The 115343-nt window shown below is 67.0% G+C and carries 96 protein-coding genes and 1 pseudogene (1 of these 97 only partly in view); 64 read left to right on the top strand and 33 right to left on the bottom strand.

Going from position 1 to position 115343, the window contains the following annotated elements:
- The first annotated feature begins 22 nt into the window (after window positions 1-22).
- Window positions 23-547 (top strand): NUDIX hydrolase, encoded by a 525-nt coding sequence (locus ABD729_RS00710; protein WP_344708242.1) that lies wholly within the window; start codon window positions 23-25, stop codon window positions 545-547.
- On the opposite strand, the gene ABD729_RS00705 is transcribed toward ABD729_RS00710, so the two are convergent.
- The 4 genes from ABD729_RS00705 to pdxH are packed head-to-tail and all read right to left on the bottom strand — an operon-like array spanning window position 494 to window position 4030.
- On the bottom strand, window positions 494-1738 hold the full coding sequence (locus ABD729_RS00705; RefSeq protein WP_344708241.1) for an APC family permease: 1245 nt from the start codon (window positions 1736-1738) through the stop codon (window positions 494-496). The two genes, ABD729_RS00710 and ABD729_RS00705, sit on opposite strands and share 54 nt — an antisense overlap.
- Complete coding sequence (locus tag ABD729_RS00700) at window positions 1735-2526, bottom strand: PhzF family phenazine biosynthesis protein (protein WP_344708240.1); 792 nt, start codon at window positions 2524-2526, stop codon at window positions 1735-1737. The genes ABD729_RS00705 and ABD729_RS00700 overlap by 4 nt, the downstream gene beginning before the upstream one ends.
- Complete coding sequence (locus ABD729_RS00695; protein ID WP_344709602.1) at window positions 2523-3401, bottom strand: cation diffusion facilitator family transporter; 879 nt, start codon at window positions 3399-3401, stop codon at window positions 2523-2525. Before ABD729_RS00695 ends, ABD729_RS00700 begins: the two co-directional genes overlap by 4 nt.
- Before the next feature lie 44 nt (window positions 3402-3445).
- Window positions 3446-4030, bottom strand: coding sequence for a pyridoxamine 5'-phosphate oxidase (gene pdxH, locus ABD729_RS00690; protein WP_344708239.1), 585 nt, complete (start codon window positions 4028-4030; stop codon window positions 3446-3448).
- A gap of 62 nt (window positions 4031-4092) precedes the next feature.
- Between pdxH and ABD729_RS00685 the strand changes: the two genes are divergently transcribed.
- From ABD729_RS00685 to fabI, 3 genes are read left to right on the top strand one after another with little or no spacing between them, the layout of a single operon-like run.
- Window positions 4093-5052, top strand: coding sequence for a DnaJ C-terminal domain-containing protein (locus ABD729_RS00685; protein WP_344708238.1), 960 nt, complete (start codon window positions 4093-4095; stop codon window positions 5050-5052).
- An 8-nt stretch (window positions 5053-5060) separates the two neighbouring features.
- Complete coding sequence (locus ABD729_RS00680) at window positions 5061-6143, top strand: YihY/virulence factor BrkB family protein (RefSeq protein ID WP_344708237.1); 1083 nt, start codon at window positions 5061-5063, stop codon at window positions 6141-6143.
- Window positions 6140-6943, top strand: coding sequence for an enoyl-ACP reductase FabI (fabI, locus tag ABD729_RS00675; RefSeq protein ID WP_344708236.1), 804 nt, complete (start codon window positions 6140-6142; stop codon window positions 6941-6943). Before ABD729_RS00680 ends, fabI begins: the two co-directional genes overlap by 4 nt.
- 15 nt (window positions 6944-6958) lie before the next feature.
- Here the strand turns inward: fabI and ABD729_RS00670 are convergent, their stop codons facing one another.
- On the bottom strand, window positions 6959-8356 hold the full coding sequence (locus tag ABD729_RS00670) for a M20/M25/M40 family metallo-hydrolase (protein WP_344708235.1): 1398 nt from the start codon (window positions 8354-8356) through the stop codon (window positions 6959-6961).
- 366 nt (window positions 8357-8722) lie between these two features.
- Here ABD729_RS00670 and ABD729_RS00665 point away from each other — a divergent pair, with 366 nt between their 5' ends.
- Window positions 8723-10921: a TonB-dependent receptor domain-containing protein gene (locus ABD729_RS00665; RefSeq protein WP_344708234.1), complete on the top strand. Its 2199-nt coding sequence runs from the start codon at window positions 8723-8725 to the stop codon at window positions 10919-10921.
- 48 nt (window positions 10922-10969) lie between these two features.
- Window positions 10970-12253 carry an MFS transporter gene (locus tag ABD729_RS00660; RefSeq protein ID WP_344708233.1) on the top strand — a complete coding sequence of 428 codons (1284 nt, stop codon included), beginning with the start codon at window positions 10970-10972 and terminating at the stop codon, window positions 12251-12253.
- Here ABD729_RS00660 and ABD729_RS00655 read toward each other — a convergent pair.
- Window positions 12250-13539 (bottom strand): adenylosuccinate synthase, encoded by a 1290-nt coding sequence (locus tag ABD729_RS00655; RefSeq protein WP_344708232.1) that lies wholly within the window; start codon window positions 13537-13539, stop codon window positions 12250-12252. The genes ABD729_RS00660 and ABD729_RS00655 overlap by 4 nt on opposite strands.
- Window positions 13540-13628: 89 nt before the next feature.
- Between ABD729_RS00655 and ABD729_RS00650 the strand changes: the two genes are divergently transcribed.
- The gene (locus ABD729_RS00650) at window positions 13629-14636 is read left to right on the top strand and encodes an alpha/beta hydrolase (protein WP_344708231.1); all 1008 of its coding nucleotides are present in this window, start codon (window positions 13629-13631) and stop codon (window positions 14634-14636) included.
- A 1-nt stretch (window position 14637) separates the two neighbouring features.
- Here ABD729_RS00650 and ABD729_RS00645 read toward each other — a convergent pair whose 3' ends face one another.
- The 3 genes from ABD729_RS00645 to ABD729_RS00635 form a co-directional block, all read right to left on the bottom strand.
- Window positions 14638-16665 carry a prolyl oligopeptidase family serine peptidase gene (locus tag ABD729_RS00645; RefSeq protein WP_344708230.1) on the bottom strand — a complete coding sequence of 676 codons (2028 nt, stop codon included), beginning with the start codon at window positions 16663-16665 and terminating at the stop codon, window positions 14638-14640.
- A gap of 58 nt (window positions 16666-16723) precedes the next feature.
- Window positions 16724-18307 carry a phosphoglycerate dehydrogenase gene (serA, locus tag ABD729_RS00640; RefSeq protein WP_344708229.1) on the bottom strand — a complete coding sequence of 528 codons (1584 nt, stop codon included), beginning with the start codon at window positions 18305-18307 and terminating at the stop codon, window positions 16724-16726.
- 87 nt (window positions 18308-18394) lie between these two features.
- On the bottom strand, window positions 18395-19516 hold the full coding sequence (locus ABD729_RS00635) for a phosphoserine transaminase (RefSeq protein ID WP_344708228.1): 1122 nt from the start codon (window positions 19514-19516) through the stop codon (window positions 18395-18397).
- Window positions 19517-19881: 365 nt separating this feature from the next.
- Here ABD729_RS00635 and ABD729_RS00630 point away from each other — a divergent pair, with 365 nt between their 5' ends.
- From ABD729_RS00630 to ABD729_RS00615, 4 genes are all read left to right on the top strand, one after another.
- Window positions 19882-20949: a M23 family metallopeptidase gene (locus ABD729_RS00630; RefSeq protein WP_344708226.1), complete on the top strand. Its 1068-nt coding sequence runs from the start codon at window positions 19882-19884 to the stop codon at window positions 20947-20949.
- Window positions 20950-20994: 45 nt separating this feature from the next.
- Window positions 20995-21318 carry a HesB/IscA family protein gene (locus ABD729_RS00625; protein ID WP_425564804.1) on the top strand — a complete coding sequence of 108 codons (324 nt, stop codon included), beginning with the start codon at window positions 20995-20997 and terminating at the stop codon, window positions 21316-21318.
- Between the two features lie 38 nt (window positions 21319-21356).
- Window positions 21357-22130 (top strand): exodeoxyribonuclease III, encoded by a 774-nt coding sequence (gene xth, locus ABD729_RS00620; protein WP_344708223.1) that lies wholly within the window; start codon window positions 21357-21359, stop codon window positions 22128-22130.
- 90 nt (window positions 22131-22220) lie between these two features.
- On the top strand, window positions 22221-22496 hold the full coding sequence (locus tag ABD729_RS00615) for a PilZ domain-containing protein (protein WP_344708221.1): 276 nt from the start codon (window positions 22221-22223) through the stop codon (window positions 22494-22496).
- Here the strand turns inward: ABD729_RS00615 and ABD729_RS00610 are convergent.
- From ABD729_RS00610 to hflK, 5 genes are all read right to left on the bottom strand, one after another.
- A complete protein-coding gene (locus ABD729_RS00610) occupies window positions 22493-23635 on the bottom strand; it encodes an N-acetyltransferase (protein WP_344708219.1) in 1143 nt (380 codons plus the stop codon). The genes ABD729_RS00615 and ABD729_RS00610 overlap by 4 nt on opposite strands.
- A gap of 8 nt (window positions 23636-23643) precedes the next feature.
- Window positions 23644-25275 carry a helicase HerA-like domain-containing protein gene (locus ABD729_RS00605; RefSeq protein WP_344708218.1) on the bottom strand — a complete coding sequence of 544 codons (1632 nt, stop codon included), beginning with the start codon at window positions 25273-25275 and terminating at the stop codon, window positions 23644-23646.
- Between the two features lie 84 nt (window positions 25276-25359).
- Window positions 25360-26919 carry a Do family serine endopeptidase gene (locus tag ABD729_RS00600; RefSeq protein WP_344708217.1) on the bottom strand — a complete coding sequence of 520 codons (1560 nt, stop codon included), beginning with the start codon at window positions 26917-26919 and terminating at the stop codon, window positions 25360-25362.
- Window positions 26920-26996: 77 nt separating this feature from the next.
- Window positions 26997-27857, bottom strand: coding sequence for a protease modulator HflC (gene hflC / locus ABD729_RS00595; RefSeq protein WP_425564861.1), 861 nt, complete (start codon window positions 27855-27857; stop codon window positions 26997-26999).
- Window positions 27857-28984 carry an FtsH protease activity modulator HflK gene (gene hflK, locus ABD729_RS00590; RefSeq protein WP_425564803.1) on the bottom strand — a complete coding sequence of 376 codons (1128 nt, stop codon included), beginning with the start codon at window positions 28982-28984 and terminating at the stop codon, window positions 27857-27859. The genes hflC and hflK overlap by 1 nt, the downstream gene beginning before the upstream one ends.
- A gap of 94 nt (window positions 28985-29078) precedes the next feature.
- Between hflK and ABD729_RS00585 the strand changes: the two genes are divergently transcribed.
- Window positions 29079-30020 (top strand): Mrp/NBP35 family ATP-binding protein, encoded by a 942-nt coding sequence (locus tag ABD729_RS00585; RefSeq protein ID WP_344708214.1) that lies wholly within the window; start codon window positions 29079-29081, stop codon window positions 30018-30020.
- On the opposite strand, the gene ABD729_RS00580 is transcribed toward ABD729_RS00585, so the two are convergent.
- The 6 genes from ABD729_RS00580 to lptF form a co-directional block, all read right to left on the bottom strand.
- Window positions 30017-31363, bottom strand: coding sequence for a TldD/PmbA family protein (locus ABD729_RS00580; protein ID WP_344708213.1), 1347 nt, complete (start codon window positions 31361-31363; stop codon window positions 30017-30019). The two genes, ABD729_RS00585 and ABD729_RS00580, sit on opposite strands and share 4 nt — an antisense overlap.
- 16 nt (window positions 31364-31379) lie before the next feature.
- Window positions 31380-32288, bottom strand: coding sequence for a 4-hydroxybenzoate octaprenyltransferase (gene ubiA / locus ABD729_RS00575; protein WP_344708212.1), 909 nt, complete (start codon window positions 32286-32288; stop codon window positions 31380-31382).
- Window positions 32289-32376: 88 nt separating this feature from the next.
- Window positions 32377-33114 (bottom strand): sterol desaturase family protein, encoded by a 738-nt coding sequence (locus tag ABD729_RS00570; protein WP_344709601.1) that lies wholly within the window; start codon window positions 33112-33114, stop codon window positions 32377-32379.
- Between the two features lie 159 nt (window positions 33115-33273).
- On the bottom strand, window positions 33274-33951 hold the full coding sequence (locus ABD729_RS00565) for a DsbA family protein (RefSeq protein ID WP_344708211.1): 678 nt from the start codon (window positions 33949-33951) through the stop codon (window positions 33274-33276).
- A 38-nt stretch (window positions 33952-33989) separates the two neighbouring features.
- Window positions 33990-35087: an LPS export ABC transporter permease LptG gene (gene lptG, locus ABD729_RS00560; RefSeq protein ID WP_344708210.1), complete on the bottom strand. Its 1098-nt coding sequence runs from the start codon at window positions 35085-35087 to the stop codon at window positions 33990-33992.
- Window positions 35088-35094: 7 nt separating this feature from the next.
- Window positions 35095-36297 (bottom strand): LPS export ABC transporter permease LptF, encoded by a 1203-nt coding sequence (gene lptF, locus ABD729_RS00555; RefSeq protein ID WP_344708209.1) that lies wholly within the window; start codon window positions 36295-36297, stop codon window positions 35095-35097.
- Window positions 36298-36516: 219 nt separating this feature from the next.
- On the opposite strand from lptF, the gene ABD729_RS00550 reads away from it, so the two are divergent.
- Window positions 36517-37488, top strand: a complete 972-nt coding sequence (locus ABD729_RS00550; protein ID WP_344708208.1) for a diacylglycerol/lipid kinase family protein — start codon at window positions 36517-36519, stop codon at window positions 37486-37488.
- Window positions 37489-37493: 5 nt separating this feature from the next.
- A complete protein-coding gene (locus ABD729_RS00545; RefSeq protein WP_344708207.1) occupies window positions 37494-38366 on the top strand; it encodes a hypothetical protein in 873 nt (290 codons plus the stop codon).
- Window positions 38367-38453: 87 nt separating this feature from the next.
- Here the strand turns inward: ABD729_RS00545 and ABD729_RS00540 are convergent, their stop codons facing one another.
- Window positions 38454-38840: a PaaI family thioesterase gene (locus ABD729_RS00540; RefSeq protein WP_344708206.1), complete on the bottom strand. Its 387-nt coding sequence runs from the start codon at window positions 38838-38840 to the stop codon at window positions 38454-38456.
- Window positions 38841-38921: 81 nt separating this feature from the next.
- On the opposite strand from ABD729_RS00540, the gene ABD729_RS00535 reads away from it, so the two are divergent.
- Together ABD729_RS00535 and spt are read left to right on the top strand one after the other, a co-directional pair.
- Window positions 38922-39164: an acyl carrier protein gene (locus ABD729_RS00535; protein WP_344708204.1), complete on the top strand. Its 243-nt coding sequence runs from the start codon at window positions 38922-38924 to the stop codon at window positions 39162-39164.
- Window positions 39165-39189: 25 nt separating this feature from the next.
- Window positions 39190-40428, top strand: coding sequence for a serine palmitoyltransferase (gene spt / locus ABD729_RS00530; RefSeq protein WP_344708203.1), 1239 nt, complete (start codon window positions 39190-39192; stop codon window positions 40426-40428).
- On the opposite strand, the gene ABD729_RS00525 is transcribed toward spt, so the two are convergent.
- Complete coding sequence (locus ABD729_RS00525) at window positions 40421-41620, bottom strand: chymotrypsin family serine protease (RefSeq protein WP_344708202.1); 1200 nt, start codon at window positions 41618-41620, stop codon at window positions 40421-40423. The two genes, spt and ABD729_RS00525, sit on opposite strands and share 8 nt — an antisense overlap.
- Window positions 41621-41693: 73 nt before the next feature.
- Between ABD729_RS00525 and ABD729_RS00520 the strand changes: the two genes are divergently transcribed.
- On the top strand, window positions 41694-43658 hold the full coding sequence (locus tag ABD729_RS00520) for a response regulator (RefSeq protein WP_344708201.1): 1965 nt from the start codon (window positions 41694-41696) through the stop codon (window positions 43656-43658).
- Between the two features lie 12 nt (window positions 43659-43670).
- Here the strand turns inward: ABD729_RS00520 and ABD729_RS00515 are convergent, their stop codons facing one another.
- Together ABD729_RS00515 and purL are read right to left on the bottom strand one after the other, a co-directional pair.
- The gene (locus ABD729_RS00515; RefSeq protein ID WP_344708199.1) at window positions 43671-44411 is read right to left on the bottom strand and encodes a DUF72 domain-containing protein; all 741 of its coding nucleotides are present in this window, start codon (window positions 44409-44411) and stop codon (window positions 43671-43673) included.
- Entirely contained in the window at window positions 44408-46633 is a 2226-nt protein-coding gene (purL, locus tag ABD729_RS00510; RefSeq protein ID WP_344708197.1) for a phosphoribosylformylglycinamidine synthase subunit PurL, read from the bottom strand. The genes ABD729_RS00515 and purL overlap by 4 nt, the downstream gene beginning before the upstream one ends.
- 782 nt (window positions 46634-47415) lie before the next feature.
- Between purL and ABD729_RS13840 the strand changes: the two are divergent.
- Both ABD729_RS13840 and ABD729_RS00500 read left to right on the top strand, forming a co-directional pair.
- Window positions 47416-47526, top strand: a pseudogene (locus ABD729_RS13840) (PEPxxWA-CTERM sorting domain-containing protein); the annotation flags it as partial.
- A 371-nt stretch (window positions 47527-47897) separates the two neighbouring features.
- On the top strand, window positions 47898-48833 hold the full coding sequence (locus tag ABD729_RS00500) for a phosphatase PAP2 family protein (protein ID WP_344708195.1): 936 nt from the start codon (window positions 47898-47900) through the stop codon (window positions 48831-48833).
- Between the two features lie 68 nt (window positions 48834-48901).
- Here the strand turns inward: ABD729_RS00500 and ABD729_RS00495 are convergent, their stop codons facing one another.
- Window positions 48902-49249 carry a hypothetical protein gene (locus ABD729_RS00495; RefSeq protein ID WP_344708194.1) on the bottom strand — a complete coding sequence of 116 codons (348 nt, stop codon included), beginning with the start codon at window positions 49247-49249 and terminating at the stop codon, window positions 48902-48904.
- Window positions 49250-49328: 79 nt separating this feature from the next.
- Here ABD729_RS00495 and ABD729_RS00490 point away from each other — a divergent pair, with 79 nt between their 5' ends.
- The 21 genes from ABD729_RS00490 to ABD729_RS00390 all read left to right on the top strand — a co-directional run bounded on the left by ABD729_RS00490 (window position 49329) and on the right by ABD729_RS00390 (window position 72417).
- Window positions 49329-49559 carry a hypothetical protein gene (locus ABD729_RS00490; protein ID WP_344708193.1) on the top strand — a complete coding sequence of 77 codons (231 nt, stop codon included), beginning with the start codon at window positions 49329-49331 and terminating at the stop codon, window positions 49557-49559.
- Window positions 49559-50242 carry a DUF4350 domain-containing protein gene (locus ABD729_RS00485; protein ID WP_344708192.1) on the top strand — a complete coding sequence of 228 codons (684 nt, stop codon included), beginning with the start codon at window positions 49559-49561 and terminating at the stop codon, window positions 50240-50242. Before ABD729_RS00490 ends, ABD729_RS00485 begins: the two co-directional genes overlap by 1 nt.
- A 417-nt stretch (window positions 50243-50659) precedes the next feature.
- On the top strand, window positions 50660-51082 hold the full coding sequence (locus ABD729_RS00480; protein ID WP_344708191.1) for a division/cell wall cluster transcriptional repressor MraZ: 423 nt from the start codon (window positions 50660-50662) through the stop codon (window positions 51080-51082).
- Window positions 51079-52059, top strand: coding sequence for a 16S rRNA (cytosine(1402)-N(4))-methyltransferase RsmH (rsmH, locus tag ABD729_RS00475; RefSeq protein ID WP_344708190.1), 981 nt, complete (start codon window positions 51079-51081; stop codon window positions 52057-52059). The genes ABD729_RS00480 and rsmH overlap by 4 nt, the downstream gene beginning before the upstream one ends.
- Window positions 52060-52124: 65 nt before the next feature.
- A complete protein-coding gene (locus ABD729_RS00470) occupies window positions 52125-52718 on the top strand; it encodes a hypothetical protein (protein ID WP_344708189.1) in 594 nt (197 codons plus the stop codon).
- Window positions 52715-54427, top strand: coding sequence for a peptidoglycan D,D-transpeptidase FtsI family protein (locus ABD729_RS00465; protein ID WP_344708188.1), 1713 nt, complete (start codon window positions 52715-52717; stop codon window positions 54425-54427). The genes ABD729_RS00470 and ABD729_RS00465 overlap by 4 nt, the downstream gene beginning before the upstream one ends.
- A gap of 7 nt (window positions 54428-54434) precedes the next feature.
- Window positions 54435-55865: a UDP-N-acetylmuramoyl-L-alanyl-D-glutamate--2,6-diaminopimelate ligase gene (locus ABD729_RS00460; protein WP_344708187.1), complete on the top strand. Its 1431-nt coding sequence runs from the start codon at window positions 54435-54437 to the stop codon at window positions 55863-55865.
- Complete coding sequence (locus ABD729_RS00455) at window positions 55862-57241, top strand: UDP-N-acetylmuramoyl-tripeptide--D-alanyl-D-alanine ligase (protein ID WP_344708186.1); 1380 nt, start codon at window positions 55862-55864, stop codon at window positions 57239-57241. Before ABD729_RS00460 ends, ABD729_RS00455 begins: the two co-directional genes overlap by 4 nt.
- Window positions 57241-58311 (top strand): phospho-N-acetylmuramoyl-pentapeptide-transferase, encoded by a 1071-nt coding sequence (gene mraY, locus ABD729_RS00450; RefSeq protein WP_344708185.1) that lies wholly within the window; start codon window positions 57241-57243, stop codon window positions 58309-58311. Before ABD729_RS00455 ends, mraY begins: the two co-directional genes overlap by 1 nt.
- Window positions 58308-59576 carry a Mur ligase family protein gene (locus tag ABD729_RS00445; protein ID WP_344708184.1) on the top strand — a complete coding sequence of 423 codons (1269 nt, stop codon included), beginning with the start codon at window positions 58308-58310 and terminating at the stop codon, window positions 59574-59576. Before mraY ends, ABD729_RS00445 begins: the two co-directional genes overlap by 4 nt.
- Window positions 59573-60775 carry an FtsW/RodA/SpoVE family cell cycle protein gene (locus tag ABD729_RS00440; RefSeq protein WP_344708183.1) on the top strand — a complete coding sequence of 401 codons (1203 nt, stop codon included), beginning with the start codon at window positions 59573-59575 and terminating at the stop codon, window positions 60773-60775. Before ABD729_RS00445 ends, ABD729_RS00440 begins: the two co-directional genes overlap by 4 nt.
- A 9-nt stretch (window positions 60776-60784) precedes the next feature.
- Entirely contained in the window at window positions 60785-61948 is a 1164-nt protein-coding gene (gene murG, locus ABD729_RS00435; RefSeq protein ID WP_344708182.1) for an undecaprenyldiphospho-muramoylpentapeptide beta-N-acetylglucosaminyltransferase, read from the top strand.
- Window positions 61945-63393, top strand: coding sequence for a UDP-N-acetylmuramate--L-alanine ligase (gene murC, locus ABD729_RS00430; RefSeq protein ID WP_344708181.1), 1449 nt, complete (start codon window positions 61945-61947; stop codon window positions 63391-63393). Before murG ends, murC begins: the two co-directional genes overlap by 4 nt.
- Window positions 63390-64328 (top strand): UDP-N-acetylmuramate dehydrogenase, encoded by a 939-nt coding sequence (gene murB, locus ABD729_RS00425; protein WP_344708180.1) that lies wholly within the window; start codon window positions 63390-63392, stop codon window positions 64326-64328. Before murC ends, murB begins: the two co-directional genes overlap by 4 nt.
- A complete protein-coding gene (locus tag ABD729_RS00420; RefSeq protein WP_344708179.1) occupies window positions 64325-65251 on the top strand; it encodes a D-alanine--D-alanine ligase in 927 nt (308 codons plus the stop codon). Before murB ends, ABD729_RS00420 begins: the two co-directional genes overlap by 4 nt.
- Window positions 65248-66159 carry a cell division protein FtsQ/DivIB gene (locus tag ABD729_RS00415; protein WP_344708178.1) on the top strand — a complete coding sequence of 304 codons (912 nt, stop codon included), beginning with the start codon at window positions 65248-65250 and terminating at the stop codon, window positions 66157-66159. Before ABD729_RS00420 ends, ABD729_RS00415 begins: the two co-directional genes overlap by 4 nt.
- Window positions 66159-67415, top strand: a complete 1257-nt coding sequence (ftsA, locus tag ABD729_RS00410; protein ID WP_344708177.1) for a cell division protein FtsA — start codon at window positions 66159-66161, stop codon at window positions 67413-67415. Before ABD729_RS00415 ends, ftsA begins: the two co-directional genes overlap by 1 nt.
- A gap of 151 nt (window positions 67416-67566) precedes the next feature.
- Window positions 67567-68940 carry a cell division protein FtsZ gene (gene ftsZ / locus ABD729_RS00405; protein ID WP_344708176.1) on the top strand — a complete coding sequence of 458 codons (1374 nt, stop codon included), beginning with the start codon at window positions 67567-67569 and terminating at the stop codon, window positions 68938-68940.
- A 182-nt stretch (window positions 68941-69122) separates the two neighbouring features.
- Window positions 69123-70628, top strand: coding sequence for an SPOR domain-containing protein (locus ABD729_RS00400; RefSeq protein WP_344708175.1), 1506 nt, complete (start codon window positions 69123-69125; stop codon window positions 70626-70628).
- Window positions 70625-71785 carry a deoxyguanosinetriphosphate triphosphohydrolase gene (locus tag ABD729_RS00395; RefSeq protein ID WP_344708174.1) on the top strand — a complete coding sequence of 387 codons (1161 nt, stop codon included), beginning with the start codon at window positions 70625-70627 and terminating at the stop codon, window positions 71783-71785. The genes ABD729_RS00400 and ABD729_RS00395 overlap by 4 nt, the downstream gene beginning before the upstream one ends.
- Window positions 71785-72417, top strand: coding sequence for an NAD-dependent epimerase/dehydratase family protein (locus ABD729_RS00390; protein ID WP_344708173.1), 633 nt, complete (start codon window positions 71785-71787; stop codon window positions 72415-72417). Before ABD729_RS00395 ends, ABD729_RS00390 begins: the two co-directional genes overlap by 1 nt.
- A gap of 30 nt (window positions 72418-72447) precedes the next feature.
- On the opposite strand, the gene ABD729_RS00385 is transcribed toward ABD729_RS00390, so the two are convergent.
- Window positions 72448-75093, bottom strand: coding sequence for an Rne/Rng family ribonuclease (locus ABD729_RS00385; protein WP_344708172.1), 2646 nt, complete (start codon window positions 75091-75093; stop codon window positions 72448-72450).
- A 348-nt stretch (window positions 75094-75441) separates the two neighbouring features.
- Between ABD729_RS00385 and ABD729_RS00380 the strand changes: the two genes are divergently transcribed.
- The 8 genes from ABD729_RS00380 (at window position 75442) to ABD729_RS00345 (ending at window position 85684) form a co-directional block, all read left to right on the top strand.
- Window positions 75442-76317, top strand: a complete 876-nt coding sequence (locus ABD729_RS00380) for an N-acetylmuramoyl-L-alanine amidase family protein (protein WP_344708171.1) — start codon at window positions 75442-75444, stop codon at window positions 76315-76317.
- Between the two features lie 49 nt (window positions 76318-76366).
- Window positions 76367-78946, top strand: a complete 2580-nt coding sequence (locus tag ABD729_RS00375) for a penicillin-binding protein 1A (RefSeq protein WP_344708170.1) — start codon at window positions 76367-76369, stop codon at window positions 78944-78946.
- Between the two features lie 70 nt (window positions 78947-79016).
- Window positions 79017-80144, top strand: a complete 1128-nt coding sequence (gene prfB, locus ABD729_RS00370) for a peptide chain release factor 2 (RefSeq protein WP_344708169.1) — start codon at window positions 79017-79019, stop codon at window positions 80142-80144.
- Window positions 80145-80226: 82 nt separating this feature from the next.
- Complete coding sequence (locus ABD729_RS00365; RefSeq protein WP_344708168.1) at window positions 80227-80907, top strand: class I SAM-dependent methyltransferase; 681 nt, start codon at window positions 80227-80229, stop codon at window positions 80905-80907.
- Window positions 80904-81239, top strand: coding sequence for a tRNA-binding protein (locus ABD729_RS00360; protein ID WP_344708167.1), 336 nt, complete (start codon window positions 80904-80906; stop codon window positions 81237-81239). Before ABD729_RS00365 ends, ABD729_RS00360 begins: the two co-directional genes overlap by 4 nt.
- A gap of 79 nt (window positions 81240-81318) precedes the next feature.
- On the top strand, window positions 81319-83184 hold the full coding sequence (sppA, locus tag ABD729_RS00355) for a signal peptide peptidase SppA (RefSeq protein WP_344708166.1): 1866 nt from the start codon (window positions 81319-81321) through the stop codon (window positions 83182-83184).
- A gap of 297 nt (window positions 83185-83481) precedes the next feature.
- Window positions 83482-85191 (top strand): 30S ribosomal protein S1, encoded by a 1710-nt coding sequence (gene rpsA / locus ABD729_RS00350; RefSeq protein WP_344708165.1) that lies wholly within the window; start codon window positions 83482-83484, stop codon window positions 85189-85191.
- A gap of 196 nt (window positions 85192-85387) precedes the next feature.
- The gene (locus ABD729_RS00345; RefSeq protein WP_344709600.1) at window positions 85388-85684 is read left to right on the top strand and encodes an integration host factor subunit beta; all 297 of its coding nucleotides are present in this window, start codon (window positions 85388-85390) and stop codon (window positions 85682-85684) included.
- Window positions 85685-85804: 120 nt separating this feature from the next.
- On the opposite strand, the gene ABD729_RS00340 is transcribed toward ABD729_RS00345, so the two are convergent.
- Complete coding sequence (locus tag ABD729_RS00340; protein WP_344708164.1) at window positions 85805-87139, bottom strand: aminopeptidase P N-terminal domain-containing protein; 1335 nt, start codon at window positions 87137-87139, stop codon at window positions 85805-85807.
- Between the two features lie 129 nt (window positions 87140-87268).
- Here ABD729_RS00340 and ABD729_RS00335 point away from each other — a divergent pair, with 129 nt between their 5' ends.
- The 3 genes from ABD729_RS00335 (at window position 87269) to ABD729_RS00325 (ending at window position 93295) form a co-directional block, all read left to right on the top strand.
- Window positions 87269-89686, top strand: a complete 2418-nt coding sequence (locus ABD729_RS00335) for a S9 family peptidase (RefSeq protein WP_344708163.1) — start codon at window positions 87269-87271, stop codon at window positions 89684-89686.
- 124 nt (window positions 89687-89810) lie between these two features.
- On the top strand, window positions 89811-91265 hold the full coding sequence (locus ABD729_RS00330; RefSeq protein WP_344709599.1) for an ATPase domain-containing protein: 1455 nt from the start codon (window positions 89811-89813) through the stop codon (window positions 91263-91265).
- Window positions 91262-93295, top strand: a complete 2034-nt coding sequence (locus ABD729_RS00325; RefSeq protein WP_344708162.1) for a response regulator — start codon at window positions 91262-91264, stop codon at window positions 93293-93295. The genes ABD729_RS00330 and ABD729_RS00325 overlap by 4 nt, the downstream gene beginning before the upstream one ends.
- 6 nt (window positions 93296-93301) lie before the next feature.
- On the opposite strand, the gene ABD729_RS00320 is transcribed toward ABD729_RS00325, so the two are convergent.
- Window positions 93302-94096, bottom strand: a complete 795-nt coding sequence (locus tag ABD729_RS00320; RefSeq protein WP_344708161.1) for a thymidylate synthase — start codon at window positions 94094-94096, stop codon at window positions 93302-93304.
- A 151-nt stretch (window positions 94097-94247) separates the two neighbouring features.
- Here ABD729_RS00320 and ABD729_RS00315 point away from each other — a divergent pair, with 151 nt between their 5' ends.
- On the top strand, window positions 94248-94643 hold the full coding sequence (locus ABD729_RS00315; RefSeq protein ID WP_344708160.1) for a JAB domain-containing protein: 396 nt from the start codon (window positions 94248-94250) through the stop codon (window positions 94641-94643).
- Window positions 94644-94717: 74 nt separating this feature from the next.
- Here the strand turns inward: ABD729_RS00315 and ABD729_RS00310 are convergent, their stop codons facing one another.
- A complete protein-coding gene (locus ABD729_RS00310; RefSeq protein WP_344708159.1) occupies window positions 94718-94933 on the bottom strand; it encodes a hypothetical protein in 216 nt (71 codons plus the stop codon).
- A gap of 205 nt (window positions 94934-95138) precedes the next feature.
- Between ABD729_RS00310 and ABD729_RS00305 the strand changes: the two genes are divergently transcribed.
- The 5 genes from ABD729_RS00305 to ABD729_RS00285 all read left to right on the top strand — a co-directional run bounded on the left by ABD729_RS00305 (window position 95139) and on the right by ABD729_RS00285 (window position 100870).
- Entirely contained in the window at window positions 95139-96533 is a 1395-nt protein-coding gene (locus ABD729_RS00305; RefSeq protein ID WP_344708158.1) for an MATE family efflux transporter, read from the top strand.
- A gap of 117 nt (window positions 96534-96650) precedes the next feature.
- Window positions 96651-96938 (top strand): co-chaperone GroES, encoded by a 288-nt coding sequence (groES, locus tag ABD729_RS00300; RefSeq protein ID WP_314446858.1) that lies wholly within the window; start codon window positions 96651-96653, stop codon window positions 96936-96938.
- Between the two features lie 80 nt (window positions 96939-97018).
- A complete protein-coding gene (gene groL / locus ABD729_RS00295; protein WP_344708157.1) occupies window positions 97019-98662 on the top strand; it encodes a chaperonin GroEL in 1644 nt (547 codons plus the stop codon).
- Window positions 98663-98950: 288 nt separating this feature from the next.
- Window positions 98951-99385: a fasciclin domain-containing protein gene (locus tag ABD729_RS00290; protein ID WP_344708156.1), complete on the top strand. Its 435-nt coding sequence runs from the start codon at window positions 98951-98953 to the stop codon at window positions 99383-99385.
- Between the two features lie 141 nt (window positions 99386-99526).
- Window positions 99527-100870: an HD-GYP domain-containing protein gene (locus ABD729_RS00285; protein ID WP_344708155.1), complete on the top strand. Its 1344-nt coding sequence runs from the start codon at window positions 99527-99529 to the stop codon at window positions 100868-100870.
- A 65-nt stretch (window positions 100871-100935) separates the two neighbouring features.
- On the opposite strand, the gene ABD729_RS00280 is transcribed toward ABD729_RS00285, so the two are convergent.
- The gene (locus ABD729_RS00280) at window positions 100936-101211 is read right to left on the bottom strand and encodes a circumsporozoite protein (protein ID WP_344708154.1); all 276 of its coding nucleotides are present in this window, start codon (window positions 101209-101211) and stop codon (window positions 100936-100938) included.
- A gap of 212 nt (window positions 101212-101423) precedes the next feature.
- Between ABD729_RS00280 and ABD729_RS00275 the strand changes: the two genes are divergently transcribed.
- The 5 genes from ABD729_RS00275 to ABD729_RS00255 all read left to right on the top strand — a co-directional run bounded on the left by ABD729_RS00275 (window position 101424) and on the right by ABD729_RS00255 (window position 109024).
- Window positions 101424-102392 carry an ArsR/SmtB family transcription factor gene (locus ABD729_RS00275; protein WP_344708153.1) on the top strand — a complete coding sequence of 323 codons (969 nt, stop codon included), beginning with the start codon at window positions 101424-101426 and terminating at the stop codon, window positions 102390-102392.
- Window positions 102389-103327: a methylenetetrahydrofolate reductase gene (metF, locus tag ABD729_RS00270; RefSeq protein ID WP_344708152.1), complete on the top strand. Its 939-nt coding sequence runs from the start codon at window positions 102389-102391 to the stop codon at window positions 103325-103327. The genes ABD729_RS00275 and metF overlap by 4 nt, the downstream gene beginning before the upstream one ends.
- On the top strand, window positions 103324-104370 hold the full coding sequence (locus ABD729_RS00265) for a homocysteine S-methyltransferase family protein (RefSeq protein ID WP_344708151.1): 1047 nt from the start codon (window positions 103324-103326) through the stop codon (window positions 104368-104370). Before metF ends, ABD729_RS00265 begins: the two co-directional genes overlap by 4 nt.
- Window positions 104367-106961: a methionine synthase gene (gene metH / locus ABD729_RS00260; protein ID WP_344708150.1), complete on the top strand. Its 2595-nt coding sequence runs from the start codon at window positions 104367-104369 to the stop codon at window positions 106959-106961. Before ABD729_RS00265 ends, metH begins: the two co-directional genes overlap by 4 nt.
- Window positions 106962-107026: 65 nt before the next feature.
- Entirely contained in the window at window positions 107027-109024 is a 1998-nt protein-coding gene (locus ABD729_RS00255) for a protein-disulfide reductase DsbD family protein (protein ID WP_344708149.1), read from the top strand.
- On the opposite strand, the gene ABD729_RS00250 is transcribed toward ABD729_RS00255, so the two are convergent.
- Window positions 109025-110674 (bottom strand): amidohydrolase, encoded by a 1650-nt coding sequence (locus ABD729_RS00250; protein WP_344708148.1) that lies wholly within the window; start codon window positions 110672-110674, stop codon window positions 109025-109027.
- 56 nt (window positions 110675-110730) lie between these two features.
- Between ABD729_RS00250 and ABD729_RS00245 the strand changes: the two genes are divergently transcribed.
- Window positions 110731-111945 (top strand): threonine ammonia-lyase, encoded by a 1215-nt coding sequence (locus ABD729_RS00245; RefSeq protein WP_344708147.1) that lies wholly within the window; start codon window positions 110731-110733, stop codon window positions 111943-111945.
- Here ABD729_RS00245 and ABD729_RS00240 read toward each other — a convergent pair.
- Window positions 111942-112508, bottom strand: coding sequence for a hypothetical protein (locus ABD729_RS00240; protein ID WP_344708146.1), 567 nt, complete (start codon window positions 112506-112508; stop codon window positions 111942-111944). The genes ABD729_RS00245 and ABD729_RS00240 overlap by 4 nt on opposite strands.
- 46 nt (window positions 112509-112554) lie before the next feature.
- Window positions 112555-114117, bottom strand: a complete 1563-nt coding sequence (locus ABD729_RS00235) for a PAS domain-containing protein (protein WP_344708145.1) — start codon at window positions 114115-114117, stop codon at window positions 112555-112557.
- A 266-nt stretch (window positions 114118-114383) separates the two neighbouring features.
- Here ABD729_RS00235 and katG point away from each other — a divergent pair, with 266 nt between their 5' ends.
- Window positions 114384-115343, top strand: partial view of a catalase/peroxidase HPI gene (gene katG, locus ABD729_RS00230; protein WP_344708144.1) — the beginning only. The gene runs 1278 nt beyond the window's last position; only the first 960 of its 2238 coding nucleotides appear in the window; its start codon is at window positions 114384-114386; its stop codon lies beyond the right edge, outside the window.

Here is a 115343-nt window from a genome sequence, read left to right as displayed (position 1 = left end):
GAAAAGCCAATGAAAGGCAGGCATGCCAAGCAACAATGCCAATCAGCGCCGACGCAGCGCGGGGATACTGCTGTATCGCCGGGACCGTTCGGGGATCGTCAAGGTGATGCTGGGGCATCCGGGCGGTCCCTACTGGTCACGCAAGGACGAGGGCGCGTGGATGGTCCCGAAAGGCGCGCTGGAAGCGGGCGAGAACCCGCTCGAAGCGGCAATGCGCGAATTTGCCGAGGAAGTGGGCCCGGTCCCACCCGGAACCCCGGTCCTGCTCTGCACCGTGCGGCAGAACGGCGGAAAGCTGGTCGACGTCTTCGCGCTCGAAGGAAAGTTTGATCCCACGGCATTGGTCAGCGCCCAGTTCGAGATGGAATGGCCGCCGAAAACCGGGCGGATGCAGCTCTTCCCCGAGCTCGACCGGGTCGAATGGATGGAGCTGGAAGAAGCGCGCCGCCGGATCCTCGCCAGCCAGCAGCCAGTGCTCGACGCGCTGGAGGGCCTATTGGCGCGCGCGGCGAGCGAACAGGTAGAGCGGCACCCCGGCCAGCAATAGGGCGGCAAGCGTCGCCCATGCCATCGCGGTCGCCTGGGTCGCGACCGCGATGCAGAGCAGGATGCCGAGCGCGCCGAACGCTTTCTCCCCGCCGGAGCGGCGGTCGATCCTGAGCCAGGCGGCGATGGTGACGCCATAGACTGCCATCCGGGCCAGCGTGCTGACCACCGCAAGCCAGACGAACCCGCCACTTAGCGCCAGCGCGGCGACGATGCCCGCCATCAGCAGGATCGACGCGTGCGGCGTTTCGAAACGCGGGTGCACCGCGCCGAGCCAGGCCGGCAGGTCGCCGCGGGCGGCCAGCGCGTGGCTGATGCGCGGGCTGCCGGTCATGTTGGCATGGAGATTACCCGCCAGGCTGGTCACCGCCGCAAGCAGGACCAGCAGGGCGCCGACCGGCCCGAGGAGCGCGGTGCCAAGCGCCAGCAGCGGTGCCTTTTCTCCCTCCGGCACGGGAGGCGCAACGGCCGAAAAGGCCAGCTGAACCAGGAAATAGAGCAGCGCGATCAGGAAGATCGTCACCAGCATGCCGCGCGCAATCTCGCGCACCCCGCCGCGCGCTTCGCCCGACAGCGCCATCGAACTTTCAAAGCCGATGAAAGCATAGAAGACCAGCAGCACGCTGGCCTCCACCGCGCCGAGCGGCGGCGCTGGCCCGAAGGCGGGAAGCGGCGTGACGATCAGGGCAAAGGCGGCAAGCACGACCAGTGGCAGGCTTTTCAGCAGGGTCAGCCCGCCAAGCAGGCGCAGCGCCCCCTTGGTGCCTGCGATGTTGATTGCGGCCAGAAGCAGGATGGTGGCGAGGATCAGCGCGCTTCGGACCCACGGCGACGGCGACAGCTCGGTCCAGCGCAGAAGATAGTCGACCAGCACGTGGACGTTGGCCGCGAACGCCGCCATCCGCGCGATGTAATAGGTCCAGCCCAGCTCGAAGCCGGCGGCGCGCCCGAAAGCGGAACCATAAATCACCGGGCCGCCCTCTCCCGGCATGGCGGTGACCGCCTTGGCAAAGGGAATAGCGATCAGCAGCATGACCAGCGCGGCTGCGGGAAACAGCAGCGCTGCCCACAGGCCGATGCTGGCATCGAGGGTCGCGGGAAGGGCGAAGACCGCCGCGCCGACCGCTCCGTTGAAGGCAACCAGCGCGGCCCCGCCCGCACCGACTTTCCGGGGCAGCGCCGACGCCGTCAAATCCGGAACGTGCCTTCGATCACGGTCAGCGCCTCTCCCCCGAGGCGGACCCTATCGGCGGCGAGGCGGCAGCACAAACGGCCCCCGCGGTCGCCGACCTGCGCGGCGGTAAACGCGTTCCGGCCAAGTTCCGCTGCCCAATAGGGCACCAGCGCGCAATGGGCCGAACCGGTGACCGGATCTTCGTCGATCCCGTGATAGGCGGCAAAGACGCGGCTCGCGATATCGGTCTTCTCGCCGGGCGCGGTGACCATGACCAGCGAATCGATCCCGCGCAGGCGCGCGAAATCCGGCCGGACGGCGCGCACGGCGGCTTCATCGTGCAGCCTGACCAAGATCGCGCCGTTGCCGCCTTCCCCCCGCCAGACCTGCCCCGCGACGCCGAGTGCGGAAAGCGCTTCGTCGGCGGACGCCTGCGTAAGGCGGCTGGCAGGCAGGTCGAGGGTTAGGACCCCGTCCTCGCGGGTCACCGTCAGGACGCCCGAGCGGGTCTGGAAGCGAACCCGCTCGCCCTTCAGCAGGATGTGGCCACTGGCGAGCGTCGCATGGCCGCACAGGTCGACCTCGACCGTCGGGGTGAACCAGCGCAGGTGATAATCGGCCGCGGACCCGTCGAGCGGTACGGTGAAGGCTGTCTCGCTGAGGTTGTTCTCTGCCGCGATCGCCTGGAGGATCTCGTCCGGCAGCCACTGGTCGAGCGGCATCACCGCGGCCGGATTTCCGGACAGCGGCCGGCCATCGGTGAAGGCATCGACCTGGAAAAAGGGAAGCGTGATCGGGTCGGTCACTGGCGCTCCGTCAAATGGTGGGGAAGCATGCCCTCGCGGTCGGTATGCCCTTCGGGGTCCATGTGGAGGAAGATTTCGGTGCCGGGGAAACGGCGCTGGAGATCCTCCTCGACCGCGTCGAGGCGGTCATGGGCTTCGCGCACCGTCCATTCCTCGGGCACCCAGACGTGGAATTGAATGAAGTCGTGCACGCCCGACGACCGGGTGCGGACGTCGTGGATGCCCTTGAGCTCGGGATAGTCTGCGCAAGCCTCGAGGAAGGCGTCGCGCTTTTCGATCGGCCACTCGGCATCCATCAGGTGATTGACGCTTTCTCCCGCCGCGGACCAGGCGCCCCACAGCAGCCAGAGCGCGATGGCGACACCGAAGGCCGCGTCGGCGCCGCGAACGTGAAGCAGGTGGTCGAGCACCAGCGCCGCGATCACCGCGCCGTTGAGGAACAGATCCGACTTGTAGTGCATGTTGTCGGTCTGGATTGCGACCGAGCCGGTCTTGGCGATGACGCGCTTCTGATAGTTGAGCAGAAGCAAGGTGCCGAGCATCGCGGCGAGCGAGACCCCGATGCCAAGCTCGGCGTTGGCGGTCGGCGCGCCGTTCAGCAGCCGGTCGACCGCGCGCCACCCGATCCCGAGTGCGCTGGCGGCGATCAGCACGACCTGCCCGAGGGCGACCAAGGCTTCCGCCTTGCCATGGCCGAAGCGGTGGTCATGGTCCGCCGGCAGCGCCGCGATGCGCACCCCGGCAAGAGTGAACAGGCTGGCGACAAGGTCGAGCGCGGTGTCGGCAAGGCTGCCGAGCATGGCGGTCGAATCGGTCGCGATCGCCGCCCATGTCTTGGCGATCAGGAGAGTCAGCGCCATCCCCACGCTCGCCATGGCGGCGCGTTGTGTCAGGCGCGTGCGTTCGGGGCCGACGACCCTCACGGGAAAAGAAGGCCCTCGGTCCAGCTGCCGTCCGCCTGGCGTTCGAACAGGCGGCGGTGATGGAGGCGGTATTCGACGTCTTCCCAGAATTCGATCCGGTCGGGGACGAGGCGGAAGCCCGACCAATGTTCGGGGCGCGGCACGTCGCCCTCACCGAAGCGCGCCTTGGCTTCCTCGACACGGCGGACGAACGTCTCGCGGCTGTCGAGCGGGCGGGACTGGTCGCTGGCGTGCGCGCCGATCTGGCTGTTGCGCGACCGGCTGGCGAAATAGGCGTCGGCGTCCGCGTCGCTGACCTGGACCAGGCGGCCCTCGGCGCGGACCTGCTTGCGCAGCGACTTCCAGTGGATGCAAAGGGCACCCCACGGATTGGCGGCGATTTCCTGCCCCTTGCGGCTTTCGAGATTGGTGAAGAAGCCGAATCCCTCGGGCCCGTGCCGCCGCATCAGCACCATCCGCACCGAGGGACGGCCGTCGGGTGTCGAGGTGGCAAGGGCCATGGCGTCGGGATCGTTGATCTCTCCTGCCTCGGCCAGAGCCATCCATTGGGCGAACAGGGCGAAAGGATCGGTTGGGGACATCGCGCCGCCTCTATCCGGTCCCTGCCTTGGCAGGCAAGCAATCGCTCCCCTATGTGGGCGGCATGGATCTTTATGCACAGCTTGGGGTAAAGCGCGGCGCGACCGAGGCCGAGATCAAGAAGGCCTATCGCAGCCTCGCCAAGCAGCTCCACCCCGATCGCAACAAGGACAACCCCAAGGCGGCCGAACGCTTTTCAAAGGTGACGCAGGCCTATGACCTGCTGTCCGATGCCGACAAGCGCGCCCGCTACGACCGCGGCGAAATCGACGAGGAGGGCAATCCCAAGTCCCCGTTCGGCGGCTTCGGCGGTGGCGGCGGCGGCCATTATGGCGGCGCGCGTGGCGGGGCCAGCGGGTTCGAAGGCTTTCCGGGCGGCGGCGGCGGCGCGTCGGGCGGACCCGACCTCAGCGACCTGTTCGAAGGCCTGTTCGGGGGTGCCGGCGGCGCTCGCCGCGGTGGTGGCTCGCCCTTCGGCGGCGGCGGCGCGCGGATGGCGGTAAAAGGGGCTGACGTCGCCTACCGGCTGACCGTGCCGTTCGCCGACGCAGCGACGCTTGCGCCGCAGCGGGTGACGCTGGCCGACGGCGCGACGATCGAACTGAAACTTCCCAAGGGGGTCGAGGACGGGGCCAAGATCCGCCTGGCAGGCAAGGGCGAAGCCGGACCGGCAGGTAAGGGCGATGCGATCGTCACCATCGCGATCGAACCGCATCGCTTCTTCACCCGTGACGGCCAGCATGTCCGCCTGGAATTACCAGTCAGCCTCAGGGAGGCGGTGCTCGGCGCCAAGGTCAAAGTACCCACGCCCGACGGCGCGATCATGCTTAGCGTTCCCAAGGGCGCAAGCTCGGGCAAGGTGCTGCGGGTCAAGGGCCGCGGCTTCACCGACAAGTCGGGGACCCGCGGCGACCTGCTGGTCACCCTGATGATCGACCTGCCCGCTGGGAATGCCGACCTCGAGCGCTTTGTCGAGGGCTGGAGCGGCGGCGAAGGCAACCCAAGGGCGGGTCTCGGCGTCTAAGCGCCTGCATGAAGGACCTTTCCCCCCAAAGCCCGGAAGCGAGGCGCAAGCGGCTCGCGGCGGTCAAGGCACGCTTCGGAAGCCAGGTGGTCGAGCGGATCAAGCCGGGCACGCGTCCGTTCGAGGTCGCCAAGCGCGTTGCGATCGGCGTCTACAGCGACGGCTTCATTCACGCCGGCAACATTGCCTACCTGTCGCTGCTATCGATGTTTCCCTTCTTCATCCTGGCCGCGGCCATGGCGCAGCTGTTCGGATCATCCGACGGTGCGCAGCAGGCGGTGTTCAACGTGCTCCGCTCGCTTCCCCCCGATATCGCGGCGGTGATCCGCGATCCGATCAGGGAAGTGCTGACCGCGCGGCAGGGTCCGCTCCTGTGGTTCGGCGCGATCGTCGGGCTGTGGACGGCGTCCGGCTTCATCGAAACCATCCGCGACATCCTGCGCCGCGCTTACGGGGTCAAATATACCAAGCCCTTTTGGGAATACCGCCTGCTGTCGGCGCTGTTCATGCTCGGGCTGGTGCTGCTTCTGATGATCGCGCTCGCCTCTACAGTGCTCTTGAGCTCGATCGAGGCGTTCATCGTCGCCAAGGTGCCGGGGCTGGCCGACGTCGCCGGGACGATCACGCTCGTCCGCCTGGTCCCCGGGGCCGCCCTTTATCTAACAATCTACCTGACCTTCGTGGTGCTGACGCCCTCGCGCTACCGCAAGATCCACTGCCGCAAATGGCCAGGTGCGCTGCTGGTCACCAGCTGGTGGGTGGGCACCGCGACCCTGCTGCCCAAGGTGATCGCGCTCGCCGGCGGCTACAGTCTGACCTACGGCAGCCTTGCCGGGGTGATGATCGCGCTCTTGTTCTTCTTCATCATCGGGCTCGGGGTGGTGATGGGCGCCGAACTCAACGCCGGGCTGGCGGAAAGCGGGGCGACGGCGCTAGAGGGCGAGCAATATGCCGGGCCCCACGCCGCAAGCCTTGATGTCGAGGAGCCGGAGCCTGGCGAAAAGGTCACAGCCAAGCCGAGCCAGGTCGAGGAAGTGCCCGCAACCGAACGGGAGGCCGTCGACGCGGCCGAAAAGGGGAAGATAGCATGAGTGGATTGATGGCGGGCAAACGCGGGCTGATCATGGGCCTCGCCAATGACCGCAGCCTTGCCTGGGGCATCGCCAAGCAGCTCGCCGAACAAGGCGCCGAACTGGCATTCAGCTACCAGGGCGAAGCGCTGGAGAAGCGCGTCCGCCCGCTCGCGCAGAGCCTCGGCAGCGATTTCCTGGTCGATTGCGACGTCGGCGACATGGCCGCGCTCGACCGTACCTTCGCCGCGCTCGAGGAGCGCTGGGGCGGGATCGACTTCCTCGTCCACGCCATCGGCTTTTCCGACAAGAACGAGCTTCGCGGGCGGTTCGTCGACACCAGCCTCGACAACTTCCTGCTGACGATGAACATCTCGGTCTACAGCTTCGTCGCCTGCGCCCAGCGCGCGGCCCGCCTGATGAAGCCCGGCGGCTCGATGGTGACGCTGACCTATTACGGCGCCGAGAAGGTCATCCCGCACTACAACGTCATGGGCGTCGCCAAGGCCGCGCTCGAGACCGCGACCAAATATCTCGCCGCCGACCTCGGCAAGGAGGGCCTGCGGGTCAACGCGATCAGCGCTGGGCCGATCAAGACCCTCGCCGCCAGCGGCATCGGCGACTTCCGCTATATCCTGAAATGGAACGAGCTAAACGCGCCGCTCCGCCGCAACGTCACCATCGAGGACGTCGGCGGCGCGGGCGTCTACCTGCTGAGCGATCTCGCCAGCGGCGTCACCGGCGAGATCCACCATGTCGATGCCGGCTACAACGTCGTCGGCATGAAGGCCGAAGACGCGCCCGACATCGCCACGGTGTGACCCGCTTGCGGCGACCTATTTCTGGTCGCCGTAGACCTTCATCAGCGCATAAAGATAGTCGCGGCTGTCGAGCACCGACTTGACCCGGATTCGCTCGTTCAGGCCGTGGACGCCGCCGCCGTCACCGTCACCGAACCCGCCCGAGATGCCGTAGGTCGGAATTCCGGCGGGCGTCAGGAAGGCGCCGTCGGTCGCTCCGGCGGACATGGTGCGGACCAGCGGCACGCCCGGGAACATCTTCGCCGCCAGCTTCTCGGCCGGCCCAAGGACCTTGGGATCGAGCGGCGGCGGATTGGCGCCCGCGTTGCGGACCTCTGGAATGGTCACTGCGACCTTGGGATCGTTGATCGTCCTGACCAGCACCTGCCGGACTTCCTCGGCGGTGCCGCCAGGGAAGATGCGGCAGTTGATGTTCGCCCGCGCCCGCTGCGGCAAGGCGTTGGTGGCGTGGCCGGCGTTCAGCATGGTCGCGACGCAATTTGTGTGAAGGATCGCATTGTCGCTCGGATCCTTCTCAAGCAGCGTGCGCGCCGCCTCGTCCTGCGGATTGGCCAGCAGCGCGGTGATCGCGGCCCTTTGCTCGGCCGGGCGGGTCGGGGCCACGCGGGTGTAATAATCGCGCGTCGTATCGTTGAAGGTCACCGGAAAGCGCAGGCCTTCCACCGCGGTCACGGCGCGGGCGAGGTGGTAGATGGCGTTGTCCGGCACCGGGCGCGAGCTGTGCCCGCCGGGGTTGGTCACTTCCAGCGTGTAGTTCTGCGACAGCTTCTCGCCGACCTGGATGCCGAGGAATTCGGGCTTGCCGTCCTTGTCGAGACGCCCGCCGCCCCCTTCGTTCACCGCAAAGGCCGCGTCGATCAGGTCGCGCTTCTGCTCGGCCAAATATTTGGCGCCGTTGAACACGCCGTTGGTTTCCTCGCCGCAGGTAAGGGCGAGCTTTAGCGTGTGGCGCGGGGTGTATTTCTCCTGCTTGTAGCGGATCAGCGTGTCGACGAAGATCGCCGCCATCGCCTTGTCGTCGGCGACTCCGCGCGCATAGAAATAGCCGTCTTCCTCGACCAGCTTGAACGGATCGCGGGTCCAGTCCTCGCGCTTGGCCTCGACCACGTCGACGTGGGCCAGCATCAGCACCGGCTTCGCCTTGGGGTCCTTGCCCGGATAGACGACGACGAGGCCGCCTTCCTTGGGATGATCGGGAACGGAGAAGAGGTGGAGGTCGCTCTGCGGGATGCCCGCGGCGGCCAGCCGCGCGGCCATCCGCTCGGCCGCCAGCGTGCAGCTGCCCTGCGACAGGGTGGTGTTGGTCTCGACCAGTTCCTTGTAGGTGTCACGGAACGCCGCCTCGCCCGGGCGCTGGGCAAGCGCCGTGGTGGAGGTCAGCAGGGCAACCAGCCCGAGCGCGATCGATTTCATGATAAAAAGCTCTCCCCCGATGCCCGGCGGCCCAGGACGGCCACGAGGCGAACGAGCGGAGGCTAATCCGTTCCGCGGCCCTGCGCCAGCGGCCTCCAGCCAAATCCGCTGATCGGGCCAGCCCGCCGCCTTAGCGTATTATAGAAGCAAGACGCCTGTTCGTCGAAGCCACGGTGATCGCCACCGCCGTCTCGCGCATCCCCTCGTGGTCGAAAGCCGATGCCGCGGGCGCCGCCGGGCAGCGGCCGGTCATTGCTCAGCCAATGATCAGCCCTGCCTCATGACGCTCACCTGCGCGACGGATGACGATCATCTGCGTCCGGGTTCTTCGGGCGCAGCAGTAGTACACGAGGGGCAAGCTTTCCGATGAATAGTCGTTTTTCCGCCGCCACCAGCATCCTTGGCCTGGCCATCGCAGCCCTCGCTTCCGCGCCGGTCGCCGCCCAGATCGCGCCTGCCGCTGGCCAGCCGCAGCAACGGCCTCCCGCGGGCGACCGGGGACAGACGGTCACCGTGACCGGCAGCCGTCCGCAGGTGATCGACGCGCCCGACCGCCTCAGCTTCAATGTCGCCAACGACCTTGGCGCGCAGACCGCCAGTCTGGCCGAGGCGCTGCGCAATGTGCCGGGGGTCGAGGTCGATCTCGAGGGCAAGCTCAGCCTGCGCGGCGATCCGGGGGTGAAGATCCTGATCGACGGGCGTCCCTCGGGGCAGTTGAACGGCGATGGGCGCGGCGATGCGCTGCTGGCGATGCCGGCCAATCAGATCGAGCGGGTCGAGGTCATCACCAATCCGTCGGCGGCGAACAGCCCCGAAGGGTCGGGCGGGATCATCAATCTCATCACCCGCAAGCAGCGCCAGGCGGGCACCACCGGCACCGTGCGCGCCAACGCCGGCCTCGAAGGTCGCGGCAGCGTGGCGCTCAGCGTCGCGCGCAGCCGGCCCGGCCTGACCGTCTCGGGCGACGCGTCTTACCGCCGGTTCACCAATCAGATCATCGTCACCCAGGATCGCGAACGGTTTGTCACCGGTGGGCCCAGCCTGCTCAGCCGGCAGGAGCAGTTCCACGACAATGTGGCACAGGGCGGTAATGGCCGCTTCGGGGTCGACTATGACCTCGACAAGACCAACCGGCTGTCGGGCGAGATCAGCTATCGCCGCAACCAGCTCAATTCCGACCGGGACGAACGCTTCATCGGCAATGCGGTGGAGCCGGGCTTCACCCGCCGCAATGAGCAGGAGATGCGGCAGCGCATCCTCAGCCTGCGTGGTTCGTGGCGCAAGACCTTGCCGGGCAAGGACCACAGCTTCTCGTTCGATGTTCAGCACGACAGCGGGGGCATGAACCGCGAACTCGACGGGCGGATCACGCCGGCGGCCGGAGCGCTCGTAAACGAGCGCATCGCCAACGACATCGATCGCAACGAGACGCGGATAAAGGCTGATTACAAGAAACCTCTGGGCGAGGGGCGATCACTCAACCTCGGTTATGAATTCGAAGGCTCGAACGCCGATTTCGATTCCTTCGGAGCGCGCGGGACCGCACTCAACGCGCTAGTGCCGCAGGCGAGCCTCACCAATCGCTTCGACTTTTCGCAGGACGTGCACGCCTTCTACGCCACCGCACAGGTCAACAAGGGCAAGTGGGAATTCCTGCCCGGTATCCGCCTCGAACAGGTCGGGGTCGATCTCAACCAGCGCACCGATGGCAGCACGGCGAGCCAGGACTATTTCCGCGTCTATCCGACGCTGCACGTCGGCCGGCAGGTGAGCGACCGGACCAAGATCCGCGCCAGCTATAGCCGACGCATCCAGCGGCCGGGGCCGTTCGAGCTCAACCCCTACACCTTCTACGTCGACGCCCGAAACCTCCAGCGTGGCAACCCCAACCTCAAGCCCGAAGTGACCGACGCGTTCGAAACCTCGATCCAGTATCGAAAGGACGCAACCTTCCTGTCGCTGACCGGCTTCTACCGCCGCTCGCGCGACATGTTCACCGAGGTGCTGCAGACGCTGCCCGACGGCGTCCTACTGACCACGCGCGCTAACCTTGGCCGCGGAAGCCGGCTGGGCGTCGATGCGATCCTCAACGGACGTTTGTCGAAGACGCTCAATTATCAGCTGTCGGGCACGGTGCAGCGAATGGAGCTCGACCCGCGCGGGATAGCCGGAACGTCGGGTAAGGTGTCGGACGTGGTTGCCTCGGCGCGGGGAAGCATCAACTTCCAGCCCAGCCCGAAGGACTTCCTCCAGGTCAGTGGCAACTGGCAGGGCAAGCAGCTCATCCCGCAGGGCTATCGCCTCGGCGGCGCGATTCTGAACGTCGGCTATCGCCGCAAGATCGACGACAAATTGTCGCTGCTGGTAACCGGCCAGAACATCCTCGACAGCGCGCGCCAGGATGTAGTCGTTCGCACCCCGGCCTTCCGCGACCGGCTGGAATTTAAGGTGCGGGGCAGGGCGGTGCTGTTCGGCTTTGCCTACAGCTTCGGGCAGGGCGGCAACAAGAAGCCGCAGCCGCAGGGCTTCGACTTCGATCCCAGCGCGGGCAGCGTCAGCCAGTAGTGCACCGAACGGGCTTGCGGAGAGGGTCCGGCGCGGCGACGGTGCGGCATGGAAACTGCCATCGCCTCGCTGCACCGCCCCATTTCGCGCCGGTCGCTGGCGGTGGCCGCCTTCTCGACAATCGTCGAATGGTATGACTTCACGCTTTACCTCTATTTCGCGACAGTGCTGGCGCGATTGTTCTACGGCGACACGGGCGAAGCGCTGTCCTTCACGCTCGGCAGCTTCGCGCTCGCCTATCTGATGCGGCCGCTGGGCGCGGTGGTGTTCGGCCATGTCGGCGATCGCCATGGGCGCCGCGCGATGCTGTTGTGGTCGGTGGCGCTGATGACGGCGGCGATGCTCGCGACGGCGCTGCTCCCCACCGCCGCGAGCATCGGGGCCGCCGCTGGCTGGCTCCTGTTCCTGCTGCGCTGCGTGATGGGGTTCTCGGTCGGCGGCGAATATAGCGGCGTGGTCGCCTATCTCCTTGAAGGCGCGGCGCCGGGCAGGCGGGGCCTCATCGCAAGCCTCGCCTCGGCCGCGAGCGAGGTTGGCGCGCTGCTCGCGGTGGGTGTCTCCGCGCTGACGGTGGCGCTGACCAGCGAAGCCCAGCTTGCCGACTGGGGCTGGCGCATCCCCTTCCTGGTCGGGGCGCTGCTTGCGGGCAGCGTATGGATCGCGCGCTCGTCGATGGAGGAATCGCCCGAATTCATCCGCCAGGTTGCGGCCGGGACGGTGCCCGATTCGCCGTGGCGGCACAGCCTTGCGCATCACAAGCTCGGCATCTTCCGCGCCTTCAGCATCTCGGCGCTGGGGTCGATCACTTATTACGTCGGGATCACCTACGTCCCTGCCTTCCTCACCACCGCCGGCCGGCTGAGCGAAGGCGACAGCCTTTGGCTCGGGACCGCGGCGGCGGTGGCGGTGATCCTTGTGACGCCGCTGACCGGCCTGCTGTCCGACCGGATCGGGCGGAAGCCGGTACTGATCGGGGTGGGGATCGCCTCGGCCCTGCTGCCGGCGACCCTGTTCTCGTGGATGGCGGGCGCGGGGCCCGGCGCGGCGCTGGCCGGGGCGCTGGTCCTCGCCTGCGTCGCGGGCGCGATGAGTGCGGTCGGCGCGGTTGCCACCGCCGAACAGTTCGCGGGCGAGGGGAGAGTGAGCGGCCTCGCCATCGGCGCGACCGGCGCGACGGCGATCTTCGGCGGCATAACGCCGTGGCTGGCGCAGCGGCTGATCGACCGCACGGGCGAAGCGAGCACGCCCGGCGTCATGATCGCGCTGGTGGCGCTCGCCGTGCTGCCGGTGTTCGCGACCTTGCGCGAAACCGCGCCACGCCTCCGCCGCTAGCCCGCGAAGGGATCCTTGACGAGGATGGTGTCGTCGCGGTCCGGCGAGGTCGAAACCAGTGTCACCGGGCAACGGATCAGCTCTTCAACACGCCGGATATACTTGATCGCCTGCGCCGGCAGGTCGGCCCAACTGCGTGCGCCGACGGTGCTGTCGGACCAGCCCGGCATTTCCTCGTAGATTGGGCGGACGCGGGCCTGATCGGCGGCGTGAGGCGGGAGATAATCGAAGCGCTTCCCGTCGATCTCGTAGCCGACGCAGATCCTGATCGTGTCGAGCCCGTCGAGAACGTCGATCTTGGTCAGCGCGACGCCGGTGATGCCGCTGACCGCCGCACTCTGTCGGACCAGGACGGCGTCGAACCAGCCGCAGCGGCGCTGGCGGCCCGTTACCGTGCCGAATTCGCGGCCCCGCTCGCCAAGGCGCTGGCCGATTTCGTCGTCGAGTTCGGTCGGGAACGGGCCGGAGCCGACCCGGGTGGTGTAGGCCTTGACGATGCCGAGCACGAAGCCCGCCGCGCCCGGACCCATGCCGCTGCCGCTGCCGGTTGTTCCAGCGACGGTGTTGGATGAGGTGACGAAGGGATAGGTCCCATGATCGACGTCGAGCAGCACACCCTGCGCGCCTTCGAAGAGAATGCGGCGCCCGCGCGAGCGCGCTTCCTCGAGATCGACCCACACCGGACGGGCGAACTGGAGGACGAAGTCGGCCACTTCGGATAGGTCGCGCTTCAGTCGGTCGCGGTCGACCGGGCCTTTGCCGAAGCCGGCGCGCAGCGCGTCGTGGTGCGCGCAAAGGCGGTCGAGCAGCGGGTCCAGCTTGTCGAGGTGGGCAAGATCGCAGACGCGGATGGCGCGGCGCCCGACCTTGTCCTCGTATGCGGGGCCGATGCCGCGGCGGGTGGTGCCGATCTTGGAGCTTCCCGACGCATCCTCGCGCAGCGCATCGAGGTCGCGGTGGATGGGAAGGATCAGCGGGCAGGTCTCGGCGATACGCAGGACATCGGGCTCAATCCGGACGCCCTGTCCGCGCAGTTTCTCGACCTCTTCGCGCAGCCACCAGGGATCGAGGACGACCCCATTGCCGATGATCGACAGGGTGCCGGTGACGATCCCGCTCGGCAGCAGGCTCAGCTTGTAAACGTTTTCGCCGACAACCAGCGTGTGCCCGGCATTGTGCCCGCCCTGGAAGCGCACCACGCAATCGGCGCGGCTGGCAAGCCAGTCGACGATCTTGCCCTTGCCCTCGTCGCCCCACTGGGCGCCGATCACGGTGACGTTACCCATCCGAAACCTTCCATGAACAGCGTAATCAGCCGCAATTCAGCCGCGCTCCTATTGTTTAGGAGCCGCAAGGTCCAGCGGAGGGCAGGGGAATGAGCGGCAGGCGGACATTGATCGGGGGCGCGGTGCTGGCAAGTGTGGCGCTGATCGCAAGCCATGGCGCGCTGGCGCAGCAGACACGGCGACTTCCGCCAGAGTGCATCACCCCCAAGCTTCGCGTGTGCCTGATGCTGGCAGGCTCGCTGCGGCAGGATTGTGCGATCAGCGCGCTGGCCGATATGCCCGATCAGTGTCGCAAGGCCATCAGCGAAGGGGCCGCCGGCCGGGCCGGTCCCTTGCCGACCGGGTGGCGCGAGGAAGCCTTCGGGACCGACCCCCGGCAGAAGGTCGAGTGGATCATGCCGGCTGGCGTCGACCAAAAGGCCCCGTTGCTGCTGTTCGTGCACGGCGGCGGGTGGTCGATCGGCGACAAGCGGATGGAGGCCGGGACCAAGGGTGCCCATTTCTCCGCGCAGGGGTGGGCATTCGCGAGCACCAATTACCGACTGGTCCCGGCAGCCACGGTCGAACAGCAGGCAGCGGACGTGGCTGCGGCGATTGCGTTGCTACGCAGGCAGCCGGGGATCGACCCGGACCGCATCGTGATCATGGGCCACAGCGCGGGCGCGCACCTTGCGGCCCTGGTCGCGAGCGATCCGGCTTACCTGAAGGCCGCCGGCGTGCCGCTGAACGCGGTCAAGGGTGTCGTCCTTCTCGACGGCGCGGGCTATGACGTGCCGGCGCAGATCGGCGATGCCCGCAACCGCGCGCAAGCGATGTACACGCAGGCCTTCTCAACCGATCCGAAGCGTCAGGCAGCGCTGTCACCGGTCACCCATGCGGCCGCGCCTAATGCCGGGCGCTGGCTGATTTTGCCTGTCGAACGCCGTCAGGACTCTCGCACCCAGAGCGAGAAGCTGGCGGCGGCGTTGCGCACGGCGGGCACGAGCGTGGAGCTCCTGCCTCAGGCCGGCAAGACCCACATGACCCTCAACCGCGAGCTCGGCACCACGGGCGACCCGAGCACGGCGGTGGTGGACGCCTTTCTGAATACGCTGTGAGCTATTTCTTCCGGTAGCGGTCGAACCAGGCGATGATCGCGCTTGCCTTGGCCGCCGACTGCGACGGTCGGGCGGTGAGTCCGCCGTGGTTGGCGCCGGGAACCACCATCAGCCCGCTCGGGATGCCGCGCAGCTGAAGCGCACCATAATATTGCTCGGACTCGCTGATCGGGGTGCGATAGTCACGCTCACCAACAACGACGAGGGTGGGCGTCTTGACGTTCCCGACGAGTGACAGCGGCGAATTGCGCCACAGGATTTCGGGATTTTCCCACGGCTGCTTGCCATAGGTATATTCATACTGCGCGGCGATGATGTCGGTGGTCAGGATCTTGCTGACCCAGTTGATCACCGGCTTCTGCAATGCGGCTGCGCGGAAGCGGTCGGTCTTCCCGATGATCGCAGCCGAGGCATAGCCGCCGTAGGACCCGCCGGTGACGAACAGGTTGGCAGGGTCGGCATAACCCGCCGCGACCGCCGCATCGACCGCACTCATGAAGTCGTCGTAATCGGCGAAGGGTCGCTTGGAATCGGGGTTGACCGAAAACGCCTCGCCATATGAGGTGCTGAGCCGCGCGTTGGGATAAATGACCACGTAACCGGCGGCGGCATAAAGCTGCATGTCGGTCGCGAAGGTTGGTCCGTAGGACGAGGCTGGGCCGCCGTGAATCTCGAGAATGGCGGGGCGCTTCTGGCCGGGCTGATAGTCGGGCGGGAGGACGACCCAGGTGTCGATCGGCTTGCCGTCGCGGCTCGAGGTGACGGGCAGTTTGCGGATTTCGCCAAGCTTTCGCATCGCCAGGAAATCGGCGTTGAGGTCGGTCAGACGGGCAAGCTTGCCGCCGCGCACGACCGCGATGTCGCCCGGCCGGCTTGCATCGGCAGTGGTGACCGCGATCGTCCCGCCCGCCGCGTCATAGGCGCCTCCACTGTAGGGGCGATCGAGGCTGCTCGCGCCGAGCTTGCCCGCGACTTCGGTGACCTTCCCGTCCAGCCCGATGCGGACAACCTTGCCTTCGCCGCGATCGGTGGTCAGCGCCAGGATCGATCGGCCGTCGGGGGCCCAGCTCAGGCTCGAAATGGCACGGTCGTAGCCGCCGCTGATCAGCCGCGGGTTCGAGCCGTCGGCATTCATCACGTAGAGATGAGCATCCTGCGCGTTCAGTTTTCGGTCGTCGAAGCCGGTATAGGCGATCAGCCGTCCATCGGGCGAAACGGCGGGCTCGCCATCCGGCCCGTCGCGGCTGGTAAGCGCGACGGCTTGGCCACCGTCGACCGCGACCCGCCACACCTCGCTTTCGACCGGGTCGCGCTGCCAGTCCTGTTTGCGATTGGCCGCGAACAGGAGGGCGCGTCCATCGGGAGTGAAGCTCAGCGTGTCAGGGTCGGAACCCTCCTCGCGGGTCAATTGGCGGGGGGTGCCGCCGGTAGCGGACACCAGGAAGACCTGGCTCTCGCCCGGGCGCAGCAGACCGCCGGAATCGGTCCGGTAGACGAGGCTTTCGGTATAACGGGGCGGGTCGGCCCACTTGGCGCCGTCCGGCTTGTCAGGCGCCTTGCCGAGGCGCACGCTGTCGCGCGGCACGAACATGGTGAAGGCGATCAAGCGACCATCGGGCGACCAGGTGAGATTGCCGGGCGCTTCGGTCAGCGTCGCGACCGTCGCCACCGTCCCGCTGTCCATCCAGCGCACAAGCAGTTGCGGCTTTTCGCCCTCTCCGGCCGAGACATAGGCGAGCCGCTTGCCGTCGGGCGACCAGCGCGGGTTGCCATGTTGGCCCGGTCCCGCAGCGATCGGCTGCTGCACGCCCGTCACGGCATCGACCATCCAGATTGAGCGGGTCATCCGGTCGTTGGTGATGTCACCCGAGGCGCGGACATAGGCGACCGCCTTTCCGTCAGGACGGACCTGCGGGTCCGAAGCGACCTGGAGCGAAAACAGGTCCCTGGGCTGCAATTGCGCGGAAGCCGCGCTGCCCGCCAGGATCAGGGCGCCAAGCCCCAGTGACAGTCTGACGTGCATGCTCATCCCCCAAGGTGAGGGACGAGCATGGCACTTCAGCGACAAAAAGCCAGCGCGTGGCCCGTCAGAAATTGAGCGGCACAACCTCGCGCACGCCGTCCAATGCACAAAGTTGCTGGACCAATTCGGCGGGCACCGGATCATCGACCGCCACCAGCGCCACCGCTTCGCCGCCGGCAGCGCGTCGGCCAAGGTTGAAGGTTGCGATGTTGAGCCCGGCCTGCCCAAGCGCGGTGCCGAGCTTGCCGATAAAGCCCGGCGTGTCGTTGTTGACGATGTAGAGCATGTGGCCGCCAAGCTCCGCCTCGACCGCCACGCCGAAGATATCAACAAGGCGCGGCGCGGCATTGCCGAACAGGGTGCCGGATACGCACCGCTCGCCGCCCGGCGTCGAGGCCGTCACGCGGACGAGGGTCTGGTAATCACCCTCGCGTTCGTGGCGGATCTCCTTGACGTCGAGCCCGCGTTCCTTGGCGAGGACGGGCGCGTTCACCATGTTCACCGTCTGGCTGTAGGTGCCCATGAGGCCTGCCAGCACCGCGCCGGTGATCGGCTTCTGGTTCAATTGCGCAGCCGCGCCCTCGACCTCGATCGAGACGCCGCGGACCTGCTCGCCGAGCACCTGGCCGAGTAGGCGGCCCAGCTTTTCCGCTAGCGCCATGTACGGCTTCAGCCGCGGCGCTTCCTCGGCGGAGAGCGAGGGCATGTTGATAGCGTTGGTGACGCCGCCCAGCAGCAGGAAGTCGCTCATCTGCTCGGCCACTTGGATCGCGACATTGACCTGCGCTTCGGTGGTCGACGCGCCGAGGTGCGGGGTGGAGACGAACCCCGGCGTCCCGAACAGCGGCGAGGCGGTGGCCGGCTCGGTCTCGAATACGTCGAGCGCCGCGCCGGCGACCTGCCCGCTTTCGAGCGCGTCCTTGAGCGCTGCCTCGTCAATCAGCCCGCCGCGCGCGCAGTTGATGATCCGCACGCCCTTCTTGGTCTTGGCCAGCGCCTCGCGGCTGAGGATACCGCGGGTCTGGTCGGTGAGCGGCGTATGCAGCGTGATGAAGTCGGCGCGCGCGAGCAATTGGTCGAGCTCGACCTTTTCGATCCCGAGCTCCAGCGCCCGTTCCGGCGACAGGAAGGGGTCGAAGGCGATCACCTTCATCTTGAGGCCGAGGGCACGGCTGGCCACGATCGAGCCGATATTTCCGGCGCCGATCAGGCCCAGCGTCTTGGCGGTCAGCTCCACCCCCATGAAGCGATTCTTCTCCCACTTGCCGGCCTGGGTCGATGCGTCGGCCTCGGGCAGCTGGCGGGCAAGCGCGAACATCAGCGCGATGGCGTGCTCGGCGGTGGTGATCGAATTGCCGAAGGGGGTGTTCATCACCACGATTCCGCGCGCTGTCGCGGCCGGGATATCGACATTGTCGACCCCGATCCCTGCGCGGCCGATGACCTTGAGGTTGGTCGCTTGGTCGAGCAGCTTGGCGGTCGCCTTGGTCGACGAGCGGATGGCGAGCCCATCATAATCGCCGATGATGGCGGCAAGTTCTTCCGGGGTTTTGCCGGTGATCTCGTCGACCTGGATGCCGCGCTCACGGAAGATGGCGGCGGCGCGCGGATCCATCTTGTCGGAAATCAGGACTTTGGGCTGGGTCATCTGGTGCTCCGTGTTCCGGCGCAGGCCGGAGCCTAGTTGTTCCTGGGTGTAGAAAGGCACTGGACTCCGGCCTTCGCCGGCCCGCGCCTAGGCAGTTTCGGCGTAGGCCCAGTCGAGCCACGGTCCGAACTTCTCGATGTCGCTCGTCTCTACCGTGGCGCCGCACCAGATCCGCAGGCCCGGCGGTGCGTCGCGGTAGCCGGCCACGTCGAAGGCGGCGCGCTGCTCCTCGAGCAGGGCGGCGATCTTTTTGATGCGGGCCTCGTCAGCGCCCTCGACCGTCAGGCAAACGCTGGTCTTGGAGCGGGAGGAGGGGTCGGCGGCGAGGTGGCCGAGCCAATTGCGCTCATCGACGATGCGGTCGAGCGCGGCGGCGTTGGCGGCGCAGCGCCGGATCGCGCCGTCCAGCCCGCCGATCGATTCCACCCATTCGAGCGCGGCAATGGCGTCTTCGACCGCCAGCATCGACGGCGTGTTGATCGTCTCGCCTGAAAAGATGCCCTCGATCAGCTTGCCCTTGGAGGTCAGACGAAACACCTTCGGGAGCGGCCAAGCCGGCGTATGGCTTTCCAGCCGCTCGATCGCGCGCGGGCCGAGGATGAGGACGCCGTGCGCGCCTTCGCCGCCGAGCACCTTCTGCCAGGAGAAGGTGGCGACATCGATCCTGTCCCATGGAATGTCGTAAGCGAACACCGCGCTGGTTGCGTCGGCGAAGCTCAGCCCTTCGCGGTCCGCGGCGATCCACTCGCCATCGGGAACGCGGACGCCCGAAGTGGTGCCGTTCCAGGTGAACAGCACATCGTTCGACCAGTCGACCTGCCCGAGGTCAGGCAGCGCACCATAGTCGGCGCGAATGACGGTCGGATCGATCTTGAGCTGCTTGACCGCATCGGTAACCCAGCCTTCGCCGAAGCTTTCCCACGCCATCGCGGTGACCGGGCGAGCACCGAGCATGGTCCACATCGCCATCTCGTAGGCGCCGGTATCGGACCCGGGGACGATGCCGATCCGGTGCGTGTCGGGAAGTTGGAGATTGGCGCGCATCAGGTTGATGCAGCGCTTCAGGCGTGCCTTGCCGATCTTGCTGCGGTGAGAGCGACCGAGGCTATCGGTGGCAAGGGACGCGGCATTCCAGCCAGGCGGCTTAGCGCACGGCCCCGACGAAAAATAGGGGCGTTCCGGACGCACGTCCGGCATTGCATTCGTCATTTCAAACTCTCCTCACAGAGAGCACGCGCCGCGTTGGGACGGCGTGGCCCGCAGCCGCTGTACAGCATGACCGCGGCAGCGCAAGCCGACAGGTGATTCTGTGGATAAGTCTTCCTGATCGGGCGGAATCCGACCCGCTTCGGCTCAACTCACCGCTCGACATTCCCGGCTCGTCCCTTCGCGGGAACGAAAAGGTTGTATTCATTAACCCTAGCGGGTCTTTCTCTGGCGTCCGGAACGGCGTGGGCATCGTCGTTCTGGTCGGGGCTGGGGAGCTCCTGACATTTTAAGGATACCGCGCACGCCGCAGCGATGTGGCGCGAACGGGGATCCGCTGACGTGAACGAGCGAGGAGCTGCAGTCTCATGAGCCATGCCATTCGAACAACGGGACTGCTCCGCAGCCGCGATCTGTTCGTGCATGACGGGACCCGTCTCCGCCGCATCCGTCTGTCCGCTCCGTTCCAGTTTTTCCTTCTTGCCCTTGCCGTGACGCTGACCGCCTTTTCCGCTTTTGCGGCCGCCCACCTGATCGGTGGTGACCGGGCGGCGGTAGTCGTCAGCGACTCCACCCAGATCCAGAAGCTCGCCGCCGCCACCGAACAACGGGCACGCCTGATCGAACAGCGCCAGAAGATGCTGGCGACGATGATGGCCGGCGGAGATGTCGATCCTGCCAAGCTTCCCGAAGTCAGCGACGCCGGTTCGCTGCCGGCCGCGATCGCCGCGCCGCTCGACCGGGCCGAGGCCAGGCTCACCGCGCAGGAGGCGGCGGCCGCCGAACGCCTCGATCAGCGCTATCAGACTGCGACCCGCGAATTGAAGAAGCTCGGCCTGTCGCCCCAGCGTCTTGCTGTCGGCGGTCCGTTCGAGCCCGCCACCAAGAGCGACCCGACCTTCAGCGCGCTATTCAACAGCTGGAAGAAGCTCGATTCGCTGCAGGACGGCGTGATTGCGGTTCCGTCGGACAAGCCGGTGCGGACCGCCGAGTTCACCTCCAGCTTTGGTGTCCGCAACGATCCCTTCGGTCGCGGCGCCGCCATGCACGCCGGGATCGATCTTGCCGGTCCCTATGGCACGCCGATCTATGCCACCGCCGACGGCACCGTTCTCGATGCCGGCTTCAACAACGGCGGCTACGGCAACCTTATCAAGCTCGACCACGGCCGTGGGATCGAGACCCGCTACGGCCACCTGTCGGCGATCGGCGTGCGGGCCGGTGACCGCGTCAAGCGCGGCCAGCTGATCGGCCGCATGGGCTCGACCGGTCGCTCGACCGGTAGCCACCTCCACTACGAGGTGCGGATCGACGGCCGGGCGGTGAACCCGATCCCGTTCATGCGTTCGACCGATTATCTCGCGTCGATCAAGAACCGCAGCAATCACAGCATGGATCAGATCGCGCTCGGCGGTCCGGAGCGCGGCCGCCGCTAAGGCGTCCTGCTTGAGGGCGCGGTGCAGGCGCCCTACATGTCTGTCGTGACCAACCTTACCCTTACCGAATCCGCCGCCAGGCGCGTCGCGCTGATCGCCGACAAGCAGGCCAAGCCGGCCGTGCTTCGGCTCGCCGTCGATGGGGGCGGCTGCGCGGGTTTCACCTATCGCTTTGCCCTTGGCGAACCGGAGGAGGGGGACACCGTCGCGGAGACTGCCGGTGTCCGGCTAGTGGTCGATCCCGTCAGCCTCGACCTCCTTGACGGTAGCGAGGTCGATTATGTCGAGGATCTCGGCGGGGCGGCCTTCAAGGTCCGCAACCCAAATGCCGCCAGCGGCTGCGGCTGCGGGTCGAGCTTCGGCATCTGACCCTCGCCTTGGGGCGTGAGGCTGGCTAAGCCCACCCCATGAAGATCGCCACCTTCAACATCAACGGCATCCGTGCCCGGCTGCCCCGCCTGCTCGAATGGCTCGAGCGCGAAAAGCCCGACGTCGCCTGCTTGCAGGAACTGAAGTGCGCCGACGACGCGCTTCCGGTGCTCGACATCGAAGGCGCTGGCTATCGCGCGGTGTGGCACGGGCAGAAGGGCTTCAATGGGGTCGCGATCCTCGCCCGAGGCGAAAGTCCTCATCTCCGGCGGGTCGGGCTGCCCGGCGATCCGGACGATACCCACAGCCGCTACATCGAGGCCGAGGTGAACGGCATCGTGATCGCGTCGATCTACCTGCCGAACGGCAATCCTGTCGGTACCGATAAGTTTCCCTATAAGCTGAGGTGGATGGAGCGGCTGCGCGAGCATGCGGCGGGGCTGCTGGCGGAAGAGCGCCCGGTGATTCTCGCCGGTGACTGGAACGTCGTCACCGAGGATCGCGATGTCTTCTCGGTGGCGGCGATGGCGCATGATGCGCTGATGCAGCCCGAAACCCGCGCGGCGTGGCGACGCATCCTGCACCAAGGCTGGACCGATGCCCTGCGCGCCCTGCACCCGCGCGAAGACCGACTCTACACCTTCTGGGACTATACCGCCGGCTGCTGGCAGCGCGATGCGGGCTTCCGGATAGACCATCTGCTGCTCAGCCCGCAGGTCACCGACCGGCTGGTGGCGGCGGGCGTCGACCGCTGGGCGCGGGGGCAGGAAAAGGCCAGCGACCACGCCCCGACCTGGGTGACCCTAGCCTAAGGGCTAGATCGCTTCGCGAGCGACGATTTTAATTAACAGCAGTTAATGGCGGCGGTAGGAGGGGCGATCTCCAACCTACGGGGCTGTTGCGTGAAGAATGACGAGGACTGGCCCGACCGGCGTTACCGCCATGACGTCGCTCTAACGGCGCAGGTTCATTATCCCGACGGGCACTGCCGCGACGCGCTCGTTTCCAATCTTTCGCTCGAAGGCTGCCGGATCGAAGGTTGGTTCCGGATCGGCGATGTGCTCGAATTCACCATTCCCAGGATTGGCCGGGTGCGCGGGCAGGTCCGCTGGGCGCTGGCCGGCGAGGCCGGGATCCGTTTCATCGGCGCTACCGCCGACCTGCCGCCAGCCGACTAGAGCGCCTTTTCGTAGATCCGGTAGATCTTGCTGCGCTCTGACCCGCGCAGGTCGGCAATCGCAAGCATGCCGCCATTATCCTCCAGAACCCAGCCGAACTCACCATGGCTCGCGCCGTAGTTCTTCACCGAGTTGAGGCGGCAATATTCGATCATCATGAAGGCCAGCGTGCCCGCCAGCCGGCCGCCCTGATGCTTCTTGGCGACGCCCATCAAGGGCACGCGCATACGGTGCACCCGCGGCTTGCGCAGCCGCCACAGCAGCTTGGCCCAGCCGAATGGGAACAGCTTGCCGTCAAGGTCGCGGGTCAATTCGTTGATGTCGGGAAGGGTGATCATGAAGGAGGCCGGTTCGCCATCGACCTCGGCGATGACGACGAGGTCCTCGAAGATGATCGGCTTCAGCTTCTTGCCCGCATAGGCGATCTCGGAAGGTGTCAGCGGCACGAAGCCCCAATTGTCCGACCAGGCATCGTTGAGCAGGCCAAGGATGATCGCCGCTTCCTCGTCGAAGCGCGACTTGTCGACTTCGCGCAGGCGAATGCGGCTCGACCTTTTGCCCGATTCGATCAGGCGCTGGGCGAGCGGCTCCAGCGGCACGCGGATATCGAGCGCGTAGCAATAGAGGTCCTTGGCCTTGGTGTAGCCCTCGGCCTCGACCTGCGCTTCGTAACCCGGGCGGTGGTGGCCCATCATCACGGTCGGCGGATCGGTGAAGCCCTTGATCTCGAGTCCGGGCTCGTCCCAGATCGAGATGCTGATCGGACCGAGCGCGCGGGTCATCTGCCGCTCGCGAAGCCAGGCTTCGGCGGTGGCGATCAGGGCCGGGCCGGCCTCCCTCTCGCTGTCGAGCACTTCAAACATGCCCCAGTTGCCGATGCCGGGCCCCATATGCTCGAGCACCAGTTGGTCGATCTGCGCCGAGATGCGGCCGACCGGACGGCCGCCGCGCTCGGCCAAGAAGAAGGCGGCCTCGCCATGTTCGAACCACGGGTTCTCGCCCGGCGTCATCAGGCCAAGGACTTCCGATTTCAGCGGCGGGACCCAGGCGGGATCGTCCTTGTAGACGTCCCAGGCGAAGTCGACGAAGCGTTTCTTGTCGGCCTTGGAAGTGATCGGCCGGATGACGAGATCGGACATGAAACGCCTTATTTGAGGAGGCCGCCGAGGATACCCCGGAGGAGGCGGCCGCCGAGTTGCCGGCCGACCGAGGAAGCCGCGGAGCGGGCGGCGGACTGGACCGCCTTGTCGAACATGGTCGGACGGGCCGCCTCGCGGGCCTGACGCGCGGCTTCCCGTTCGGCGGCGACCCGTTCGCGCTCGGCCTGGCGGTCGGCTTCGCGCTGCTGGCGCTCGGCCTCGCGCTGGGCAAGCGCGTCGGCGCGGGCCTGCTCCTTGGCGAGCCGGGCATCCTCCTTGGCTTGCAGAGCAGCGGTCTTGGCGTCTTCCTTTTCGGCGCGCGCCGCATCGGCCGCGGCGGCAGCTTCGCCCGCCTTGGCCTTGAGGATTTCCTCGGCGCTGTCGCGGTCGATCAGCGTGTCATATTTGGTACCGATCTCGTCGGTGCCGACGAGGATCGCGCGTTCCTGCGCGCTGAGCGGACCGACGCGAGTCGACGGCGGGCGGATGAGGACGCGTTCGACGGGTGAGGGGCTGCCGTCGGGAAGGAGGAGCGAGACGAGCGCCTCGCCGACCTTCAGTTCGGTGATCGCGCTGGCGACATCGACGTCCGGATTGGGACGGAAGGTCTCGGCCGCGCTCTTCACCGCGGCCTGGTCACGCGGGGTGAAGGCGCGCAGCGCGTGCTGGACCCGGTTGCCGAGTTGGCCTGCCACCTTGTCGGGAATGTCGATCGGGTTCTGGGTGATGAAATAAACGCCGACGCCCTTGGAGCGGATCAGGCGGACGACCTGCTCGACCTTTTCGAGCAGCGCGGGCGGGGCATCGTCGAACAGCAGGTGGGCTTCGTCGAAGAAGAAGCAGAGCTTGGGCTTGTCGACGTCGCCGACCTCGGGAAGCAGTTCGAACAGCTCGCTCAGCAGCCACAGCAGGAAGGTCGCGTACAAGCGCGGGCTGGCCATCAACTTGTCGGCGGCGAGGATGTTGACGATCCCCCGGCCGTCTTCGCCGAGCTTCAGGAAATCCTCGAGTTCGAGCGCAGGTTCGCCGAAGAAATGATCACCGCCCTGGCTGCGCAGCTGCAGCAGGCTGCGCTGGATCGCACCAATGGTGGGTTTGGCGACATTGCCATATTCGAGCGTCAGTTCGTCCGCGCGTTCGCCGCACGCGACCAGCATCGCCTGCAGGTCGTCGAGGTCGAGGAGCAGCAGCCCTTCCTTGTCGGCGACGTGGAAGGCGATGGTCAGAACGCCTTCCTGCACGTCATTCAGGTTCATGAGGCGCGCCAGCAGCAGCGGACCCATCTCGCTGACGGTGGTGCGGATCGGGTGGCCCTGTTCGCCGAACAGGTCCCAGAACTGCACCGGGCAATCGCGATACTGCCAGTCGGTGATGCCCAGCTCGGCGGCGCGTGCGGCGAAGATCTCGTGGGTCTTGGCGGTCGGCGAACCGGCCATGGCGAGGCCGGCGAGGTCGCCCTTCACGTCGGCGACGAAGGTCGGCACGCCCGCGGCGCAGAAGCCTTCGACCAGCCCCTGCAGGGTGACCGTCTTCCCGGTCCCGGTCGCGCCGGCAATCAGGCCATGGCGATTGGCGCGCTTGAGTTCGAGGTTCTGGGGCGAAGCACCGCCGCTGCGGGCACCGATGAAGAGGCTGCTCATGCCGGCGAGCTTAATTGCGCAATGCTAGGTTGCCTAGCGCCCGTGACGCGTCGTCCCGACTACCCGCCGGGACGACGCGCCTGATCACTTGGCGATATCGACCCCGACGAAGGTCTCGGGGTTCTGTCCGCGCTTGATCAGCAGAAGCACGGCAGAGCGGCCTGCCCGGCGAGCGGCGTCCACCGCAGCGCTGACCTGCGCGGTGGTGGTCACCGGACGGCGGTCGATCGACACGATCACGTCACCCCGGCGGATACCGCGATCGGACGCGCTGCCGTTGGGATTGACGTTGGTCACCACCAGACCGCGGGTGTCGGCCGGCACGTTGATTGCGCGGGCGATATCGGCCGTCAGCGGCTGGAGCGAGACGCCGAGCGCCTGGCCGGCCGGGACCGCCGGTGCGTTCTGGTCGTTCGGATCGAAGCCCGGAGCGTCCGGGGTTGCCCCGCTGATGCGGGCCAGTTCCTCGTCCGTCGGGCGCTGTGCGACCACGGCGTTGACGGTCAGGCGCTTGCCGTCGCGGATGACATCGATCGGCACGCGCTGGCCCGGCGTCACCAGCGAGATGAGGTAGGAAGCGGTCTCGTCCGGGGTAACGTCGCGCCCGCTGACGCGAACGATGACGTCGCCCTGCTGAATGCCTGCCTTTTGCGCCGGCTGGCCGGGAACGACCGAGCGGACGAGCTCGCCCTGGTTCTTGGGGATGCCGAGGGCGGCGGCGTCGCTGTCCTCGATGGTCTGCAACCCGATGCCAAGATAGCCGCGCTGCGGGCGCTGCCCCCGGCGCAGGCTGTCGATCACCGGCCTTGCGAGTTCGGCGGGGATGGCCAGGCCGATGCCGACGCTCGCGCCGGTCGGGCTGATCAGTGCCGAGTTGATGCCGATGACGTTGCCATTGAGGTCGAACATCGGGCCGCCGCTATTGCCCATGTTGATGCTGGCGTCGGTCTGGATGTAGCGGTCATAGGCGCCCGCCCCGGTGATCCCGCGGTGCAGGGCCGAGATGATGCCGGCGGTAACGGTGCCGCCAAGCCCGTAGGGATTGCCGATCGCCATGACCCAGTCGCCGACCCGCGCCCGCTGGCTGTCGCCCCAGTTCACGTAAGGGAAGTTGTTCCCTTCGACCTTGAGCAGGGCGAGGTCGCTCGCGGGGTCGCGGCCGATGATCCGGGCGGGAAGTTCGCGGCGGTCGGTCATGATCACGGTGACGCTGTCGACCGTTCCGGTTCCGCCGGCCCCCTGGATCAGGTGGTTGTTGGTGACGACATAGCCGTCGGCCGAGATGAAGAAGCCCGAGCCGAGCGAGCCGGACTCGCGGGTCTGCGGCTGCTCGCCCTGGGGCGCATCGCCGCCGCCGCCGGGCTGGCCGAAGCGGCGCAGGAACTCGGCCAGCGGATCGGTCTGGCCCTGCCGCACCGGCACCCGCTGCTTGGTTTGGATGTTGACCACGGCCGGCTGGAGCTTGGCGGCAAGGTCCGCGAAGGACACTGGCGCGCCTTGCGGCGGCATGGCCGCGGGGGCGTTCTGGGCGACCTGCGCACCGACCGGGCCGGTGGCGACCGAGAAAGCGCTCCCGCCGATCAGCAGGGCAGCCGCGACACCATAGGCATAGCGCACTCTGGGGAACTCCTTGGCGAACTTCATATGGTCTTCAACTTCCCTTGAGTAGAGGCCTGATACGTTTCTGCTAGGTCAGTCGCCTGAACGCGCATTGAACCGCTTCAGCGCCCACCCCCCCGGGTGAACTCCCGCAGGAATTCATTCTGCGGAGAGAGGATTACATTCGTCGGACGGGCCTTGCCATCGTCGCCGACGAAGGTCCGCTGATAGGCCTGCATCGCACGATAGAAGTCGTAGAAGGCCGGATCCTTGCCGAAACTGTTGGCATAGGTGCGCGCGGCCGACGCGTCCGCTTCGGCGCGGATGATCTGCGCCTGCTTGGCACCTTCGGCACGGATCGAGCGGGCTTCCTGCTCGCGCGCGGTCTTCATCCGCTCATAGGCCGACTGCAGCGGGCTTCCGTCGGGAAGGTCCGCGCGCTTGATCCGCACGTCGATGATCTGGACGCCATACTGACGGGCGATGACGTCGAGGTTGCGACGGATATCGTCCATCGCGCCCTGGCGCTCTGGGCTCAGCAGGTCGGCGAACGGCCTGCGGCCAAGCTCGTTGCGCAGGACCGAACCGAGGATCGGGCGAAGCGCGTCGCTGACCCGCTCTTCCGACCGGGCCCGGATGTACATCCGCAGCGGATCGACGACGCGGTAGCGGGCAAAGGCATCGACTTCGAGCCGAAGCTGGTCGGTCGACAGCACCATCTGCTTTTCCATGTCGACGTCGCGCACGCGCTTGTCGATCCAGACGATGTCCTCGAAGAACGGCACCTTGAACGCGAGGCCCGCGCCGTCGCGCCCGATCACGTCGCCGGCCCGCGACCGGTTGAGGATGCGGTCGGGCTTTCCAAACCGGACGATCAACGCCTGGCGGGTCTCGGGGACGATCACCACACTCGACAGCAGGGTCAGCAGCAGGGCGACAATGATGAAGCCGGCGACCAACGGGCGGCGGAACAGGGTGTCGATCATCGGCCGGCTCCCCCGCTCTGCGCGGCTGCTGCGCCGCCGTCAGCCACCGCAGCGGCCGGCGGACGGGTCTGGTTAAGCGGAAGATAGGGCGTAACCCCCGGAGCCTCGACAATGGTCTTGTCGACGTTCTGGAGCACGCGTTCCATGGTCTCGTAATACATGCGGCGGCGGGTCACCTCGGGAGCGAGCTTGTACTGTTCGTAGACCTTGTCGAAGGCGGTCGCCTCGCCCTGGCTCAGCTGCGCGAGCTGGAGGGCGTAGGCCTGCGCCTGGTTCTTGTCGCTCTGCGCTGCCTGCTGGGCCGCGCTGACCGCCTTGAAGGCGTCGTTGACCGCGGCAGGCGGATCGGCCTGCTTGACCGCGACGCCCTGGATGATGACGCCCGACTTATAACTGTCGAGGATCCGCTGCATGGTTTCCTGCACGCGGTTCTCGATCGCGCCGCGGCCTTCGCCGATCGCCTCGTTCAGCGTGGTGGCGGACAGTGCCGCGCGCATCGCGCTTTCGGCGACCTGCTGGATGGTTTCTTCGGGGTTCTGAATCTCGAACAGGTAAAGTTCGGGATCGCGGACGTTCCAGCGCACCGAATAAGCGATGTCGATGATGTTCTGGTCGCCCGTGAGCATCAGTGTTTCGGACGTGGTCGAGCCGAGGTCGACGGTACGGATATTCTCCACGTCGACCTTCTGCACCCGCTCGAGCGGGCTTGGCAGGGTGAAGCCGATACCGGGACCAAGCGTCCGGCTGTAGCGGCCCAGCTGGGTGACGACACCGCGCTCTTCAGGAGCGATGCGGTGAAAACTGGTGAACAGGAGCCAGAGCAGCACCACGCCGAGCAGGGCCCAGCCGATCAGCGACTTGCTCGGAGGGGTTGCCGAGCCACGGCCGCCGCCGAAGCGGGCCCGGCCACGAGCGATGAGCTCGTCGAAGCTCGTCGCACCGCTCATCCCCGGACGAATGCCGGACGGCGCTCCCCATGGGCTCGACGGGCCCGGCCGTGGCGGCTCGGGGCTGTCGGTATCGCCGCTCGATGGCGGCACTGATCCACCGCTTGGACCCCAAGGTCCCTTGCTGTCCGCAAAAAGGCCGCGCGCGCGTGCTGCCCACCCCGAAGTCATACTCATGCGCACAGATATAGATGCGGGCCGCGCTTTTAACAGTGGGGGTGAAACAATGGCCCTTGTGCCGGGTGCCAACAGGTCGCAAGCGCTTCGCCCCATGACCTTCGATCCCTCCCTGTTCGGCAGCGACGAAAGCCGGATCCGCCAGGTGAAAGCGGATGGCGGAACCGCGCGCGTGATCGCCGACGCCACCGGTCTTTCAGAAGAGGAGCGCGCAGCGCTTGGCGAGCGGGTCAAGTCGCGCCTGGCCGAAGAAGGCGTCACCGACGTCGTCATCGGCTTTACCGCAAGCAAGCCGGCCGGGCCGAAGCTGATCGCGGTCGGGTCGGGCAAGGGCGGGGTCGGCAAGTCGACCGTCTCGGCCAATCTAGCGATCGCGCTGGCGCGGCTGGGACACAAGGTCGGGATCATCGATGCGGACATCTACGGCCCGTCGCAGCCGACCCTGCTCGGCACGCACCAGCGGCCCGAAGCGCGCGACAAGCAATTGATTCCGGTCGATGCGCAGGGCGTGAAGCTGCTCAGCGTCGGACAGCTGGTCAGTCCCGGTCACGCGCTCGCCTGGCGCGGGCCGATGGCGTCGGGGGCGCTGACCCAGCTGGTCGAGGGCGACTGGAGCGGCACCGACCTCATCATCGTCGACCTTCCTCCCGGCACCGGCGACGTCCAGCTCTCGCTGATCCAGAAATCGCGGCCGGTCGGAGCCGTGGTGGTTTCGACCCCGCAGGACCTCGCGCTGATCGACGCGCGGCGGGCGATCGACCTGTTCGGCAAGACCGGCGTCCCCGTGCTCGGCCTGATCGAGAACATGGCGGGCTATCAATGCCCGCACTGCGGCGAAACGTCGGATCCCTTCGGCAGTGGCGGCGCGGAAGCGGCGGCGGCGGAGCTGGGGGTCGCCTTCCTCGGGCGTCTGCCGCTGTCGGCCAGCCTTCGTTCGGAAAGTGACGCGGGGCGGCCACCGGCGGCGGGCGATGGCCCGGCCGCGGCGGCGTTCCGGACCCTCGCCGAAGCAGTGTTGGCGCGGCTCGACCCCTAGGCGCTGGCGACGGTCATTTCGGGGATCAGCAGGGTCGGTGCGTCGATCCCGCGGCGAAGCTCGAGGTCAGACGCGGCTTCGAGCGTCGCGAACATCTGCTTGAGGTTACCGGCAATCGTGATCTCCGCCACCGCGGCCTTTAACTCACCGCCCTCGACCAGGAAGCCCGCGGCCCCGCGGCTGTAGTCGCCGGTCACGGGGTTCACGCCCTGGCCGATCAACTCGGTGACGAGGATGGCGCGGGGGACGGAGGCGAGCAGCTCCTCGCGGCTTTTCGCTCCTGGCAGCAGCATCAGGTTGGACGGACCCGCCCCGGGGCTCCCGCCGACGGACCGCCCGGCATGTCCCGTCGGCGCGATGCCGAGCTGCCGCGCATCCGCGCTGGTCGCCAACCAGCTGGTCAGGATGCCATCGGCGACCAGGTCGAGCGGATGGCAGGCAAGGCCTTCCCCATCGAAGGCGCGGCTGCGCAGGCCGCGCGGGCGCAGCGGATCATCCCGGATGATGACGCCGGGGGCGAACAGCTGGGTCCCGAGCGCATCCTGAAGGAAGCTCGTCCGCCGGGCGATCGCGCTGCCGGTGACGGCCGCGACGAAATGTCCCAGCAGCGAGGACGATACGCGCGGGTCGAAGATGACCGGGCACGACCCGGACGCGGGCCGCGCCGGATTGAGGCGTGCCACCGTGCGCTCGCCCGCCTTGCGGCCGATCTCATCCGGCGGATCGAGGTCGGCGAGGAACCGGCTGCTGTGCGAGGCATAATCGCGCTGCAACTCACCCGCCTCACCGGCGATGACGCTGGCCGAGCAGCTGAAATGGCTCGACCGCACCGCGCGGGCGAAGCCGGTCGAGGTCGCAAGCGCTACGAGGCTCTGCCCCGCGCCGCCCGATGCGCCATTGCTGTTGCTGACCCCAGCCACCGCCCGGGCCGCCTCCTCGGCGAGGCGGGCGCGACGTTCGAGCTCGGCCAAGGGGGCGATTGTCGCGTCGAACAGGTCGAGATCGGCGGCCTCCCCGCTGCCCAGCAAGGCGGGATCGGCAAGGCCGGCATAAGGGTCTTCGGGCGCCTGGCGGGCCATGGCGAGGGCGCGATCGGCAAGCTCACCAAAGCCCGCGCGATCTAGGCTGGCGGAAGATACCGTCGCCGAGCGCGCCCCGTCGAACAGGCGAAGGGATACTTCGAACGATTCGCTGTGGTCGATGTCCTCGAGTTCGCCGAGGCGCACGGAAATGCCGCTCGAACGGCTGATACCGATCATCGCATCGGCGGCACTCGCGCCGGCCTTACGGGCGGCTTCGACCAGGGAGGCGGCAAGATCGGCGGCTTGGGGTTCGCTCAACATCGCCGCGATGTAGCGGTTAAGCCGCGCTGCTCAACCCTACCGCGGCGAAGCCGAGGGCGAGGAGGAGCCCGGTGAAGCGGTTCGACCGAAACAGCGCGAGCGCCTTGTCGCCGTCGTCCGGGTCCGCGCTCAGCACTTGGCGCAAGAGATGCGCGGCAGCGGGAACGAGCGCCACCAGCGCAAGCGGTTCGGGCCGAATGCTCCAGATCGCCATGCTCCAGCCTGCCAATGCGGCGAGGTAGAACAAGCCAACTCCAAGCGCGGCGCGGCGACCGAGCCGGCGCGCGGAGGAGCGGACGCCGACCAGCGCGTCATCCTCCTTGTCCTGGATGGCGTAAAGCGTGTCGTAGCCGACCACCCAAAAGACGCTGCCGACCCACAACCACCAGCCGGCGGGCTCGAGCCCCCCGGTGATGCTCGCCCAGCCGACCAGCGCGCCCCAGCTGAAGACAAGGCCGAGCCACGCCTGAGGCCACCAGGTGATCCGCTTCATGAAGGGATAGGCGGCTACCAGCCCGACACTGGCGAGCGCCGTCAGCTGGGCAACCAGGGGTAACTGAAAGAGGACGATCAGGCCGATGGCGCACAGAAGAGCGATGAGGGTCCAGGCGGCCCGGACGCTGACCCGACCGCTGGCGAGCGGGCGAAGCCGCGTCCTCGCGACCTTGGCGTCGAGCTCGCGATCGACGAGGTCGTTGTAAACGCAGCCGGCCGAACGCATCGCGAAGGCGCCGACCAGGAACCAGCCGAGGAGGTACCAGCGGCCGCCCATGCCGGCAAGGAGCAGGCCCCACGCACACGGCCAGAAGAGGAGCCAGGTTCCGATCGGCCGGTCGACCCGCATCAGGCTGGCATAGGGGCGGGCGACGGCGGGCAGGGCACCGATCAGGCCCTGCCGTTCACTGTCAGGGACGAGGTCCGTCATCGCATCGCCTCGGCGCGGGAGGGCGCCTCAGGCAGCCACGCGCCTGGACCTCCCGAAGTCCCGGCAATTGCCGGGACCACGCGATGGCTCACGCGGCTTCGCGCTCGTGCGAAGCGCTGTTGTCGCCGCGCTTGCGGGGGTGGCCGGTGGCGACGATGCCGCCCGACAGCTTCTTCACCCACGGATAACGCACCGCCACTTCCTCGGTGTAGCCGAGGTTGAAGACGGTCGGGCTCTTCTTCGGACGCTCGGGGCGGTCGTAGAAGGTGCCGAGCACGCGATCCCACAGATAGCTGGTGATCCCGTAATTGCCGCTCTCGTCATGGAAGTGGTGCGCCATGTGACGCTTCTTCATTTCGGCGATGAGCTTGCTCTTCGGCTTGTAAGCAAGGTGCTGAATGCAGTGGACGAACTCGTACACGCAGGTCGTCAGCAGGCCCGTCGCAAGCGCGGCCGCGGCGCCACCGATCCCGCCGATGGCATAGCCGACCGGCGCGGTGACGAGGGCGATCGTCGGCAGCGTAGTGTGCAGCGCGCCGAACAGGACCTCGAGGTGATTCGGGTCCTGGTGATGATCATAGTGGATGCGCTTCCAGGTCGACGCCAGGAAGGGCACCTTGAACATCCAGTTGCTGTGCAGCACCCAGCGGTGGAGGCAGTACCAGACCAGCGGGTAGAGCACGACGACCAGGGCGGCCGAGGCCGCGGTCTCGAGCAGGGTCGCCGGATGATAAGCGAACAACACCATGCTCGCCGCGGCGAGGCCCAGATAGGCGATGATCGCTGGATACTGGAAATAGGCGACCCACAAATCCTTGAGGGTCATGCGGTCGAGATAATGCGACCGCCTCCAGATACCGGGCTTAACCTTGCTGCTCACGTGCCTGACCTTGTCTTCAACAAAGAAAGCGGCAGCTCCCGAGGGGAACACGCCGTTGCCCCATGATCCTGCGTCACCAATGCGGCGACAATGGGACAAAAGGACCTATTGGGGCAGAAGGGCGAGCAGATCGTCCGGAGTTCCCGCCGGAAGCCGCGCGCCCTTCCAGACAAAGGTGGGAGTGCCGGTGACCCCGTTCAAGCGGGCGGACATGTCGGCGTTGGAAACCCAGGCGTGGTGCACGGGATTGGCAAGGCAGGCATCGGCCTGCGCCTTGGTCACGCCGAAGCGCGCCGCAAGCGGGATCATGCCGCTCTGCCCGGCGATGACCTTGGCCTGGTCGATCGGCCCGCGCAGCTCGGCTTCGTAGAGGGCACCGCGAAGGCTCTGGTCCTGGTCGGCGGCGGTCAGCGCGGCGCGGATCGCAGCCTGCTGCGCCATCAGTTCCTCGATAAACCCCAGCCGGCGCGCCGGCGCGATGCAGCGGGTCAGGACGGCGGCGGCACGGTCCTGCGGAAATATCAGGAACGGGCGCCACGAAAAGCGTAGCGTCCCGGCCTTGACCAGCGCGTCGATGCGCGGGCCCGCGGCGGCGGCATACTGGCCGCAATGCGGGCAGCCGAAGCTTGCATATTCGGTCAGCAGGGGGGCGCCGGCCTTGCCGAACGTCCAGCCGTCGCTGCTTTCGAGGAGGGCGGAGCGATGATCGGGTGCGGGAGCTGCAGGCGCGGCAAGGGCCGGCGCGGCAAGAGCGAGGGCAAATCCGGCGAGAACGGCTTTCATCGAACGCATTGTCATTGCTTCCCAACAGCTTGGCAAGGTCATTCCTCAGACCGGATAAGCACGGTTTCGCCGATCAGCAGGAACAAAAGGAAGGGTGCCCAGGCCGCCAGCGCGGGCGGGTAAGAGCCGATGTTGCCCAGCGCGACCGCGAAATTGTCGACCACGAAATAAGCGAAGCCGAGCGCCATCCCTACAGCAGCGCGCAGCAGCACCTTGCCCGAGCGGGCAAGGCCGAAGGCGGCCATGGCGGCCAGCAGCGGCATGAGGATGGTCGACAAGGGCTGCGAAATCTTGTGCCACAGCCCGGTCCGGGCGGCGGACGTATTGACGCCGGCCCGCTCCATCTCGGCGATGTCATGCTTCAGGCTGAAGAAATCCTGTGCGTCCGGATCGACCTTGGCGAGGGTGAAGCGCTGGGGTTCGACACCCTTCAAGACGTCGAGCGTGGAGCGCTGCAACACCGCGCTCATCGCCGAATCGTAGACGCTGGCGTCCTGCAGCTGCCACCCGCCATTTACCGGCCGGGCGCTTTTGGCATCGATGATCCGGTTAATAGTGATGTTCTGACGCTCGAACAGGCGCACGCCCTGCAGCCGGACCCCGGTCCCGCGCCCGGTGACGATCCTCGCCTGGACGAGGTCGTCGCCGGAAACCACCCAGACATTGCTGAGGATACCGCTGTCGGGTGGAACGGGCTGGTAATTGTTGTCGCTCCAGGCGCTGAGCTGCCGCGACCCCTTCACCACGATCATCTCGTTGAAGGCGAAGGCGAAGCCCGCGACCGCGAGGCTCGCGGCGATCAGCGGAGCGAGCAACTGGTGCGCGGACAGGCCCGCCGCCTTCATCGCCACGACTTCGCTGTTCTGATTGAGCGTCGTGAAGGTGATCAGTGCACCAAGCAGGAAGGAAAAGGGAAAGGCGAAGGACAGGAGCTGCGGGTAACGGTAACCGACATAGCTCCACAGCTCGCCCTCACCATTGCCGGGCACCGCCAGGATCTTGCCCGATTCCGACAGGAGGTTCAGCATCATCAGAACGATGCTGAGAGACAGGAGCACCGCGAGGCTGCGCGAGACGTAGAGCCAGACCGTGTAGCGGGCGAGCCGCCAGGACGGGAAGAAATTGAGGTTAATCATCGGCAGCTCACGCCGGCGCCCGGTGGCGGCGCGGCTTTGGCAGCACCCGCTTGATGAACTGCATCAGCTTGGCGCCGCCACGCTCGAGTGCGCCGATCGGCTGGCCACCCGGCTTGGTCGCGAGGGTCAGGTACATCCACAGGATCAGTCCGGCGAACAGCACAAAAGGCAAATACATGACGAGTTCGACAGGATAGTCGCCGCGCGCTCCCGCATCCTCGGCCCATTGATTGATCTTATGATAGGCGACCACCATCACGATCCCGATGAAGATCCCGAGGCTCGAACTGGAGCGCTTGGGCGGCACCGCCAGCGACACCGCGAGCATTGGCAGGAGCAGCATCAGGATCACCTCCACCATGCGGAAATGGAGGTTGGCCCGAGCCGCCAGATTTTCCTCGCCTGACGCACCGCCGCCGTAGCTGGCGTGGATGATCTCCGGCAGGGTCATCTCTTCCGCATCGTTCTGGGCACGGGCGCGAAAGCTGTCGACGCGGGGCAGCTTGATCGGGAGATCGTAACTCTGGAAGCCGAGCGTTCGCGGAGTGGCGAACTGCGGGCTCTGCTGGATCAGTCGGCCTTGCTCCAGCCGAAGCAGGATCGTGTCGGGATCGTCCGTTGCGAGGAACTGGCCATGCGCGGCGGTGGCGACCACGCCGCCGCCCTTCTGGTCATCGGCCTGCACGAACAGGCCGTGGAGCTTGGTGCCGCCGCTTTCGCTGCGGTCGATGCGGATCGTGAAGCGCTTGGACAGGGTGTTGAATTCGCCAACCTGCAGGCTCGCCCCCAGCGCGCCCGACCGCAGGTCGAAGCGCAGGCGCTCATAACCGTAATGGGTCCAGGGCTGGAGCCAGCCGACGAGAAAGAGGTTCATCGCCGCCAGCACGATGGCGTAGGCGAAAGGCACGCGGAGCAATCGGCCGAAACCGGTCCCGACGCCGCGTAGCGCATCGAGTTCGCTCGACATGGCGAGCCCACGAAAGGCGAGAAGGATACCGAGCAGAAGGCCGACCGGGATGCCGAGGGCGAAATATTCGGGCAGCAGGTTGGCAAGCATCCGCCACACGACGCTGACCGGTCCGCCAAGGTTGATCACGAAGTCCATCAGCCGCAGCAGCTTGTCGAGCACGAGCAGCATCGCCGCCAGCACCAGGGTGCCGGCCAGCGGAATGGCGATTGCCCGGGCAATGTAGCGATCGATCAGCGGCATGGGTTTGTTCGGTTCGACCCCTCAAGACCATGATTTGGCCGCAAAGCAAGCGCAACGACACAATTGATCGTGTCCCAATGTCTGTCCGCGGCTTGCTGAAGCGGGGCTGACCATCGGATCACGGGGCTGTGAGAATTCGAGGAACGTGACCGTGATGCGCTGCCGTGCACTGACAGTGTCGACCCAGGACTTCCTCGCTGCTGCGGGCGCGAATCGCTGATGGCAAAGACGCGTATCGCACTCCTCAGCAATCCCCGTTCCACCGGTAACCGCTCCCAGCTTCCTCGCGTTCGGGCCTTTTGCGCAGAACATCCCGATATCTTTCATTACGAGGTCGAGCGGGCCGACCAGGTCGGAGAAGCGCTCCGCACCATCGCCCGGGTCCGGCCCAAGCTGCTGGTCATCAACGGCGGCGACGGGACGGTGCAGGCGGCGCTGACCGAAATGGTCAACGGCGGGCATTTCGAACAGGAACTCCCCCCAGTCGCGGTGCTTCCGAACGGCAAGACCAATCTCATCGCGCTTGACCTCGGCGCGCAGGGCGATCCGGTCGTAGCGCTCGAGCGCCTGCTCGAGATGGCGCGCGGCAACCTTTCCGAACATCTGGTCGCGCGCGAACTGATCGCGCTGACGAGTGACGGCCGGCCGCGGCCGGTGCTTGGCATGTTCCTGGGTGGCGCGGGTCTCGCCGACACAATGCTCTATTGCCGGGACAAGATTTATCCGCTCGGCCTTCCCAACGGGATCAGCCATGTCCTGACCGCCATTGCGGTTCTGGCCCGTCTGTTGTTCGGGCTGAAGTCGCGCTTCTTGCCGCCGCTCCCCTCGATGATCGAGGTCAAGGTCCGGCGTCACGGTACCCTTCGCGGACGTTTCGCGTTGCTGGCCGTCACCACGCTCGAGCGCCTGCTCCTCGGCAGCGAGGTCAAGACCGGGCATGGCGGGGCGCTCAAACTGCTGGCGGTCGAGCACCGGGCGAGCTCGATGCTTGGCGGCCTTCTGGCCAGCGTCCGCGGCCGACTTGGCCACAAGAAGGTATCAGGCGTCCACCTGGAAGAAGTCGACGAGATTTCGATCGAAGGGGACCGCAGCTCGGTCATCCTCGACGGCGAGATGTTCGAGGCGGGGATCGGCAAGCCGATCACCCTGACCCGCGCCGCGCCACTATCCTTCGTCCGCCTCGCCGCCTGACTTCCATGGCCGAGCTGCGCGTCCTCGTCGCGGAGGAGCTTGCCCTTCCGGTCGACCCCCGCATCCGGGCCATGGCCGAAGCTATCGCGGCGGCCCACGCCCCTGCCTCTCGCGCCGTTCTTTTCTACGGCTCGTGCCTGCGCGACGTAGCGCTCGAAGGCGCGATGCTCGATTTCTACCTGATCGTGTCCGATTACAGGGAAGCCTATCCGGCGCGCTGGCTTGCCGCCGCCAACTGGCTGATCCCGCCCAACGTCTTCCCTTTCGCGCATGGCGGCCTTGCGGCCAAATATGCGGTGCTGAGCGAAGCCGACTTTCATCGCCTGAACGGTCCGGAGACCCGCAGCGTGTCGGTGTGGGCCCGCTTCGCGCAGCCGTCGCGCTTGGTGTGGAGTAAGGACGCGCAGGCACGGGAGCGGGTAGTCGACGCGGTGTCGCGCGCAGCTCCGACCCTGCTCAGTGCGGCGCTCAGCGCGGTTCCGAACGACCGGCCGCCCCTGGAATTATGGAAGGCCGCCTTCGCGCTGACCTATTCGGCCGAGCTTCGGGCAGAGAAGAAGGAGCGCGGGGTCAACGTCGTCGACCAGGATCCCCAGCGCTACCTGCGCTTCTTCGGGCCTGCGATGGCGGCGGCGCGCGCCTGCGGAAAACGCTGCGGTGGGTCGTGGCGGCGGCGGCGGGTCGAGGGCAAGCTGCTGTCCGTCGCCCGTCTCGCCAAGGCCAGCGCGACCTTTGCCGGCGGCGCCGAATATATCGCCTGGAAAATCAACCGCCACGCCGGCACGACGATCGAACTGACCGGCTGGCAGAAGAAGCACCCACTGGCGGCGGCGATCATGCTGTTGCCCAGGCTGCTGCGCAGCGGCGCGATCCGCTGAACACGTCGTCATTGCGAGCGTAGCGAAGCTATCCGCTAGATCGACGCGGTGCATTTGCTCCGCGATTGTCCTGGAAAGAGGCTCTGCTTAGTCCGCCGCGAGCAGGAAATTGATCCGCGCGCTGGCGATCGGCGTGCGGCGATCCTTCTGCCAGGCAAACGCCTCGACATTGGCGATCCGGGCGCCGAGCCGTTCGATGGTTGCCCCGGCGAACGTGTCGCGCTCCTTCCCGCCGACCAGATAATCGACCGTCACCGAAATGGGCTTTGGCCTGAGACTCCGGCCCTCGAGCGCGCGGCTGAGCTCACCATAAGCGGCAAATTCCAGTAGCCCGGCGATTGCGCCGCCGTGCAGATAGCCGGGACGGCCGATCACATCGTCATGGAACGGCATGATGAACAGGGTCTGCCCGTCGGCGCCCAGTTCGGTGCGCAGCTGCAACAGCTGGGCGTAAGGAGGTAGTCCGTCACTCATCTAATTCGCCCCTTAGCGGCGGCCTGCCCGGATTTCGCCCCCTTGTTGCGCTTGGGGGTTGGAAACCGTAGCGAGAATGACATGACCGACCGCGACACACGCAAGGACCGGATCCTCCGGATCATTGGCGAATTCAACAAGAAGGGCATCGAGGTGAGCGAGGAAATCCGCTTCGCCCAGGACCTCGAATGGGACAGCCTGACCGTGATGGACTTCGTCGCCGCCGTGGAGGACGAGTTCGATATCATCATCACGATGAACCGTGCCGCCGAGATCGAGACTGTCGGGGCGCTGATCGACGCCGTCGGCGAGCTCGAGGGCTGAACGGATGACCGATCCTGGCCTTGCGATGACCGCCGAAGCAGGCAAGCCGAGCGTGCGCGGCACCGGCGCCGACCTGTTCGACAAGTTCCAGCCGCTGATCGATCAGCGCGAGGCCTTGCTGTCGACCGGCGTCACCGACCCGTTCAACCTGGTAATGGAACGAGTCGAGAGCCCGACGGTCGCGATCTGCAACGGCAAGCGGACGATCCTGCTCGGCACCTACAATTACATGGGCCAGACCTTCGATCCGGACGTGCTCGCCGCCGGCCACAAGGCGCTTGACGCCTATGGCGCGGGAACGACCGGCAGCCGGGTGCTCAACGGCACCTATCAGGGCCACCGCGAGTGCGAGGAGGCGCTCAAGCGCTTCTACGGCATGGACCATGCGATGGTCTTCTCGACCGGTTACCAGGCCAACCTCGGGATCATCTCGACCATGGCGGGGAAGGACGATTACGTCATCCTCGACATCGACAGCCATGCCTCGATCTATGACGGCTGCGCGCTCGGCAATGCCCAGATCGTCGCCTTCCGCCACAATGACGTCGAAGCCCTGGAGAAGCGGCTGAAGCGGCTTCCCGCTGAAGCTGGCAAGCTGGTCGTGCTCGAAGGCGTCTATTCGATGCTTGGCGACACCGCACCGCTCAAGGAAATGATCGCCGTCTCCAAGGCGGCGGGCGCGATGGTGCTGGTCGACGAAGCGCATTCGATGGGGTTCATCGGTCCCAACGGTCGCGGCGTCGCGGAGGAGCAGGGTGTTCTGGACGAAGTGGACTTCGTCATCGGTACCTTCTCCAAGTCGGTCGGCACCGTCGGCGGCTTCTGCGTTTCGAACCATCCCAAGTTCGAGATCCTGCGCCTTGTCTGCCGCCCGTACGTCTTCACTGCCTCGCTCCCGCCGAGCGTGGTGGCGACCGCCGCCACCTCGATCGACCTGCTGCGCGGCGCCAAGGAAAAGCGCGAGCATCTGTGGGCGAACAGCCGCCGCCTGCATGGCGGGCTCAAGAGCCTCGGCTTCACCCTCGGCACCGACACGCCTCAATCGGCGATCATCGCGGTCATCATGCCCGACCTCGAGCGTGGAGCGGCGATGTGGGAAGCGCTGCTGCAGGAGGGGCTTTACGTGAACCTAGCCCGCCCGCCCGCGACTCCGGCCGGCATGACCCTGCTGCGCTGCTCGCTCTGCGCCCTCCACAGCGAGGAACAGGTCGGCGAGATCCTCGGCATGTTCGAAGCCGCCGGCAAGCGCGTCGGGGTTATCTGACCGTCAGCACCCGCCAGTCGCCCGGGAGATAATCGACGCTCTGATAATAGCTGAACGCGCATTTTTCGTCTGCATTGTAGGCGCCGCCCTTCAGCGTGCCGTACGCGATCGAGCCGAGGAAGATCGGCGCACCGCTGTCGCCGCGGCGGCATTCGGGCCCGCGCATCGTCACCCAGCTTGAGGTGCATAAGCCTCCGCACAGGTCGGCGGGCGGGGCGAAGTCGGTCAGCTCGACTTCGGAACAGGCATAGCCCGAGCTTTCCCCGCGCAGGCACAACCAGTCGCCGGGCCGGGTCATCGGCCGGGTCGCCCAGCTGGTGATCGGGCGAACAGTCGTTTTGGCGGTGTCGGAATAGATCAATGCCTCGGCCGGCCCGACCCCACCGTGGATCTGGATATCGTTCTGCGCTGCGCCCCACGCGCCGAGCATCGGCAGGAGCCGCTCTTCGCCATCGGGTGCGCGCCAGGTCAGGGTGTCGGGGCAATGGGCGGCAGTGGTGATGCCAAGTTCGTTCCTGGCGTTGCGGACGACGAAGCCGGTGGTGCAGCGAAAGCGGCGTCCATCGGCGTTCGGCCCTTCGACCCGTCCGCCGCCGATTGCTGCGCTGTCCTGAAGCTGCGCATCAAGCCGTCGGACCCGCACCGGCAGGCCGATCCGTTCCTGAAGCAGGCGCTCGACGTCGGCCACCGGACGACTGTCCGCGGACGGGCGCTGCATCACGACGAGCCCGCCCGTTGCCGGGTTCACGCCCGCACCGCGATAGCCGGGGATGAGCTCTGGCAGCAGGAAGCGATATTGGTCGAGCAGGCGCACCGCCTGTTCGCGGGTGCCCGCCGCATCCACCGCAAACCGCACGGGGACCGCCAGTCCGTTCACGCTTTCGATGCTGTCGGCTGGCCGCTCGCCCGGGGTGAGTCGCACTAGCAGGTGCCAGTCGGGCCGGTGCACCACGCTGATCGAGGCGAGGCGCTCGCGGTAGCGCACCCGCAGTGCATCGCTGATCCTGGTACTTGCACGCTGCTGGTCGAGCCGCAGCTGCGCCTCTTCCGCGGAAACGCCGAACATGCTCGCATAGCGCTCCGCGTCCGCCGCCAGCGCCTGCTCGGGCGACAGGCGAACCGGGTCCGCGGCTAGGGCAGGGACAGGAGCCGCGGCGAACAGCACTGCGAGCAGGACAAGGCGAACTGTCATGGTCAGCCTTCTGTGCCCGCTTTCATGAACGAGCGGTTGTGCGCTGCGGTGTCGGGTCGTAGACTGTTTCATCATGAGGGCGAGGACCGACGAAAGCGAATTCGCCGGACGGCGCTTCGGGGCTGCGGCCGGGGCGACGGTTGCGGCGCTCATCCTGCTCGGCATGGTGCTTCTCGTCGCAATGAGCAACCGCGCGCGTGATGCCGCGCTCGAACGCGAGCGGCATGCCTATGACGTGACATTGCTCGTGCGCACCCTCGACGCGACGCTGGCGCGCTCGGAAGGGGCGCTCGGCCGCTTCGTGCTCGACGAACAGGTCAATGTCTCGGGCAGCATCTACGCCAACGAATGGCGGCTTGCCGGAACCCAGCTTCGCCAGCTCGAACGGCTGGTCCGGCATGATCCGGCGCAGGCGGCGCGGGTGGCCGAGGCGCGCGGCTACTACACGCAGCACGGCAACAATCTTGCCCGCGTGGCGCAGGCCGCGGCGAGCGCGAAGGGCGAGGGAGGGCTCGGACTTTTCTATACCTACACCCGCGAAGAGCAGAACGGATCGCGGACCCTTGGCTCGCAGTTGCGCAGCAAATTGTCGGAGATTGCCGCCGCCGAACGGGCGGTGCTGCGCAATTCGATGGAGCAGACCGAATTTTTCTCGGCGCAGGCCGACCGACTCACCGATTACCTGTCGTGGCTCGGCGTGATCGTCGGGCTTGCCGCGATCGGCCTCGGAATCCTCGCCCTGCAGGCGGTGCGCCAGAACTTCATCGCCCGGCGCGAGGCAGAGACGCTCGAGCATGCGGTCGCGATGCGGACGCAGGAATTGTCCGCCGCCAATGAAGCGCTCCGGGCCGAGGCCGAGGAGCGCGAACTGGCCGAGGCCCAGTTGCGCCAGATCCAGAAAATGGAGGCGGTTGGTCAACTCACCGGCGGTATCGCGCACGATTTCAACAACATGCTTGCAGTGGTGGTCGGGGGCATCGACCTTGCCCGGCGCCGGATCGGCGGGCCCAAGCGCGAGATCATGCAGCATCTCAACAATGCGATGGACGGCGCCACCCGCGCCGCCGCGCTGACCCGCCGCCTGCTGAGCTTCGCGCGGGCCGAGCCGCTGCTTCCCGAACGCGTCGTCGCGACCGACCTGGTGAACGGCCTTACCGATCTCCTCGACCGCACCCTTGGCGAGCGGATCACGGTGCGAGTGCAGGGCAATAGCGAGTGGCCGATCTTCGTCGATCCGCACCAGCTCGAAAACGCTCTCCTCAACCTTGCGGTCAATGGTCGTGACGCGATGGAAGGCGAGGGCGTCATCACCATCGCGACCAGCGACGTCATCCTCGGCGAAGGCGAGATCGCAGGCCTGCCTGCGGGCGACTATGTGCGCCTGGCGGTGGCCGACACCGGCTCGGGCATGAGCGAAGAGGTCCAACGCCGCGCCTTCGAACCTTTCTTCACCACCAAGGAAGTAGGCAAGGGCACCGGGCTGGGGCTCAGCCAGATATTCGGCTTCGCGCGCCAGTCGGGGGGTGAGGTGGCGATCGATTCTGCGGTGGGTGTTGGCACAGTGGTCAGCATGTTCCTGCCCCGCACCACGGTTGAAGCGCCGGAAGTCCAGTTCCATTCGATCGTCAGCCACGGCGCGAGCGAGCCGCGCCGGGAACCAGAAGGCGCGCGCATCCTGCTGGTCGAAGACGATCCGCGCGTTCGCAGCGCCACCGTCGGCGCGCTCGAGGACCTCGACTATCAGCCGGTCGCCTGCGCCAACGCCGAGGAAGCGCTGGCCGCGTTCGAAACCGGCCGCTTCGACCTTGTCATCAGCGACGTGATCATGCCCGGAATGACCGGGCCCGAACTGATCCGTAACCTCAAGCACCGCTATCCCGAGCTCGGGGTGCTGTTCGTCACCGGCTATGTCGGTGAGGGCGAAGGCGAGGACCTCAAGGGCTACGAAATGCTCCGCAAGCCCTTCACCGTCGGCGCCCTGCAGGACGCGGTGGCGGCGGCGCTGGGACGGGCGGAAGCCCCGGTCAGGGCCGCCTGATCAAACGGCTACTCAGCCGCCGAGGCGAGCGATCAGCGCCTGCGCCGCGGCGGGATTGCGGACCTTGGCGCCGGACGTGAAGAAGACGAAGACGTCGCGCTTGCCCGCCGCCCAGGTCCTGACCTGCGCCGCCCAGCCGTCCAGCGCCGCATCATCATAGCCAGCCGGTATCGCATCCGCGCTCCGCTGGAGCCGCGCGTAGGTGAAGTCGGCCGTCTGCTCCTCGAAGCGAGGGAATTCATCATGGTCCGCGAACACCACCGCCATGTTGCGTGCGCGGGCGAGCGCGAAGAAGGCGGGGTCGGCAAAGCTTGGGTGCCTGACCTCGAGGGCGTGGCGCAATGGCACACCATCCTGCGTGTCGGGGATCAGGTCGAGGAAGCGGGAGAAATCGTCACGCTCGAATGGCTTGGTGGCGGCGAACTGCCAGTTGATCGGACCGAGCTTGGCACCCAGCTCGGTAAAGCCCTGGCCAAGGAAGACCTCGATCGATCCCGCGCTGTCGGCCAACACCTTGCGCGCTGTCGAAAAGCGCGAGGCCTTGAGGCTGAACTGGAAACCGGCGGGGGCGGCATCGCCCCATTTGCGCCAGCTGGCCGGCTTCTGCCGGCTGTAGAAAGTAGCGTTGATCTCGATCCCGGTCAGGTGCCGCGCGGCATATTCGAGCTCACGCCTGTGCGCGAGGCCATCGGGATAGAAAGTCCCGCGCCACGGCTCGTAGGTCCAGCCCCCGACGCCGATCCGGATGGTCACGCCTTCATGAGTGCCGGGAAGAAGCCTTCATGCGCAGTGCGAAGGTCGGCAAGGCTGACGCGCTGCTCGCCGCCACGGTTGACCAGATCGAAGACGATCGCGTCGCCGCCGGTAACGCCTACTGGAACGCTGAAGAGCTCAGCTTGGGCGGCGAATTCGCGGACGCGATCGGGCTGGGAAGTGGCGACGACGAGCCGGCCCTGGTCCTCGCCGAAGAGCATGGCGGCGGGATTGGGCAGTTCCGGCACGATCGTCATGGTGAAGCCGGTCCCGCCTGTCAGCGCCATCTCGGCCATGGTCACTGCGGCGCCGCCATCGGCGCAGTCGTGAACCGCGCTGACGAGACCCTGCGCGATCAGATCGCGAACCAGCTCGCCCAGACGCCGCTCGACGGCGAGGTCGACGGGTGGCGGCGGGCCTTCACGGCGGCCGTGACAGACCTCGAGCCATAGCGACTGACCAACGTGCCCCTTGGTATGGCCAAGAAGAAGCAGGGTCTCGCCCTCGGCGGCCAGAGCGATGGGCGCGCTCTTCGACCAGTCCGCCATCAGCCCGACCGCGCCGATCGCGGGCGTGGGAAGGATCGCGCTTCCACCGCCGGTCGCCTTGCTTTCGTTGTAGAGGCTGACGTTGCCGCTCACGATCGGGAAATCGAGCGCGCGGCACGCTTCGCTCATGCCTTCAAGGCAGCCGGTGATCTGGGCCATGATCTCGGGCCGCTGCGGATTGGCGAAATTCAGGCAGTTGGTGACCGCCAATGGGGTCGCGCCGACCGCTGAAAGGTTGCGATAGGCCTCGGCGATTGCCTGCTTGCCGCCCTCGAACGGGTCGGCATAGCAATAGCGCGGGGTGCAATCGGTGGTGATGGCAAGCGCCTTGTCGGTGCCGTGGACCCGGACCACCGCCGCGTCGCCGCCCGACTTCTGCACCGTGTCGCCGCCGACCTGGCTGTCATACTGCTCCCAGATCCAGCGCCGCGAAGCGAGGTGGGGCGAGGCCATGAGCTTCACCAGGTCGCCCGCGATGTCGGTCGACTGAGGAATGTCGCCCAGCGGCGTCACCTGCGCCCACGCCTTGTATTCCCCGCGGCTCATCGCCGAGCGGTCGTAGAGCGGGGCTTCGTCGGCCAGCGGCCCGAGCGGGATGTCGGCGACGGTTTCACCCTTCCAGACCAGCTCCATCCGGCCGGTATCGGTGACGGTCCCGATCACCGCGAAATCGAGCTCCCACTTGTGGAAGACGGCCTCTGCCTCAGCCTCGCGGCCGGGCTTCAGGACCATCAGCATGCGCTCCTGACTTTCGGAGAGCATCATCTCATAGGGCGTCATGCCGGTTTCGCGGCAGGGGACCGCGTCCATGTCGAGGCGGATGCCGACGCCTCCCTTCGAAGCCATCTCGACGCTGGAGGAAGTAAGGCCCGCCGCGCCCATGTCCTGGATGGCGACGATGGCGTCGGACGCCATCAGTTCGAGGCAGGCCTCTATCAGCAGCTTTTCGGTGAAGGGGTCGCCGACCTGGACGGTCGGGCGCTTCTCCTCGCTGTCCTCGCCGAAGTCGGCCGACGCCATGGTCGCGCCGTGGATTCCGTCGCGCCCGGTCTTGGAGCCGACATAGACCACCGGATTGCCGATGCCGGCGGCGGCCGAATAGAAGATCTTGTCGGTCTTCGCGACGCCCACCGTCATCGCGTTGACCAGGATGTTGCCGTTGTACGCGGGGTCGAAGTTGGTCTCCCCGCCGACGGTCGGAACGCCGACGCAATTGCCGTAGCCGCCGATCCCGGCGACCACGCCGGCGATCAGGTGGCGCATCTTGGGGTGGCTGGGATCGCCGAAGCGGAGCGCGTTGAGGTTTGCGACCGGCCGCGCACCCATGGTGAAGACGTCGCGCAGGATCCCGCCGACCCCGGTGGCCGCGCCCTGATAGGGCTCGATGTAGGAGGGATGGTTGTGGCTCTCCATCTTGAAAATCGCCGCGTCGCCATCGCCGATGTCGATCACCCCGGCATTCTCGCCCGGTCCGCAGATCACCCACGGCGCAGTGGTCGGCAGCTTCTTCAGGTGGATACGCGAGGATTTGTAGGAGCAATGCTCCGACCACATGACCGAGAAGATGCCGAGTTCGGTCAGGTTCGGTTCGCGTCCAAGCGCATGGAGGATGCGCTCATATTCGTCCGGGGAAAGGCCGTGGTCGGCGACGACTTGGCGGGAGATCGCGGTCATGCGCGCCCCTTAGCGGGCAGCGCCGGTTTGGCCAATGCGGGAGGAAGGCGAGTCGTCGCTGCGGATCATAACCGCGTCGAACGAAGCGATTCCAATAGCGGCCTTTCGAAACAAACCAATCCGGTAAAAGAGGGCAGCAAAAACTCCGAAATTCAGAATCGGTTCCGTGCCTCGTAAAAAATTAAATCTCCTGTTTCTGGAAGCCTCGGAAACGGCCGAAAACGTCCCATTTCAGAACATAATATTAATGTTCTTTGTTAGACAGCAGGAAGTTAATCAGTTATTTACGTTCCGACTCGACAACAAAGGGGTAGTCAATGAACACGAGCATGAAGCTCATGCTGGCAGGCGCTGCCCTGCTTGCGACGACGCCGGCATATGCCGCGACGCCAATCACCGGTCAGATTAGCATCAGCGGTCTCGCCACTCCCATCGGCTCGAGCGCCTGGAACACGGCCACCGGCGTTGACTATCAGGGTCAGCTGTTTTTCGTCGGCGCGGGCACCGGTAGCTTCACCGGCGTTACCTGCAGCGGCTCTTGCGGCACGCTGACCGACATTCCGAATCTTTCGACCTTCAGCCCGATCGCCAACTTCATGTCGCTGACTGTCAACGGCATCCAGTTCGATCTCAACAACATCACCAGCGTGTCCCGTCCGGGAAGCTTCCTCAACTTCGAGGGCACCGGCGTGATCCGGATGACCGGCTTTGATGCGACCCCCGGCACGTTCTCCTTCTCGGCGCAGGGCAACCAGCTGCAGACCTTCTCGGCCGCCGCCGGCGCGGTTCCCGAGCCGGGCACCTGGGCCCTGATGCTGGTTGGCTTCGGCGCGATCGGTTTCTCGATGCGTCGCCGTCGTGCCACCGCGCGGTTCCTGCCGCAGGCCGCCTAAATCTTTTCAACCTGATCCAAGGGGGTCCGGCAGCAATGCCGGGCCCTTTTTTCGTATCTGGCGCCTTTGCCCCTTAACAAAGCGGTTGGACGCGGGGCAGAAATCCGCGTGTTTCCGGGACGGCGATCGATCGATTACTGGGGAATTAACCAACAATTAGGTCCTTCCGGGTCAACAGTTGGACCATGTTCGAGCAATCTCCCTCCACCTGGCGTGTCGCCCGGGCCTATGACGGGCCAGACGCGCTGGCGGCAAAGCGGGAATTGCTCGGGGCAGGGACGATCCTGCTGTGCCTCGCCTGCTACTGGCTCATTCTCTTCAAGCTCAGCGGTGTCGGCCTTTCGGGCTATCTGCTCGCGTCCTCGCCTTTCGTGCGCTCGGCTGCAGTGGTGGCAGCCGTAGCCGCGGCCGCCATGGCGCTTGCCGCGCGTTTTCACCCGCCACTTCGGCATAACTGGAAAACCAAGGCGGTCTGGCTGCTCACCGCAACCTTGGTCGTGGGCCAGACCTTCGCAAGTTACGCGATGTTCAAGCAAGTCTTGCTGCCGCAGCGGGGATTCCTGTGGGACCAGACCTTTGCCCACATCGGTCGGACCTTGTTTGGCGGAACCTCGCCGTGGGTCATTACCCACGCCGTGTTCGGATCGGTGGGCGGGAGCAGGTTCCTGAACGCCCTCTACAGCGCATGGCTGGCGATCATCTTCATTTATCCGCTCTTCGCCGGCGCCTGCGTAAATGACCGTCGCCTGCGGTTTCAGATGATCGCCAGCTGGCTCGGCGCCTGGATTTTCATCGGGACGATCGCAGCCTGGTATTTCGCGTCCGCGGGACCGGTTTTCTACAATGCCCTGATCGGTCCCGACCCGGACTATCACTCGCTCCAGATGCGCTTATCCGCGATCGAGGCCCATGCCGCCAGCGAGGGCAATCCGATCCAGACGCTGCAATTCCAGCCAATGCTGCTGGAGCTTTATCACCGCCGCGTGTTCGATTCGGTGGGAGGCATTTCGGCCATGCCGTCGATGCACGTTGCGCTGGCAACGCTGCTCGCCCTGACGGGATTCGCCAAGGGGCGGCTGCTCGGCTTCGTTCTCAGCGGCTATGCCTTTCTGATCTGGGTGGGTTCGGTTCACTTCGGATGGCATTATTTTGTCGATGGCCCGGTTGCCGCCGTGCTGATGGCCGTCGTCTGGAAAGCGACAGGTCTCGCCTATCGAGGACTTGAAGAGTTCAGGCTGCCGGCGCTCCGTCTCGGCCAGGCTTGGGACATGGGAAGGGACCCCTGCACGCCGGACGTCCACTCTTGACCAGCGCAAACAAAAACCCCGGCCGGTAAGGGCCGGGGTCCGATGAGAGGTGAGGGGGTGTCGAGGCGTCAGCCCTTGCAGCTCTTACCCTGATACTTGATGGTCGCCGACTTGGCATCGCCGATCGCCTTGGCGGCATCGACATCGATCTCGGTGCCGGGGATTTCGTCCCGAGTTTTCTTGATGCGGGCCTTCCCGTTGCTCAGCCAGTCGATGTAGACAACGCTGTTGTCGCCCGAGCAGCGGTAGCTCTTGCTTTCGAGGATGGCGGCGGGAAGCTCGACTGGAGCCGCATTGGCAAGCTCGTTGGCCATCGGATCGACCGGGCCCTGCTGGACGATCGTGTGATCGTTGTTGTTGCAGGCGGTCAGGGTCAGGGCGGCGCCGAGCGCCAGCAGGGTGAGGCGAGTGGTCATGATTCGCCTTTCGCGGGTGCAGCATGAACGGTCAATGGCCTAGACTTGCTTTCACCGACGATGGGCATAATTTGGCCGCATGGGGGTAGGAGGAACCGCAATTCAGCGCATCCGCTATGGCCTGACCGGCCTGGCCTTCGTCTTCATCATGGTGCTGATCGGCACGGCGATCGATCGCAGCGCCGAACCGCCGGCCAACAATGCCGCCGCCGCCAATGTGGTCGAGGCACCGAGCGACCCGCTGGGCGAGCTCGGCGTTGCACCCGGCCCCGGCACCGAAAATGAGGCGGGCACTGCGCCCCGGCGCTGATGCGCTCGGGCCTGCTCCTGTTGCTCGGTGCGATGCTCTGCGCGTGCAAGGCAGATGGCGCTGCGCAAGGCGGTGGTCCCAAACCCGAACTGGCGCTTCTGACCAGCCTGCCGATCGTGTTCGGGGAACGCTTCGGCCTCGACCAGCAGGCGCAACCACTGCTCGCCGAGCTCGAGGCCGATTACAAGGTGACGGCGGTCGACGGGCCCGAGCAATTGCGGCCGGGCGGGCTGTTGCTCGCCGTGCAGCCTCAGGCCCTGACCGCGGAACGACTGGTCGCCCTCGATAAATGGGTAAGGGACGGGGGTCGGATCGTACTTCTCGCCGATCCGCTCCTGCGCTTCGACAGCGGGCGCCCGCTCGGCGACAAGTTCCGGCCGCCCCTGCGCTATCCGGATACGGGCCTCCTCGCCCACTGGGGCGTCACCCTGGACGAGGGCGCGGATTCGCGCGCGGAAGGATCGGCGACCGATCTTGGCCGCGGCATCAGGCTGGCTTCCGCCGATATCGGGTCGTTTACGCGGGCGGGGGGCACGTGCACCCTGGCGCCGACGCGGGCCGTCGCCCGCTGCCGCATCGGAAATGGCTATGCGACGCTGGTCGCCGACGCCGACCTGGCGATGAGCGAGGATCCCGCAGACCGAAAGGCCGTGCTCGCGCTGCTCGGCGAGCTGCGGCGCTAAACTTCGGGCGACCGAACGCCGGGCTGACTCATGGGTGGGGTGGGCGGCCATGGGCGGACGTGGGATTCGCTGGCATTTTCGTGTTCACAGACTTATCCACAGCATCACACACGAGAACGGGGAGGGAACGTCGGCGCGGAAGTGGTGCAGCAAAGTCGCAGAAATCAGCCATAATCCATTTTCTCCCACGGTTTCCCATCAAATCCCATTGAGTCCCATGGTCACCCGCGTTACACACAGAGTATAGCGCGGGGCTGATCCCATTTCTGTTGGGCCGGCCGCCGGTCGCGGTCACCCCGCGTTCCGGCGAACGGGAGGAATCTGTCCACCGCGCGAGGGGAGTTTTGCGCGGTGGCATTGGAGCACCTGTTCCAGGGCAGTGCCTTGAACGGAGTGGACGCGAAGGGTCGCGTTTCCGTGCCCGCCTTCCTGCGCTCCGTGATCGAGCGTCGCGGCGATGCCCGCACCATCGTCCTTGCCAAGCATGAGACCTTTGCCTGCCTCAGCGCCTACGACCCCGCCTACGCCGCGCTGAAGCACAGCAAGATCGAGCGCCTGCTCGAAAAGAGCGAGCAGGAAGAGGGCGCCCAGCTCGCCTACCAGCAGCGCAACCTACTCGCCTTTGCGGTCAGCGAGGAAGTGCCCTACGACAGCACCGGCCGCATCCTGCTTCCCGCGATGATGCGCCGGAAGGGTGGCATCTCCGACCTCGTCCTGTTCCTGGGCGTGGGCGAGACCTTTCAGATCTGGAATCCCGAAACGCTCCTCGGCGATGATCGCATCCCCGAGGACCTCAAGGACGTCTGCCGGTACCGGCTCGAGGAACGGGGGCTCGCATGAGCGGGAATCCCCCCTCCGTTTCTCTTGGTGACCTGAAGCCCAAGACAGGCCACCTCCCGGTGCTGGTCGACGAAGTCGTCGACGCTCTCAAGATTTCCCAAGATGAGATCCACGTCGACGGCACGTTCGGAGCTGGCGGTTATACCCGCGCGATGCTCCGGGCGGGGGCGGGACGAGTGGTCGCCTTTGACCAAGACCCTGATGCGATAGCCAACGGGCCATCACTCGTCCCGGATTCCCGCCTGACCCTTATCCACGAGCGTTTCTCGCGCATGGCCGAGGCACTCGACGAGCGCGGCCTGTTGCCGGTCGACGGCATCACCCTCGATATTGGAGTGAGCTCGATGCAGCTCGACCAGGCCGAGCGCGGCTTTTCTTTCCGCGAGGACGGCCCGCTCGACATGCGGATGAGCCAGGACGGCAAAAGTGCCGCCGACTTCCTCAACACCGCCGACGAGGCCGAGATCGCGCGCGTCATTCGCACCTACGGCGACGAGCCCAAGGCGCGCGGCCTTGCCCGAGCCATTGTCGCCGCGCGCCCCCTGACCCGCACCAGCGAGCTGTCGGCGATCTGCCGCAAGGTGCTTGGCTGGCACGCGGGGATGAAGACCGACCCGGCTACCCGCACGTTCCAGGCGATCCGCATTCACGTGAATGCCGAACTGGCCGAGCTCGAGGCCGGTCTCGAGGCCGCCGAGCGCGCCCTTCGGCCCGGTGGGCGGCTTGCGGTGGTCACCTTTCACAGCCTCGAGGATCGTATCGTGAAGCAGTTCCTCAAGGTCCGCAGCGGCACCGCGCCAGCGGGTTCGCGGCATCGCCCGATGGCGGCGCCCGGTCCGGCGCCGACCTTCAGCAACGTCGTAAAGCCGATCGCCCCGAGCGAGGCGGAATTGGCAATCAATCCCCGGGCCCGGTCGGCGCGTCTGCGCAGCGCGATCCGGACCGAAGCTCCCTGCACCCCCAGAAAGGCGGCATGACGATGCGTGGTTTTCGCGAAGTCGGCTGGGTCGCGGCGGTCGCCGGTACAGCGCTCGGCTGCTATATGGTGAGCCTCAAGGTCGCGTCCGAGCGCGCGGCTTTGGAAGAAGTGCAGAACCGGATCGTCCTGGCGCAGCGCGACATTCGCGTGCTGCAGACCGAGATCGGCACGCGCGGCCGCCTCGAACAGCTTGAAAGCTGGAACGTGAAGGTGCTGGCGCTGTCGGCTCCGCAGGCGCAGCAATTCCTCGAGGGCGAGTTCCAACTCGCCACGCTGGCCGCGCCGACCAGCAAGGTCGATCCTGCTGCGCCGGTGGTGCTGGCCTCGGCGCCCGCGCCCGCTTCGCAGCGCCCGGCGGTCACCAGCGACGACGCGGATAACCCTGCAGAGTCCAAGGGTGGGTCGACTGCGAAGGACCTGATGCACATCGCGAGCTACAAGCGTGACGTGCCCGCGCAGCAACCTGAAAAAATTGTGGATAAGCCAAAGGTTGCGACGCCTAAGCCGGTGAAGGCGCTCGCCGCTCCTGCTACGGCGCCGGTCAAGGTCACGGCGAAGACCATCGTCCCGGCCATTGCAAAGGCGGAGCCCAAGGCCAAGGCCAAGGCGCCGCCCGAGACGACCCAAGCCTCCAAGGATTCCAAAGCCCGGCAATGAACGCTCCGACCCCCGCTCTCGTCGCCCGGCCCGAGCGGCTCCGACTGGTCGGACAACGCCGTCAATTGCTGGCCATCATGCACCAGCGGCTGATGGTCGGGATGCTGATCTTCGGCGCGGTGATCATCGCGATCGTTCTCCGCCTGACCTACCTCGGCTTGTTCGGCGATCATGCCGGGCGTCAGCTGACCGCGTCCTCCTCGATTCCTGAACGCGGCGATATCGTCGATCGCGACGGCCAGCCGCTTGCCCGTACGATCGACAGCTGGACCGTCGCGCTGCAGCCTTCGAAGATCATCGGCGACAAGCGCGCCCTAAGCGCCGAGCTGGCGCGGCTGATGCCGGAAAAGGATGCGGCCGGGTGGATGGCCGAAATCAATTCGGGCAAGAGCTTCATCTATCTTCGGCGCCGCGCCGCGCCGCGCCTGGTGCAGGCGCTGAATGCGCTTGGCGAGCCCGGCATCGCACTCAGCCGCGAGCCCGACCGGCTTTACCCGCAGACCGACCTTGCCGCGCACGTTCTTGGCTCGACGGACATCGACGGCCATGGCGCGTCGGGGATGGAACGGGCGATGGACGGCTATCTCAGCGATCCCGCCAAGCGCGGCGAGCCGCTGACGCTGTCGATCAGCAGCCGCGTCCAGCAGGCGCTCGAACATGAGCTGCTCCAGGCCAAGACGACCTTCAACGCGATCGGCGCCGCCGGCGTCCTGATCGACATCCACACCGGCGAGGTGCTGGCGATGACCTCGCTGCCGCAGCTCAATCCGAACATCGCCGGCAACATGAACCCCGAAGCCCGCTTCAATCGCGCGACGCTCGGCGTGTTCGAATTGGGATCGACCTTCAAGCCGTTCACCGTGGCGATGGCCCTCGAGACCGGCGACGTGAAGTCGATGGGGCAGATCTATCCCTGCTACGACAAGCTGTCGCTGCCGGGCGGGCGGGTCATCACCGACACCCACCCGTTCGGTCGTCCCTGCTCGGTCGCCGAAATCATGATGGAAAGCTCCAACATAGGCACCGCCCAGATCGCGGCGCAGGTGGGGGGAGAGCGCCAACGCGCGTTCCTCAAGGGCATGGGCTTCATGAACAAGGTCGAGGTCGAACTGCCCGAGCGCGGTCGCACGCTGACCATTCCGGTTTCCAACTGGAGCCAGGCGACCACCATGACCGTCGGGTTCGGCCATTCGATCGCGGTCACCCCGCTGCACCTCGCCATGGGCTATGCGACGCTCTTCAACGGTGGGATCTATCGCCCCGCGACTCTGCTCAAGGTCAACCGCGGACATCCGGTCGCCCCGGGCCGCCGGGTGTTCAGCGAAGAAACCAGCTACAAGATGCGCTCGCTGCTTCGCCTCGTGGTCACCAAGGGCACCGGCAAAAAAGCGGACGCGATCGGTTACCGCGTCGGCGGGAAGACCGGCACTGCCGAGAAGATCGTCGGCGGACGCTATTCGAAGACCGCCAACATCACCTCCTTCGCGGGCGTATTCCCGATGGACGAGCCGCGCTATGCGATGGTGGTGATGCTCGATGAACCCAAGGGGAGCGCCGACACGTACGGCTTCCGCACCGCTGGCTGGAACAGCGCGCCGACCTTCGGCAAGGTTGTGGCCCGGATCGCGCCGATGCTGGGCGTCCGCCCCGACATGAAGCGCGACGCGAACATGGGCGAAGTTCTGCCGTTCGTTCGCGAAGAGAAATAGCGAACCCATGCGATTGTCCGATCTCGTCGACGTTCCCGCCGGCGCCGGAGCGGCTGCGCCCGATGTGACGGGGTTCGCCATCGACAGCCGCAAGGTGGCGCCGGGCACCGTCTTCGGTGCGTTTCACGGATCGGCCTTCAACGGCGAGGACTTCATCCCTGCAGCAGTCGCGGCAGGCGCCGTCGCGGTGATCGCGCGGCCCGACGCGCGCGTCGAAGGCGCCTTGCACATCGCCGCCGCCGAACCGCGCCGACGCTTCGCGGAACTCGCCGCGCGCTTCTTCGCGCCCTATCCCGAAACCGTGGTCGCGGTGACGGGGACCAATGGCAAGACTTCCACCGTCGAGATGACGCGCCAGTTGTGGCGCATGGCCGGGCAGCGTTCGGCCTCGGTCGGAACGCTCGGCGTCACCACCGCCGACGACCAGGTTAAGACCGGTCTGACCACGCCCGACATCGTCACCTTCCTTAGCAATCTGTCGGGGCTGAGGACGATGGGCATCACCCACGTCGCCTATGAGGCGTCGAGCCACGGGCTGGACCAATATCGCAGCGAAGGGCTGACCGTATCGGCCGCGGCCTTTACCAATTTCTCCCGCGATCATCTCGATTACCACGGCACCATGGAGGCCTATTTCGAGGCCAAGATGCGCTTGTTCGACGAGGTGGTGGATGATCATGGGACCGCCGTCGTCTGGACCGGCGATCCCAAAAGCGCCGATGTCATTGCATGCGCCCGCCGGCGCGGGCTCAAGGTCATGACCGTCGGCCCAGGCGGCGAGACGATCGATCTCAAGAGCCGCTCCGCCAGCCCACTCGGCCAGACCCTGGTACTGGGCCATGGCGGCAAGGACTGGACCCTGAAGCTGCCGCTGATCGGCGCTTATCAGGCGGCGAACGTGCTGGTGTCTGCGGGCCTGGTGCTCGCGACCGGGGGCGAGTGGACGCAGACGTTTGCAGGCCTCGGGCGCCTGTCCCCCGTGCGTGGGCGGCTTGAGCGGGCGGTCATCACCCCCGCCGGAGCGCCCGTCTATATCGATTACGCCCACACACCCGACGCGCTGGAAGCGGCGATTTCCGCGCTGCGGCCGCACGTCGAGGGACGGCTGATCACGATGTTCGGCGCGGGCGGTGACCGCGACAAGGGCAAGCGGCCGCAGATGGGCCGGGTGGCGGCGGCGGGCAGCGATCTCGTCATCGTCACCGACGACAATCCCCGCACGGAAGATCCCGCAATGATCCGCCGCGAAGTCCTCGCCGGCGCCCCCGGTGCGCGCGAGATCGGCGGGCGGCGAGAGGCGATTGCATTCGCCATCGGCGAAGCGCGCGAAGGCGACATCGTCCTGCTCGCCGGCAAGGGCCATGAAACGGTGCAGGTGATCGGGACGCAGGTCATGCCGTTCGACGATGCAGAGGTCGCTCGGGAGTGCGCGGCGTGAGCGGCCCGCTGTGGACTTCGGCCGAGATCGAAGCGGCCACCGGGGGCACCGCCTCGGCCGTGTTCGACGTCACCGGAATCACCTTCGACAGCCGGGAAGTGGAGCCCGGTTGGCTCTTTGTCGCCATGCCCGGGACAGTCGCCGACGGGCATGATTTCGTCGCCAGGGCCCTTGGCCTGGGTGCGGCAGGAGCCTTGGTCAGCCGCGCCGTGGAAGGCCCGCACGTGCTCGTGGCCGATGTCCCGCAAGCGCTCGAGGCCCTGGCCCGGGAAGGCCGCGCGCGGATGGACGGCAAGGTGCTTGGCGTCACCGGTTCGGTCGGCAAGACCGGGACCAAGGAAGCGCTCGCGGCGGCGCTGGCGCGGCGGCACCCGGGCAAGGTGCATCGCTCGCTCAAGAGCTACAACAACCATGTCGGCGTGCCGTTGAGCCTCGCCCGCATGCCGCGCGACAGCGTCTACGGCATCTTCGAGATGGGGATGAATCATGCCGGGGAAATCCGCGCCCTCGCCGCGATGGTCCGTCCGCACGTCGCGCTGATTACCGCCATTGCGCCCGCGCATATCGAGAATCTTGGATCGCTCGAGGCGATTTCGGACGCCAAGGGCGAGATCTTCGAAGGCCTGGAACCAGGCGGAACGGCGATCATCCCCAACGACACGCCCTATCGCGACCGCCTGCTGAAGGGTGCGCGGCGCTTTGCCGAGACGATCGTGACCTTTGGTTCGGGCGACGCGGACGTGGCGGCGATGCATGCAGTCCGCTCCGATAGCGGCGGAAGCCTCGTCACCGCTCGGCTGACGACCGCCGACCTCACCTACAACATCGCTCAGCCCGGCGAGCATTGGGTCGGCAACAGCCTTGCCGTGCTGGCCGCAGTGGAAGCGGTCGGCGCCGACCTCGCTGCGGCCGGGCTGGCGCTCGGCGACATGGGCGGCCTCAAGGGTCGCGGTGCGCGCCACCAGGTCCCCGTCGCGGGCGGGACCGCCTTGCTGATCGATGAAAGCTACAACGCCAATCCTGCCAGCATGAGCGCCACCTTGCGCAGCCTCGCGGCGGAAAATGTCGACGGCCGGCGGCTGGCAGTGCTGGGCACCATGCTCGAACTTGGCGACTTCAGCGATGAGGCGCACGCCGGCCTCGCGCCCATCATCCTCGAAACCGGAATCGCCGAACTGATCCTGGTCGGCGATGCGACCCGGCCGCTTGCGGCGGCGCTGGACGGCAGGCTTCCGGTCACCGTGGTCGCCGACGCGTCCGCCGCGACCGCCGCGCTGCTGGCACGGCTCGCCCCGGATGACGCGGTACTGGTCAAGGCATCGAACGGGATAGGGCTTGCTTCGCTGGTCGAGCGGGTGGCAGGGGGCGCGGCCTAATGCTTTACGTCATCGCAGAATATCTCGGTTTTCCAGGTGTCCTGAACCTGATCCGCTACATCAGCTTCCGGGCCGGGGCCGCGACAGCCACCGCGCTGCTGATCGGCCTGCTGATCGGGCCGTGGTTCATCAACATGCTTCGTGTCCGTCAGGGCAAGGGGCAGCCGATCAGAGCCGATGGGCCGCAGACCCACCTCGCCAAGCGCGGCACGCCGACCATGGGCGGCCTGCTGATCCTGGTGTCGGTTGTGATCTCCTGCCTGCTGTGGATGGACCTTGCGAGCCCCTACGTCTGGGCCTGCCTGGCGGTCACCGCGGGCTTCGGCGCGATCGGCTTCCTCGACGATTACGACAAGGTGAAAAAGGCGCACCACGCCGGCATTCCGGGCAAGGTCCGGCTGCTGCTGGAATTCGTGATCGCCGGCTTCGCGACCTGGCTGATGGTGCGGGTGTCGGGCACCAACCTTTACCTGCCGTTCGTGCAGGGACCGGCAATGCAGCTGGGCTGGTTTTACGTCCTGTTCGGTGCGTTCGTGATCGTCGCCTTCGGCAATGCGGTGAACTTGACCGATGGGCTGGACGGGCTGGCCACCATGCCGGTGGTGATCGCGGCGCTCGCCTTCGTCCTCCTCGCCTATCTTGGCGGCAACGCGCGCTATGCGACTTACCTTGGCATTCCGCATGTGCCGGGGGTCGGCGACCTCACCGTCCTGCTTCTGGCGGTGGTCGGCGGCTGCCTTGCCTTTCTGTGGTTCAACGCGCCCCCGGCGGCGGTCTTCATGGGCGATACGGGCAGCCTTGCGCTCGGCGGCGCCCTGGGCGCGGTTGCGGTCGCGACCCACAACGAGTTCGTGCTGGCGATCATCGGCGGGCTGTTCGTGGTAGAGGCGCTCTCCGTCATCATCCAGGTCGCGGTCTACAAGCGGACCGGGCGGCGGGTATTCCTGATGGCGCCCATCCATCACCATTTCGAGCACAAGGGCTGGAGCGAGCCGACGGTCGTGATCCGCTTCTGGATCATCGCTTTCGTGCTGGCGCTGGCCGGCCTGTCGACGCTGAAGCTGCGGTGATCACGGCCAAGGCCTGGAAAGACAAGAGATACGCCGTCTACGGGCTCGCCCGCTCCGGCCTCGCCACCGTGCGCGCGCTGGTGGCGAGCGGCGCCCAAGTCACGGCATGGGACGATAAAGGGGAGGCGCGGGCGCAGGCTGAGGGCGCCGCGCTTCTCGACCTCAACAGCGCCGACTTTTCGCAATTCGACAGTTTCGTCGTCTCACCCGGCGTGCCCCTCAACACCCATCCGCTTGCCCAGCGGGCGCGGGAGGCAGGCGTTGAAATTATCGGCGACATCGAGCTGTTCGCCCGCGCCCGGCCCAATCTTCCGCCGCACAAGGTCGTCGGGATCACCGGCACCAACGGCAAGAGCACCACGACCGCGCTGGTCCACCACATCCTCAAGGCCGCCGGCATGCCGGCGACCATGGGCGGCAATATCGGCCTTCCGATCCTCGCGCAGGACCCGCTGCCCGAAGGCGGCGTCTACGTGCTGGAGCTGTCGAGCTACCAGATCGACCTGACCCAGAGCCTCGACTGCGATGTCGCGGTATTGCTCAATATCACGCCCGATCATCTGGATCGGTACGAAAGCTTCGATGCTTACGCGGCGAGCAAGGCACGGCTCTTCACCATGCAGTCGCCCGACCAGACGGCCCTTGTCGACTGGAGCCTCTTTGAGCGCGGGCTGGTTGCTCCTGCTGCGGGCTTCAACAGCCTGACCCTGCCAAGCGGCTACGATCAGGCAGGGTGGCCCGCGCTCCAAGGACCCCACAACGAGCAGAACGCCGCCGCTGCAATCGAGACGGCGGCCTGGCTGGGTTTGGGCGAAGAGGAAATTGCTGCGGGCCTGCGCAGCTACCCGGGCCTGCCGCACCGCATGGAGCGCGTTCGCGAAATGAATGGCACCCTGTTCGTCAACGACAGCAAGGCGACCAACGCCGAGGCCGCGGCGCCGGCGCTCGCCGCTTACCCGCGCATTCGCTGGATTGTCGGCGGGCAAGCGAAGACCAAGGAACTGGGCGACACCGCCAGCCATTTCGACCATGTAGTCCGCGCCTACACCATCGGCGAGGCAGGTCCGCTGTTCGCCACGCTCCTGCGCGAGCGCGGGGTGGACGTAATCGAGTCGGAAACGCTGGAAAATGCGGTGAAATGTTCCGCCCGGGATTCACTTCCTGGCGAGACGGTTCTACTCTCCCCGGCCTGCGCCTCGTTTGATCAGTTCCGGGACTTCGAGGCGCGCGGGGAGGCCTTCAAGGCCTTGGTGGGGGCATTATGAACGGCGTTCTGGCGAAGGCCTTTCCGATCGACACGAGCAATCGCTACGGCCGCGCTGACCGCTCGGCCGTGGGGCGCTGGTTCTGGGAGATCGATCGCGTCCTGCTGGTGCTCGTCGCGGTGCTGATCGCGATCGGCCTAGTCGCCGTCGCGGCCGCCAGCCCGGCTGCGGCGCAGCGCTATTCGGGCGGCAACGTCACCTTCGCACCCCTCTACTATTTCTATCGACAGCTGGTCTGGCTCGCCCTTTCCATTCCGGTGATGATCGTCATTTCGATGATGCCGCGCGAGCGCTTGCGGCAATGGTGCCTGCTCGGCTGCGCCGGCTGCATCGGGCTGATGCTGCTGGTGCCGGTGATCGGCCCGGAAGTGAATGGCGCCAAGCGCTGGATCGGCTTTGGTTTTGCGCAGGTGCAGCCGTCGGAATTTTTGAAGCCATTCTTCATCGTCACCGTGGCCTGGATCCTCAGCCTCAAGGAAAAGGACAAGAAGCTGCCGGTGATGATTCTGTCCGGCGGGCTTGCCGGGCTGGTCGCGGTGCTGCTGATGATCCAGCCCGATTTCGGCTCGACCATCATCTTCGGTACCGTGTGGATCGTGATGATCGCGCTGGCGGGGGCCAACGTCCGGGTGCTTGGCCTGATGGGTGTCGCCGGCCTCGTCGGCATCGTGCTGGCTTACTTCTTCTATGACGTGGCGCAGGTCCGCATCGACGGCTTCCTGTTCGGCGAAGGCGACAATTTCCAGGTCGAGAATGCGATGCGCACGCTGACCGCGGGCGGGCTGCTCGGCATGGGACCGGGCGGAGGCACCCGCAAGTTCCACCTGCCCGAACCCCACACCGACTATATCTTCTCGGTCATCGGCGAGGAGTTCGGGCTCATCGCCTGCATGGCGATCGCGGTCATCTACTGCGCCATCGTGGTCCGGGTGCTGGTCAAATTGCTCGACGAGGACGAGCCCTTTGCCGTCCTCGCCGCCGCCGGGCTGGCCTGCCAGTTCGGGCTGCAGGCGCTGATCAACATGGCGGTCAACGTCCAGCTCGCCCCGTCCAAGGGCATGACCCTGCCGTTCATCTCCTACGGCGGAAGCTCGATGCTGGCACTGTCGATCGGTATGGGCCTGCTGCTCGCCTTCACCCGCACCAACCCCTACCTGAAGCGATCGCCCTATGTGGTGAAGTGGAGCGAGGGGCGCTAAGCGGGCGGAATGAACTTCGTCCTCGCGGCCGGCGGAACCGGCGGGCACATGATCCCGGCCCATGCCCTCGCCGCCGAACTCAAGGCGCGCGGGCATGGCGTCCTCCTGATCACCGACGCCCGCGGGTCGCGAATCCCGGGGCTGTTCGACGACGTTCCCGTCCATATCCTCCCGGCTGGACGGCTGACCAAGACGCCGTGGGGCATGCTGAAGGCGATGCGTTCGGTCATGGCCGGCCGACGCGAGGCCAAGACGCTGTACCGCAAACACCGGCCCGATGCAGTCGTCGGCTTCGGGGGCTATCCCGCCTTTCCCGCGCTGCTCGCGGCGTCCTCGCTCAGGATCCCGACCGTGCTGCACGAGCAGAATGCGGTGCTGGGCCGGGTCAACCGCCTGCTCGCCGGTGACGCGGCGGCGATCGCAACAGCATATGAACGGGTCGAGCGGCTGAAGCCCGGACACGAACGCAAGGTCGCCCTGGTCGGCAATCCGGTGCGCTCCAGCATCGTCAAACTGGGCGAACTGCCTTTCCCGGCCTTCGATTCCTTCGCGCCCCTGAAGCTCCTCGTCACCGGCGGCAGCCAGGGGGCGACCGTGCTTGGCGAGATCGTGCCGGCGGGGCTTGGCGAATTGAGCGAAAACCTTCGCCACCGCCTGCAGGTGGTGCAGCAGTGCCGGCCCGACGACATCGAACGAGTTCGCGATACCTATCGCGATCTCGGCATCCCGGCGGAGCTGTCGACCTACCTTCGCGACATGGATGACAAGCTGGGTGCCTGCCACCTGATGATCGGCCGTGCGGGCGCCTCGACCATTGCCGAACTGACGGCGGCCGGCCGCCCCGCGATCCTTGTCCCGCTGCCGATCGCCACCGACGATCACCAGACCGCGAACGCACGCGAACTGGCGCGGGCTGGCGGCGCGCGGATGATCCCGCAGCCACAATTCACGCCTGAGGCGCTGGCCCGGCAGATCGAGGCGCTGGCCGACGATCCCGAAGCGCTCTCCAATGCCGCGGCGCGGGCGCTGTCGGTCGGCCGCCCGCACGCGGCCCGCGATCTTGCCGACCTCGTCGAACGGATCGGGCAGGGCGACCGCCCGGCGCTGGTCGGCCCCGCGATCAAGGCCGCGACCCCCTCGATTGGCCTCGCTCCGGCGGGAGCGACGGCATGAAGGCGGTCGGCACCGACATCGGCACCATCCACTTCGTCGGGATCGGCGGGATCGGCATGTCGGGCATTGCCGAGGTCATGCATCACCTCGGCTACAAGGTGCAGGGCTCCGACGCGAGCGAGAGCTACGTCACCGAGGGCCTGCGCAAGGTCGGCATCGACGTGATGATCGGCCAGAGCGCCGACAATCTCGGCGAGGCGGCAGTTGTCGTTTGCTCGACCGCCATTCGCGCCGACAATCCCGAAGTCGAGGAAGCCGCCCGCCGCCGCATCCCGCGCGTCCGCCGCGCCGAAATGCTGGCCGAGCTGATGCGGATGCAGAACACGGTCGCGGTCGCCGGCACCCATGGCAAGACGACGACCACCAGCATGATCGCGGCGCTGCTTGATGCGGGCGGGCTCGACCCGACCGTCATCAATGGCGGCATCATCAATGCCTATGGCTCCAATGCGCGCCTCGGCAAGGGCGACTGGATGGTGGTCGAGGCCGACGAAAGCGACGGCAGCTTCCTGCGGCTCGACGGGACTATCGCGGTGGTCACCAACATCGATCCCGAGCACCTCGATCATTACGGAAACTTCGACAAGGCCAAGGACGCGTTCGTCGAATTTGTCGAAAACGTGCCGTTCTACGGTCTCGCCGTGATGTGCATCGACCATCCGGAGGTCGCCAACCTCCTGAGCCGGATCAAGGACCGGCGGGTCGTCACCTACGGTTTTTCGGCGGCGGCGGACCTCAAGGCCGAAAACGTCACGACCGAAGGCGGGGTGACCCGCTTCGACGCGCTGGTGCTCGAACGCTCGGGCGAGCGGCGGCGGATCGAGGGCGTCACGCTGCCGATGCCGGGCCGCCACAATGTCCAGAACGCGCTGGCCGCGATCGCGGTCGGGCTCGAGCTTGGCCTGTCCGATAGCTGCATCGCCGGAGGGTTCGAACGGTTCGGCGGGGTCAAGCGCCGCTTCACCCGCGTCGGCGAGGTCGACGGAACCGTTATCATCGACGATTACGCCCACCATCCGGTGGAAATCCGCGCCGTCCTTTCCGCTGCGCGCGACAGCACCTCCGAGCGGGTCATCGCGGTCGTCCAGCCGCATCGCTACACCCGGCTCGCGGGGCTGATGGAGGATTTCGCCAACGCCTTTGTCGAAGCCGACACGGTGCTGGTCGCCCCGGTCTATGCCGCCGGCGAGGATCCGATCGAGGGCGCGGATGCGCTTGCCCTCGCCGAAGCCATCCGGGCGCGTGGCCATCGCATGGTCCAGACCGTCGACGGCCCCGCCGACCTCGCCCGCACCCTGCGTGACCTCGCCGCCGATGGCGACATCGTGATCTGCATGGGCGCCGGCGACATCACCAAATGGGCAGCCGGCCTTGCCAAGGCGATCGGCAACGAGCGCAGCTTCAAGGCCGCTCCGCCACCCGGCACCGCAGGCGACCAGGGATGAGCGAGGCGCAGACCCTGGGCCAGCAAGTGCGCGGCCGCCTGACGGCGCAAGCCCCGCTCGCACCCCTGGTGTGGTTCAAGTCGGGCGGAGCCGCCGAACGCCTGTTCGAGCCGGCCGACGTCGCCGACCTGCAGGCCTTCCTTGCCGCGCTCGACCCCGCCACGCCGGTTATGGCGCTCGGCCTCGGGTCCAACCTCATCATCCGCGATGGCGGGGTCCCGGGCGTGGTGGTCCGCCTTGGCAAGCCGTTCGCCAAAGTCAGCCAGGTGGACGCCGTGACGCTGGAATGTGGCGGCGGCGCTTCGGGCATCCTCGTCTCCTCCTCGGCGCGCGACGCCGGAATCGGCGGGATCGAATTCCTTCGCTCCATTCCGGGCACCGTCGGCGGCTTCGTGCGGATGAACGGCGGCGCCTACGGACGCGAGGTCAGGGATATCCTGGTCGAGGCCACCGTCGTCCTCCGCTCGGGCGAACTGGTAACGCTGACGAACGCCGATCTTGGCTACACCTACCGTCATTCCGACCTTCCCGCCGGCGCGATCGTGGTGTCCGCCATCTTCCGGGGTCATCCGGCCGAACCAGCCGCGGTGCAGGCCGAGATGGACCGTATCGCCGCCGCGCGCGAAGCCTCGCAGCCGCTGCGCAGCAAGACGGGCGGATCGACCTTCAAGAACCCTCTGCCGAAGAAGGCGTGGGAAGTCATCGACGCTGCCGGCTGCCGCGGCCTGACCATTGGCGAAGCACAGGTCAGCGAGAAACATTGCAACTTCCTCCTCAACCTCGGTACCGCGAGAAGTGCGGACATCGAGGCCCTTGGCGAAGAGGTCCGCGCCCGGGTTCGAGCGCACAGCGGGACCGAGCTCGAGTGGGAAATCCAGCGTGTCGGAATCTATGCCGACCACGCCAAACAAGGCTCTGTAGGAGTGAGTGCGTGAACCGGGACCTTCATGTTGTCGTGCTGATGGGCGGCTGGTCGTCCGAGCGCGAGGTCTCGCTGATGAGCGGCAAGGGCGTCGCCGAGGCCCTGCGCGAGCGCGGGTGGAACCGGGTCACCGGGGTCGACATGGACCGCAATGTCGCCCGCGTCCTCGAGGAACTGCGACCCGACATCGTCTTCAACGCGCTGCACGGCCATCCCGGCGAGGATGGCACCGTCCAGGGCATGCTCGATCTGATGGGCATTCCCTACACCCACAGCGGACTCAGCACGTCCGCGATCGCCATCGACAAGGAGCTGACCAAGCTGCTGCTGGTGCCGGCCGGCGTTCGCATGCCCAAAGGCACCATGGTCCGGTCCGAGACGCTGTTCGAGCGCGACCCGATCCCGCGGCCCTATGTGCTGAAGCCCGTCAATGAAGGATCCTCGGTCGGGGTCGCGATCGTCACCGACGAAAGCAATTACGGCAATCCGATCGGACGCGACACCGCGGGCCCGTGGAACGACTTCGACGAACTGCTCGCCGAGCCGTTCGTCGCCGGTCACGAGCTTACCGTCGCGGTGCTCGGCGACGAGGCGCTGTGCGTCACCGAGCTCAAGCCGCGGCAGGGCTTCTACGACTTTGACAGCAAATATACCGACGGCATGACCGAACATGTGTGCCCGGCCCAGATCCCGGACGAGATTGCGCAGGCGATGCTCGACATGGCGCTGACCGCGCACCGGGTGCTGGGCTGCAAGGGCGCCAGCCGTTCGGACTTCCGCTGGGACGATGCGCACGGCGACAAGGGGATCTACCTCCTCGAAACCAACACGCAGCCGGGGATGACGCCGCTCAGCCTGGTCCCCGAACAGGCGCGGCAGCGCGGCATTTCGTACGGCGAACTGGTCGAGCGCATCATTGCCGAGGCGCTGCAATGAACGCGCAGACTATCAAGCGCCCGGCTTCCGGCAAGGGGCGGGGCAAGCCGGCTGCGCGCAAGGCCCCGGCCCGTGCGGCGGCGGCGTCGCCCTGGCCCGCAGGAAGCGGCAAGCTCGCGCGCTATGCCTTCCTGGCGCTGGTCGCGATCATGGCAATCGTCGCGCTGATCGCGCTTGACCTGCCGGGCAAGGCCCTGCGCGCGACCGGTGCGGCGACGGGCGAAGCGGGCTTCAAGGTCGCGAGCTATCAGATCGTCGGCTTGAAGAACATGGAACGGCGCAAGGTCGATGCGGTCGTCACCGACGAGCTTCGCCGTGCTGCCGAAGAAGCGCCGATCGGGACCGACGAGCCGGCACAGGCACTGGTCGACCTCGACTGCATCCGCGACAGCCTGTTGCAATTCGGCTGGGTCAAGGACGCGCGCGTGTCGCGCCGCCTGCCCGACAGCCTGGTCATCGACCTCGTCGAACGAACGCCGAGCGCGGTTTGGCAGAACCAGGGCCGATTGAGCCTGATCGACAGCGAAGGGGTGGTGCTCGACGCCGTGCCGGTCGACCGCATGCCCGACCTGCCGCTGCTGATCGGGCCCGGGGCCAATGCCAAGGCGGTGCCGCTCCGCCGCATGATGGACAGCGTGCCCACCCTCAAGCCGCAGCTTGTTTCGGCAAGCTGGATCGGCGGGCGGCGCTGGGACCTGAATTTTGCTACCGGAGAAACCGTGTCCCTGCCTGAAACCGATGCCGCTGCCGCGCGGGCGCTGAAGCGCTTCGCCAAGATGGACAGCTCGACCGGCCTCCTGGGGCGGGACATGATCCGCTTCGACCTTCGCGTCCCTGGCAAGATGATCGTCCGCGTGCCGCCCGGTGCCACGCCGCCGCCCGCCACCAATGCCGAGGCGGCGCAATAATGGCGGGTCGCGACGCGCCAGTCCTGATCGGCGCCATCGACATCGGATCGTCCAAGGTCTCTGCTCTCGTCTGCACGCTGGACGAGGAAGGCCGTCCGCGCGTCCTCGGCACCGGCCAGCGCCAGAGCCGCGGCGTGAAGCGCGGGTTCGTCACCGACATGGAAGCGACCGAAGTGGCGGTGCGCGAAGCGGTCGAGCAGGCCGAGCGGATGAGCGGCCAGACCATCGAGGACGTCTGGGCGAGCTACGGCGCCGGCGGCCTCAGCAGCGGCCTTGCCACCGTCGAGGTGGAGATCGGCGGCCATCAGGTCGAGCCTGCCGACGTCGATGCGCTGCTCGAAAGCGGCCGCCAGGCCGTCGACCGGCCGGGGCAGGTCACGCTCCACGCCAATCCTGCCCTTTACACCATCGACGATGTCGAGGGCGTCCGCTCGCCGGTCGGGATGCATGCCAGCCGGCTGGGCGTGGATATCCACGTCATCGCCGCCGACGAAGCGCCCCTGCGCAATGTCGACCTCACCATCCGCCAGGCGCATCTTGGCGTTCGCGCGATTGTCGCCTCGCCGGTCGCCGCCGCGCTGGCCTGCCTCAGCCAGGAAGAACGCGACATCGGCGTCGCGCTGGTCGAGCTCGGGGCCGAGGTCACCAACGTGTCTCTTCACATCGGCGGAATGCTGGTGGCGCTGCGCTCGATCCCGCTGGGCGCCAAGGACATCACCGACGACATCGCCGCGGCGTTCGGAGTGCGCCGGCGCGACGCGGAGCGGATCAAATGTTTCCACGGATCCGCGATGACCAGCCCGCGCGACAATCACGAAGTGGTCGAAGCGCTGCCGATCGGCGCCGAGGACGGGGCCGAACCGCTCCGCATCAGCCGCGCGCAACTGATGACCGTGATCCGCCAGCGGGTCGAGCGGATCACTGCCGAGATCGACGATGCGTTGAAGGACATGGGGTTCGTGAAGCCTGTCGGGCGCCAGGTCGTGCTGACCGGGGGCGGGGCGGAGCTCAAGAATATCGCCGACTACATGCAGGGCGTGCTCGGCCGCGCGGTGCGGGTCGGAAGGCCGCGGGCGATCACCGGCTTGCCCGATGCGCACAGCGGTTCGGCCTTCAGCAGCCTGGTCGGGCTGGTTATGCTGGCGACCCAGCCCGATGGCCTCATCGACCTCGCGCTGCCCGGCAAGAAGCCGGCGGTAAGCGGCGGCGGATTGCTCAACCGGCTGGTTTCTACCTTCCGGCGGGGCAGGGCCTGATCGTCCCATCGCGGGACGGCTGAGTCTCTCCAGACACGCTTCGCCCGAAAATCGGCACAAGAGTTAACTTTTCCGCTTGTGCCGCAAAGAGCGGTGAATCATAGATTCACGCTTACAAGTTCAACGCGTTGACGAGCGGGGGTCCCACCACATGAGCATCGATTTCGTCCGGCCGGCTGTGGATGAGCTGAAGCCGCGCATTACCGTGATCGGTGTCGGCGGTGCGGGCGGCAACGCCATTGCCAACATGATTCGCGCCGACGTCCAGGGCGTCGACTTTGCGGTCGCCAATACCGACGCGCAGGCGCTCAACGCCTCGCTCGCCGATCGCCGCATCCAGCTCGGCCACAAGATCACGCAAGGCCTTGGCGCCGGCGCCCGTCCGGAAATCGGCCGCGCCGCGGCTGAAGAGGCGATGGAAGAGATCGAGCGCGCGCTCGAAGGGGCGCACATGTGCTTCATAGCGGCCGGCATGGGCGGCGGCACCGGGACCGGCGCCGCTCCGGTGATGGCCAAGGCCGCCCGCGACAAGGGCATCCTGACCGTCGGCGTCGTCACCAAGCCGTTCGCGTTTGAAGGCTCGCGCCGCACCCGCGCCGCCGAATCCGGCATCGCCGAACTGCAGCAGCACGTCGACACGCTGATCGTCATCCCGAACCAGAACCTGTTCCGCCTCGCCAACTCGGACACGACCTTCAAGGAAGCGTTCCAGATGGCCGACGAGGTCCTCCAGCAGGGCGTTCGCGGGATCACCGACCTGATGGTGATGCCCGGCCTCATCAACCTCGACTTCGCCGACGTCCGCTCGGTGATGGGCGAAATGGGCAAGGCGATGATGGGCACCGGCGAAGCGTCGGGCGACAACCGCGCGATCGAAGCCGCCGAGAAGGCGATCTCCAACCCGCTCCTCGACGGCGTGTCGATGAAGGGCGCCAAGGGCGTCATCATCTCGATCACCGGCGGCGAAGACATGCGCCTGATGGAAGTCGACGAGGCCGCCAGCCACATCAAGGAACTGGTCGACCCCGACGCCAACATCATCTGGGGTTCGGCGTTCAACAACGACCTCGACGGCAAGATCCGCGTGTCGGTCGTTGCGACCGGCATCGAGGCTGAAGAGGCCACCAAGGCCACCCCGAGCACCAGCGGAATGATGACTCCGCCGACCAAGGTGTTCACCTTCCCGACCCGCTCCACCGCGGCGACCCCGGCGCCGACGGCCGCCACTCCGGCTGCGCCGACCGCGACCGCTCCGGCACCGCTTGACCTTGGCACCAGTGACGACAGCGACGAGCTGCTGCTCGACAGCGAGGACATCCTGACCAGCCCGGTCGGCACCCCGCCGATCGCCCCGCCGGTCGACGAGGAAACCACTCCTGCGCCCAAGCGCGAGGCTGGCACACTGTTCGAACGGATGAGCAGCATGGCCCGCGCCGGCGGCAAGATCGAGGAAGAGCCGACCCCCAGCCTCCGCCGTGAGCCGCTGGACATTCCGCGCTTCCTCAACCGCCAGGGCAACCAGTAAGAGCAAGATCCCGCCCAATCCGCCGCGAGCGGAAAGGGATCGTATGAGAAGGGGCCTGGCGGTAGCGCCGGGCCCCTTCTTGTTTCCGGGACAGCTTCAACTCGTCCGCTGGAGCCCTCGCCTCATCGCCCCGGTAGCTTCCGCTCAGCCAAGGCTCAGCTAGACCCGGCGACGGGATGGGGATGACATACAAAGCATTGGTGGTGGCTGCTGCGCTTTTGCCGCAGGCGGCCGCGGCCCAGTATATCGGAGGGAGGCCGCCCGAGCCGCCGCCCGCGCCGGTGGCCGGAATGGTCGAAAGCCCGGAGGCGGCGCTCGCCCGCAACGTGCGGCTGATCGCAATCAATCCGAAGAATTACGATGCCCTGCTCGGGGCCGGCCGTGCAGCGCTTCGCCTCGGTGATGCGCAGGCGGCGATCGGCTTCTTCGGCCGCGCCGAGGAGATCAACGCCAATCACTGGGCGCCAAAGGCGGGGCAGGGCTCGGCAATGGCGCAGATGGGCGAAGCACAGGCCGCGCTCGGCCTGTTCGAACAGGCGCAGGCGCTCGGCGCGACGCAGAGCCTGATCGCGCTCGACCGCGGGCTGGCATTCGACTTGCTAGGTCGGCAGGCCGAAGCCCAGAGCGATTATCGCGCGGTGCTCGCCGGGCCCGACCAGGAAGAAGCCCGCCGCCGGCTTGCGCTCAGCCTCGCGATTTCGGGCCGCAAGGCCGAGGCGCTGACAACGCTCGATCCCTTGCTTGCCCGCCGTGACGCCGCCGCCCGGCGGACGCGCGCCTTCATCCTCGCGCTCGGCGGGGATCTCGACGGCGCGCGAGCGGCAATCGCTGCCTTGCTGCCGGGTGCCAGCAATGGGTTTGATCCCTTCCTTCGCCGCCTTGCCTCGCTCGGACCGGGACAGAAAGCGGCCGCGGTTCACCTCGGGATCATGCCTGCCGAGGGGGCCGCGCTCGCGGCCGCACAGGCGGCAGAAACGCCGCCGGCACCCGTATCGTCACCTCAGCCGGTGCGTGAGGCGAGGGTCCGGCAAGTGCGCGTCGCGTCGTCGGTCAAGCCTGCTCCCGCCAAGACCGACGAAGCCCCGCCGGCCAGCAAGCCGCAGGAAGATCGGTTGGCCTCGATCGAGAGCACGTTGGTGAAACTTCCCGCGCCGCCGCCCGCGCCCAAGCCAATCGTCGAGCGCCTGACCCGCCGGACGCCGGCACCCGAGCGCGAACTCGCCAGCCGCCCGGCGTCGGATGACCCCGTCCTCAAGGTCACCAAGCGCGGCACCAAGGTCGAGCCCAAGCCGCTTAAGCTTGCGGCCAAGGACAGTAAGGATGACGCCGTCAAGGCCGCGAAAACGGACAAGGACACAAAGACCCGCGGCAAGGCGGAGGAGGAGGAGGCCAAGCCGGCCAAGGCTGGCGCTTCCTCGTCGCGCATCTATGTGCAGCTTGCGGGCGGCGCCAATGCCGACCGCATGAGCAAGGAATATGAGCGCATCCGCAAGACCAAGTCGTCGCTGTTCCGGACTCGCCAGCCGCTGGTGTCGGCGGTGAAGGGCTGGTCGCGGCTGGTGATCGGGCCGTTCAAGGACGCCGATGAGGCGCAGGAATTCGTGAACGACCTACACGCCGCCAAGCTGGAAGGCTTCGTCTGGAACGCACCGGCCGGCCTCAAGCTCGAGAAGCTCGCATCGAAGTGAAATTGCCCTCCGGTATCGCCGCGCGTCCTTCCGATAGTCGCGGCCGGCTTCATGCCGAGCCAGACGACGGCCCGCGCGGTCCCCGCGATGCCTTCCAGCGCGATCGCGACCGGATCGTCCATTCGATCGCCTTCCGCCGCCTGCGTCACAAAACCCAGGTGTTCGTCGCCCCGGATGGCGATCATTACCGCGTCCGACTGACCCACAGCCTCGAAGTCGCGCAGATCGGCCGCACCATCGCCCGAGCATTCGGCCTAAACGAGGACCTGACCGAGGCGCTCTGCCTTGCGCACGATCTTGGCCATCCGCCGTTCGGCCATGCTGGCGAGGATGCGCTGGACGAGGCGCTGCGGGCGGCGGGCGGGTTCGATCACAACGGCCACACGCTGCGCTTGGTGACCGCGCTGGAGACACCTTATCCGGCGTTCGACGGGCTGAACCTGACGTGGGAGACGCTCGAAGGGCTGGCCAAGCACAATGGCCCGGTGGCGAACCCTCAATGGGCGCTGGCCGGGGTCGATGCCGCGGTGGGGCTGGAGCTGGGCTCGCACGCCAGCCTCGAGGCGCAGGTCGCCGCGATTGCCGACGACATCGCCTACGACAATCACGACATCGACGATGGCCTGCGGGCAGGCGTGCTCCCGCTCGACCTCCTTCTAGAGCTTCCGTTCGTGGCGCGGCACTGGCAGGCGATTGAGCAGCGCTGGCCCGACCTGCCGCTCGACCGCAAGATCAAAGCGCTGGTCCGCGACCAGATCGGGACCATGGTCGGCGACCTGCTGGCCGAGACCCGCCGCCGGGTGGCCGAGTCTGGGGTCGAGACGCTGGCCGAAGTGCGCGCCGCGGGTCGGCCGCTGGCCGGCTTCTCTGCCGAACTTGCGGCGGAGGAGCGGGCCTTGAAGAAGTGCCTCTACGCCAACCTCTATAATGCCCCGGCGCTGCAGCCGGTGCGGATCGAGGCGCAGCGGGTGGTTGGCAATCTCGCCCGCGCCTACCTCGCCGACCCCCGCCTGCTGCCCGACGCCTGGCACCGCGGCGAGGACGAAGTCGCCACCGCCCGCAATATCGCCGACTATATCGCGGGGATGACCGACCCCTTCGCGATCAAGCGTCACGAAGCCCTGATCGGCCCGGTCGAGCTTCCGGAGAAGTTCTGATGCGAGCGGCCATGATCGGTGCGACGGGGCTGATCGGGCGGCAGTTGTGGCCGTTGCTGCAGGCCCGTCACGCCCTGCTGTCGCTTGGAAGGCGCCCGAGCGGCGCGGCGCACGAGAAGATCGGCGACATGGCGCAATGGCCCGGGCTTCTCAGCGGCGAGAATATCGATGTTGCGATCTCGACGCTCGGTACGACCCGCAAGGCTGCTGGCAGCTGGGCGGCGTTCGAGGCAGTCGACCGGCATGCCGTTCTGGCCTTCGCCTCTGCCGCCCGCGAGGCCGGGGCGCGGCAGTTCCTCCTTGTCTCCTCGTCGGGCGCGAACGCAGACAGCCGCAACGATTATCTGCGGTTGAAGGGCGAGGTCGAGCAGGCCATCGCCGCTTTCGGGTTCGAGCGGGTGGACGTATTCCGGCCTGGGCTGTTGCTTGGGGAGCGGTCCGAACGCCGCCCGGCGGAGGCGGCTGGCCAGGCGCTCGGCCCGGTGCTCAACCTACTGCTGCGCGGGCCGCTCGATCGCTACGCGGCAATCGACGCCGGGCTGGTCGCGCGGGCAATGGCAGCGCTTGCCGGCCGCGAGCAACCGGGGCGCTTTATCCATCACAACCGCGAGATCAGGGCGCTCGCCGCCTAGGTGGCCCCGGCTCTCGCCGGGGCACCATCATCAGCCGAAGGTCCGCGACCACCAGCCCTTGCGGGCGGGCTGGGACGATCCTTCCTCGGGTCCTGCTTCCGGCGCAGTGGAAGCAACCTCGTCGGTCGCACCAACGCTTTCGAGGACCGGCTCAGCGGCAGGTTCGGCCGCAGCTTCGGGCTCCGGGGCAGCTTCGGCTTTCTTGGCGCGCGAGCGGCGCTTGGGCTTGGGCTTCTCCTCGGCGGCAGCTTCCTGCGGCGCGGGATCGGCCGGAGCCTCGGGCGCACTCACCTCGAGCGCGGGGGCGAGAGCCTCCGCTTCGGCGGCAACCGCATCGGCCTTGCGCGCCCGCGGACGACGACGCGCCTTGGGCTTCTCCTCGGCAACCGGCTCGGCTTCGGGCTGGGCCTCGACGACCTCGGGCGAAGGGTCTTCGCTCGGAACCGGCTCGACCATCGGCGCTTCGCCCGCTTCGGGAGCGAGGTCCTCGCCGCCTTCCTGGCGCTCACCTTCCTCGCGGTCACGGCCGCGGCCACCCCTGCGACGACCACCGCGACGGCCACGACGCTTGCGCCGTTCGTCTTCGCTACCGGCCTCGTCTTCGACTGCCGGAGCGTCGCCGCCCTCTGCATCGAGCTCGGCGGGCTGCTGGCGATCCTCGTCCTCGTCGGAACCTTCGGCCTGCTGAAACTCGCCGCCTTCGCTTTCGCCATCACGGCGACGGTTGCGGCCACCACGGCGGCGGCGGCGGCGGCGGCGCGAGCGGTCCTCGTCGCTTTCATCGCGTGCACCACGTTCGCCGCGCTCTTCGCGCTGCTCGATCTCGTCTTCCTCGAACTCGTCGAGGATTTCCTCCTCGTCGACCTCGGGCTCGTCGTCGATCGGGGCGGGCGCCGCAAGCTGGCGCACCGGGACGATCGGGCGCGGGCCCGAACTGTCGACCGCCATGCGCGCACCCTCGAACGAGGGATCGACCAGCACTTCGACCGAAACGCCATAGCGCGCTTCGATGTCGGCCAGTTCGGCGCGCTTCTTGTTGAGGACATAGACCGCGGCTTCGCTTCCGGCGCGCAGGCAGACCCGGTCGCCGCGGCCACGGGCCGCTTCGTCCTCGATCATGCGCAGCGCGCTGAGGCCCGCCGACGAGGCGGTACGCATCAGGCCGGTGCCTTCGCAATGCGGGCAGGCCTTGGTCGAGGCTTCCAGCACGCCGGTGCGCAGGCGCTGGCGGCTCATTTCCATCAGGCCGAAGCTGCTGATCCGGCCAACCTGGATGCGGGCGCGATCGTTCTTCAGCGCCTCCTTCATCGCCTTCTCGACCTTCCGGACATGGCTGTTCTGTTCCATGTCGATGAAGTCGATGACGACGAGGCCGGCCATGTCGCGCAGCCGCAGCTGGCGGGCGATTTCCTGCGCCGCCTCGAGGTTGGTCGCGAACGCGGTCTGCTCGATATTATGCTCGCGCGTCGACCGGCCCGAGTTGATGTCGATCGAGACCAGCGCCTCGGTCGGGTTGATGACGATGTAGCCGCCGCTCTTCAGCTGGACGAGCGGATGATACATCGCCGCCAGCTGATCCTCGACGCCGTAGCGCTGGAACAGCGGGGTCGCATCATTGTGCGACTGCACCTTCTTCACGTGGCTCGGCATCAGCAGCTTCATGAAGCCGCGCGCCGCCTTGTAGCCGTCCTCGCCCTCGACCAGCACCTGGTCGATGTCGCGGTGGTAAAGGTCGCGGATGGCGCGCTTCACCAGGTCGCTGTCGCGGTAGATGAGCGCGGGCGCGCTCGACGACAGGGTCTTCTCGCGCACCTCGTCCCACAGCCGGGCAAGGTAATCGAAATCGCGTTTGATCTCGGTCTTGGTGCGCTCGAGGCCCGCGGTGCGGACGATCAGGCCCATCGTCTCCGGCAGCTTCAGGTCGGAGATGATCGACTTCAGCCGCTTGCGGTCGGAGCCGTTGGAAATCTTCCGGCTGATCCCGCCGCCGTGCGAGGTGTTGGGCATCAGCACGCAGTAACGGCCTGCGAGGCTGAGGTAGGTGGTCAGCGCGGCGCCCTTGTTGCCGCGCTCTTCCTTGACGACCTGGACCAGCAGCACCTGGCGGCGCTGGATGACGTCCTGGATCTTGTAGCGGCGGCGCAGATTGAGGCGCTTGCGGCGCACCTCGTCGGCGGCTTCGTCCTTGCGGCTGCGGCGGCCGCCGCGACGCGGGCGTTCGCCGTCTTCCGGATCGCCCTGGTTGTCGTCGTTTTCGCCGTCGAGCTCGCCTTCCGGCTCTTCGGGGCGATCGTCGTGGCCGTCGTCCTCGTGGTGCGGGTCGAGCGGACCGTCCTCGTCCTCGTCATGATCCTCGGCCTCGGAGCGCAGGCGCTCTTCTTCCGCGGCATGTTCGGCCTCTTCGCGCAGAAGCGCTTCGCGGTCGGACTTGGGAATCTGGTAATAGTCGGGATGGATCTCGCTGAAGGCGAGGAAACCGTGGCGATTTCCGCCATAGTCGACGAAGGCCGCCTGAAGCGACGGTTCGACCCTGGTTACCTTGGCGAGATAGATATTGCCTTTGAGCTGCTTGTGCTCGGCGGATTCGAAGTCAAACTCCTCGATCCGGTTCCCCTGGACGACGGCGACCCGGGTCTCTTCCGGGTGGCGCGCGTCGATCAGCATGCGCGTGGTCATTGAATAGTCTCCGGGCGCGCGCCCTGAACAGGGTCAGTCTGCGCGCGCGTGTTGCGGCCATCGCCGGCGCAGTAGGGCCGGCGGAAATGGCGATCAAAGTGGGTGCATCTGCTGATGTTTGCTCTCCGGCGATCGCCGGAAAACGCGCGTCGCTGCTCTCTTCGGCAGGATCAACAAGCGCGTTCTTGAACTTCATGGATCAGCATCAACCTGTACGACGCCGGTAGTGCCGCCCTGTCATCGGACCCCCGGCTATGATCCGGGCCCAGGCCAAGGATGGCCGGTACGGACAAACTGGTTCGTAGCAGCCTCCTTGCCGCGGAGCAACGCCGCGCTAGGGTCGCGCAAATGCGCCGCCCGTCCCGAACTGTTCTGCTCCTGTCGCTGCTCGGCGCGGGCGTGGTCGCGCTCGCGGCCACGGTGTTGTTCAGCCGCGAAGGCGAACAGCGCGGGCTCGACCTCGCCGTCGCTGGCGAAGCGCGCCAGGGCGGCCTCAGCATCGCCTTGTCGCCGGCGGTCGCCGACGTCCGCATCATCGAGGCGCGAACGCCGGGACGGCCGCTGGTGGTGATCGATGCCGGTCACGGTGGCCGCGACGGCGGCGCGCCGGGCGCGAGCGGGGCTACCCGCGAAAAGGACGTCACCTTGCTGATCGCGCGCGAACTGCGCGACGAACTGGCGCGCCGCGGGCGGGTCAGGCTCGCGCTGACCCGCGACGGCGACACCTACCTCACCCTTGACGATCGCGCGGCGATTGCCCGCCGCCTCGGTGCCGGCCTGTTCATCGCCATTCACGCCGACAGTGCGCCCAACCCTTCGGCGCGCGGGGCAACGGTTTATTCCCTGTCCGAAGTCGCCAGCGATGCCGATGCCGCGATGCTCGCCGCGCGGCAGAACGGGGAAGGGGCGGTGGCAAGCGTGCCCGAACCCACCGTCCGCGGCCTGTTGTCCGACCTTGCCGCGCGCGACGAAATGGATGCCAGCGCCGACTTTGCGCTGCGCGTTCTGCGCGAGGCGCGCGGAACCGTCCTCCTTCGCCCCGAACCGCATCGCTTCGCCGCGTTCCGCGTGCTCCGCCGCTCGGGCGCCCCGGCATTGCTGTTCGAGGCCGGCTACATGAGCAATGCGGCGGACGAGGCGACGCTTCTCGACCCCGTCAAGCGCGGCCAGATCGTGAAGGCACTGGCCCGCGCGGTGGAAGCGCAAGTCGCCGCCACGCGTTGATAAGAGAAGCGCTTTCCCCCGTCTTGCCAAGCGAGTAGAGCCGCCCCCCATGGACGCCGTAGCGACCTCTTCGACCCCGGCCTGGCTCGACCGCCACCATGCCGCCGCCGACCGCCTGCGTGCTGCCTGGGCGGGCAAGAGGTGGCTGCGGCTGCTCGGCTTTGGCGTGCTGGGACTCTACTTCCTGTTCGTGCTGGTGTGGCTGTTCTTCGCGGCCGGCCTGCCGTCGAGCGAGAAGCTGCTCGCCTATCAGCCGCCCCTTCCCAGTAACATCCGCGGCGTCGACGGGCAGCCGGTGGGCACCTTCGCTCGCGAGCGGCGGGTCGAACTCAGCTACGACGAATATCCACCGATGGTGATCCAGGCCTTCATCTCGGCCGAGGACAAGACCTTCTTCAGCCACGGCGGGATCGACTATCCCGGCCTCGTCGGTGCGGTCGGCGACTTCGCGCTGAAGAAGGCGACGGGCGGCTCGCGTGCCCGCGGCGGATCGACCATCACCCAGCAGGTCGCCAAGGCGCTTCTGCAGGACGACGAATATGCGGTCAGCCGCAAGATCCGCGAGGCGATCCTTGCCTTCCGGCTCGAAAATACGCTGACCAAGGAACAGATCCTCGAGCTTTATCTCAACCAGATCTTCCTTGGCCGTAATGCCTATGGCGTGCAGGCGGCGGCGCGGGCCTATTTCGACAAGGACGTCACCGACCTGACCTTGCCCGAAGCCGCCTACCTCGCGATCCTGCCCAAGGCGCCGAGCAATTACGATCCCCTGCGCCAGACCCAGCGCGCGCTCGACCGCCGCAACTATGTGCTGCGCGAAATGGTCAACAATGGCTTCATCTCGCAATCCGACGCCAGCGCCGCGGGCGCCTCGCCGCTCGGCACCATCCGCCTCGGCTCCAACGCCAAGTTCCGCGAAGTCGGCGGCTATTTCACCGAAGAAGTACGCCGCGAACTGCTGCGCAAATATGGCGAGGATGCCAAGGCCGGGCCGAACAGCGTCTATGCCGGCGGCCTGTGGGTGCGCACGTCGATGAACCCGCTCATGCAGGACGCTGCGGCCGAAGCATTGCGCGAAGGGCTTGCCACCTTCGATGGCGGACGCGGCTGGCGCGACACCGGGCTTTCCATCGACACCAATGGCGACTGGCGCGGGCAGCTCGACCGGGCCGCACTCGGCACCGGCTTTCCCGACTGGCGCAAGGCGGTGGTGCTCGACAAGGGTACTATCAGCGCACGGATCGGCTTCACGGACGGATCGACCGGCACGCTTGCGGCGGGCAATGCCATCATGCCCAAGCGGGGTGGGGGTGGCAGCGCCTATTCCAATCTGCGCGACGGCATGGTGATCATCGTCAAGCAGGTCGCGGGCGACAATTACGCCATCCGGTCCATCCCTGAGGTCGGCGGCGCCTTCGTCGCGGAGGAAGTGCGCACCGGCCGCGTGCTTGCCATGCAGGGGGGATTCGATGCGATCGGCGCGAGTTACAACCGCGCGACGCAGGCACAGCGCCAGCCTGGCTCCACCTTCAAGCCGATCGTCTATTACACCGCGCTCGCCAACGGCATGACCCCGGCGACGCTGATCGATGACGCGCCCTTCTGCGTGTGGCAGGGCGCTGGCCTCGGCAACAAATGCTTCCGCAACTTCGACGCCAATTATGCCGGCCCGAAGACGCTTCGCTGGGGCGTTGAACAATCGCGCAACCTGATGACCGTGCGTGCGGCCTCGCAGACCGGGATGGCCAAGGTGACCGACACCGCCCGCCGCTTGGGCGTCGGCGATTATCCCAACTATCTGTCGATCGCGCTCGGCGCCGGTGACACCACCGTCCTCAAGCTCACCAACGCCTATGCCATCCTCGCCAATCACGGCCGGGCGGTAATCCCCACGATCATCGATCTCGTCCAGGATCGCGACGGCAAGGTCATCTTCCGCACCGACAATCGCTGCGCGATCATGGAAGGCCGCTGCAATGCGCCCGACTGGGACGGCGGCGCCATGCCCCGTCCGCCCAGCCGCTCGCGGCAGGTGCTCGAACCGCAGGCCGCGTTCCAGATGGTCCACGTCATGACCGGCGTGATCGAACGCGGCACCGCGACCACGCTGCGCGATCTGGGTCGCCCGCTGTTCGGCAAGACCGGCACCACCACCGGCCCGACCAACGTATGGTTCGTCGGCGGCACCCCCGACGTCGTCGCCGGCACCTATATCGGCTACGACCAGCCGCGCTCGCTCGGCGGAGCGGCGCAGGGCGGACGCATCGCCGCGCCGATCTTCAAGCAATGGGCGCAAGCGGCTTTCAAGGACGTGCCACCGACGCCCTTCGTCGCGCCAAAGGGTATCCGCATGGTCCGCATCGACCGCGTCACCGGGCGCCGCGTGTTCGGCACCTTCCCGGTCCGCGAGGATCCCAAGTCGGCGGTGATCTGGGAAGCCTTCCAGCCCGAGAGCGAACCGCGCCGCACCCTTCGCCGCGCCGGCGAGGAAACCGAACTCGCCGATGCCGCAGCCAAGGCCGCTCCCCGCCGCAAGGCGCCGCCGCGCCCACGCGACCAGGCGGTGAAACCAGCCGAACCCGCCAAGGCCCAAGAGGACTTCTTGGCAAGGCAGGGCGGAATCTACTAGGACGCCGCCAGCATCCGCTCGTTCGAGCGCCCGGCTCCGCGCGGTGCCTGAGTGAAAGGACTTCTCTGACATGCGCGCCGAAGCGCAGGCCCACATCGACCAGGTCAATGCCGCCACCGCCCTGCTGCGCCGCTTCCTCGACTGGGATCGCGCGCTGAAGCGGCTCGAGCAGCTGAACGGCAAGGTCGAGGATCCGGCCCTGTGGAATGACCCCAAGGCCGCGCAGGAGGTGATGCGCGAACGCCGCCGGCTGGAAGAAGCGATCGCCGCGACGCGCAAGCTCGAAAGCGAGCTCGCCGACACGGTCGAGCTGATCGAGATGGCCGAAGCCGAGGGCGACGAGGGCCTCGTCGACGATGGCATGATCGCGCTGTCCGACCTTGCCGAACGGGCCGAGCGCGACAAGGTCGCGGCGCTCCTCGCGGGCGAGGCGGATGCCAACAACAGCTACGTCGAGGTGAATTCTGGCGCCGGCGGCACCGAAAGCCAGGATTGGGCCGGCATGCTCCAGCGCATGTATAGCCGCTGGGCCGAACGCCACGGGATGAAGGTCGAACTGGTCGACTTCCACGCCGGCGAGCAGGCCGGTATCAAGTCGGCGACCCTGCTGATCAGGGGCGAAAATGCCTATGGCAATCTCAAGGTCGAAAGCGGCGTCCACCGTCTCGTCCGGATCAGCCCCTACGACAGCTCGGCGCGCCGGCACACCAGCTTCGCCTCGGTCTGGGTCTATCCGGAAGTCGACGACGACATCGACATCGAGGTCAACGAAGGCGACCTCAAGATCGACACCTACCGCGCCTCGGGCGCCGGCGGGCAGCACGTCAACACGACGGACTCGGCGGTGCGCATTACCCACTTGCCCACTAACATCGTGGTGCAGTGCCAGAACCAGCGCTCGCAACACAAGAACAAGGCCGAGGCGATGAAGCAGCTCAAGGCCCGGCTTTACGAGGCCGAGCTGCAGCGTCGCGAGGCCGAGGCCAACAAGACCGAGGCGGCCAAGACCGACATCGGCTGGGGCCACCAGATCCGCTCTTACGTCCTGCAGCCCTACCAGCTAGTCAAGGATTTGCGCACCGGCGTCACCTCCACCGCGCCGGGCGACGTGCTCGACGGCGACCTCGACCGCTTCATGGCCGCTGCGCTCAGCCAGCGCGTGACCGGCGAAAAGGTCGAGGTGGAGGACGTCGACTAGGATGCATGAGCAATCATCGTTCGTCCTGAGCGAAGTCGAAGGACGCAGGCGCAGACGCCCTTCGAATTCGCTCAGGGCAAACGTGCTGTTGCTGGGATGCGCCCTCCTCGCAGGCTGCCGCGCCCAGAGCGAGCCGGCGAGTTTTCCGCCCGCCGGCCGCGATGTCGCGCCGATCGTCTCCGATGCTTTCTCGACCGAGGACGTGCGCGACCGCGTCGGCGAATTCGAGGCGGTGGTCGCCGCGGCCGAAGTGAAGCCCGGCATGTCGGTCGCCGACATCGGCGCTGGCGAGGGCTATTATACCGTGCGCCTGTCCCCCCTCGTCGGAATCCGCGGACGGGTGCTGGCGCAGGACATCGTGCCCGAAGTCCGCGACCGGCTGGCCGAGCGCGTCCAGCGCGAAAAGCTCGACAATGTCGCGGTGCGCCTCGGAGAGCCGAGCGATCCCAGCCTTCCTCCTTCCAGCCTCGACCGCATCTTCCTCGTGCACATGTATCACGAGGTGACCGACCCATACGCCTTCCTGTGGCACCTCATCGGCGGACTGCGGCAGGGCGGCGAAGTGGTGGTGGTCGACGCCGACCGGCCGGTGAAGCGCCACGGAATTCCTCCCGCGCGCCTCAAGTGCGAACTCGCGGCACTCGGCCTCAGCCTGCAGCGCTTTGAGCGCCTTCCGGGCGGGGACAGTTATTTCGCCGCCTTCCGCATCGCCGCACCGCGCCCCGCGCCCGCCGCGATCAAACCCTGCGCGATGCCCGAATGACCATCGCCTTCGGCGACTTCGCCAAAGTCGAGATCCACGCCGGCACCATTGTCGCCGCCGAATCCTTTCCCGCAGCGCGCAAGCCCGCGTTCAAGCTGACCATCGACTTCGGTCCCGGGATCGGCACCCGCCGCAGCTCGGCGCAGATCACTGCGCTCTACACGCCCGAGAAACTGGTGGGGCGGCAGGTGATCGCCGTCACCAACTTCGCGCCGCGCCAGATCGGCCCCTTCATGAGCGAGGTGCTGGTGCTCGGCCTGTCGGATTCGGACGGCCGCATTACACTGCTCGCGCCCGATCATCCGGTCCCCGACGGCGCGCGGATGCACTAGGGCCGCAAGTCCGGCTTCCCTACGGCCGGCATCACTCCTATCTCAGGGCCAGGCATAGAGTAGGGGTTGAACAGCAGACATGCGCGTAGCCAAAGCCATCTGGGGGCTCCTGGTCGGGGTCAAGGACGCGCTTGTCCTCCTCTTCATGCTGATCTTCTTCCTCGGGCTCTACGCCCTGTTGTCCGCACGGCCGACGCCCTCGGTCAGCGACGGCGTGCTGGTGATGAACCTGCGCTCAGGCGTGGTCGAACAGCCCGCCGAACAGGATGCCTTCGCGCTCGCCGGGGGCAGTTCGGGACCGGGTCCCCTGGCGCTTCGCGACGTGCGCGCCGCGCTCCTCAAGGCCAAGAGCGATGACCGGGTGAAAGCGGTCGCGCTCGACCTCGACGGTTTTTCGGCCGGGCAGACGGTCGTAGCCGACATCGGCGAGGCGCTAGACGAAGTGCGGCGCAGCGGCAAGCCGGTGCTTGCCTACGCCACCGGCTATGCCGATCGTGGCTATCAGCTCGCGGCGCATTCGAGCGAGATCTGGGTCAATCCGATGGGCGGCGTCCAGCTCAGCGGCCCGGGCGGCAACAACCTTTATTTTGCCGGCCTGCTCGAAAAGCTCGGCGTCACCGCCAATGTCTTCAAGGTCGGCAAGTTCAAGAGCGCGGTGGAGCCCTTCACCCGTTCCGACATGAGCCCCGAAGCCCGCGAAAACGCGCAGGCGCTGGCCGGCGCCCTGTTCGAAACCTGGCGCGATGACATCCGCAAGTCGCGGCCCAAGGCGAACGTCGATCTCGCCCTCAAGCAGCCGGTGCAATTGGTGCAGGCTTCGGGCGGCGACTTCGCGGCGGCGTCGAAGCGGGCGGGGCTGGTCGATACGGTCGGCGATCGCCGCGCCTTCGACAAGCGCCTCGCCGACCTCGGCGGCGTCGATGAAAAGCTCGCCGGCGGCTACAAGCGGATCCGCCTCGATCGCTATATCGCGGCTGAAGTCCGCCCCGATCGCGGGACGGGGCCGATCGGTGTCGTGACCGTCGCGGGCAACATCGTCGACGGCAAGGCGCCGCTTGGCACGGCGGGCGGCGACAGCATCGTCGAGACGATCGAGAAGGGCCTGCGGTCTGGCAAGATCAAGGCACTGGTGGTCCGCATCGACAGCCCCGGCGGGTCCGCGCTTGCCTCCGAACGCATCCGCCAGGCCCTGCTGGCTGCGCGCGAGCAGAAGATCCCGGTCGTCGCCTCGATGGGCAATGTCGCGGCCTCGGGCGGCTATTGGGTCGCGTCGGGCGCGCAATATGTGTTCGCCGAGCCCTCGACCATCACTGGCTCGATCGGCGTGTTCGGCATCCTCCCCAGCTTCCAGGGCAGCCTGAGCAAGCTTGGCATCAACGCCGACGGCGTCGCCACCACACCGCTGTCGGGGCAGCCCGACCTGTTCAAGGGGATTTCGCCCGAAGCCGGCCAGCTGATCCAGCTCGGTGTCGAAAGCACCTACGGCAAGTTCCTGAATATCGTCGGCGAAGCCCGCCGCAAGACCCCGCAACAGGTCGACGCCATCGGCCAGGGCCGCGTCTGGTCGGGCGGGCAGGCGCGCCAGATCGGGCTGATCGACCAGTTCGGCGGGATGGACGAAGCGGTCGCCAAGGCGGCCGAGATGGCCGGGCTCGATGCCGACAATCGCGGGCTCACCTATCTCGACCGCAAGGGCAGCTGGCGTGCCGAACTGGCAGGTCTCCTGCGTAACGACGACGATGAAGCGAGCGAGAACGACCCCTTCGCGTCAATCCGCGCCAATCCCAATGCGCTTGCCGCATCGGTGCTGCAGGAGGCCGAGCTGCTGCTTGGCGGCCCGACCATCCAGGCACGCTGTCTCGCCTGCGGTCCGGCCGACGTTCGCCCGGTCTCTGCGGTCCCCCGGCAGGGCTGGCTCGCCCGCCTCCTCGCCCTGCTGAGCTGACCGCCGCGGTGGGGAGGGCGATTGCTCTTCCCGCTCTCTTCGGCTAAGGGCGCGCTCGTCGTTCCGGGTGGAAGAACCCGGGTGCGCGCCGTCAGCAGCTGTTCGTCGTCCTTTACCACGGCCAATCGCTCGGTCCGGCGCCGCGCCCGATGCCAGCCGGCACGGCCCGTTCGTCCCGCATGAGGCGGGTGAACGGCCTTACAGCAACGCTTGCCAGGTCCGCCTTATGGAAAGCCTGCCCATTACGGGAAGGCTGGCGGCAAACTTGACCGAGCACGAAAAGGACTACCCATACTCATGGCCACTGTTGCCAATCCCACGCGCGACGATTTCGCCGCGCTCCTCAACGAAAGCCTTGGCGGCGAGAACGAGGCCTTCGAAGGCCGCGTCGTCATCGGCACCGTCACCGCGATCGAGAACGACCTTGCGGTCATCGACGTCGGCCTGAAGAGCGAAGGCCGCGTTCCGCTGCGCGAGTTCGCCGCCCCCGGCCAGAAGGCCGAGCTGAAGGTCGGCGACCAGGTCGAAGTGTTCGTTGACCGCGTCGAGAACTCGCAGGGTGAAGCGATGCTCAGCCGCGACCGCGCCCGCCGCGAAGCCGCCTGGGACAAGCTAGAAGGCGAATTCGCTGCCGGCAACCGCGTCGACGGCGTGATCTTCGGCCGCGTCAAGGGCGGCTTCACCGTCGACCTCGGTGGCGCCGTTGCCTTCCTTCCGGGTTCGCAGGTCGACATCCGCCCGGTGCGTGACGTCCAGCCGCTGATGGACCTGCCGCAGCCGTTCCAGATCCTGAAGATGGACCGTCGCCGCGGCAACATCGTCGTGTCGCGCCGCGCGATCCTCGAGGAAACCCGCGCCGAGCAGCGTTCGGGCCTGATCCAGAGCCTCGCCGAAGGCCAGGTCATCGAGGGCGTCGTCAAGAACATCACCGACTACGGCGCCTTCGTCGACCTCGGCGGCATCGACGGCCTGCTGCACGTCACCGACATCAGCTACAAGCGCGTCAATCACCCTTCGGAAGTGCTGGAAATCGGCGCCACCGTGAAGGTGCAGATCATCCGCATCAACCGCGACACCCAGCGCATCAGCCTCGGCATGAAGCAGCTCGAGAGCGATCCGTGGGAAGGCGCCACCGCCAAGTATCCGGTCGGCGGCGTGTTCCAGGGCCGCGTCACGAACATCACCGAATATGGTGCGTTCGTTGAGCTGGAAGCCGGCATCGAAGGCCTGGTCCACGTCTCCGAGATGAGCTGGACCAAGAAGAACGTCCACCCGGGCAAGATCGTCAGCACTTCGCAGGAAGTTGAGGTCAAGGTTCTCGAGGTCGACGGCGAAAAGCGTCGCATCAGCCTCGGACTCAAGCAGGCCCAGACCAACCCGTGGAGCGACTTCGCCGAGAAGCACCCGGTCGGCAGCCAGGTCGAGGGCGAAGTCAAGAACGCCACCGAGTTCGGCCTGTTCATCGGCCTCGAAGGCGACGTCGACGGCATGGTCCACATGTCGGACATCGCCTGGGGCGTGTCGGGCGAGGAAGCGCTTCAGCTTCACCGCAAGGGCGAGACCGTGGAAGCGGTCGTGCTCGACGTCGATGTCGAGAAGGAGCGCATCAGCCTCGGCATGAAGCAGCTCGAGCGCGGCGGTGTCGCGGCGGGCGGTGCGACCGGCGGCGACGGCGCGCGCAAGGGTGAGGTCAAGACCGTCACCGTGCTCGAAGTCATGGACGGTGGTCTCACCGTGCAGGTCGACGAGGATGGCCCGACCGGCTTCATCAAGCGCTCGGACCTCGGCCGCGACCGCGACGAGCAGCGTCCGGAGCGCTTCCAGGTCGGCCAGAAGTTCGACGCCATGGTCACCGGCACCGACCGGTCCAAGAAGCCGACCTTCTCGATCAAGGCGATGCAGATCGCCGAAGAGAAGCAGGCAGTGGCGCAGTACGGCTCGTCCGACTCGGGCGCGTCGCTCGGCGACATCCTCGGTGCCGCTCTCGAGCGCGCCAACAAGAAGTAAGCCTGAACGGGGCGGCATCTTCGGGTGCCGCCCTTTTCATATCGCGGCCAGGCGGCGGCTGCGGCGCTCGGCCTTCGGGGCCTGTGCCATAATTTAACAAGTCGCGGCGGGCACTTGCGGTGGCGGGCACAATCTGACAGCTTGCTCAAAGCCGCGGGTGGGGGCCCGTGATTGAAGCGCATATGCGGGGTAGATGATGATCCGTTCGGAACTGGTGAGCAAACTCTGCCACGACTTTCCCGATCTTTCGCAGCGCGAGATCGAACTGGTCGTCACCGGCATCTTCACCGAAATCACGGCGCAGCTCGCCAAGGGCGGCCGAGTCGAACTGCGCGGCTTCGGCGCCTTCTCGACCCGCAGTCGCGATGCCCGGACGGGCCGCAATCCGCGCACTGGCGAACAGGTCGCGGTGGACGCCAAGAAAGTGCCCTATTTCAAGCCCGGCAAGGAAATGCGCGAGCGTCTGAACCTGTCGGAAGTAACCGCCGAATAGCATTCCGCAGGGATCGCGCCACGATCCCCACAAGTCGTCATTGCGAACGCAGCGAAGCAATCCACGGCGCTGTCCGCCGGATCACCGCCCGCCGCGTCCAATAAGACTTCGGCGGACCGGTCAGCTTCGCCCAGCCATGAACCGCTCGACCTCGTCGGCCGTCCGCGGGATCGCAGTGCTCATCCGCTGCGCGCCGGTTTGGGTGACGAGGTACATGTCCTCGATCCGGATCCCTTCATTGTCGACCTGCGAGTAGAGCCCCGGCTCGATCGTCATCACCGCGCCCGCGGGAATGGGCAGCGACTGGTCCCACGCGTCGTGGACGTCGAGCCCGACCTGGTGCCCGAGCCCGTGGTAGAACTGGTCGATCCTCCCCGCCTTGCGGAACACCTCCTTGGCCGCTTCCGCAAGGTCGTAATAATAGACCCCGGCCTTCAGCCGCGACGCGGCGGCTTCCTGCGCTGCAAGCACCAGGTCGTAGGACGCACGCTGGCGCGCATTGAAACGCCCGTTCGCCGGGAAGGTGCGGGTGATGTCGGTCGCATAGCCGCCGACGCTCGCCGCCGCATCGACCAGGATGAGGTCGCCGTCGCGGATCGCGCCGCCCCCGCCGACATAATGCAGCGACGCCGCGTTGCGGCCCGAACCGACGATGCTGCTGTAGGCGAGGCCTTCGCCGCCGCCCTCCCGAAAGCCGGCTTCGATGATGTCCTTCAACTGGCGTTCGCTCATGCCGGGCTTCACCCCCCGCATGCCCGCCATATGGCCGCGCGCGGTCGCCGCCAGCGCGCGGCGGATCAGCGCCAGCTCCGCCGGGTCCTTGACCAGCCGCATCCCGGTCAGGATCTTGCTGCTGTCGGTGATCTTCACCCCCGGCATGCGCTGCGCGACCTTGCCGTACATCTCCAGCACCTTGGGCATCGGCGAATCGGGACCGACCACCGGGCCGAGGAAATGAAGCTCCTTGTTCTGGCTGGCGAGCGCGGTGACCACCGATCCGACCGCGCTGGCGCGTTGCACCCGCTGGAAGCCTGTCCGCCGCTCCAGTTCCGCACCGAGCGGGAGGCGTTCGATCTCCCACCGTTCCACTTCCGGATCGCGGGACGGCAGGAACAGATATTCGCGGACGTTGCGTTCACCTGGGGCCAGAACGAGCACCGCATCGGGCTCATCGACGATTCCCGTCAGCCAGGCGAAATCGGCGTTCTGGGTGAACGGGCTTTCGACCGCCGAAATGCCGCTTGGCTTGCCCGCGCCGAACAGCAAGGCGACGCCGCCGCCAAGTTTCTCCATCAGTCGCCGGCGACGTTCCTGGAACACGCCGGGCGGGAAGGGGGCGGTGCCTGCCGGGGTGCCATAGCCGGCCGGCGGAAACACCTGCGCACGCACCGGCAGCGCCGCGGTGGCGGCGGCCAGCCCGGTCATGGCCACGCGGCGGCTGATCATCATGTTCATGTCGGTCCCCCCTGAATCCGCCGGAGGCTCGCACGCGCGGCCGCCGTCTGCAAAGGAAAAGGCGGCTTCCACTCAGGGCCAGGCTCGGCCATGCTCGCGTCATTCGTCGACCTGGGGGAAAAATACGTGATGCGCCGATTCCTGCTGCTCAGTGCGTTGTCGCTGGCGATGACCGCTCCCGCCTTCGCCCAGACAAGCGGCTACCAGCAGCCGCCCGCACCGATCGCGCAGATCCTCGACAGCAAGCCGACGCCCGCCACGCTGGTCGACCCGACCCGCAGCCGCATGGCGCTGTTCGACCGCGCCAACCTGCCGCCGATCGCCGAACTGGCCGAGCCGGACCTCAAGCTTGCGGGTTACCGCATCAACCCCCGCAACAACGGGCAGGCGAACAGCCGCGTCGCCTGGCTGACCGGCCTCTCGCTTCAGGACGTCGCGGGCGGGACCGCGCGCCTGGTCGCGCTTCCCGCGGGCACCCGCTTCACCGCCCCCGCCTGGTCGCCGGACGGGCAGCGGCTGGCCTTCCTCGTCGACAGGCCCGCCGGCCTTGAACTGTGGGTGGCCGACGTCGCCACCGGCAAGGCCCGGCACCTGACCGCGCCAATCGTCAATGCCGCGGTTGCAGGCGCCGCCTTCGCCTGGATGCCTGACAGCCGCGCCATCCTCGTCCGCTCGGTCGTCGCCAATCGCGGCGCCAGGCCGGCCGCGCAGGCCCAGCCGGCGCCGATCGTCCAGGTTAACGAGGGCCGCGCCGCGCCCAACCGAACCTATCAGGATCTCCTGAAGAACGGCGGGGACGAGCGCCTGTTCGACTATTACTTCACATCGCAGCCGCTGCTCGTGTCGGTTTCCGACGGCGCCTCGCGCAAGGTCGCCCAGCCGGGCGTCTACCTTGGCGCTTCGCCTTCGCCCGACGGCCGCTACCTGCTGCTGACCCGCGCTAAGCGGCCCTACAGCTACAACGTCCCTGCCGCGCTGTTCCCGACCGAGATCCTGATCACCGATCTGACTGGCCGAACGGTCAAGCAGCTTGCCGACCTGCCGCTGCGCGACGACGTGCCGCCGCAGTTCGACGCCGTCTCGCCCGGGCCGCGCTCGGCGCAGTGGCGTTCGGACAAGCCCGCCACGGTGGCCTGGGTCGAAGCGCAGGACGGCGGCGACACGCGCAAGAAGGTCGCGGTGCGCGACCGGCTGTACGAACTGGCCGCGCCCTTCACCGCCGCCCCGCGGACCCTTGCCGACATGAAGGATCGCTTCAACGGCGTGGTCTGGGGCCGCGACGATGCGGCGCTTCTTTCCACGCAATGGTGGAACGACCGCCGGGAGGAGCGCATCCTCCTCAATCCCGCCGCCGGGACCAGCCGCTCGCTGCTCACCCGTAATTTCCAGGATCGCTACAATGATCCGGGCGAACCGGTGACCAGGCCCAATGCCGCGGGACGTCCGGTGATGATGTTCACTGCTGACAATAGCAGCTTCTATCAGTCGGGCGCCGGCGCGAGGCGCGAGGGCGAATTCCCGTTCCTCGACCGCGTCAGCCTCGCCGACGGCAAGGCCACCCGCCTGTGGCAGGGCGCCGCGCCTTATTACGAGGAAATCGTCGCGGTGCTCGACAATGACGGCAAGCGCCTCGTCACCCGCCGCGAAAGCCGGAACGAGCCGCCCAACCTGTTCGTCCGCACCATCGGCGCCGGTGAGCCCCGCCGCCTGACCAGCTTTTCCGATCCTGCACCGCAGCTCGCCGGGGTGACCCAGCAGCTCATCACCTACAAGCGCAAGGACGGCGTCGATCTGTCGGGGACACTCTACCTGCCCGCCGGCTACAATAAGGAACGCGACGGGCCGCTGCCGCTCGTGATGTGGGCCTATCCGACCGAATTCACCGATCCGCGCGTGGCCGGCCAGGTGGTCGACACGGGCAACCGGTTCACCCGTCCCGGCGGAATCAGCCACCTGTTCCTGCTGACGCAGGGCTATGCCGTCCTCGACAATCCGACGATGCCGATCGTCGGCGTCGACGGAAAGGAAGCCAACGACACCTATATCGAGCAGTTGAGCGCCTCGGCCGAGGCTGCGGTCGACGCGGTGGTCAACCTCGGCGTCGCCTCGCGCGACAGGATCGCGGTCGGCGGGCACAGCTACGGCGCCTTCATGACCGCCAACCTGCTTGCCCACACCGACCTGTTCCGCACCGGCATCGCGCGTTCAGGCGCCTACAACCGCACGCTCACCCCCTTCGGCTTCCAGGCCGAACAGCGCACCTATTGGGAAGCGGTCGACACCTACACCAGGATGAGCCCGTTCACCTTCGCGCCCAAGATCAAGGAGCCGATCCTGCTGATCCACGGCGAGGCGGACGACAATACCGGCACGTTCCCGATCCAGAGCGAGCGCTTCTACGCCGCCCTGAAAGGCTCGGGGGCCAATGTCCGCTATGTCGTCCTTCCCTATGAGGCGCACGGCTATCGCGCTCGCGAAAGCGTCGGTCACACTTTGTGGGAGATGACCAACTGGCTCGACCGCTACCTCAAGCCGGCGAAGAAATAAGTTCGCCCGCGAAACGTCCTGGCAGGAACATATCGTGGCCTGCGGCGGTTGAGCATTGCTCAAGGTCGCAGGGTTTGCGGCCAGGGCGCCGAGGGAGGCCGGGACGACACAAGCAGATACGGGCATTGCGGGCCTTGATGACGTCCTGAATGGCGGGTTCGAACGGGGCAGGGTCTTCCTTCTCGAAGGCAGCCCCGGCACCGGCAAGACAACGATCGCGCTGCAATATCTCCTCGCCGGCGCGAAACACGGCGAGCGATGCCTCTACATCACACTGTCCGAGACCGAGGACGAGTTACGCTCGTCCGCGACGTCACACGACTGGAACCTCGACGGCCTGTCCGTCTTCGAATTGGTCCCGCCTGAAAGCCTGCTCGACGAGGAGCAGCAGCAGAGCCTGCTTTATTCCTCCGACCTTGAGCTGGGGGAGACCACCAAGCGCATCTTCGAGGCGTTCGAACAGATGAATCCCGACCGGGTGATCGTCGACAGCCTGTCGGAAATCCGGCTCCTGGCGCAGAGTTCGCTCCGCTATCGCCGCCAGATCCTCGCGCTCAAGCACTATTTCGCCAAACGCAACACAACCGTCCTGATGCTCGACGACCTCACCACCGACGTCAACGACAAGACCGTCCACTCGGTCGCGCATGGCGTGATCCGGCTGGAGGAGTCGGCGCCCGAATATGGCCCCGAGCGGCGGCGCTTGCGGGTGATCAAGTATCGCGGCCGGCGCTTCCGCGGCGGCTTTCACGACTTTGCGATCGAGACCGGCGGCGTGCGCGTCTACCCGCGACTCGTCTCGGCCGAGCATCGCAACAATTTCGACCGCACCGTCATCAGCACCGGCAACAAGCCGTTCGATGCCCTGCTTGGCGGCGGGATCGAGCGCAGTTCGAGCGTGCTGATCCTCGGCCCGGCCGGCACCGGCAAGTCCATCACCGCCCTCACCTTCATAAAGAAGGCGATCGAGCGGGGCGAATGCGCCGCCATGTTCGTGTTCGACGAGGAGCTTGGCCTGCTGATCGAGCGGGCACGGCCGATCGGCATCGACCTTAAGGCCTATGTCGAGAGCGGCAAGCTGATCCTCGAGCAGGTCGATGCGGCCGAGATGACCCCCGGGCAATTCTCGGCCCGGGTGAGAAGCTGCGTCGAGGATCATGGCGCCCGAACGGTCGTGATCGACAGTCTCAATGGCTATCAGGCCTCGATGCCGGGCGAACATGCGCTGGTGCTCCACGTCCACGAGCTGCTGCAATATCTCAATCGGCAGGGCGCGACGACCTTCCTCACCGTCGCCCAGCACGGGCTGCTCGACCAGATGTCGACCCCGGTCGATGTCACCTACCTAGCCGATACCGTGATCCTGCTGCGCTACTTCGAAGCCACCGGGCACGTCCGGCGCGCCATGTCGGTGGTGAAGAAGCGCACCGGCCCGCACGAGGACAGCATCCGCGAATACCGGATCGGCAGCGAAGGCGTCGCACTTGGTGAGCCGCTGGAGGGCTTCCAGGGCATCCTGCGCGGCATTCCGATCCTGATCGCTCCTGAAGCCGTCGGCAGTGGTGCAAAGCGGGCGTGAAGCGCACCACCCTTTCGGAACGGGCCCTGATCCTTGCTCCTCGCGGCCGTGACGCGGCCATCGCCAGCAACATGCTGCGCGAAGGCGGGATCGAGGCGATGCCATGCGACGACCTGCAACATCTGGTCGTCGAACTCGACAAGGGGGCGGCGTTTGTCCTCATCACCGAAGAAGCGATCGCCCACGCCGACCTCCACGGCCTCGCCGCCTGGATCGACGACCAGCAGGAATGGTCCGACCTGCCCTTCGTCCTACTGACCAATCGCGGCGGCGGGCTGGAGCGCAATCCGGCGGCCGGCCGCTATCTCGACGTGCTCGGCAACGTCACCTTTCTCGAACGCCCGTTCCATCCGACCACGCTCCTCAGCCTCGCCAAGTCCGCGCTGCGCGGCCGCAAGCGCCAGTATGAGGCGCGCGCGACGCTCGAGAATTTGCGCGACAGCGAGGAACGCTTCCGCACGCTGTTCGAAACGATGGACGAGGGCTTCACCGTCCTCAAATTCATCGAAGGGCCCGACGGCCAATTCAACGACTATACCCACCTCCAGACCAATCCCGCCTATGAACGGCACACCGGGATCAAGGCAGTTGTCGGCAAGCACATCAGTGAAGTCGTCCCCGACGAGGCCGATGGCTGGCTGGAACTGTTGCGGCCGGTTCTGCTGACTGGCGAGGCGATCCGCTTCGACCGGGAACTCGAAGCGACCCACCGGCATCTCGAACTTGCCGCCTTCCGGGTCGAGCCTGCAAGCAGGCGTGAGGTCGCGGTGATCTTCCAGGACGTCACCGCCCGAAAGCAGGCCGAACGCGAGCTCAAGGATCTCAACCAGACGCTCGAGCGGCGGGTCGAGGAGGAGGTCGCCCAGCGCGAGATCGCCACCTCGCAGCTGCACGAGGCTCAGAAGCTCGAAACTATCGGCCAGCTGACCGGCGGCGTCGCGCACGACATCAACAATCTGCTGACGCCCATCACCGGGGCGCTCGACCTCCTCAACCGCCGCTACAGCGCCGACGACCCGCGCATGGCGCGCCTGCTGGACGGCGCGCTGCAATCGGCCGAGCGGGCCAAGATCCTGGTCAGCCGCCTGCTCGGCTTCGCCCGCCGCCAAGCGCTGGAAACTCACGCGGTCGATATCGCCTCGCTCCTCGAAGGAATGCGCGATCTGGTGGTGAGCTCGATCGGCTCGGCGGTCGAATTGCGCCTGTCGCCGGGCCACGGGCTTCCGGCCGCGGTGGCCGATCCCAACCAGCTCGAACTCGCGCTCCTCAACCTGTGCGTCAACGCCCGTGACGCGATGGACGGCGCGGGCGTCCTGACCGTCGCTGCCGAACATGCGGTGGTCGGCCCCGACCGCGGCAAGCTCAAGCCCGGCGCCTATATCCGCATCTCGGTAATCGACACCGGCGAGGGCATGAGCCCGGCGACCCTGGCCCGCGCCGTCGAGCCCTTCTTTTCGACCAAGGGGATCGGCAAGGGCACGGGTCTTGGCCTCTCGATGGTGCACGGCCTGGCCGCCCAGCTTGGCGGTGCGTTCGACCTCAGCAGCGTGGTCGGGCAGGGGACCCGCGCCGACCTCTACCTTCCGGTGGCGCAGGCCGCCGCCCGCCCGCTCGGTCCCATTCGGAACGAAGTGGTCGCGCCCATCCGCAAGCTCGAAGTTTTGCTGGTCGACGATGAGGATCTAGTTCGCGCCGGCACCGCTGAGATGCTCCGCGAAATCGGCCATACGGTTCACCAGGCGAGCGGCGGGGCGCAGGCGCTGGCCATGCTTGCGGCTGGGCTCCAGGTCGATGCGGTGATCACCGACTACATGATGCCGCGGATGAACGGCGCCGAACTCGCCGAGCGGATCGAGAAGCGCTACCCGGCCCTGTCGGTGATGATCGTCACCGGCTACTCGGGCGGCGACCTCGAACTCAAGGTCCCGCAGCTTGCTAAGCCGTTCCGCCAGGCCGACCTGTCGGCCGCGCTGAACCGGCTGGTCGGGCTCGACGACGGCAAGGTCGTCCCCTTCAAGCGGTCCCGCTGATCCGGCTCAAACCGCCACCGGCGCAGCGATATGCGGGTGGGGATCGTAGCCCACCACTTCGAAATCCTCCAGCTCGTAGCCGAACAGGTCCTGCCCGCGGTCCTTGATCCGAAGCTGCGGCAGCGCGCGAACGTCGCGGCTCAGTTGCAGACGGGCCTGGTCGAGGTGATTGGAATAAAGGTGCACGTCGCCGCCGGTCCACACGAAGGTCCCCGGTTCCAGACCGCATTCGCGCGCCAGCATGTGGGTCAGCAGCGCATAGGAGGCGATGTTGAAGGGCACGCCCAGGAACAGGTCGGCGCTGCGCTGATAAAGCTGGAGGTTCAGCCGTCCCGCCGCGACCTGGGTCTGGAACAGGCAGTGGCAGGGGGCCAGCGCCATCCGCCCGATCTCGCCCGGGTTCCAGGCGGTGACGATCTGCCGCCGGCTCGCCGGGTCCTTGCGGATCAGCGCGACAAGCTCGCTGATCTGGTCGATGTGCCGCCCGTCCGCTGCTTCCCAGTCGCGCCACTGCTTGCCGTAGACCGGACCAAGGTCGCCCGTCTCGTCGGCCCATTCGTCCCAGATGCTGACCTTGCGGTCCTGCAGCCAGCGCACGTTGGTGTCGCCGTTCAGGAACCACAGCAGTTCGACGATGATCGACCGCAGGTGGAGCTTCTTGGTCGTCACCAGCGGGAAGCCGTCGGCAAGGTCGAACCGCATCTGCGCCCCGAACAGCGACAGCGTGCCGGTGCCGGTGCGGTCGGCCTGGGGGACGCCCTTCGCCAGCACGTCGGCCATGAGATCGTGATAAGCCTGCATCGCCTAACGCTAGCGGCTGCCTGCTCGTCTTTCCACTGCCCATGCAGCGGGCCGGCGAGTTCCTCCAGAGCGGATCAACCTTGCCAGCGATACCTCCAGAGCGGACCCGCTTGTGCTGGCGGCGGCTGCTTCGGGTCCATAGCTTGCCCTCATGCTTCAGCGTGCCGAATACCCTGTTGCACTTACCGGCGTGGAGGCGAGCCGGACCTTCTTCGCCCCCTGCTTCGTGTCGTCCAGCACCGAATGCCTGTGGGTCGCCCACCTCGATGAGGATGCGCATTGCATCCATCTCGCCAGCTACGAGGGTGACGAGGAATCGGTCGACATACCGGTCCGCTCGATCATCGGCGATGCGATCCGGCTCGACAGCGCGGGCGTCATCCTCGCCCACAACCATCCCAGCGGCCAGTGCACGCCCTCCCGCTCGGACAAGGTCGCCACCCGCGCCCTGGCCATCGCCGCCGAAGCGATCGACCTCACCGTTCTCGATCATCTGGTCTTCGCCGGACCCGACTGCACCAGCTTCCGGCGCCTCGGCCTGCTCTAGGCACCAGCGAAGCTCCACAGACCTGCTCCAGGCTGCGCGATCTGACGCGGGCCGGCCCAGCCTCTCGAAAATGCTCAGTCGGCGAAAGGTTCGTCGATCGCCTGCTCGTCGGCGCCGTCTGTGACGATGATCTGGCTTTCGGCGCTTGCCGCAGCATCGATCAGCCGGCCGCCCGTCTCGCGCGCGGCATCCGGCGTGAAAGCGAAATCGACGTCGTTGGGGCCGTCCACCAGAACCCGGCCCTCTTCGGCGACGACGTCGCTCGGCTTGTCGTAAGTCAGCTTTGCCATGGCGGCCCCAGCGTTCGCGGAGCAAGGGTGTTCCGCAAATTTCACTGCCAAAATGAAACGGACCCGCCACTGTCGCAGTAGTGGCGGGTCCAGGCGTTCGGGGGTGCCGCAACAACCGCCGCCGCCAAGGCTGGTTCCGCAGCCCCTGCGGGCCTCGCCTTCTGGCCGGTGGTCCTTCAGCCCAAGCGCGGCTAAGCGCTCCGCCATGCCGACGCTTCCCACCGCTCCGCGCTCGACCCGTGAAGAAGCGGCGGCGACCTTCGCGCTGGCCTGGCCGCTCATCCTTTCCAACCTCGCCGCCAATGCCATCACCACCACCGATGTGCTGATGCTCGGGCGGTTGGGCCCCGAAGCGCTGGCCGCCGCGGCGCTTGCGGTGAACCTCTACAATTTGCTGCTGTTCACCGGTGTCGGCCTGTCGGTCGCCATTTCCCCGATGATCGCCGCCGCGCTCGGCCGCCGCAAGGGCGCCGCACGCGACAGCCGGCGCAGCTTCCGCATGGGACTTTGGCTGGTCAGTTTCTATGCGCTGGCCGGCACCGCTCTCCTGTCACTGGCGGAACCCCTGTTCCTGCTGATGGGCCAGGACCCCGCGCTCAGCCGCTCGGCGGGCAGCTTCATGGCGGTGCTGCAATGGGCGCTGTGGCCGACACTGCTCGGCTTCCTGATGCGCAACCTGCTGACCGCCTTCAACCGGGCCTGGGTCTCGTTACTGGTGGCGCTCGGCGGGGTGGGGCTCAACGCCTTTCTCAATTACGGCCTGATCTTCGGCCACTTCGGGCTGCCCGCGCTCGGCATGCAAGGCAGCGCGCTGGCGACCGTGCTCACCAACCTTGCGATGCTCGCGGCGCAGGTGTTCGCCGCGGTCCGCCTCCCCCGGCTGCGAATGATGCATCTGTTCGCGCGCTGGTGGCGGGCCGACTGGGCGCGCTTCCGCGAACTGGCCAAGCTCGGCATTCCGATCAGCCTGACCTGGAGCTTCGAGGTCGGCGTCTTCAGCGCCGCCGTCTATCTGATGGGGCTGATCGATACCACCAGCGTCGCCGCCCACGTCATCGCCCTCCAGCTCGCCGCCTTCATGTTCATGGTGCCCCTGGGACTCGCCCAGGCCGCCACCGTCCGGGTTGGCTACGGGCACGGTGCGGGCGATCCGCTGTGGGTGACTCGGGCCGGGCGCGTCGCCATCGCCTTCGCATTGCTGTTCGCGCTCGCCTCGGCGCTGACCATGTGGCTGTTCCCGGCCGAGCTCGCCGCCCTGTTCCTCGACATGGGCAAGCCCGAAAGCGCAGCGGTCCTCGCGCTGGCCGTCCAGTTCCTGCTGATCGCCGCCGTGTTCCAGCTCGCCGACGGCGCCCAGGTGGTCGGCGCCTCCATCCTCCGCGGCCTTCACGACACCCGCGTCCCGATGTTCTTCGCCGCCTTCGGCTATTGGGCGGTCGGGATCGGCGTCGGCGCCTGGCTCGCGTTCGAAACGCCGCTCAAGGGCCGGGGCATCTGGATCGGCCTCGCGCTCGGTCTCGCGATCGTCGCCGCGCTGATGCTGTGGCGCTGGTCGCGGCGGGAAAAACTTGGCCTCTTTCAGCCGCTTGGAAGCAACTGACGCGCCCACCCATTGACGCCGCGGGCCCCTCGAACCATATGCGAGACGTCGCTGGCACTCTCCCCAAGCGAGTGCCAGCGGAACCATTCATCAGAGCAACTTCAAAGGGGCTAGCACATGGCTTTCAGGCCGCTTCATGATCGCGTTCTCGTCCGCCGGACCGAGGCCGAAGCGAAGACCGCGGGCGGGATCATCATTCCCGACACCGCCAAGGAAAAGCCGCAGGAAGGCGAAGTCGTCTCCGTCGGCACCGGCGCGCGCAACGACCAGGGCACCGTCACCCCGCTCGAGGTCAAGGCCGGCGACCGCATCCTGTTCGGCAAGTGGTCGGGCACCGAGGTCAAGGTCGACGGCGAAGACCTGATCATCATGAAGGAAAGCGACATCCTCGGCATTGTTGGCTGACGCCAACGGCAAGGGATCGTTCTCGCGACCTTCCAACCACGACAACTTCGACAACTTACAGAAACTGAAAGGGTAGCCACATGGCAGCCAAGGACGTGAAATTCAGCCGCGACGCGCGTGAGCGCATTCTCCGCGGCGTCGACATCCTCGCCGACGCGGTGAAGGTGACGCTGGGGCCCAAGGGCCGCAACGTCGTCATCGACAAGAGCTTCGGCGCACCGCGCATCACCAAGGACGGCGTCACCGTCGCCAAGGAGATCGAGCTCAAGGACAAGTTCGAGAACATGGGCGCGCAGATGCTGCGCGAAGTGGCCTCGAAGACCAACGACCTCGCCGGCGACGGCACCACCACCGCCACCGTGCTCGCCCAGGCGATCGTTCGCGAAGGCATGAAGTCGGTCGCAGCCGGCATGAACCCGATGGATCTGAAGCGCGGCATCGATCTCGCCGTCGCCAAGGTCGTCGAGGACATCAAGGCCCGCTCCAAGCCCGTCGCCAACAGCCAGGAAGTTGCCCAGGTCGGCATCATCTCGGCCAACGGCGACCGTGAAGTCGGCGAGAAGATCGCCGAGGCCATGGACAAGGTCGGCAAGGAAGGCGTCATCACCGTCGAAGAGGCCAAGGGCCTCGAGTTCGAGCTGGACGTCGTCGAAGGCATGCAGTTCGACCGCGGCTACCTGTCGCCCTACTTCATCACCAACCCGGAGAAGATGCAGGTCGAGCTCAGCGACCCCTACATCCTCATCCACGAGAAGAAGCTCTCGAACCTGCAGGCGATGCTTCCGATCCTCGAAGCCGTGGTCCAGAGCGGTCGTCCGCTGCTGATCATCGCCGAGGACATCGAAGGCGAAGCGCTGGCGACCCTGGTCGTCAACAAGCTGCGCGGCGGCCTCAAGGTCGCGGCCGTCAAGGCGCCGGGCTTCGGTGATCGCCGCAAGGCGATGCTCGAGGACATCGCGATCCTGACCGGCGGCGAGATGATCTCGGAAGATCTCGGCATCAAGCTCGAGAACGTCACTGTCGGCATGCTCGGCACCGCCAAGCGCGTCACCATCGACAAGGACAACACGACCATTGTCGACGGTGCCGGCCAGAAGGAAGGCATCGAGGGCCGCGTCGCCGCGATCCGCCAGCAGATCGAAATCACCACCAGCGATTACGACCGTGAGAAGCTCCAGGAGCGTCTCGCCAAGCTCGCCGGCGGTGTTGCCGTGATCAAGGTCGGCGGTTCGTCCGAGGTCGAGGTGAAGGAGCGTAAGGACCGCGTCGACGACGCGCTGCATGCGACCCGCGCCGCGGTTGAGGAAGGCATCGTCCCCGGCGGCGGTACGGCCCTGCTGTACGCCACCAAGGCGATCGAAGGCCTCAAGGGCGAGAACGACGACCAGACCCGCGGTGTCGATATCATCCGCAAGGCGCTCTACGCGCCGGTCCGTCAGATCGCGTCCAACGCCGGTCATGACGGTGCGGTGATCTCGGGCAAGCTGCTCGACGGCAACGATCCGAACCTCGGCTTCAACGCCCAGACCGACACCTACGAAAACCTCGTCTCCGCCGGCGTGATCGACCCGACCAAGGTCGTTCGCACCGCTCTCCAGGACGCGGCCTCGGTCGCCGGCCTGCTCATCACCACCGAAGCGGCGGTGAGCGAGCTTCCGGACGACAAGCCCTCGGCCGGCGGCATGCCCGGCGGCATGGGCGGCATGGGCGGCATGGACTTCTAAGTCCCGCCTTTCATACGCGAACAAGGGAAGGCCCTGGCACCAGTTGCCGGGGCCTTTTCTTTTGCTCTTTCGAAGGCGCTGAAGTGCCGGCTTTGTGATGACGCACAAGTCTAGGAAAGTATTATTCCTGACAGCTTGTTAATCTTCGGGCCGGTCCCATATTACTGCAACAGACGAGTATTTGCCTCATTCCAGGCCGATGTTTGAGCTCTGCCTCACCGGCTCCGAATGTTGTATGCGATTGAAGTAGATCGCACCCGCCTCGGGGTTGTTCATTAGGAACATCCCATGACAACCGATACCCTCACCAAGACCGACATCGTCGACACCGCCATTGAAGCGGGTTCGTTCACGACCCTCGTCGCGGCCGTCAAGGCTGCTGGCCTGGTCGACACGCTGAAGGGCGATGGTCCGTTCACCGTCTTCGCCCCCAGCGACGACGCTTTCGCCAAGCTGCCCACCGGCACCGTCGAAAACCTGATCAAGCCGGAGAACAAGGCCAAGCTCGCCTCGATCCTCACGCTCCACGTCATCCCCGGCAAGGTGATGGCATCGGACGTGTCGGGCCAGCGCCTGACGCCGGCTTCGGTCAACGGCCAGGCGCTTGACGTCAACGGCACCAATGGCGTGACCGTCAACGGCGCCAAGGTGACCAGCGCGGATATCGCCTGCAGCAATGGCGTTATCCACGTCATCGACACGGTGCTGATGCCGAAGGGCTAAGCATCCGCTTCGACAACCGACGCCCGCCTGCCGCAAGCAGTCGGGCGTTGGCGTGTCTGGCCCCGCTTCGGTTCAACCGCTTACCTGGCCTTAACCACGCCCCTGAAGACGGCGCTAAGCCGCGGCTGTTTAACAGGCTCTATGCTGCATCAGCCCATCGCCGCCTCCGCCGCCACCCGCGCGGAAGTCATTGCAGCCTTCAGCCATGCGCTCGACCTCACCGAAGGGCAGCCCGTCGGCCATTGCGTCCGCACCTGCTGGATCGGGATGCAGGTCGGCCGCACGCTCGGCCTGTCGGAAACCGAGCTTGGCGAGCTCTACTATGCCTTGCTGCTGAAGGATCTCGGCTGCAGCAGCAATGCCGCGCGCATCTGCGAACTGTACGACGCCGACGATCGCGCGTTCAAGCAGGGCTACAAGACGGTCGGCACCAGCCTCGCGGCGACGCTCCATTTCATCTTCAGCAAGACCGCGCAGGGCCGTCCCCTCCGCCAGCGCGCGGCGGCGATCGGCAATATCCTGCGCAACGGCGATGCCATCGCCCAGGAATTGATCGTGTCGCGCTGCACGCGCGGGGCCGACATCGCCCGCACCCTCAGGTTCTCGGGCGCGGTGTGCGAGGGCATCTATCATCTCGATGAGCATTGGGACGGGTCGGGCCGCCCCGACCGCTTGCGCGGCACCGCCATCCCTCTCTTTTCGCGGATCGCTTTGCTGGCGCAGGTCGCCGACGTGTTCCACTCCCACGCCGGCGCGACCGCTGCGCAGGACGAGGTACGGCGACGCAGCGGCGTGTGGTTCGACCCCGCGCTGGTCCGCGCCTTCGAACAGGTGAGCGAGTCCCGGCAATTCTGGGATCACCTCCGCTCGCCCACGCTCGAAAGCCGGGTCGTCCGCCTCGCCCCGGCAAGCGCTGCCCATCCGCTCGACAACGATTATCTCGACGCCATCGCCAATGCGTTCGGCCAGGTGATCGACGCCAAGAGCCCGTTCACCGCCGGCCATTCGCAGCGGGTCGGCGCGTTGAGCGAGCGAATGGCTGCGGCATTCGGGTTCGATCGCGAACGAAGCGGCTGGCTGCGCCGTGCCGCGGTGCTGCACGATGTCGGCAAGCTCGGCGTCTCGAGCGCCATCCTCGAAAAGCCCTCGGGCCTCGATGACGGCGAATGGGAATCGATGCGCGGTCACGCCACCCACACCCGCGAGATATTGGGCCGGATCGGCGCCTTCGCCGACCTGGCGGATATCGCCGCCGCCCATCACGAACGGCTCGACGGCACCGGCTATCCGCTCGCGCTGCCGGCCGCGGCGATCAGCCGCTCGACCCGGATCATCACCACCTGCGATTTCTACGATGCGCTGGTGTCCGACCGTCCCTACCGGGCCGCCTTGCCGGTCGAGGAAGCGCTGCGGATCATGACCGAGGCGAGCGGCAGTGCGATCGATCCCGAATGCCTCGACGTGCTGAAGGCGACGGTCGGCTGATAAGGAAAGGGCCGCCCGGTCTCCCGGACGGCCCTCCCTTTTGCCTTGATCAGGCGTCGCGGCGCTTAGCGGCCGGCGACGTTGTCCTGGCCGTTGGCGACGTCGGCAGCGGCATCGCTGACGGCATTGCCGGCGTTCGACAGGCTGTTGCCAGCGGCGTCGAGCGCGTTGTCGGCGGCGGCGCCGAGGTTCTCGGTGCCGTCGATGGCGGCATTGGTGTCAGCCGCAGCTTCGGTCTCGATGGTGTTCTCGGTCGAGACATTGTTGTCCGGAGCATTGTCCTGGCAAGCAGCGAGGCCGAGACCCAGAACCGCCACAGCGGCGAGCGCAATCTTCTTCATAACGGTTTCCATCCCTTTGTTTTCAGGTCCTTTCCTCCCCTTGAGACGAGGTCCGGTACCCAAGCGACCCGCCCATATTTGGGTCTGGCCAGCGCGCGGATTTAGGTGAGCGCAAGCCTTCACGCAATTGTCTTTTGCGACGAACCGAGTTTCGCGGCCCATCCAGCACTTCCGCGCTTGTAGATATAAAGATATCTTTATATCCTTATCTCATGAATGCTCCGCTTCCCTTGGCCGACCTGTTCCAGGCGCTTGCCGACCCGAGTCGGCTGCGGCTCCTGGCGCTGCTCAAGGAAATGGAGCTGACCGTCGGCGAACTCGCGCAGGTGCTCGGGCAAAGCCAGCCGCGGGTCAGCCGCCACCTCAAGATCCTCGCCGACGCGCGCCTGATCGAGCGCCGAAAGGAAGGCAGCTGGGTGTTCCTCCAGCTTGGTGAGCCGGCGCTGGTCGATGCGCTGGTGGCGCTGTGGGATGCGGTCGACGACCCCGTCAGCAACCGCCAGTTCGCCGCCGACCGCGCCCGCCTTGCCGCGGTCCGGTCCGACCGGGCCGAAGCGGCCGCCCGCTATTTCACCGCCCATGCCGCGCAATGGGACCAGATCCGTTCGCTCCATGTGGCCGAATCGCAGGTCGAAGCGGCGATCCGCGAAGCGCTTGGCGACGGCCCGATCGGCCAGCTGGTCGATATCGGCACCGGCACCGGCCGGATGATCGAACTGTTCGGATCCGCCGCCACCCGCAGCATCGGGATCGACCGCTCGACTGAAATGCTCCGCCTCGCCCGCGTCAAGCTGGAGGAGGCGGGCGTCGAGGCGGTCTCCTTGCGCCAGGGCGACATGTACGCATTGCCACTGCCGGACGAGGAAGCCGACGTGGTGCTCCTCCACCAGGTGCTGCACTACGCCCACTCGCCCGCCGCAGCGATCGCGGAGGGGGCACGGCTGCTCCGCCCGGGCGGACGGCTGCTGATCATCGACTTCGCGCCCCACGAACGCGAGGAACTGCGCGAGACCGCCCAGCATGCCCGCCTCGGCTTTGCCGACGACTCGGTGATCGGCTGGCTCTCCGGGGCGGGCCTCGACGGCAAGGTGGTCCGCCACCTCGAAGGCGGCGAACTGACCGTCACGCTCTGGGCCGGGGTCCGCCCCGCTCGCCACGATCACGAAAGGAGGGCCGCATGAGCAGCGCCCCCAGGCTCGTCCCTTTTCCGGCCAGCGAGCCCGCGCCCTTGTTCGCGCATGCCCGCGGCGACATCGGCGTCAGCTTCGAATTCTTTCCGCCCAAGACCGATCCGATGAACGAAACGCTTTGGCGCTCGATCCAGATGCTCGCGCCGCTTCATCCGCGCTTCGTGTCGGTCACCTATGGCGCCGGCGGCTCGACCCGTGAGCGGACCCACCAGACCGTCGCCCGCATCGTTCGCGAAACCGGTCTCCCGGCCGCCGCGCACCTGACCTGCGTCGATGCCAGCCGCGGCGAGATCGAGGAGATTGCCCGCGCCTACTGGGACGCCGGTGTCCGTCACATCGTAGCGCTGCGCGGTGACCCGCCCGAGGAAGGCCGCGACTACGTCCCCCATCCCGAAGGCTATGCCAATGCCGCAGACCTCGTCGCGGGCCTCAAGAAGATCGCCCCCTTCGAAATCAGCGTCGCCTGCTACCCCGAGGTGCACCCCCAGGCCGATTGCCCCGACAGCGACCTCGACAATCTGAAGCGCAAGATCGACGCCGGTGCGACCCGCGCGATCAGCCAATTCTTCTTCTCGGCCGATAATTTCTTCCGCTTCCGCGATCGCGCTGCCGCCGCGGGGATCGACGCGGAGATCGTTCCCGGCATCCTTCCCGTCAGCAATGTCGCGCAGACCCGCAAGTTCGCCGGCCTGTGCGGGGCCGAGATTCCGGCCTGGATGGACGCCATGTTCGAAGGCCTCGACGCGCTTCCCGCCGCCCGCCAGCTGATCGCCGCCACCGTCGCGGCCGAACTGTGCGGCCAGCTCTATGCCGGCGGGGTGCGCGACTTCCATTTCTACACCTTGAACCGGGCCGAGCTTGCCTATGCCATCTGCCACCTGCTCGGCGTCCGCGCGCCCTGCGAAGCCGCGCAGGCCGTGAAGTGAGCGCGCGCCAGGACCTCCTCGCCGCTGCCGCCGGACGCATCCTCGTCATCGACGGCGCCTTCGGGACCGAGATCCAGAACAAGGGCCTGTCGGAAGCCTGCTACGCCGGGTCGCTCGGGCTCGGCCATGACCAGAAGGGTAATAACGACATCCTCGCGCTGACCAGGCCCGATGTCCCCGAAAGCATCCACCGCGCCTATTTCGAGGCCGGTGCCGACATTGCGGAAACCAACACCTTTTCCGCCAACCGGATCAGCCAGGCCGACTATGGCGCCGAGCATCTGGTTCGTGACATCAATTTCGAAAGTGCGCGTATCGCCCGCCAAGTGGCCGATGAATTCACCGCGCGCGACGGCCGCCGCCGCTTCGTCGCCGGGGCGATCGGGCCGACCAACAAGACCCTGTCGCTCTCGCCCGACGTCAACGATCCCGGCTTCCGGGAGATCGACTTCGACTATCTCAAGGACGTATATCGCGAACAGATTGACGCGCTGGTGGAAGGCGGCGTCGACTTCATCCTGATCGAGACCATCTTCGATACGCTCAACGCCAAGGCCGGGATCAAGGCCGCGCTCGAGGCTGGCGAGGCGCTCGGCCGCGACCTGCCGATCATGCTGTCGATGACCATCACCGATCTTAGCGGCCGCAATCTCTCAGGCCACACGGTAGAAGCCTTCTGGCACGCGGTCCGGCACGCCCGGCCGGTCACCATCGGCCTCAACTGCTCGTTCGGCGCGGAACAGCTTCGCCCGCACGTCCGCACTCTGGCCGACGCCTGTGACGCGCTGGTAATGATCTATCCCAACGCCGGGCTCCCCAACGAACTCGGCTGCTACGACGAACGTCCCGAAACTACTGCCGCCCTCGTCGGCGAATGGGCGCGCAGCGGGCAGGTCAACATTCTCGGCGGCTGCTGCGGCTCGACGCCCGAGCATATCCGCGCGATCGCCGAGACGGTTCGCGGGTTGCCGCCCCGTGCCCTGCCGCGCGTCCCCGTGAAGACCCGGCTGGCCGGTCTCGAACCGATGGTGATTGCCGCGTGAATTCCGTTCCTTCCGGTTCGTCCTTCGTCAACATCGGTGAGCGGACCAACGTCACCGGCTCGGCCAAATTCAAGAAACTGATCCTCGCGGGCGACTATGACGCTGCGGTCGAGGTCGCGCGCGACCAGGTCGAGAATGGCGCGCAGGTGATCGACGTCAACATGGACGAGGCGTTGCTCGACGGCGAACTCGCGATGACGACCTTCCTGAAACGCATTGCGGCCGAACCCGACATCGCCCGGGTGCCGGTGATGATCGACAGCTCCAAATGGAGCGTGATCGAGGCTGGATTGAAATGCGTGTCGGGCAAGCCGATCGTCAATTCGATCAGCATGAAGGAAGGCGAGGGGCCGTTCCTCGCGCAGGCCCGCGCCTGCATGGATTATGGCGCCGCGGTGGTGGTCATGGCGTTCGACGAGGTCGGCCAGGCCGACACCGCGACACGCAAGGTCGAGATCTGCGAGCGCGCCTACAAGCTCCTCACCGGCATCGGCTTCCCGCCCGAGGACATCATCTTCGATCCAAACGTGTTCGCCGTCGCGACGGGAATCGAGGAGCATAACCGCTACGCCATCGACTTCATCGAGGCGCTGCGCGAGATCAGGCGCCGCTGCCCCCACGTCCATTTCTCGGGCGGCCTGTCGAACCTGTCCTTCAGCTTCCGTGGCAACGAACCGGTGCGCCGGGCAATGCACTCGGTGTTCCTCTACCACGCCATTCCCGCCGGGCTCGACATGGCGATCGTCAACGCCGGCCAGCTCGACGTCTACGACGCGATCGATCCCGAGCTTCGCGAAGCGTGCGAGGACGTCATCCTCGACCGCCGTCCCGACGCGACCGAGCGCCTCATCACGCTCGCAGAACGCTTCCGCGGCACCGACGCCGCGGTCGAGATCCGCGAAGCCGCGTGGCGCAGCTGGCCGGTCCGCGAGCGCCTTGCCCATGCGCTGGTCAAGGGGATCGACGCCCACATCGTCGACGATACCGAGGAGGCCCGCCACACCGTCAAGCGCCCGATCGAGGTGATCGAAGGGCCGCTGATGGACGGGATGAACATCGTCGGCGACCTGTTCGGGTCGGGCAAGATGTTCCTGCCGCAGGTCGTCAAATCCGCCCGCGTGATGAAGAAGGCGGTCGCCCACCTTCTCCCTTTCATCGAAGCCGAAAAGGTCGCGGGCGAAAGCGCCGGCAAGGGCAAGGTCGTGATGGCCACCGTCAAGGGCGACGTCCACGACATCGGCAAGAACATCGTCGGCGTGGTCCTGCAGTGCAACGGCTTTGAGGTCATCGACCTCGGCGTGATGACGCCGTGGCCCAAGATCCTCGAAGCGGCGAACGAGAATAACGCCGACATGATCGGCCTGTCTGGCCTGATCACGCCCTCGCTCGACGAGATGGTCACCGTCGCCGAGGAGATGGAACGCGCCGGCATGAAGCGCCCGCTGCTGATCGGCGGCGCCACCACCAGCCGCGCCCACACCGCGCTCCGCATCGCCCCGCGCTATTCCGGGCCGGTCATCCACGTCCTCGACGCCAGCCGCGCGGTCGGGGTCGCCGGCGCATTGGTCAGCGACGGCCCGCAGAAGGAAGAGCTGATCGGCCGCACCGCCAGCGACTATCAGCAGTTGCGCGAGCAGCGCGAGGGCAGGGGGCAGAGCGATCTCGCGACGCTCGCCGAAGCGCGCGCCAATCGCTTCGTCGGCGATGCGTCCGGCCCGAGCCCCCAGCCGCTCCACCCCGGCCTCCACCGTTTCGACGCGTGGGATCTTGCCGACCTCCGCCGCGTGATCGACTGGACACCCTTCTTCCGCGCATGGGAATTACACGGCGTCTATCCCGCCATCCTCGACGATCCCATCGTCGGTAAGGAAGCCCGCAGCCTGTTCCACGATGCCGAGGCGATGCTCGACCGCATCATCGAGGAAAAGTGGCTCACCGCCCGCGGCGCGGTCGGCCTGTGGCCCGCCCACCGCGACGGCGACGACATCCTGGTCTCGGGCAAGCGTTTGCCGATGCTGCGCCAGCAAGTCCGCAAGCGCGAGGGCCGCCCGAACATGTGCCTCGCCGATTTCGTCGCCGAAGCCGACGACTGGTTGGGCGGTTTTGCGGTCGCGATCCACGGCATCGAACCGCACCTCGAACGCTTCCAGGCCGACAAGGACGATTACAGCGACATCCTTCTGAAGTCGCTCGCCGACCGCCTCGCGGAAGCTTTTGCCGAGCGGCTCCACCAGCATGTCCGCACTGAGCTTTGGGGCTATGCCCCCGACGAGAACCTCTCCAACGAGGACCTCATCAAGGAGCGTTACCGCGGCATCCGCCCGGCGCCCGGCTACCCAGCCTGCCCCGAACATAGCCTGAAGCCGCTGCTCCTCGACCTCCTCGGCGGCGGTGAGGCGACCGGCGTCCGGCTGACCGAAAGCTTCGCCATGCTTCCGGCCTCGGCCGTGTCGGGCTTCTATTTCGCGCACCCCGACAGCGCCTATTTCGGCGTCGCCCGGATCGGCCAGGACCAGCTCGAGGATTACGCCGAACGCCGGGGCGTCGATGTCGACACCGCCGCCCGCTGGCTCCGCCCTAATCTCGACTGAGGCGCTGCACTACGGTCCAGCGGGTCGCTTCGCTTCGCCAGCGCGATGACGTAGAGAGCGGGCGAATGCTTCGTTTCCTGACCTTCCTCGTCACCCTCCTCCTCGCCGTCCCCGCCGCCGCCCAGCTCGGCAGCGGGCCGCCGCACATGGCGGTCGAAGTGGTGGCGGAGCGGCCCGCCACGCCGGGCGGCGAGGTCGACCTCGCGCTGGTCATGACCCCGGAGGAAGGCTGGCACGGCTATTGGGAAAATCCCGGCGACGCGGGGAAGCCGATGACGGTCGAGTGGCAGCTACCGCCCTTCGCCGCGGCAGGTCCGCTGCGCTACCCCGTACCGGCGAAGCTGGTGATCGCCGGCCTGATGAACCACGTATTCAAGGGTCCGTACGCCGTCCTCACCCGCCTCAAGGTGCCGGCCGACGCGCGCGGCTCGCTGCCGATCCGCGCCACGCTCGACTATCTCGTCTGCACCGACCAGATCTGCGTTCCCGAACGCGGCACGGTCGCCCTCGACCTGCCCGTCGGCACCGGGGCTGCCGACCCTCGCTTCGACGCGTGGCGGGCCAAGCTTCCCCAGCCGCTTGGCAGCCCCGCCACCTTCGCTATTGCAGCCGACCGGCTGAAGGTCGCCATCCCGCTTCCGGAAAATGTTGCGGTCGGCGAACCGCACCTGTTTGCGATCACCGGCGACGCAGTCCGCTACGCCGAGGCGCAACGCTTCCGCCGCACCGCCGACCGCCTCATCGCGGAGCTCCCGCTCGCCGCCGCTCCCTCGGGGGAATTTGAGGGAGTCATCGACCTCGGCACCGGCCGTGCCCTGCGCTTTGCTGCCGCGCCCGGCCCCGTGCCCGACGGCGGCCGCACCATCGGCGGCGGGGAGGCTTGGCGCCTGCTTCTGTTCGCCTTCGCCGGCGCCGTCCTGGGAGGCCTGATCCTCAACCTCATGCCCTGCGTCTTCCCGATCCTTGCGCTCAAGGCTCTGGCTCTGGCCCGAGCGGGGGGCGCGGAGCGCGAAGCCCGTGCCGACGCGCTTGGCTACACCGCCGGGGCGATCGTCGGCACCGGCGCGCTCGGCGCCATCCTCCTCCTGATCCGCGCCGGGGGAAGCGCGGCCGGCTGGGCCTTCCAGCTGCAGGATCCGCGCACCGTCCTGTTCCTGTTCCTGCTGGCGGTGGCGATCACCCTCAACCTCCTCGGCCTGTTCAAGCTTCCGGTGCTCGGCGGCGAAGGCAATCCGCGCAGCGGCTTTGCGACCGGTGCCCTGGCGGCGTTCGTGGCCACCCCCTGCGCTGGCCCGTTCATGGGTGCAGCGCTCGGCACCGCGCTGCTGCTTCCCGCCGCCGGCGCATTGCTGGTGTTCGCCGGACTCGGCCTCGGGCTCGCGCTCCCCTTCCTGCTGCTCGCCTTCGTGCCCGCCCTTCGCAAACGCCTGCCGAGGCCCGGCCCGTGGATGGCCCGCCTCCAGCGCATCCTCGCCATCCCCATGGCACTCTCCGCCCTAGCCGCGCTGTGGCTGCTGTGGCGCCAGGGCGGGACCAGCGCGGTGCTTCTGGGCCTGCTGTCCGCCGCGATCCTCGTCGCGGCGCTGTTCCTCGCCGGCCGTCGCCAGAACAGCGGCCACCCCGCCTTCAGTCCGGTCGTCGCCGCCCTCCTCCTGTTCGTCGCCGTACCCCTGCTGGGCATCGGTCGCGGCGAGATGGCAGTCGGCCAGCGCGGCAATCACGGCGAAGCCTGGAGCGAGGCCAGGGTCGCAGCCGCCCGCGCGCAGAACCGCCCGGTATTCGTCTATTTCACCGCCGACTGGTGCCTCAGCTGCAAGGTCAACGAAGCCAGCACCATCGACCGCAACGAGGTCCGGGACGCGCTCAAGGCCGCGGGCGCCGTAGTCCTCGTCGCCGACTGGACCAACGCCGACCCGGCGATCACCCGCTTCCTCGACAGCCGCGGCCGCGGCGCCATCCCCCTCTACCTCTGGTACGCGCCTGGCGCCGCCGAGCCGGAAGAATTGCCGCAGGTCCTGACCCCCGCCATGCTGATCGAGCGGGCGAGCGCGGTGAAGCGCTGATCACCCCCGCTCGGGCGTGACCGCGGCCTTTCGCTCCCACACCTTCTGACCCGCAATCCAGGTTTCCAGCACCTGGGTCCGCGCCAGATCGTGCGCCGACACCGCCGCCGGATCGCGGTCGACCAGGATGAAGTCGGCCTTCTGCCCGACGTCGAGCCCGCCCATTTCCTTTTCGGCAAAGCTCGCCCACGCGGCGTCGCGGGTGAACCCCGCCAGCGCCTGACCCAGCGTCAGCCGCTCCTGTGGGCGCCACCCGCCCGCCGGCTGATCGTCCATCCCCTGCCGGCTGATCGCCGCGGCCAGCCCGGGGAAGGGGTTCGGATCCTCGACCGGGAAATCGGACCCGAGCGGCACCCGCACGCCGCTCTTCGCCAGCGTCTGCCAGGCATAAGCCCCGCCAAGCCGGTTCGGCCCCAGCCGTGCTTCGGCCATCAGCCGATCGCTGGTCTGGTGCACCGGCTGCATCGAGGGGACCACCTTGCCCGCCGCGAAGCGCTGGAGGTCGGGCACGTCGATGATCTGCGCATGCTCGACCCGGCAGCGCTTGTCGCCGGTCCCGCAGCCGACCGCGGCGAAGGCCGACAGCACCATCTCGTTCGCCGCGTCGCCGATCGCATGCACCGCGACTTGCCGGCCGAGCGCCAGAGCCGCCGCCGCCTGCACCCGCAATTGTTCGGGCGTCAGCAGGGGCAGGCCGCGGGTGCCGGGCGCGTCGCTATACGGCTGCTTGAGCCAAGCCCCGCGCGAGCCGAGCGCGCCGTCGGCATAAAGCTTCACGCCGGTTACCTTCAGAAGCATCGCCTTTTCGCCAAGCCCCTCGGTACCCGGCTTCTGCGAATCCAGCAGCACACCCTGACTGGCATAAGAGAAGATGCGCAGCTTGAGCGCGCCGTCGCGCGTGCCCCGGTTCATCGCCTGCCATTCGGGGAGGGTGGTCCCCATGTCGGCCACCGCGGTCAGCCCGCGCGACAACAGGGCCTCCTGCGCCCGGCGGAGCGCCGCATCATGCATGGCGGCGGTCGGCGCGGGCACATGCCGATCCACCAGCCCGGTGGCGGCATCGACAAACAGTCCGTTCTCGATCTTGCCGCCGCTCGGTGCCTTGGTCGCCGTGGTCACGCCCGCCGCTGCCAGTGCCGCACTGTTGCCGACCGAGGCGTGGCCATCGACCCGCTCCAGCCACACCGGGCGGTCCTTCACCACCGCGTCGAGGTCGGCGCTGGTCGGAAACCTCTTGTCCGCCCACAGCTCCTGGTTCCAGCCGCGTCCGGTAATCCACGGCAGGGTCGGGTTCGCCGCCGCATAATCGCGCAGCCGCTGCTGCAATTCGGCCAGACTCTTCACGCCGACGAGATCGAGCTGCCCGAGAGACTGGCCATAGCCCATCACGTGTCCGTGCGCGTCGATCAGGCCCGGCATCAGCGCCTTGCCCCCGCCGTTGAGCACCCGCGTCCCGGCCGGCAGCTTGAACTGCTCGCCGTGCAGCACGCGCTTCACCCGCCCATCGTCGCCGACCAGCAAGCCGGTGAAGCGCTCGACCTGCCGGTCCGGCGTCGCGCGTACCCCGCGCACATTGGTGACGAGGAGGTCGGCCAGCGCCGGCGCGGGGATGAGGAGGGCGGCAGCAGCGCCCAGCAAAAGCTTCTTCATGACGGCAAGGCGTAGCATTGTGGCGGCCGCAGGGAAGGGGTAGCGCTGCCCACCGCATGACACCGCCCGATATCAACGACATCCGCGCCGCTGCCGACCGAATCGCCGGCGCGGTCATCCGCACCCCCTTCCTCCACAGCCGCACCCTGTCCGAAATCATCGGCGCAGAGGTCTGGCTGAAGTTCGAGAATCTGCAGTTCACCGCCGCCTACAAGGAACGCGGCGCGCTCAACAAACTGCTCCAGCTGACCGCCGAGGAGCGCGCCCGCGGCGTGATCGCGGCCAGCGCCGGCAACCATGCCCAGGCCGTCGCCTACCATGGCCGCCGGCTCGGTATTCCGGTCACCATCGTCATGCCGGTCTCGACGCCGCTGATGAAAGTCGCGCAGACCGAGGAACATGGGGCGAGGGTGTTGCTGCACGGCGACCGCTTCGACGACGCCTATGCCCGTGCCCGCGAGATGGAGGCGGCCGAAGGCCTTGTCTTCGTTCATCCATTCGACGACCCCGCGATTGTCGCCGGCACCGGCACCATCGCGCTCGAGATGCTGGCCGAAAATCCCGACCTCGACACGCTGGTGGTACCGATCGGCGGCGGCGGGCTGATCAGCGGCATGGCCATCGCCGCCCGCGCGGTGAAGCCCGGCGTCGAGATCGTCGGGGTCGAGGCCGAGCTCTACCCCTCGATGAAGAATGTCGTCGAAGGCGGCGCTGGTGCCATCGGCGGCGATACGCTGGCCGAAGGCATTGCGGTCAAGGAACCCGGCCAGCTCACCCGCGCCATCATCAAGGAGCATGTCGACCGGATCGAGCTCGTCTCCGAACGTGATCTCGAACATGCCGTCGCGCTGCTGGTCGCGATCGAAAAGACCGTGGTCGAAGGGGCAGGGGCGGCCGGCATCGCCCATCTCCTCGCCGACCCCGACCGCTACAAGGGGCGCAAGGTCGGCACGGTGCTGTGCGGCGGCAACATCGACACACACCTCTTGGCCAATGTGCTGATCCGCGAACTCGTCCGCTGCGGCCGCATCGCCCGCCTCCGCATCGGCGCCCGCGATCGCCCCGGTGCGCTCGCCGCGATCACCGCCTGCTTCCACGAAGCGGGGGTCAACATCATTGAGACCAACCACCAGCGCATCTTTTCCAAGCTGCCGGCCAAGGACACGGTGATCGAGGTCGAATGCGAGGCCCGCGACGCCGAAGCGATCGAGGCGCTGGTCAAGCGGCTCGAGGGCAAGGGTTTTGTGGTGACCCGCGCGGCGCTGGACTAGGCCGCGCCTTCCCGCTCGCACAAGGCGATCTGCAACAGCATCGCACCCGTCGCGACGAAGCTCAGCGCCAGCACCCAGGAAAAGCTCGCGACCAGGTCGCTGGTGGTGCCGAACAGCGCGACGATGATGCTGGCCAGCGGCAGGCCGAGGATCAGGATCGTTGCCAGCACGAGGTCGGTCGCGGCCGCCAGCCCTGTCCAGCGCCGCACCGCCGAACCTGCCGCCTGAAGCGTCGCCATCACGAGCAGGCCGACCCGCAGCAGCAGCCAGAAGGTGATGACGGTGATGTTGGGCAGGAACCGCGTCTCCTCGCGCGCCAGGAACATCGCCCCGGCGGCAAGTGTCGCCAGCCCGGCCAGCGACGCCGGGACCCGCGCCGCGCGCCGGCCCTGCGCGGCGACCAGTTCGAGGAGACCGGACAACAGCAGCATCTGCCCGACCACCAGTGCGCCGCTCGATCGCCCGACTTCCGGCAGCAGCAGGGCGGCGCCCGCGATCACGAGGATGAGGATGCCGCAAAATGCGGTCATGCGAGCGCGGCGCTGGTCGGGTGTCGCGGTCATTGCATCTACCTAACCGGAAGAGGTGCCGGGCGGTTCCGAGGATCGGTCAGGGCTGGGGCGCCCCGCCGCGCATGCCGCCGTCCGGATCATGGAGCGAACGGTCGAGCGCCACCTCCATTGTCACCACCAGCCCGGTCGCGGCCCAGTCAAGGGTCAGCGAGCCACCCAGCTGCCGCTCGATGCTGCTGCGGATGACCCGGCTCCCGAAGCCGCTCCGGCTGACGCTTGTCCGCGGCGGCACGGACGGCCCCCCGCGTTCTTCCCACCGCAGCCGAAGCAGCGCGCTGCGCCCCGCTTTCTCCTCGATCCCCCAGCGCACCTCCAGCTCGCCACCGGCAACCGACAGCGCGCCATATTTGACCGCATTGGTCGCAAGCTCGTGAAACACCAGCGCAAGGCTCTGCGCCGCCGCGGGTTTGAGCAGCATCGGCGGGCCCGACAGGATCACTTGCCCCTGCTCGGCACCGCGATAGGGGGCCAGTTCTTCGGACAGCACCCGCTCGAGCTCAGCGCCTTCCCAGCGCGACGCCGCCAGCATGCTGTGCGCGCGGCCGAGCGACTGGATCCGGCCTTCGACCGCCTTCTTGAAGTCGACCAGCGTATCGGCGCGGGTCAGCGACACCACCGATTGCACCACCGCCAGCAGGTTCTTGGCCCGGTGATCGAGCTCGCGGCTCAGCAGCTTTTCGCGCTGCTCGGCTTCCTTGGCGGCCGAGATATCGGTCGACACGCCGACTACCCCGATCACCTCGCCCGTGTGATCGCGCAGCGGGCTCTTCAGCGTCTGGTAATAGCGCGACTGGCCGTCCTGCCCCGTGAACATCTCCTCGAGGTCGAGCGTGTGTCCGGTCTCGATCACCTGCCGGTCGGCCGCCTTCAGCGCCTCGGCTTCCGCGCTGTTGCGGTTCCATTCGTCGTCGGTCCGGCCGAGGATATCTTCCTTGTGCAGTCCCGACAGCTGCTCGAGCGCGCGGTTGAGGTAGAGCATGCGCCCGTCGCGATCCTTGGCGTAGATGATGGTGTCGGTGGATGCGCCGATCAGCTCCAGCAAGGTCGCGGTCTGCCGCAGCTGCTCCTCGGCGGTGCGGCGGTCGTGCACGTCCTCGAGGATGCCCGCCCAGTGGGTGACTTCGCCATTATCGTCATGGCTCGGAAAGGCCCGCGCCCGCAGCCAGCGATAATCGCCGCTGCGAAAGCGCACCCGATATTCGCAATCATAGGGCTTGCCGCTGCCCAGCGCTTCGGACCAGGCCAGCCCGATCGCATCTTGGTCGTCGGGGTGGACGGCCTCCAGCCAGCGCACCCCGGCGCGGTCCTCCTCCTGCCCGGTCCAGGTGGTCCACAGCGATCCGCGGTAGAGTGACCCGCCCTCGGCGTCGGTCAGGAAGGGCGACAGCGTCGGAAAGTCGACCAGGTCGAGCAGGTGCCGCTCGGTCTGGCTCAATTGCTCGGCCGATTGCCGCCAGCCGCTCAACGACCAGAGGATGGTGAGGCCCAGGAACAGGCAAGATGGCACCGCCAGCCAGCGCCACTCCCCGCCGGCGATCAACCCGGCGAGGCCGCACACGAGCACGATCGCCGCCATGATGGCGGACGAGACGTTCGGCATGGGTCGCAAGGGCGGTCCCACCCCTGGCTTGCGCATCCCTTCCCCCGCGACTTCGTGACGCTTCCGACTCGAAAGCGGCACTGGAACCGGAAGGGTCTCATGGCTGTTGACCGAGGGCAACGTTCGCGACCCGACACAGCGACTACCTCAGGGCATCGCATGATCGGAAAATCCGCTCAGTCCGCCGAAGATGATTTGTTTGGGTCGCGCTCCGGGCAAAGCTAGGGGACGCTTACAAGAATCACCTTGGCAGGAGGCCCAGACACATGGACGCGAAAACCGGCGAACTTTCCGGAGGCTGCCCGTATCAGGCAAGCAAGGCGCGCTCGCTCCTCGGCCGGCAGAACAAGGACTGGTGGCCCGAAGCGCTGCCGGTCGACATGCTTCACCAGAACGGGGTCTCGCCCAGCCCGCTGGGCTCGGACTTCGACTATGCCGAAGCCTTCAATGCGCTCGACTATAATGCCGTGAAGCGCGACCTCACCGCGCTGATGACCGACAGCAAGCCGTGGTGGCCGGCCGATTATGGCCATTATGGACCGTTCATGATTCGAATGGCCTGGCACGCCGCCGGCACCTACCGCGTGACCGACGGCCGTGGCGGCGCCAACAGCGGCCAGCAGCGCTTCGAACCGCTCAACAGCTGGCCCGACAACGGCAACCTCGACAAGGCCCGTCGCCTGCTGTGGCCGATCAAGCAGAAGTACGGCAAGCACATCAGCTGGGCCGACCTGTTCATCCTCGCCGGCAACGTCGCGATCGAAAGCATGGGCGGGCCGGTGTTCGGTTTCGCCGGTGGCCGCACCGACGTCTACCAGAGCGAGGGCGACACCTTCTGGGGCACCGAGGAGCTGTGGGTCAGCGACGGCGCCCCGACCCGCATCACCGAGGAAGCGACCGAGCTCGAAGGCCCGCTCGCGGCGATCCAGATGGGCCTCATCTACGTCAACCCGGAAGGCCCCGGCGGCAACCCCGACCCGCTGCAGTCGGCGCGTGACATGCGGGCGACCTTCAGCCGGATGGCGATGAACAGCGAGGAAACCGTCGCGCTCACCGCCGGCGGCCACGCCTTCGGCAAGGCGCACGGTGCCAAGCCGGGCGAAACCTTCGGCAAGAATCCGGCCTCCGAAAGCGTCCACCTCCAGGGCCTCGGCTGGCTCACCGACGAGGAGGAGATTGGCGCGGGCCACATCACCACCAGCGGGATCGAAGGCAGCTGGTCCAAC

It is taken from the genome of Sphingomonas humi (assembly GCF_039536725.1).
Taxonomy (GTDB): Bacteria; Pseudomonadota; Alphaproteobacteria; order Sphingomonadales; family Sphingomonadaceae; genus Sphingomicrobium; species Sphingomicrobium humi.
Note: the sequence above shows the minus strand (reverse complement) of the source record. Positions and strands in the feature narration are given on the sequence as shown.

Bases quoted from the DNA above. Each gene is read 5' to 3' on its own strand.
- ABD729_RS00710 (WP_344708242.1), top strand. From the start codon at position 23: ATGCCAAGCAACAATGCCAATCAGCGCCGACGCAGCGCGGGGATACTG.
- ABD729_RS00285 (WP_344708155.1), top strand. From the start codon at position 99,527: ATGCTGCATCAGCCCATCGCCGCCTCCGCCGCCACCCGCGCGGAAGTC.
- ABD729_RS00380 (WP_344708171.1), top strand. From the start codon at position 75,442: ATGCGCCGCCCGTCCCGAACTGTTCTGCTCCTGTCGCTGCTCGGCGCG.
- hflK (WP_425564803.1), bottom strand. From the start codon at position 28,984: ATGAGTATGACTTCGGGGTGGGCAGCACGCGCGCGCGGCCTTTTTGCG.
- ABD729_RS00550 (WP_344708208.1), top strand. From the start codon at position 36,517: ATGGCAAAGACGCGTATCGCACTCCTCAGCAATCCCCGTTCCACCGGT.
- ABD729_RS00605 (WP_344708218.1), bottom strand. From the start codon at position 25,275: ATGAGCAGCCTCTTCATCGGTGCCCGCAGCGGCGGTGCTTCGCCCCAG.
- ABD729_RS00290 (WP_344708156.1), top strand. From the start codon at position 98,951: ATGACAACCGATACCCTCACCAAGACCGACATCGTCGACACCGCCATT.
- ABD729_RS00440 (WP_344708183.1), top strand. From the start codon at position 59,573: ATGAACGGCGTTCTGGCGAAGGCCTTTCCGATCGACACGAGCAATCGC.
- ABD729_RS00655 (WP_344708232.1), bottom strand. From the start codon at position 13,539: ATGGGTAACGTCACCGTGATCGGCGCCCAGTGGGGCGACGAGGGCAAG.
- ABD729_RS00340 (WP_344708164.1), bottom strand. From the start codon at position 87,139: ATGAACATGATGATCAGCCGCCGCGTGGCCATGACCGGGCTGGCCGCC.
- ABD729_RS00525 (WP_344708202.1), bottom strand. From the start codon at position 41,620: ATGACAGTTCGCCTTGTCCTGCTCGCAGTGCTGTTCGCCGCGGCTCCT.
- ABD729_RS00535 (WP_344708204.1), top strand. From the start codon at position 38,922: ATGACCGACCGCGACACACGCAAGGACCGGATCCTCCGGATCATTGGC.
- ABD729_RS00275 (WP_344708153.1), top strand. From the start codon at position 101,424: ATGAATGCTCCGCTTCCCTTGGCCGACCTGTTCCAGGCGCTTGCCGAC.
- mraY (WP_344708185.1), top strand. From the start codon at position 57,241: ATGCTTTACGTCATCGCAGAATATCTCGGTTTTCCAGGTGTCCTGAAC.
- metF (WP_344708152.1), top strand. From the start codon at position 102,389: ATGAGCAGCGCCCCCAGGCTCGTCCCTTTTCCGGCCAGCGAGCCCGCG.
- ABD729_RS00565 (WP_344708211.1), bottom strand. From the start codon at position 33,951: ATGAAAGCCGTTCTCGCCGGATTTGCCCTCGCTCTTGCCGCGCCGGCC.
- murB (WP_344708180.1), top strand. From the start codon at position 63,390: ATGAGCGAGGCGCAGACCCTGGGCCAGCAAGTGCGCGGCCGCCTGACG.
- ABD729_RS00540 (WP_344708206.1), bottom strand. From the start codon at position 38,840: ATGAGTGACGGACTACCTCCTTACGCCCAGCTGTTGCAGCTGCGCACC.
- pdxH (WP_344708239.1), bottom strand. From the start codon at position 4,030: ATGTCCCCAACCGATCCTTTCGCCCTGTTCGCCCAATGGATGGCTCTG.
- ftsA (WP_344708177.1), top strand. From the start codon at position 66,159: ATGGCGGGTCGCGACGCGCCAGTCCTGATCGGCGCCATCGACATCGGA.
- sppA (WP_344708166.1), top strand. From the start codon at position 81,319: ATGCGCGTAGCCAAAGCCATCTGGGGGCTCCTGGTCGGGGTCAAGGAC.
- ABD729_RS00280 (WP_344708154.1), bottom strand. From the start codon at position 101,211: ATGAAGAAGATTGCGCTCGCCGCTGTGGCGGTTCTGGGTCTCGGCCTC.
- murG (WP_344708182.1), top strand. From the start codon at position 60,785: ATGAACTTCGTCCTCGCGGCCGGCGGAACCGGCGGGCACATGATCCCG.
- ABD729_RS00245 (WP_344708147.1), top strand. From the start codon at position 110,731: ATGACACCGCCCGATATCAACGACATCCGCGCCGCTGCCGACCGAATC.
- ABD729_RS00635 (WP_344708228.1), bottom strand. From the start codon at position 19,516: ATGACGAATGCAATGCCGGACGTGCGTCCGGAACGCCCCTATTTTTCG.
- ABD729_RS00470 (WP_344708189.1), top strand. From the start codon at position 52,125: ATGGTGAGCCTCAAGGTCGCGTCCGAGCGCGCGGCTTTGGAAGAAGTG.
- serA (WP_344708229.1), bottom strand. From the start codon at position 18,307: ATGACCCAGCCCAAAGTCCTGATTTCCGACAAGATGGATCCGCGCGCC.
- ABD729_RS00250 (WP_344708148.1), bottom strand. From the start codon at position 110,674: ATGAAGAAGCTTTTGCTGGGCGCTGCTGCCGCCCTCCTCATCCCCGCG.
- ubiA (WP_344708212.1), bottom strand. From the start codon at position 32,288: ATGACGGACCTCGTCCCTGACAGTGAACGGCAGGGCCTGATCGGTGCC.
- ABD729_RS00320 (WP_344708161.1), bottom strand. From the start codon at position 94,096: ATGCAGGCTTATCACGATCTCATGGCCGACGTGCTGGCGAAGGGCGTC.
- ABD729_RS00670 (WP_344708235.1), bottom strand. From the start codon at position 8,356: ATGAAATCGATCGCGCTCGGGCTGGTTGCCCTGCTGACCTCCACCACG.
- ABD729_RS00255 (WP_344708149.1), top strand. From the start codon at position 107,027: ATGCTTCGTTTCCTGACCTTCCTCGTCACCCTCCTCCTCGCCGTCCCC.
- lptF (WP_344708209.1), bottom strand. From the start codon at position 36,297: ATGCCGCTGATCGATCGCTACATTGCCCGGGCAATCGCCATTCCGCTG.
- ABD729_RS00665 (WP_344708234.1), top strand. From the start codon at position 8,723: ATGAATAGTCGTTTTTCCGCCGCCACCAGCATCCTTGGCCTGGCCATC.
- ABD729_RS00490 (WP_344708193.1), top strand. From the start codon at position 49,329: ATGGGGGTAGGAGGAACCGCAATTCAGCGCATCCGCTATGGCCTGACC.
- ABD729_RS00630 (WP_344708226.1), top strand. From the start codon at position 19,882: ATGAGCCATGCCATTCGAACAACGGGACTGCTCCGCAGCCGCGATCTG.
- murC (WP_344708181.1), top strand. From the start codon at position 61,945: ATGAAGGCGGTCGGCACCGACATCGGCACCATCCACTTCGTCGGGATC.
- ABD729_RS00345 (WP_344709600.1), top strand. From the start codon at position 85,388: ATGATCCGTTCGGAACTGGTGAGCAAACTCTGCCACGACTTTCCCGAT.
- ABD729_RS00485 (WP_344708192.1), top strand. From the start codon at position 49,559: ATGCGCTCGGGCCTGCTCCTGTTGCTCGGTGCGATGCTCTGCGCGTGC.
- ABD729_RS00610 (WP_344708219.1), bottom strand. From the start codon at position 23,635: ATGTCCGATCTCGTCATCCGGCCGATCACTTCCAAGGCCGACAAGAAA.
- ftsZ (WP_344708176.1), top strand. From the start codon at position 67,567: ATGAGCATCGATTTCGTCCGGCCGGCTGTGGATGAGCTGAAGCCGCGC.
- ABD729_RS00360 (WP_344708167.1), top strand. From the start codon at position 80,904: ATGACCATCGCCTTCGGCGACTTCGCCAAAGTCGAGATCCACGCCGGC.
- ABD729_RS00600 (WP_344708217.1), bottom strand. From the start codon at position 26,919: ATGAAGTTCGCCAAGGAGTTCCCCAGAGTGCGCTATGCCTATGGTGTC.
- ABD729_RS00460 (WP_344708187.1), top strand. From the start codon at position 54,435: ATGCGATTGTCCGATCTCGTCGACGTTCCCGCCGGCGCCGGAGCGGCT.
- ABD729_RS00680 (WP_344708237.1), top strand. From the start codon at position 5,061: ATGAAGGACCTTTCCCCCCAAAGCCCGGAAGCGAGGCGCAAGCGGCTC.
- ABD729_RS00695 (WP_344709602.1), bottom strand. From the start codon at position 3,401: ATGGCGAGCGTGGGGATGGCGCTGACTCTCCTGATCGCCAAGACATGG.
- ABD729_RS00685 (WP_344708238.1), top strand. From the start codon at position 4,093: ATGGATCTTTATGCACAGCTTGGGGTAAAGCGCGGCGCGACCGAGGCC.
- lptG (WP_344708210.1), bottom strand. From the start codon at position 35,087: ATGATTAACCTCAATTTCTTCCCGTCCTGGCGGCTCGCCCGCTACACG.
- prfB (WP_344708169.1), top strand. From the start codon at position 79,017: ATGCGCGCCGAAGCGCAGGCCCACATCGACCAGGTCAATGCCGCCACC.
- purL (WP_344708197.1), bottom strand. From the start codon at position 46,633: ATGACCGCGATCTCCCGCCAAGTCGTCGCCGACCACGGCCTTTCCCCG.
- ABD729_RS00235 (WP_344708145.1), bottom strand. From the start codon at position 114,117: ATGCCGAACGTCTCGTCCGCCATCATGGCGGCGATCGTGCTCGTGTGC.
- ABD729_RS00240 (WP_344708146.1), bottom strand. From the start codon at position 112,508: ATGACCGCGACACCCGACCAGCGCCGCGCTCGCATGACCGCATTTTGC.
- rpsA (WP_344708165.1), top strand. From the start codon at position 83,482: ATGGCCACTGTTGCCAATCCCACGCGCGACGATTTCGCCGCGCTCCTC.
- groES (WP_314446858.1), top strand. From the start codon at position 96,651: ATGGCTTTCAGGCCGCTTCATGATCGCGTTCTCGTCCGCCGGACCGAG.
- ABD729_RS00520 (WP_344708201.1), top strand. From the start codon at position 41,694: ATGAGGGCGAGGACCGACGAAAGCGAATTCGCCGGACGGCGCTTCGGG.
- ABD729_RS00335 (WP_344708163.1), top strand. From the start codon at position 87,269: ATGCGCCGATTCCTGCTGCTCAGTGCGTTGTCGCTGGCGATGACCGCT.
- ABD729_RS00570 (WP_344709601.1), bottom strand. From the start codon at position 33,114: ATGACCCTCAAGGATTTGTGGGTCGCCTATTTCCAGTATCCAGCGATC.
- ABD729_RS00465 (WP_344708188.1), top strand. From the start codon at position 52,715: ATGAACGCTCCGACCCCCGCTCTCGTCGCCCGGCCCGAGCGGCTCCGA.
- ABD729_RS00415 (WP_344708178.1), top strand. From the start codon at position 65,248: ATGAACGCGCAGACTATCAAGCGCCCGGCTTCCGGCAAGGGGCGGGGC.
- spt (WP_344708203.1), top strand. From the start codon at position 39,190: ATGACCGCCGAAGCAGGCAAGCCGAGCGTGCGCGGCACCGGCGCCGAC.
- ABD729_RS00385 (WP_344708172.1), bottom strand. From the start codon at position 75,093: ATGACCACGCGCATGCTGATCGACGCGCGCCACCCGGAAGAGACCCGG.
- xth (WP_344708223.1), top strand. From the start codon at position 21,357: ATGAAGATCGCCACCTTCAACATCAACGGCATCCGTGCCCGGCTGCCC.
- ABD729_RS00390 (WP_344708173.1), top strand. From the start codon at position 71,785: ATGCGAGCGGCCATGATCGGTGCGACGGGGCTGATCGGGCGGCAGTTG.
- ABD729_RS00400 (WP_344708175.1), top strand. From the start codon at position 69,123: ATGACATACAAAGCATTGGTGGTGGCTGCTGCGCTTTTGCCGCAGGCG.
- ABD729_RS00645 (WP_344708230.1), bottom strand. From the start codon at position 16,665: ATGAGCATGCACGTCAGACTGTCACTGGGGCTTGGCGCCCTGATCCTG.
- ABD729_RS00310 (WP_344708159.1), bottom strand. From the start codon at position 94,933: ATGGCAAAGCTGACTTACGACAAGCCGAGCGACGTCGTCGCCGAAGAG.
- fabI (WP_344708236.1), top strand. From the start codon at position 6,140: ATGAGTGGATTGATGGCGGGCAAACGCGGGCTGATCATGGGCCTCGCC.
- ABD729_RS00585 (WP_344708214.1), top strand. From the start codon at position 29,079: ATGACCTTCGATCCCTCCCTGTTCGGCAGCGACGAAAGCCGGATCCGC.
- ABD729_RS00660 (WP_344708233.1), top strand. From the start codon at position 10,970: ATGGAAACTGCCATCGCCTCGCTGCACCGCCCCATTTCGCGCCGGTCG.
- groL (WP_344708157.1), top strand. From the start codon at position 97,019: ATGGCAGCCAAGGACGTGAAATTCAGCCGCGACGCGCGTGAGCGCATT.
- ABD729_RS00305 (WP_344708158.1), top strand. From the start codon at position 95,139: ATGCCGACGCTTCCCACCGCTCCGCGCTCGACCCGTGAAGAAGCGGCG.
- ABD729_RS00315 (WP_344708160.1), top strand. From the start codon at position 94,248: ATGCTTCAGCGTGCCGAATACCCTGTTGCACTTACCGGCGTGGAGGCG.
- ABD729_RS00545 (WP_344708207.1), top strand. From the start codon at position 37,494: ATGGCCGAGCTGCGCGTCCTCGTCGCGGAGGAGCTTGCCCTTCCGGTC.
- ABD729_RS00375 (WP_344708170.1), top strand. From the start codon at position 76,367: ATGGACGCCGTAGCGACCTCTTCGACCCCGGCCTGGCTCGACCGCCAC.
- ABD729_RS00580 (WP_344708213.1), bottom strand. From the start codon at position 31,363: ATGTTGAGCGAACCCCAAGCCGCCGATCTTGCCGCCTCCCTGGTCGAA.
- ABD729_RS00495 (WP_344708194.1), bottom strand. From the start codon at position 49,249: ATGACCACTCGCCTCACCCTGCTGGCGCTCGGCGCCGCCCTGACCCTG.
- ABD729_RS00650 (WP_344708231.1), top strand. From the start codon at position 13,629: ATGAGCGGCAGGCGGACATTGATCGGGGGCGCGGTGCTGGCAAGTGTG.
- rsmH (WP_344708190.1), top strand. From the start codon at position 51,079: ATGAGCGGGAATCCCCCCTCCGTTTCTCTTGGTGACCTGAAGCCCAAG.